The organism is Limnohabitans sp. 2KL-1, from assembly GCF_003063435.1.
In the GTDB taxonomy this organism is placed as follows: Bacteria; Pseudomonadota; Gammaproteobacteria; order Burkholderiales; family Burkholderiaceae_C; genus Limnohabitans_A.
The window spans coordinates 395,598-506,110 of sequence record NZ_NESL01000001.1 but is presented as its reverse complement, the minus strand read 5'-3'; the positions used below and the strand labels follow the sequence as shown (position 1 = coordinate 506,110).

The window sequence follows — 110,513 nt, the reverse complement described above, 5'->3', positions numbered from 1 at the left end:
CTTGCTCGGTGCACACATGCGCACCCTGGTGGGCCAGCGCTTGCTGCATCTGCGGCGCGATGCTGGCGTGCAGCATCAGCACCGAAGGGGCCGAGCAAGGGCTGCCGTGGTCAAAGTTTTTGGCGCTGACGATTAGCTGCGCAGCGGCTTCGATGTCGGCGCTGGCGTCCACATAAATCGGCACATTGCCCGAGCCCACGCCAATGGCGGGGTTGCCCGAGCCGTAGGCGGCGCGCACCATGGGCGTGCCGCCGGTGGCCAAAATCACGTCGGTGCGGGCGTCGCGCATCAGCGCCCCCGTGGCCTCGACCGTGGGGCGCGTCAGAATTTGCAGCGCATGGGCCGGGCCGCCGGCTTTTTCAATGGCGGCTTGCAGCTCTTGGGTGACGACCGTGCAGCAGCCCAGCGCCACCGGGTGTGGAGAGATGACGAGCGCGTTGCGTGTCATCAGGCACATGAGGGTCTTGAACAGGATGGTGGCCACGGGCGAGGTGGAGTTGGACAGACCCACCACGACACCGGCGGGGCGGCCGATTTCGACGATGCGCAGCGCATCGTTGCGGCGCACACCGCCCAGGGCCACGTTGTCCCAGGCGCTGGGCGTGAGCGTGCAGGCGATCTGGTTCTTGGCGATCTTATCGACCACTTTGCCGATGCGGCTTTCGCGCACGGCCCACTCGGCATAAAACTCGGCACGCGGCAACAAGGCTGCGGCCACTTCTTTGGCCACGCGTTTGGCCTCTTCGGGCGTCCACAGCGCCAGCGTAGCAGCGGCTTGCCGGGCTTGGCCTAGCAAGTCACGCGCCTCCTGCAAGGCGGCCAGGTCGTGGTCAGCCAGATCGACGGGACGGATAGAACTCATGGTCAGATGCAGCCGGTATTCAACGACGCTGAGCGGCGTTGGCCACAGCGTTCAGGTCCACGCTTTCCAGGGCGCTGAAGATGGCTTCCACCGCTTGCTGTTCGCGCGGGCTGGCCGCTTGCATGCGGGTGGTGTCCAGCAGCTGGCGCATCACAGATGGCTGGCCACCTGATGCAGTACCAGCGGCTGCCCCAGTGTTCAAGGTGGGTACAAAGCTGCCGCAGGTCATGCGCTGACCGGCGCGGTAATGTGGCGCATAGTCGAACACGGCGTAGTGCTGCGTGGCGCAGTTGTCCCACATGGCCACCGAGTCTTTTTCCCAGCGAAAGCGCACCATGAACTCGGGCTTCTTGACCCACTCGTACAGCATGTTCAGCACCGCTTCGGACAAGTCCATGTGCATGCCCAGCAGGCGCTTGGTCCAGATCGAGTTGACGAACAAAATCTTGCGCCCGGTGTAGGGGTGTGTGATCACGGCCGGGTGGGTCACCGTGGGCGTGCTCTCGATCATCTTGCACTCTTGGGCGCTGGCCGTGACCATCATGCCGCTCTTGGCCGAGGCGCGCTGCGCCAGGCGCTCGTGCACATTGATGCGGCGGAAATGCCAGGGCAAATCGTGGTCGGCCTGCAGGCCTTGCAGCATCTGCTGCATGCCGGGGTTGAGTGCGTCGTAAGCCGCGCCCGCGTGCATCCACATGGTATCGCCGCCCGATGGCGGCAGGTCGGTGATGCGCAAGATGGACACCATATTGGGCTTCTTGCGGAAGGTCACATCGGTGTGCCAGCGGTCGGTCTCGGGGGCTTCGTTGCCTTGGTTCGAGATCAGCTGGATCTGGGGGTGACCTTCGATGTGCGGGAAGAATTCGTGCTGCTCCATCTCGCCAAAGTTTTGGCCCAGACGGATGTAAGCCTCGGGCTTCAGGGCCTGCTTGCGGAAGAACACCACGCCGTATTGCCACAGCGCTTGTTTGATTTCTTCGTAGACATCTTGAGAGCGCGTGTTGTTCAGGTCCACGCCGCTGATCAAGCCGCCAATGGTGGGCGTCATCGGGTCCACCTGGATGTGCCGGAAGTTCATTGTTTTATCTCCTTGAGGTGTCAAAGCAGCCCGGCTCATTGCCAGTGCAGCAAACGTTTTTCGAGCCAGGTCATGGTGCGCACCACGGCCACGCCCAAGAGGGCCAGGACCAAGAGCAACGCCATCACGCCATTGACTTCAAAGGTGGAGCCCAGGTAGGCCAGGGACTGGCCCAGGCCTTTTTCAGAGGCGATGATCTCGGCCCCGATCACACCCAACATGGCGTAAATCAGACCCAGGCGCAGGCCCGAAAAAATCACCGGAACGGCACCGGGCAAGGTGACCTGGAAGAAGGTGGTCACGGCGCTGGCACCCAGCGTTTTGCACAGCGTGACGTGGTCTTGGCTGACGCCGCGAATGCCTGCCACCGTGCTCGACAGCACAATGAAAAAGGTCAGGCTGCAACCCACGGCAATCTTGGAGCCCAGGCCCAGACCAAACCACAAAATGAACAGCGGAGCCAGCGCGATGCGCGGCATGACGTTCATGGCGTTCAGGTAAGGGTCAAGGAATTTTTCGACCTGCGGGAAAGCCACAAACAACAGCCCCACGGCCATGGCCGCCGTGCTGCCCAGGGCAAACGAAATCAGCGTGCCCGCCATGGTCCAGCCCAGGTCGGTCCAAAGCTTGCCGGTGGCAATGTTGTTCCACAGAAATTGGATGACGCCACTGGGCTGGCCCACAAAAGTGGGGTCCAGCCAGCGGTTGACGGTGAGCCACTCGCCCAACGCCAGCAGCACGGCGATGAACACGATGTGGGCAGCGCCCCAGCGCAAGGTGTCAGCCTTCATGTTTGCTCCAGCCGGATTCGAGGTGTGACCACAGCTGCGCATACAGCTCGTGGAAATGCGGGTCTTTTTGTAACTCGCGGATCGAGCGCGGACGCGGCAGGTCGATGGTGATGTCGGCCACGATGCGACCGGGGCGCGAGGTCATGACCACCACCCGGTCGGACACGGCCACGGCTTCGGACAGGTCGTGCGTGACGAACAGCACCGATTGTTTGTGTTGCTGGCACAAGCGCAGCAGCAGGTCTTCGAGCTGCAGCTTGGTTTGCGCGTCCAGCGCCCCAAAGGGTTCGTCCATCAGCAGCACAGGCGAACCCATGGCAAAGGTCCGGGCCAGGGCCACGCGCTGGCGCATGCCGTGCGACAAGGCCTTGGGCAAGGTGTTTTCAAAACCGGCCAGACCCACTTCCTGCAACATGTTGCAGGCACGCTCTTCGGCCTGGGCACGCGGCACGCCGCGCACTTCCATGCCGAACATGGCGTTGCCCAAAGCGGTTTTCCAGGGCATGAGGCTGTCGCGGGCCAGCATGTAGCCGACCTGCGGGTTGCCTTGGCGTGGCGCTTGGCCACCCACCTGAAGCGCTCCTTTGCCCGTGTGGGGCACCAGGCCAGCGGCCAGGTTGAGCAGCGTGGTTTTGCCACAGCCGCTGGGGCCCACCAAAGAAACAAACTCACCTTGACGAACATGCAGCGAGACATCGGACAGCACTTGATTGGTGCCATCGAAGCTCAGGTGCACACCATCGGCAGCGATGGCCAGGGACGTTGCGCTCAATTCAGGTGCTCCGCTCATGCAAACAGTCGGTCCATGTGAAGGTGTCAAGTCGGCTCGTGCAGCGGTTCAGCGCAATTGCAAGATCTTGCTGGTGTCAAAGTTCTTGTCGATCTGCTTGGTGTTGTGCAGGTAGTCGGCCGCGTGCTGCAAGGATTTGGCGTCCAGCGCAAAACGCGAGCTGTTGATCGAGTTGCGCAAGGAAGCCTCGACCGCCGCCGCACCGGCAGGGCCGTCGATCTTGAAGGTGTCGTTGATCACCTTAAGCACGGCCGCAAAGTTGGCGGGGTTCTGGATGAAGGCTTCAGACTCGCGCATGGCCTTGGCAAAGGCGTCCAGCGTGGCACCCTTCTTTTGCGCAAAATCGCCGCGCACCGTCATCGGGCCAGACGCGCCGTTGAGCTGCGTGATTTCCTTGGGACCTTCGCCCTTGCGGGGGTCCACGATCACGCGGCACACCTTCATGGCGGCGCAAAAACCGTCCATGGGGGCAAACAGCATCACGGCGTCGATTTGCTTGTTGGCAATGGCGGGCAAGGCGGTGTTGGGCGCGCCCACGGGCACAATGGTCACGTCGCTGCCGGTCATGCCAGCACCTTTGAGCATGTCGAGCAACTGGAACTCGGCACCGGAGCCTCGCGAGGTGACGCCGATCTTCTTGCCCTTCAAATCGGCCATCACGGCGGGGTAGCCTTTGGTGGCATTGGGCGTCTCGGTGTGTGCACCGGCCATCAAAAAGAAGATGTTGTCGCGGGCCGCATTGCCGATGATCTTGATGTCTGCGCCTTTGTTGGCGGCCTGGATGACCACTTCAGCCGGGCCGAAGGCGACGTCAATGTCGCCCGCCATCAGGGTCTGGATGCCCAAGGGGCCTGCGGGGATGGTCTTGAGCTCGCACTTGAGGCCGTTTTTCTCGCAGTAACCGTTGGCAGCGGCCACACGGGTAAGGATGTTGCCCAGGCCCGGGTAGTCCTGAATGCGCAAGGTTTCTGTCTGCGCCATGGCGGTGGAACCCAGGGTCAGAGCGATGGCACCAAGGCTAGTGCGCAGAAATGCAGGGGTCAAAAATTTCATGTCGTCTCCGTTGTGTGGTCTTTGGCTTGATCACCTTCAAGCTCGGCGAGTGAGTATTTGATGGGGCAAGGCGGCGGTAAATTGTTTCTGATGTGACAATTTAGGGGAAAGCACTCAAAAACATCGCACAACTGCACGCAAGACACCATACCCATGCCACCCGCACGCTCCACCAAACCCTTGCATGCCACTGCGCGTGACCCGGCGTACAAATCGCTGGATGCCGATGTGTTCACCAAGGTGTGGGCGGAGAACTCGGCGTTGACGGCCCAATCGGCCAAAGCCTTGCACAGCGTGGGCGTGTTGCGCCACTGGACAGAAGGTCAAGTGGTGCTCAGTCGGGGGCAAGCCACATCGACGGCCTTGCTGCTGGTCAAAGGCCGTCTGCGCGTGAGCGTGACCACTCCCGAAGGCGAAGAGCAATTGCTGCGCTGGATGCTGCCCGGCGAAATCTCCGGCTTGAGTTCGGTGTTTGCCGAAACCACCTACCCCGCCGACCTGGTGGCGGTCGGCCCCACCCAGGTGCTGCACATCGAGCGCGCCCGGCTGATCGACCTGATCAGCCACGACCCGGCCGTGGCCGTGGATTTGCTGCGGATTTTGGGCCTGCGCATCAACCAGCTGTTTGACACCCTGGCCGACCAGGGCATGCACAGCCTGCAGCAACGCGTATGGGCCACGCTGGAGCGCATTGCCAAGTTCAACAGCGTGGCCGTGCCCGATGGCGTGATGCTGCGCGTGAGCCAGTCTGACCTGGCCCAGGCGGCATCGGCTTCACGCCAACGCGTCAACCAGCAACTGCGGCACTTTCAGGAACAGGGCCTGATCCGGCTGGGTTACCGCAACATCGTGCTGTTGCGCAAGACCCCGGCACGCTGAAGGCCCGTCTGCTGCAGCGGTCACGGTCGGCTCAGCTTTCACAGCCTGGTCTGATTTTCGGTGAAATGGCGCATGCCCTGCTGCGCTTGGCCGACCGGTTCACGCCCGGCTACGCCTTTTGACAACGTCTGGATCTGATACCCATGCCTTTTAAGACTGCGCTACCCCCTTTTCGTTTTCGTCAAGGCACACGCCCGTTGCTGATTTCCATGCCGCATGTGGGCACGCATGTGCCGCCTGCGTTGGCCGCAAGCCTCACCGACGAAGCGCAGCGCGTGCCCGACACCGACTGGCATCTGGAGCGCCTGTACGACTTTGCCGATGAACTGGGCGCCTCTGTGCTGGTGGCCACGCATTCGCGCTATGTGATTGATTTGAACCGCCCGCCAGACGGCGCGAGCCTGTACCCCGGACAAAGCGTGACGGGCCTGTGCCCGGTGGACTTGTTCGACGACCAGCCGCTGTACCGCGACCCGGCCGATGTACCGGGCGAGGTCGAGATAGCCGAGCGCCGCGAAGCCATCTGGCAGCCTTACCACGCGCAACTGGCGCAAGAGCTGGCCCGCATCAAGGCCCAGCACGGCGTGGCCGCCTTGTGGGACGCGCACTCGATCCGCTCGGTGTTGCCGCGATTTTTTGAAGGCCGCTTGACCGACCTGAACCTGGGCACCGCCAACGGTGCCAGCTGTAGCCCGGCATTGGCCGAGCAGCTGCTGGCCATTGGCCAGTCAGCACCGGGCTACACCGCCGTGCTCAACGGCCGCTTCAAAGGCGGGCACATCACGCGCCAATACGGCAACCCGGCGCAAGGCGTGCACGCGGTGCAGCTGGAAATGACGCAATGCAGCTACATGCAGGAAAGCTGGCCTTTTGAGTATTGGCCCGATGTGGCTGCCAGGGTGCAGCCGCATTTGCGGCGCATGCTGGAGGCGGTGTTGGCGTTTGTGGAGGCGCCAGGGCGTGAGACGCACATTGGCTGAAAAACTGCATGACGATTTGAAGTTCCCACATTCGAAGTTACGGCTATCGGCACGGGCCTGCGGTAGGAGGTACGCCTGCCACAGCACCCGGCATGTGGGTCCGCACCTGGCGGCTCGTTCGAGCGTTTGAGGTTGATGGTCCGGTCCTCAGTGAGCCACCAGTGCCCATCTCTGAACCTCTCCACCCCTGTATCTGAGGGCTCATGCAACACACGTACGGCTTCGTCGCGGATGAGATCACGTCCATCACCCGTTCAGGCACAAGGACGAGATCTCCAGGCAAGAACGCACACCTTCATCGTACAAACGCCCCATCTACGCCGCCTCGCCTTGGTCACAAGTGCTTTGTGGTTTCATACCCACTCGCCCTGCTTGGCAATGCCTTCTATACGGCTATTGTTAGCCGGCCCACTTGTTTACGCTCCACGCAGCCTTTCCTGCTCGGCCGTGTCAGCCGTTGTGCTTCCTTCAAGCTCACCGTGACCAGCTCGCAGCGGGACTTGCACCTGCAGGTGTGGGCCCATGCCGGGCACACCATGAAAAAAAGAAGCATTCTTTCACATGTTTCCGATACGGGTTCCACGCCCATTGGCTTTGACTGACAGGTTTCTGGAAGCGAAGCCTTTCGACCTTGATTACGGCAGCGGATCAAACTTCAGCTCGGACAAGGGCACCACTTTTTCGTCGCGCGTCATTTTGAACTCTGTATTCGGGCCAAGCCATTTGTCCCAGATGCGGTTGATCTCCCCCGATTTGTCCAACGCCAGCAAAGCGTCGTTCACCTTCGCGAGCAATTGGGGTTCGTCTTTTTTCATACCGACACCGATAGGTTGAAAAGCCATGGGTTCCTGGATCATCTTCATTTCCACAGCACCACCCGTTTTGGATTGGGCCACCAGTTTGGTGATGGTCATGGTGTTGGCCACCATGCCCAGTGCTTTGTTTTGCTGAACAGCCATGTAGACGGAACCCGTGTCCTGGAAGGTCACAGGTTCGGAGCCGTTGAGTTTGATGGACAACTCGGATGTGGAGCCTTTTGTCGAGGCGATGCGCTTGCCTTTGAAGTCGGCCTTTTTGGTGCCAGCGTCAGATGCTTTAACAGCCAGCATTTCCTTGGCCAGGTAGTAGGGATGGCTGAACTGAATTTGTTCGGCACGACCCAAGGTGTAGGCCAGATTGGCCACGGTGACGTCCACCCGACCTGTCTTGACTTCAGGCACACGCGCTTCAACGGAAACGGGTGTAACCGAGGCTTTCAGTCCCAGATGCTTGGCCAAAGCGTTGCACATGTCGACATCAAAGCCCACCATTTCGCGTGTTTTGGGGTCAGGTGCTGCAAATGGGGGAACGTCTGCAAAGGTGGCGCAGCGCAGCTCCTTGCGTTGCTGCATGTCTGACCATTGGTCGGCGAATGCAGACGCCGAAACAGACGCCAGTGTCATCAGAGCGGCGGTAAATCGAATCGAGTGACGAACTTGCATGGTGAGCTCCAGGGGTTGAGAAACGAAATCAATGTGCACGCAGATCCGACAGGAAGCGTTGTGCGCGTGGGTGTTGCGGATTTTTGAAAAAGGCTTCAGGTTCAGCTTTTTCCAGGATGGAACCATCGTCCATGAACCAGACGCGGTCAGCAACTTCTCTGGCAAAACCCATCTCGTGGGTCACACACATCATGGTCATGCCATCATGGGCCAGGCTGCGCATGACTGCCAGCACCTCGCCCACCATCTCGGGGTCAAGGGCGCTTGTGGGTTCATCGAACAGCATGGCCGGTGGTTCCATGGCCAGCGCCCTGGCAATGGCCACACGTTGCTGCTGGCCACCCGAAAGCTGTGCCGGATAGGCTTGGGCTTTTTGGGCCAGACCCACTCTTTCGAGCAAGGCCATGGCCTTGTCGTGGGCCGCGCTCTTGGACAGGCCCGCCACCCGCATGGGCGAAAACGTGATGTTTTCAACCACCGACATGTGTGGAAACAGGTTGAAGCTCTGGAAAACAAAACCCACCTGGCTGCGCAACTTGTTCAGTTGCTGGCTGCTCATGGGGCTGTGGACTTGTTGGCCGTTGAAGTTCAGCTCGCCCGATTGGATTTCTTCAAGCCGGTTGACGGTGCGTATCAAGGTGGATTTACCTGAACCGGAGGGGCCACACACGACAACCACTTCCCCTTGCTTGACTTCGGCCGTGATGTTCACCAATGCGTGGTAATCACCGTACCACTTGTTGACTTGAGAAAATGAAATCATGTGAGAGGCCTTGCGGGCTGTGAATCGACCGGCAATCCGCTCGAAGAAGTTTTGGCGCGCTGGGTGTTTGTGCCCAGGCGCTTGGTCGCGATCCGGCGTTCAAGCCATTCAGCCGCTTGGGTCAAGCTCCAGCACACCACAAAATAGATCACGGCCAGGATGAAGAAGACGTGAAAAGGTTTGATGAGTAACTGGTTGTTCACCTGGCTGGCTGCGAAGGTGAGTTCATGGACGTTGATCACGTAGCCCAGGGTTGTTTCCTTGATGGTGGACACAAACTGGCTCAGCATGCTGGGCAGCATGTTGTAAAGCGCTTGGGGCAGGATGACGTAGAACATGGCACCCAGGTAGCTGTGCCCCAATGCGCGGGCGGCTTCCATCTGGCCCTTTGGCAATGCTTCAATTCCGGCGCGAACGATTTCTGCCAGGAACGCCGCCTCGTAGATCACCAGTGTCACCACCATGGTGGTGAAGCCGGAGATGTTTCGACCGATCAGCATGGGCACCAGAAAATAGACCCACAAAATGATCAACAACAAAGGGATGCCACGTGCGCCATAGACCAATGCCGATGCAGGCCAGCGCAGGAATGCGTAGCGGGAAATCCGGGCCAGTGCGATCAGCACACTCAAAGGGAAAGCGAGCGTGATGCCCAGCACGGACAGCATCAGGGTGCATGCCAGTCCACCCAAAGGACCGCTGGGGTACTGCCCGACCAGCAGCAGTAGCCAGTTGTCTCTGAGGATGGAGATCAGATCGTTCATGATCATCTCGCCGTCGTCAAGGCCGTGCGCCGCTCGATCCAACTGCCGACCGCCATGATCAGCAAGGAAATGATCAGAAAAATCACGGTCGCGATCAAATAAGCCTCAAAAGCCCGGAAGGTGCGGCTTTCCATTTCCTTGACGGCATGCGTGAGTTCGGCGGCACCAATCGCCATAGCCAGACTGCTGTTCTTGAACAAGGAAACGCTGTGGTTGACCAGGGCAGGGACGGCATTGCGCACAGCCTGCGGCATCAGAACATGCCGCATGGCACCGGTGTAGCTGTGTCCCAGGGCGCGTGCGGCTTCGGTTTGCCCCATCGGAATGGCACGAAAGCCCGAACGAAGGTCTTCGCAAAAATAAGCGGCCTGACACAGCCCCAAAGCAATGACCGCAAAAACCGCTTCGGCCTGGTTTTCGGCCAACCAGGCTTGTACGGCGTCCGGCAGGAAATTGGCGATCCCGAAATACCAAAGCATCATCTGAACGAGGGTCGGAATATTCCGGTGGTACGAAATATAGGCTTCGACGATCCTTTGTGCCATGCGGCTGGGGCTTAAACGCACTGCCAGCAAAACGATGGCCAGGCTCATGGCCAGCAACCAGGAGCCCAACGCCACGAACAGGGTGACTTTCAAACCGGACAAGAGCATGCTGCTGAACTCGGGGTTCAGCAGCAAGGCCATCACGTTGAAGTCTTTCATGGGGCGGTCTTCAGTGTCAGGCCGGCGTAGTCATGGGCCGGGCCGTTGACAAGCCACCCGGCACTTGCAGGGTGGGGGTGATCTCCATGTGGCCGATGTTCACGGCCACTGGGGCAGCGATGGCAAAAGCAATCGCTTCGGCAATGTCTTCGGCCTGTGGCAGTTCAAAGCCATCGATGAAGCGTTCGCGGATCTCGGGTGAATCGCCATGCACATGCGAAAAAATATCGGTGGCGACGCGGCCAGGGCAAATCTCGGTCACCCGGACCCGTTTGCCAAAAGCATCGATGCGCAGCTGGCGTGACAGCATGCTCACGGCGGCTTTGGTGGCGTGGTAAGTGCTGTTGCCATTGAAGTTGTAGGCACCGGCAATGGAGCTGATGTTGACCACATGGCCCCGGTCACGCGCGTGCATGCCCGGCACCACCAGCCGGCACAGGTGCAAAACCGCGCGGAGATTCACGTCGACCAGCAAATCAATGTCATCGGCTTGTGACTTGAGAAAAGAGCGTGGACGGTCTACGCCGGCGTTGTTCACCAGAATGTCGAAGGGCACTTGCTGCGTGAGGCGTGTCACAGCTTCGAGGTCGGTGACATCGAGCGCGTGTGCGATGCACCCGGTTTCTGCGGCCAAGGCCTGCAAGCTGTCTTTGGAGCGGGCCAGTGCATGCACTTCCAAGCCTTCGCGGCGCAAGCGGCGCACCACGGCAGCCCCGATGCCGGAGGATGCACCTGTGACCAGCGCTGTTTTGTAATCGGAAAAAGGCATCTCTTGTCCTTGTTTGACTGTGAATTTATAGGGGAGTGGAGCGCAACGCCAAGATGGAATGGCTGTGTTGATATAAGCCCGTCTTATGACCGGTTAAACCCTGTGTTCCGCTGCACCGAAATGGGCACGATGCGGCCCCCACGGGCCTCGATCTCGTTGCGAATGGTTCGCGCCAGCGACACGGCCCCAGGCGTGTCGCCATGCACCAGAATGGAACGCGCTTTGGCCGGCACCACGGTGCCGCTGTATGTGGTCACCGTACCTGTGGTCAACAATTGTCGGACCCGCTCTAGAACGGCTTGCTGGTCCTTGATGACCGAATTGGGCAACTTGCGTGGGACCAGCAGGCCTTGATCGTCATAAGCGCGGTCTGCCAGAAACGAGGTGGCCACCACCAGTCCGTGCTGTGCAGCGGCGTCTTCGATGGCCCGGCTGGAAGATGAGCTGATGGTCAGCTGGGGGTCGAAACGGGCAACGGCCTCAAGCAAGGGATCGGCCAACGCCGGGTCTGCGGCCGCCATGTTGCCCAGTGCACCATGAAAGCTCATGTGCGTCATCCGGCAGCCTGCGGCTTGCGCCAGACCGCTCAAGGCCCCCAGCTGATAGACCACCATGGCCGCCAATTCAACGGTGTCGATCTGCATCACGCGCCGACCAAACCCCTGACGGTCCGGAAAGCCCACATGGGCACCGACATCAATGCCTTTTGCTTTCGCCATGCGCAAGGTCTGCGCCATGATCAGCGGGTCACCCGCATGAAATCCGCAAGCGATGTTGGCTGAGGAAATGACCTCGAACAGCGCCTCGTCTTCGCCCATCTTCCAGGGCCCCAGGCCCTCGCCCACATCGGCATTCAGGTCAATTTGCATGGGTGCCCTCTTTTTCGATCACCACAAGACTGTCGCCGTACCCGACGATAGCCCCATCGCCCACCAGCACCTGAAGCACCACGCCATCGTGTGGGGCGGGCACGGGCAGCAGCACAGCGCCGACTTTCAACAAGGCCACCGTTTGTCCTGCAAGTACCCGCTGTCCGATTTGAACCAGTGGATCGTCCCTGAGCGGATGGGCATGCATGACCACACCCACCGAGCCTGCGCGCACGATGGTGGAGGTCGCGTCTTCCGGTCGAGCGACAGTGCCTGCCCCCGTCATGGGCTCCTGGTTGGGGTGGTGGCCCGTGGCTTGCGTCAAGTGGATGAAGGTTCCGGGGCCACGCAATTCCAGCGTGTGGATTGGGGTCGCACGCAACCACGCCTCCAGCTGGCGGGCGATGTCGGTCATGGGCGCATTCATGCGGCACTCCGGGTGTCATGGTGCAGTCGAATCTGGCGCTCGATGTCGGCCAGCCATGCCTGTGTCTGCTGCAGCGCTGCCAAAGCCTCTTCCCAGTTGGTTTGCATGAAGCGGATGCGGCTGCCAATGGGCATCTGACCGAGCCGCCAGAGGTCGGCTTCGATCACCGTGCCCATTTTGGGATAACCGCCTGTGGGTTGTGCGTCGCGCATTTGAACAATGGGTTGTCCGTCGGGTGGAACCTGTATCACGCCGGGCACGATGCCATGCGAGCGCATTTCCAATGGCGCAATGGCTTGCAATGGCTCACCCGCCAGACGGAAACCATAACGGTCACTTTGGGGGGTGATTTTCCATTCGCCAGCCCAAAAGGCAGCTTGTGACGCAGCGGTGTATTGCGCGTATTCGGCAGCGGGCAAGACCCGCACGGCAGGGCAACCATCCAGGTGCAGCGGCATGGCCACCTCGGGAGGGACCAGTCCCAAGGTGCGGCCCTCAACGCATGTGGGCGTTGTCGCTTGCAAGGTATCCCCGGTGCGCAGCGCCCGTCCATCGACACCGCCAAATGCACCACGCAGTTGGGTGCTGCGCGAATTCAGGACGATGGGCACATCCACGCCGCCCGGCAAGCACAGATAAGCACGGCTTCGGCGCAAAGCCCCCAGGCGCGGCAAATTCAGTGTCAGGATCTGGCCTGCACAAGCGCCATGAGTGGCCCAGGGCATCAAGGGCGTGTCATCCAGTCGCGCATCGCAGTCTGCGCCTGTCAGCGCGAAATCGCAGTTGGCCAGAAAGCGGACCTTGAACGGAAAAACCTGGACTTCAACCGCAGCACAGTTCGTGTCATTGCCCAGCAAGAGATTGCCCGCCGCCAAAGCCAGGCCATCCATGGGGCCCGCAGTGCCTACACCCCAGCGCAGGCAACCGTCGCGGCCCAGATCCTGCACGGTGTTGAGTGCACCGGTGCTCAGTACCTCGATCATCGGATCACCTTCTCAACGCGAAAACGGATGCTGTCACCCGGCTGCAGCAACGCAGGCATGGCCAGTTCGGGATCGAAAAAGGACATGCTGGTCGAACCGATGGTGTTCCAGCCACTGGGGCCTGCCGAAGCCGATACGCCTGTCTGGAAACCGCCGATCGAGACCGACCCACCGGGAATGCGCAACACAGGCACCTGGCGGCGCGGGGTGGCAATGCGCTCATCCATGCCGCCCAGGTAGCAGTAGCCGGGGTGACTGCCCAGGGCATAAACGGGGTAGACAGGTGCGCTGTGCAGGGCCACGATGTCATCCACACTCAGGCCCGTGTGCGCCACCACGTCGCTCATGTGGGGTCCACCTTCGCCCCCGTAGACGACGGGCAGCTCGATGACGCGCCCGTCCAGCACCATGGGCGACGCTGTGGCCCACGCCGAGGCCAGACGCTCACGCAGTGCGGCAATGTCGCGTGGTGGTGTGGAGAACGCCAGCATCAGGTTGTTCATGCCCGGCACGGCCTCCCTGACCTCTGGCCAGGTTTGTGTCTCTTTGGCCAGTGCCCAAATGCGCTGTTGCCGTGTCAGATCCATCGCAGGACCTGGTGCCTCGAACAGTGCGGCTGTCGTGCCGAGCAAACTGAAGATGGGTTTTGCGTCCGTCATGCAAGCGCACTTTCCTTGAGCCAGCGTTCCAGGTAATGGATGTCCACCCCGCCTTCGGCAAAGCCCGCGTCCACCATCAGCTCGCGGTGCAAAGGCAGATTGGTCGAGATGCCGCCGACCTGCATTTCATCGAGTGCCGCACGCATCCGCCGCAGCGCGTCTTCACGGTCAACGCCATGCACGATGAGTTTGCCCACCATGGCATCGTAGTAAGGGGGCACACGGTAGCCTTTTTGTGCATGTGTATCCACGCGCACGCCCCAACCGCCGGGCAGACGCCACGCCGTGATCTCGCCAGGCGAAGGCAGGAAGCTTTTGGGGTCTTCTGCATTGATGCGGCATTCCAATGCATGCCCATGGCATTGGACATCGGTTTGCCGGATCGTCAGCGGCTCGCCTCTGGCCATCCGGATTTGCTGCTCGACGATGTCGATGCCGGTGGTCAATTCGGTGACCGGGTGTTCCACCTGCAGACGGGTGTTCATCTCAATGAAATAGAAAGCACCTTCTTCGTACAGGAACTCGAAGGTGCCGACGCCGCTGTACCCGATGCTCAGGCAAGCCTGCACGCAGCGCTCGCTCAACTGCGCCAACAGTGCAGGCGAAATGTGCGGGGCCGGGGCTTCTTCGATGACTTTCTGGTGCCGCCGCTGCAAGGAGCAGTCCCGCGATCCCAGCCAGACGGCATGGCCGTGCTGATCTGCCAGGATCTGGATTTCGACATGGCGAGGATGCAGTAAAAACTTCTCGATGTAGACCTCCGGATTGCCGAAGGCTCGGGCTGCCTCTTCACGCGTCACCGACAAGGCGGACAACAATTGCGCCCGTTCGTGCACCACGCGCATGCCGCGTCCACCACCGCCGCCGGCCGCTTTCACAATGACCGGGTAACCGATGTCGTTGGCGATGGCCAGCACCTGCTGGGGATCGTCGGGCAGTGAAGTGTCCGGGCCGGGCACGCAGGGTACCCCTGCGGCGCGCATGGCATGCTTGGCAGATACTTTGTCGCCCATCAGGCGAATGCACGCTGCGCTGGGGCCAATGAAGCGCAGTCCGGCTTGCTCCACTTGGGTCACAAACTCGGCGTTTTCCGACAAGAAGCCATAGCCAGGGTGAATGGCCTGTGCGCCGCTGACTGTGGCCGCCGCCAAAATGGCAGACTGTTTCAGGTAACTCTGACGGGGCGCTGCTGGTCCGATGCACAGGGCCTGATCGGCCAGCGGGAGGTAGGGCGCATGCCTGTCAGCCTCTGAATACACCAGCACCGTGCGCAGACCGAGTGTGCGGCATGCGCGCAAGATGCGCAACGCAATTTCCCCGCGATTGGCGATCAGAACCGTGTCAAACATGGGGGCCTTGTTCCACCACCACCAGCACCTGGCCGGCCTCCACCTCGGTGCCTGTGACCACGTGAACCGCCACAACCCGGCCCGCATGCTCACAGGCCACCTCGTTGAAAACCTTCATGGCTTCGATGGTGCAAACCGTTTGCCCCACCTGAACGTGCTCACCCACCTGAACAAAAGGCGGTTGACCGGGGGAAGCTTGCAGGTGCACGATGCCAAACACGGGGGCCTGGATTTCGCAGACCGATGCAGTGGGCGCTGCCTGTTGTCGAGGCGACGTCAGTGTTTTAACGCTCGCGGGTACAGACGCCGTGGCGGCGTGCCTGACAAGCCGCAGGGTCCAGCCTTCGTGGCTGAGTTCCATCTCGCTTAGGTCCGATGCGGCCATCGTGTCGATGGCCATTTTCATGTGGTGTAAATCCATGGCGATCCTAGTTCCGGCACAGGGGCATCGGGGTGCTCTGCATGGGCAAGGTCATCTGTTCGATCTGGCTCATGCGGTCTTCAGTTGACGGCACGCGCCTCAAGCGCCGCAATGAATGAACGGTCCCAGCGGCCCTGGTTGATCTCATCCATTTGCTGCTGTTCCTTGCCTTGTTGGACCAAGGCTTGCTGAATCAGCGTGGCCGCTTCGGACGCAGGAAAAGCCAGCAGACCATCCTGGTCGCCCACGATGATGTCGCCAGGCTGCACCACCATGCCGCCGATGCACACGGGCACGTTGATTTCGCCGGGGCCATTTTTGTAGGGTCCACGGTGGCTGACACCTCGGGCATAGACCGGAAACTCGCGCTCACGGATTTCGGCCACATCACGGATGGCACCGTCAAGCACCATGCCCGCCAAACCCAGCATGGCCGCGCCGGCCGTGATGATGCCGCCGACAATGGCGTTGCTCACATCGCCGCCAGCATCAATCACCAGCACGTCGCCCGGACGGCAATAATCGAGGGCTCGCAGCGTCAGCAGGTTGTCACCCCCACGGGTGCGCACCGTCACGGCGGTGCCGGCCATGGTCCATTTGGAGGGCTTGTGATAAGGCGAGATGCCCAGGCTGCCCGTGCCACGGTGCATGTTGTCCGACAAAAGGGCAACCGCCAATTCGCGCAATTGGTCGATCTGTGTTTTCTCGGCCTGTGGCCAAGAGGGCATGCGCCGGGCTCCAAGTTCAGTCATGGCAATCCTTGTGAAAAATAGTTCGGGTGAGCCGACAGTTCACAGAGCGTAAGCAAGGACGGGGTGCCCGGCAAAGACCAAATGTGTATTTCCAGATAAGGTTCGCTTATGGAAGCGCTGGACATTCAGTCGAAATTTCCGGCTCGGCGCTCAGATCGGCGGCTGCCCTCCGATGGGCTGGGCGCGTGATGCGGGGCTGAGAAAGCTGCCCGGAATGTCGGCAATGACCTCCAGCAAGATGTCCTTGACGACTTTGGCCGGTTCGGACAAAGGCAGGTGATCCGATTGGCACAAGGCCAGACGTGCTTCAATTTCAGGCTCGATGATGCGTGCTTGCCAGGCATTGCAGTCCACCACCAGTTCCCGCGCCAGCGAGGTGGGCACCACCGCGGCCCCCAAGCCATCGCTGATCAGGGCCGACAAAGTCTTGGCCGACTCAATTTCCGCGACCACACGGGGTTTCAGCCCCAGGCTGGCAAATGCCTCATCCACCAGTCGGCGCAGGTAGTTGTAGCTGCGTGGCAAATACAGGTCAAATTCGGCAAGCTCCCGCACCGTGATGATTTCGGCAGGTGCCTGCATCGATGGTGGCCCGACCAAATACAGCGATTCGCGCAACAAAGGCAGGAATTGCAGTCCATGAATGGCATCTCGTCCGCCGTACAGCACGGCCAGGTCCATGCGGCCACTCATGACCAGTTCGGACAAAGTGGTGCCGTAGTTTTCATTCAAATAGGGCACGATGCCCGGGTGCCTGGCCCGCAGAATGCGAAGCAATGGCAAAGCCAGGGTGGCGGCCATGGTGCCGGGTGCCAGGCCAATGCACACAGAACCCGATATCCCGCTGCTGGCCGTTTGCATGTCGACCACGGCCTGGTCACATTGCCGCAAGATCAGTTGTGCATGCCGATACAGTACCTTGCCCGCTTCCGTCGGTGTGACCCCTCTTTTGGTTCGCAGCAACAGTTGTTGGTGCACCTCGGCTTCCAGGGTGGCCAGCTGTTGGCTGATCGCTGGCTGGGCAATGTGCAGCAGGTCGGCGGCCTGGGTCAGGCTGCCGACATCCACGATTTTTACAAAGTATTTGAGCCGCCTGAGATTGATCGTCATGGCGGCCATTATCTATCCATAAGCGTTACCTATTAAGGCAGAGGAAAGCCGTCTTGGCATTTCGGGCCGTGTCGCCATACCTTTACGGCCATCAAAGGAGTTCACCACATGAGTACGCCTCAACTTGCAGCCAGGCTTCGGCGCATCAAACCGTCTCCCAGCACATTTGCCGCTGACCGTGCCAGCGAATTGCGTCGGCAGGGAAAATCCATTGTCAATCTGGTGGTGGGTGAGCCCGACTTCGACACGCCGGCCCATATCCGTGAGGCCGCTGTTGAGGCCATGAACAAGGGGCAAACGCGCTACACGCTGATGGCGGGTACGGTCGAAGTGCGCCAGGCGATCGTGGCCAAGCTCCAGCGTGAGAACGGCCTGCATTACGAGATGGACGAAATCATCGTGACCAGCGGTGCCAAAAGCGCCATCTTCAGTGCCTTTGCCATCACCATCGAGGCGGGTGATGAAGTGATCATTCCTGCGCCCTATTGGGTCTCTTACCCAGACATGGTGCTGGCCTGCGATGGAACGCCTGTGACGGTGGTGTGTCCCGAGGCCAACGGTTTCAAACTGACCCCGGAACAACTTGAAGCCAGCATCACCCCCCGCACGCGCTGGCTTTTGATCAACTCACCCAGCAACCCCACTGGGGCTAGTTACACGATGGATGAATACCAGGCTTTGGCACAAGTGCTGGACCGCCATCCTGACGTGATGGTCATGACCGATGACATTTATGAACACATCCGCTTCGATGGCCAGCGCACCCCGCACTTGCTGCAAGCGGCCCCACAGCTGCGTGACCGCACGCTGGTGATCAATGGGGTGTCCAAAACGTACGCGATGACCGGTTGGCGCATTGGCTACATCGCAGGTCGACGTGAATACATCAAAGCACTGGACACCTTGTTGTCTCAATCCACGGGCAGTTGCTGCGCCATCAGCCAAGCGGCTTGCGCTGCGGCATTCAATGGTGATCAGAGTTTTGTCACAGAAAGCGTGGCCGTCTACAAGCAGCGGCGTGACCACACTGTCCAAGCGCTCAACGCCATTGATGGCATCAGCTGCCGCTTGCCCGAAGGGGCGTTCTATCTGTATGTCAATTGTTCCGGTCTGTTGGGTAGCAAGACCCCTGACGGAAAAGTGCTGAAAGAGGACACCGACGTTGTCATGTACTTGCTGGAAAGCGAAGGCGTTGCGGTGGTGGCTGGCACAGCGTATGGACTTGCGCCTTATTTCCGGATGTCGATTGCCACGTCGATCGACATACTGGATGAAGGGTGCAAGCGAATTGCGCGTGCAGTGGCCCAACTGGTCTGAGCGCCTTTTTGCAGGGTGTAGCGCTGGTGGCGCTGCGTTCGCTGGCATCCTGACGGTGTTGCTTGTGTGTCTTTGACCGCTTGCCGGATTCGTCCGGAATAGGCCTGGCGATAAGATGCCGCCAGACCTCAAGCCAGGACGGCCTGTGGATCGCCCAGACCGAAGGGGCCAAGTTCTGGCTGCAGGTGGTCACGGAGCTCAAAAATCGGGGCGTGGCCGACACTTCATCGCCTGCGTGGATGGCTTGAAGGGCTTTCCTGAGGCGATAGAGGCGGTGTACCCGCAAACGGCGGTACAGCTGTGCGTGGTGCACATGGTTCGCCACAGCTTGAACTACGTGAGCTGGAAGATGCGCAAGGTGGTGGCGGCGGACCTGAAAACCATCTACAGCGCCGCGACTGCCGATGAAGCCCTACTGCGGCTGCAGGCGTTCGAGGACCAGTGGGGCCAAGACTACCCGACCATTGTGAAATCGTGGCGCAGCAACTGGGAGCGGATCGTGCCGTTCTTTGAATATCCGCCGGAGATTCGGCGGATCATCTACACGACCAACGCCATCGAGTCGGTGAACATGAGCCTGCGCAAGGTGACCAAGAGCCGGGGTTCGTTCCCCAGCGATGAGGCCTTGCTGAAATTGTTCTACCTGGCGCTGAACAACATCAGCAAGAAGTGGACGATGCCCCTGAGAGATTGGAAGGCCGCATTAACCCGGTTTACCATTCAGTTCGAAGGCAGGATGCCCAAGGACTGATCACCGCCCCGTTTACACAAAACTCTGTACACCCTCTCACGACAGTTTCACCCCGCCTGCCGATACCCCTACGCAACCCACATCTCTGTCGTTACCGCACATAGCGGCAAACATCGCCAAGGTTTCCTTAGGCCTGATCGCGGCGGGGTACCGATCCAACAGAGAACCATTGCCATGAAAAAAGCGCCCGAAGGCGCTTTTTTCATTTGGGCGATCAAGCTCACTTCTTCTTAGCCACCACGCGCACCATCTCCAGACACTGCTTGGCGTAGCCCCATTCGTTGTCGTACCAAGCGACGATCTTGACGAAGCTCTTGTCCAAGGCTATGCCTGCTGTTGCGTCGAACACGCTGGCGCAGGGCTCGCCACGGAAGTCGGTGGAGACGACTTTTTCGTCGGTGTAGCCCAGCACGCCTTTGAGCGCGCCTTCGCTTTGCGCCTTCATTTCTGCGCAAATTTCGGCGTAGCTGGCGTCGCTGTTCAACTCCACCGTGAGGTCAATGACCGACACGTCGGAGGTGGGCACGCGGAAGGCCATGCCGGTGATCTTGCCCTTGATCTCGGGGATGACCACGCCCACGGCCTTGGCCGCGCCCGTGCTGCTGGGGATGATGTTCTCCAGAATGCCCCGGCCACCGCGCCAGTCTTTGCGCGAGGAGCTGTCCACGGTCATTTGGCTGGCGGTGGCTGCGTGCACCGTGGTCATCAGGCCGCGCTTGATGCCCCATTTGTCGTTGAGCACCTTGACCACGGGGGCCAGGCAGTTGGTGGTGCATGACGCATTCGACACGATGGCTTCGCCTGCGTATTTTTTGTGGTTCACGCCATAGACGAACATGGGGATGCTGTCTTTGGAGGGTGCCGAAATCACGACTTTTTTGGCACCAGCGGCCAAGTGCATTTGGCTGGTGGGTTCTGTCAGGTAGTGGCCCGTGCATTCGAGCACGGTGTGCACGCCCATCTCGCCCCAGCGCAGGTTGTGCGCGTCGCGCTCGTGCGAGAGTTTGATCTTCTTGCCGTTGACGATCAGGGCATCGTCGGTGAAGTCCACCGTGCCATCAAAGCGGCCGTGCACGCTGTCGTACTTGAGCATGTAGGCCAGGTAGTCGGCGGGCTTGGGGTCGTTGATGCCGACGATCTGGATGTCGTCGTAGCCGTGCTTGAGCGCGGCGCGCAAAGCCAGACGGCCGATGCGGCCGAATCCGTTGATACCCAGCTTGATGGTCATGGTGAGAGCCTCAGGAGAAAGTTACGAAACCGTTACGTAACCGGATTTGAAAACAAAACCCTTGCTTGGGCCTGATTCCCGGACAAGGCTTCAGCACCCTGCAGTGCTGAAGCGGGTCCAGCCGGTCAGTGGCTGACAAGCCCCGCAGAACCCCGAAGGGTGCTGTGGTCGGGGCGCAGGTCAGGCCTTGAGCAGCGCAGCGTGGACCGTGTCGGCCACGTTTTCGGCGGTGAAGCCGAAGTGTTTGAACAGCACAGGCGCGGGAGCCGATTCGCCATACGTGTCGATACCGACCACGGCAGCGCAGCCGTATTTCCACCAGCCGTCGGTGGAGCCCATTTCGACCGCCACGCGGGGCAGGCCTTCGGGCAACACGCTTTGTTTGTATTCGACGTCTTGGCGGTCAAACACATTGGTACTGGGCATGGAGACCACGCGCACACCGATCTTGCGTTCGGCCAGCAGCTTTTGCGCGGCCAGGGCCAGTTGCACTTCAGAGCCGGTGGCGATGATCACGCCGTGGGTCTTCTTGATGCCGACGTTTTCAGGCTCGGACAATACATAAGCGCCGCGGCTGATGTCGCCCAGATCGCTCTTGGGTGAGTAGGCCAGGTTTTGGCGGCTGAGCAGCAGTGCCGAAGGACGGTTCGCGTTTTGCAGCGCCACGGCCCAGGCCACGGTGGTTTCGGCCGTGTCGGCGGGACGCCACACGTCCAAGCCAGGGATCAGGCGCAGGCTGGCGGCGTGCTCGATCGACTGGTGGGTCGGGCCGTCTTCGCCCAGACCGATGGAGTCGTGGGTGAACACGTGCACCACGCGCTGCTTCATCAGCGCGGCCATACGGATGGCGTTGCGTGAGTAGTCAGAGAAAGTGAGGAAGGTGCCGCCGTAAGGGATGTAGCCACCGTGCAGAGCGACGCCGTTCATGATGGCGGCCATGCCGAATTCGCGCACGCCGTAGTTGATGTGGCGGCCGATCTTGGAGGCCCCTTCGGTAGCCGAGCCGTCTGCCGTCTTGACCACGTCACCGGCCAAGTCCACGCGGAAGGCGGGGGTGCTCTTGGTGTTGGTCAGGTTGGAGCCGGTCAGGTCGGCTGAGCCGCCCAGCATTTCGGGCAGGGCGGCGGTGAAGGCTTCGAGCGCCAGCTGGCTGGCCTTGCGGCTGGCCACGGTCTCGCCTTTGGTGTGGGCAGCCACCACGGCGTCAAACGCCACTTGGTTGAAGTTCTTGGGCAAGTCGCCCTTCATGCGGCGCACAAACTCTTTGGCGTGTGCGGGGAAGGCGGCTTTGTAAGCGGCAAAGGCGGTGTTCCACTCGGCTTCGCGGGCTTTGCCAGCGGCCTTGGCGTCCCAGTCTGCGTAGACCTCTTTGGGGATCTTGAAGGGCTCGGCCGTCCAGCCGAGGGCTTCGCGGGTGAGTTTGATTTCTTCAGCGCCCAAAGGTTCGCCGTGGGCTTTGGAAGTGCCTGCACGGTTGGGCGAGCCCTTGCCGATGGCGGTTTTGCAGACGATCAAAGTAGGCTTGTCGGCACTGTGTTTGGCGCTGGCAATGGCGGCCGACACGGCAGCGGCGTCGTGGCCGTCCACGGCATCGATCACGTTCCAGCCGCAAGCGGCAAAGCGCTGGGGCGTGTTATCGATGAACCAAGGGGCGACTTGGCCGTCAATCGAGATGCCGTTGTCGTCGTACAGGGCGATCAGCTTGTTGAGCTTCCAGGCACCGGCCAGGGCCACGGCTTCGTGGCTGATGCCTTCCATCAGGCAGCCGTCACCCAAGAACACATACGTGTGGTGGTTGACGATCTTGTGGCCTTCTTGGTTGAACTCGGCGGCCAGCATTTTCTCGGCCAGCGCCATGCCCACGGCGTTGGTGATGCCCTGACCCAGGGGGCCGGTGGTGGTTTCCACACCGGGGGTCACGCCCACTTCGGGGTGGCCAGCGGTTTTGCTGTGCAGGGTGCGGAAGTTTTTGATCTCTTCGATCGGGAGTTTGTAGCCGGTCAGGTGCAGCACCGAATAAATCAGCATCGAGCCGTGGCCGTTGGACAGCACAAAGCGGTCGCGGTTGGCCCAGTGCGGATTGGTGGGGTTGTGTTGCAGGTGATCGCCCCACAGCGCGACGGCCATGTCAGCCATGCCCATGGGCGCGCCGGGGTGACCGGAGTTGGCTTGTTGAACAGCGTCCATTGCGAGGGCGCGGATGGCGTTGGCCATTTGTTGCTGGTTTGCCATGTGGGCAGCTCCGGGAAGTATTCTGGAAAACCCGGTATTTTAGCGGCTGTCGGTCCGGCCGCCTGTCCGGGCCGCTCGCGTTGCGGCCTGATCACCGACGCTTCATGGCATGCATGGCCTCAGGCAAAAGGCCCTGCACCCAGTTGCGGGCGGGCAGTCAACGCTGGCGTAGCTCCCCCGCTGTTGGGAGAAAGCCGGGGTTCAGGCTTTCGCTTCCTTTTGCTGCCGGTCCAACACGTAGCGGCGCATGGCCACCGCAGGCGCATCGGCGGCTACCGAAAACTCGTAAAGGTCCTCGGCCGGGGTGTTGGCCAGCACCTGCTCCTGCAGCGCCAGGCCATCGACATCTTCCTGAAAAGCCACGAACAGCTGGTCGTGCATGAAGCGGGTGGTGGCCGGATCGTCCTGCGCAAAATCGCGCCCGTGCACCAAAAAATAATGCGTGGTGGTGGCCGTCTCGGGGGTTGGCATGTGCGCGGTGCGGATGCGAAACTGCGGACGCCCGCCTTCGGGCAAATGACAATCGTAAAACGTCACCGACACCTCGTGCAGCCCCAGGCTGCGGAATTCGGAGCGAACAATGCGCGCCGCCTGGCCCTGACCGGTCAGGCCTGTCGGGATGCCCCAGACCGGTGGCAGCGTGGTGGGCACCACGTTGCGCAAAAGGGCAAACTGGCCATCACTGATCTCGGTCTCGAAGGCGGCTTTGGCGTAATCGGGCGTGCCAAAGCTTTTGGCATGCAAATAACTCAAATGGGTCAGGTCCAGCAAGTTTTCATGCAGCCGCACGTAATTGGCCTTCAGGCTCAGGTAACCCTGAGAGCACGCCCAATCGGCCTCTTCCATCCAGTCCTGCGCCGGCAGCTTGGACAGGTCGGCCTGCTCGGCATCTCCCATCCAGATCCAGACCACGGGACCGCGCTCATGGGTGCGGTAGGTCTTGATGCCCACGTTTTTCGGACAGTTGGCCTGCGAAGGGACCTCGATGCAATCGCCTTCGGTGTTGAAACGAAAGCCATGGTAGCCGCAGACGATGGTGTCATGCTCCAGCATACCCGCCGACAGGGGCATGGAGCGGTGTGGGCAGCGGTCTTCCAGGGCCACGACACGGCCCTCGGTCGTGCGGTAAAAAACCAGGCGCCGACCCAGCAGGGTGCGTGCCAAAAGCTGGTTCTGGATTTCCTCGCCAAAAGCAGCCACATACCAGTCGTTCATCACAAAAGGTGTTTGGCGGTCTGCCAGACGCAGCGACGCGTTCTGGGCGGCGGTGATGACCGTCTGTGAGGGTCTTGTCATGTTTGTCGTCTCCTGTTGGGCGCGTGCCTGTCACACCCCAGTGCCTGGGTGTTGATGGTGCGTTCTACCCTTTGACTTTAGCCGAGATTGTTCGCAGCACCGCCCTATCCAAGGCATGGCAACATTCGGGCATGGACCTACCTTTTGCCCCCCCTACTTTCACCGAGGCGCAGCGCACGATGCCTGTGCTGGCACAAGCCATGGTGCTGGCCGCTGGTCGCGGTGAGCGCATGCGCCCTCTGACCGACCACACCCCCAAGCCTTTGCTCAACGTGCGAGGTCAAGCGCTCATGCAGTGGCCCATGCAGGCCTTGGCACGTGCCGGTTTCACGCGCCAATTGATCAACACGGCCTGGCTCGGGGAACAGATTGCCGCACATTTCGGGACACACCCGGTGTGGCCCGACACGCCGGGTGTGCGCCTGATGTATTCACACGAGGGCCAGGACTTTGGCCATGCACTGGAAACAGCCGGCGGCATTGTGCGGGCCATGCCGCGTTTGGAAGATGTGTTCTGGGTGGTGGCGGGGGATGTGTTTGCGCCCGACTTTGTCTTCACACCAGAAGCCGTGCAACGCTTTGCGGCCAGCGAAAACACTGCGCATCTGTGGCTGGTGCCCAATCCGGCACACAACCCGGGTGGGGATTTTGGCTTGTCTGACACGGGCATGGCGCTGAATTTGCCCCGAGACGATGCGGGCCGCCGCTTCACCTTCAGCACCATTGCCCTTTACAAACAGGCCTTTTTCAGTGCAACGAACACTGGCATTGAGACTGGCAACCCCCAAGGCATCGCAGCCCCGCTGGCACCGTTGTTGCGAGCCGCAATGGACAAAGGGCAGGTCTCGGGCGAGGTCTACCGAGGTGCATGGGCGGATGTGGGCACACCCGAAAGGTTGGCGCAACTCAATGCCAGCGTGACCTGAAGAAGTGAAAGGTCGAATCACCCATGCCAGCCGCTGGTCGCGGCACCACCGGGACAAGGCAGACCGGGGTGAGCGGACATAATGGGAGACCTTCGTCCGACTGCCATCCAGATGACCGAAACACACACACTTTATGCCGAACGTCGCGCGCGCGTCGCCGCCCAACTGGGCACTGGCGGCATCGCCATCGTCCCCACCGCACCCGAGCGGCAGCGCAACCGCGACAGCGATTACCTGTACCGGCACGACAGCTACTTTTATTACCTGACCGGCTTCACCGAGCCCCATGCGAGTCTGGTGATCACGGCCGATGGTGAGGCCACCTTGTTTTGCCAGCCCAAAGACCTGGAGCGCGAGATCTGGGACGGCATCCGCTTAGGGCCAGACGCAGCACCCGCCGCGCTGGGCGTGAACCGGGCTTTGCCCATCGGCGAGATGGCCGCGCACATGCCCAAGTTGCTGGAAAACCGCAGCACCGTCTGGTACCCGTTTGCCATCCATACCGGGCTGGAAACTCAGGTGAACGGTTGGTTGCAGTCGGTGCGCTCGCGGGTGCGTTATGGTGCCTTGTGTCCCGAGCAGCAGCGCGACCTGTGCAGCGTGCTCGACGAGATGCGCTTGGTGAAAGACGCTCACGAACAGGACATCATGCGCCGAGCCTCTGTGATCAGCGCCCGCGCCCACATCCGCGCCATGCAGCGCAGCGCCGCCATGCTGCGCGCCGGGCAAGAGGTGCGCGAATACCATCTGGACGCCGAGTTGCTGCACGAGTTCCGCCAGCACGGCTCTCAATTCCCGGCTTATGGCTCCATCGTGGCGGGCGGGGCCAATGCCTGCATCCTGCATTACCGTGCCGACACCGCCTTGATCCGTGACGGCGACCTCGTGTTGATCGACGCCGGTTGCGAGCTCGATGGTTATGCCAGCGACATCACCCGCACCTTCCCGGCCAATGGCAAATTCACCGGCCCGCAACGCGCTTTGTACGACTTGGTGCTGGCTTCGCAAGACGCCGCCGTCGCGGCCACCAAAGCCGGTGCCCGTTTTGTCGACCCGCACGAGGCCACGGTGGCCGTGCTGGCGCAAGGCTTGCTCGATGTGGGCCTGCTTGACAAGAACACGGTGGGCAACGCGCAGGACGTGATCGCCAACCGCAGCTATTTCCAGTTCTACATGCACCGCACCGGCCACTGGTTGGGCATGGATGTGCACGATTGCGGCAGTTATGTCGAGCCCTCTCAGGTGGGCCAGGTCAGCGAGCGCAAGGACCCGCTGAGCGGCGAGACCATCAAGGACCGTCCCAGCCGCATCCTGCAGCCGGGCATGGTGCTGACCATCGAGCCGGGCCTGTATGTGCGCCCCGCGCCTGGCGTGCCCGAGCAGTTTCACAACATCGGCATCCGCATCGAAGACGACGCCATCGTGACCGAAACCGGCTGCGAGCTGCTGACGCGCGGTGTGCCAGTCAAGGCCGACGAGATCGAAGCCTTGATGCGGGGCTGAGCGGTCCATGACGCCGAGTTCGCCGCCTCCCCCACTTTCGTCTGGGCGGCTACTCTCTATCCAGACCGGGCAGGTTCGCCCCCTGATGGTGGGCGGACGCAAGTTGGCGTCGGCCATTGGCAAAACGGCCATCGCCGGTCCGGTCGATGCTGGCGTTCTGGGCCTGGCGGGCGACGAGCAAGCTGACCTGTCCGTGCACGGCGGCTTGAGCAAAGCCGTTTACGCCTTGCCTTCAGAGCATCTGGTCTGGTGGCAGGCGCAGCGCCAGAAACAGGGTGCTACGATGTTCGAAGAAGAACTACTCCCCGGCTTTCTGGGCGAAAACCTCAGCCTGCAAGGTGTATTTGAACAAGACCTTTTCATCGGCGACAGCCTGGACTTTGGCGAGGTGCTGTTGCGCGTGACCCAGCCGCGCGAGCCTTGTGGCAAGTTCAACGCCGTCATGGGTTATGCCCTGGCCGCCAAAGACATGGTGCAAAGCGGGCGCTGCGGCTTTTACCTGGCGGTCGACAAGCCGGGCATCTTGCAAGCGGGGGCCTGTTTTGAAGTCATTCCGGGTCCACGTTCAACCCGTGTGGCGCAGGCTTTGCAGCACAAGGCCCGCAAGCATTTGCGCTGAACGACCACCATTTGTGTGCAAAAGTCAAAAGCCAACTCACTTGCTGCACGGATTGCCCCAGTCAAAACCTCTTAATACGGGGTCTACAATGAAACTTACGCCGATCTGTCATCTGGCAAGCTGATAAATTCCACAGAAATTCAGACCGGCGGCTGAACCCCAGCGGCCACATGGCACATGCCTACAACGGAGCAAGAACAATGACCAACAAGGTCCAAGCCGAAGAAAAACGCGCCCAGCTGCGCAAAGCCGCGCTCGAATACCACGAGTTCCCCACTCCCGGCAAAATTGCCATCGCACCCACCAAGCAGCTGGTCAACCAGCACGATCTGGCGCTGGCCTATTCACCCGGCGTGGCGGCCCCTTGCGAAGAAATCGTCAAAGACCCGACCAACGCGTTCAAGTACACCAGCCGTGGCAATCTGGTGGGTGTGGTGACCAACGGCACGGCCGTGCTGGGTTTGGGCGACATCGGCCCGCTGGCCAGCAAGCCAGTCATGGAAGGCAAGGGCGTGCTGTTCAAGAAGTTCTCGGGCATCGACGTGTTCGACATCGAGATCAATGAAAAAGACCCGGACAAGCTGGTCGAAATCATCGCCTCCTTGGAGCCGACCTTTGGCGGCATCAACCTCGAAGACATCAAGGCACCGGACTGCTTCTACATCGAGCGCAAGTTGCGTGAGCGCATGAAGATCCCGGTCTTCCACGACGACCAGCACGGCACCGCCATCGTGGTGGGCGCGGCCATTCTGAACGGCCTGAAGATCGTGGGCAAAGACCCCAAACAGATCAAACTGGTCACCTCGGGCGCTGGCGCTGCCGCGCTGGCTTGCCTGGGCCTGCTGGTCAAGTTGGGCATCCCGCGCGAAAACATCTGGGTCACTGACCTGGCGGGCGTGGTCTACGAAGGCCGCACCGAGCTGATGGACGAAGACAAGATTCAGTTCGTGCAAAAAACCGAGCACCGCACCCTGCGCGAAGTGATTGCCGGGGCGGACGTGTTCCTGGGCCTGTCGGCTGGTGGCGTGCTCAAACAGGACATGGTCAAGTCCATGGCCGCCAAGCCCCTGATCTTTGCGCTGGCCAACCCCAACCCAGAAATCGACCCCGATGACGTCAAGGCCGTGCGCGACGATGCCATCATGGCCACCGGCCGCACCGATTACCCCAACCAGGTCAACAACGTCCTGTGCTTCCCCTACATTTTCCGGGGCGCGCTGGATTCGGGCGCGACCACCATCACGTTGGAGATGGAAATCGCCGCCGTGCACGCGATTGCCGAGCTGGCCCAGGCCGAGCAAAGCGAAGTGGTGGCCGCGGCCTATGTGGGCGAGCCACTGGCTTTTGGCCCCGAATACCTGATCCCCAAGCCGTTTGACCCGCGCCTGATGATGAAAATTGCGCCAGCGGTCGCGCAAGCGGCAGCCGACAGTGGTGTCGCTTTGCGTCCGATCAAGGATCTCGACGCCTACCGCGAAAGACTGCAAGGCTTTGTTTACGCGTCGGGCACCATGATGAAGCCCATCTTCACCGCGGCCAAGCGCGCCCTGAAAAAACGCATCGCCTACAGCGAGGGTGAAGAAGAGCGCGTGCTGCGTGCGGCCCAGATCGTGGTGGACGAAGGCATTGCCCGCCCCACGTTGATCGGTCGCCCTGCCGTGATCGCCGAGCGGATCGAAAAATTCGGCCTGCGCCTGAAGGAAGAGTTGGACTACGACGTGGTCAACGTCGAACTGGACCACCGCTACCGCGATTTCTGGCAGACCTATCACCGCATGACCGAGCGCAAGGGCATCACCCAGCAGATCGCCAAGATCGAAATGCGCCGCCGTTTGTCGCTCATTGGTGCCATGTTGCTGCACAAAGGCGACGTGGACGGCATGATTTGCGGCACCTGGGGCACCAACCCCATGCACCTGAACTACATCGACCAGGTGGTGGGCAAGCGCAAGGGCGTGAACACCTTCGCCTGCATGAATGGCTTGATGCTGCCGGGTCGTCAGGTGTTCATGGTGGACACACACGTCAACTACGATCCGACGGCAGAACAATTGGCCGAATTCACCATCATGGCCGCCGAGGAAATGCGCCGCTTCGGCATTCAGCCCAAAGCGGCCTTGCTGTCGCATTCCAATTTCGGCTCATCCAACCAGCCCAGCGCCGTCAAGATGCGCAACGTGCTGGATTTGTTGCGCATCAATGCACCTTGGCTGGAAGTGGAAGGTGAGATGCATGGCGATGTGGCACTGGACGCCGCCGCACGCCAAGCGATCATGCCCAACAACACCCTGGCAGGTGACGCCAACTTGCTGGTGCTGCCCAATATTGACGCGGCCAACATTGCCTACAACCTGCTCAAAACGGCTGCGGGTGGCAACATCGCCGTTGGGCCGGTTTTATTGGGTGCAGCCAAACCTGTTCACATCCTGACCCCCAGCACCACTGTCCGCCGAATTGTGAACATGACCGCGCTGACTGTGGCCGATGCCAACGCCACGCGTTAAGCTGAAAATCAAAGTGTTCGCTCACACCCTGTTAAAAACCGGGGTGTTTTTGCCTATTTATTGGGCATCCGCTTGCATTTTCATGGCATTTGTCGCACACTAGCGCCTTCGAGTTTTCGGGTAAACCCGGATGCTCCTGAAAGGTGTATTCATGAGGGTGGCACAACAAGCCGTGACCCGTCATCGTTGGGCAACCACGTTGATGGGTTTGATTTTGATGGCATGCACATTTTTGGTGCATGCACGTTCTCCCCAAGAGGTGCCAGCCTTGTCAACGATGTTGACAACCGAGCTGCCCCGCGAAGGCCAAGAAACTTACCAACGCATCCGCAAGGGCGGTCCTTTTCCATATGAAAAGGACGGGACAGTTTTTGGCAATCGTGAGCGGATTCTGCCTCGCGAAGCGAGGGGTTACTACCGTGAATATACCGTCAGGACGCCCGGCGAACGCAACCGAGGGGCCCGTCGCATTGTCTGCGGTGGCCCGGTTCCGTCAGAACCGAAAGCCTGTTACTACACCCAGGACCATTACGCGAGTTTTCGCATGATTGTCGATAAGCCTTGATTTTTAGACCTGAAAGAAAGACCACGGAGATGGACACGCCGATTCGTCATGACCAAGAGCCGCCCCTGAAGGGCGTGCGGTCCAACATCGTGCAGTCGATTCGCGCCTACCGCGTGAGCGATCTGCAAGAGGCCGCCCAAGGTTTGGGCCACCACTTTTTGTATGCCAACCTGGCCGAAGCCCAGAGCAAACAAGACGTGCTGGACCTGATTGGTGCGCAATTCACGCTGCCTTCGCACTTCGGCAAGAACTTTGATGCCCTGTACGACTGCATGACAGACCCACTGCACAAGTCGGGCCCTCAGCCTGGTTTCATCGTGGTGTTGGAGCAGATCCCTGCACATGCCAAGTTCGACAAGGAAGCCCGCGAGCAATTGCTGGACATCTTCCGCGACACGGCCGATTATTGGGGAGACCGGAAGATTCCCTTCCGATGCTTCTATTCTTTTCGGTAGCCCGTTCTGCGCAAAACAGCCAAGCAGGACGGGCGAATGAGGCACAAACCGAGGACGCCGTGATGGCCGAATCGATCGAAGATGGCGAAAAAATGCCCACCGACAAACTGGTGGACGTTTCGCCCTTGGCGCTGCGCATGAGCAGCCCATTCAACGCAGGTTACTGGCTCGCAGCCGCCTGAAGACGAGAGCCATCCAGGCTGTTCGCGACAGGGTGTCCCCTTTACAGGAGACACCCTGTTTCGTTTGTGCCAAACAATGGCATGCCGAAACTTTGGTCAGCATTGGCATATCCACTGCAAAAAACCCACCTCCGCCCCGGTGACATACCGCCCTCGTCAACGGCCATTGACTTGGTTTCTTATTTCTTGCGCAAGCCCAGCCACATCACCGTCACCACCACAATCATGGCGCCCACCAGTTGCATCAGCGCAATCGACTGGCCGAGCACCGCCCAGGCCAGCACCAGCGCGAAGACCGGTTCGACGTTCATGATGGCTGAATTGCCCACCACGCCCAGTTTGGGTAGCACGGTGAACATGATGGTGAAGGCCGTGCCGTACAAAAAAGTCAGCAGGCCCAGACCCCACCAGCCGGCAGGCGCATCGGGCAGGTGCAGGCCGCCTTGACCGAAAGCCACCACCGCGGCCAGCACACCCACGGTGCTCATGGTGGTGAAGGTGCGCAGGCGACCATCGACCTCGGCCGTTTCGTGCTGCGTGAACACCAGCGCCAGCCCGAAGGTGGCCGACGCCGCCAGAGCAAAAGCCACACCCACGCCAATCTGCTGCCACTGCTGCTGCGCGCCAAGACCCGAAGCTGCGCCGAAGACATCGAGCGCCAGCGCCAGACCCGCCATCAGCACCGGCATGGCCAGCAACACGGCCCGCTCGGGCCGATGGCCATACAAAAGCCGCGCCCATAAGGCGGTGGCCAACGGGTAGGTGTTGAAGGCCAGCAAGGCCAGCGCCACCGGCAGGCGGGCCACCGACGAATACAGGCACACGCTTTGCACTGCGATCAGCACGCCGATCAGCGGCAAAAAGCGGCGACTGCGGGGTGCAAAGCGCAGCGCCACTTTTTGCTGCCACAGGATCAGCGCCACCACCGAAGCGGTGACCAGGCTGCGGAAGGTGACCGCCGTGACCACGTCCACCCCATGGTTGAAAGCGGTGCGCGCCGCCACATGGTTGGCCCCCATCATGAAAGCGATCAACAAGAGCGTGGCAAAGGCCGCGCCCGACAAACCTGGTTTGGTGGCAGAAGTCATGCGTTCATTGTGCGGGGTAGAGCCCCAAACCTCTGGCATGCAAGCGACTGAGACCCAACAGCGCGTCAATGAAGGGCGTGGCCACCCCGGTCAGCTGGCCCAACTCGCGCACAGCGCTGACCAGCGCATCGAGTTCCACCGGCTTGCCCGATTGCACGTCTTGCAGCATGGAGGTGCGAAACGCCCCCAGCTTGCGCGTGACGGCATGGCGGTCTTCGGGTTGCTGGTCGATCGGGATGCCGATGGCAGCCCCGATGGCCTTGGCTTCGAGCATCATGTCCGAGACAAAGCCGCGTACCAGATCGTCGTCCAGAATCCGATCGGTGGTGGCCCCGGTGAAGGCGCTGATCGGGTTGATCGTCATGTTGCCCCAGAGCTTGTACCAAATGTCTTTCTGAATTTGCGGCGACAGTGTGGCCTTGAAACCGGCTTGTTGCAGCAGCGCGTGCAAAGCCTGCACCCGGGGCGTGACTTGGCCCGAAGGCTCGCCCACGATCAGGCCATCGCCAAAGTGGTGACGGATCACGCCTGGCGCATCGACCGAGCAGCTGGCATGCACCACGCAGCCGATGATGTGCGCGGCGGGCAAGGCTCGGGCAATGGCACCTGCCGGGTCCACCGAGCGGAGCGAATGCCCCGCCATCGGGCCACCAAAGCCTTGCAAAAACCACCAAGGCACGCCGTTCATGGCCGTCAGCACCACGGTGTGGGGGCCGATCAGCGGGCCCACCTGCTGCGCCACCGCCACCAGCGCCGGGGCCTTGACCGAGATCACCACCAGGTCTTGCACACCCAGGGCTGCCGCGTCATTCGAGGCCGTGACCGGCACGGTGTGCACCTCGCCGCCATGGTGCAGTTGCAAACCCTGCTGCCGCAAGGTCTGCAAGGTGTCGCCCCGCGCCAGCACGCTGACCTGCGACCCAGCCCGCGCCAGATGCACCCCCATCCAGCCGCCAATCGCGCCTGCGCCAACGATGGCGATTTTGTTGAATGTCACATCGTTCATTGTTTCGCTCATGCGCGCCACCCTGTGTCTTGTTTGTCCATCCGGCGCACCAGCGCCTCGAACACGTCTTGCCCTGCCCCGAGGTTCGGGTTGAACTGCAAGGCATCGCGGGTGCATTGGGCCGCAATCGCCTCAGGCACCGGAATCGGCGCGCCCATGCTTTGCGTGGCCAGCTGGATTTCGCAGGCGCGTTGCAGCGTCCACAAAATCGCAAAGGTCTGCGGCAGTGTTTGCCCCCAGGCCAGTAAGCCGTGGTTGCGCAGGATCACCGCAGGCTTGTTGCCGATGCTTTGCAGCACACGCGGCCCCTCTTCGGCGTGGATGGTGATGCCCTCGAAGTCGTGGTAGGCCACCATGCCATGCAGCTGGGCCGAATAGAAATTGCTTTGCGAGAGGCCGTCTTTCAGGCACGCCACCGCCACGCCCGCCGTGGTGTGGGTGTGCATCACGCAATGCGCGCCGTCCATGCCACCGTGCAGCGTGGCATGCACCACAAACCCGGCAGGGTTGACCTGGTAGGGCGAGCCGTCGAGGACCTCGCCTTGCAGGTTGATCTTGACCAGGTTGCTGGCCGTGACCTCGCTGTAATGCAGGCCAAAGGGGTTGATCAAAAACTGCTTGTCACCGCCGGTCACGCTGTCAGGCAAACGCACGGTGATGTGGTTGTAAATCATCTCGGTCCAGCCGAGCATGGCAAACACACGGTAGCAGGCGGCCAGCTCCAGACGCGCCTGCCATTCGTCAGGGTGCACGCGTGCTTGCAGGGATGGGACTACGGGCTGAGGGGATGGAAACATCGTGATCTCCTTTTAATTGGGCTCAGTTTTAATGGGGGTCAGAACCCAACTGTTGATTGAGTCGACTGAAGAAAATTAATCGGGATCTGACCCCAATTAAATTTTGTCGTTCAGTAGGTGCTGCCTTTGGCAGGCACGGCGGCGGTGACTTCGGCTTTGAAATGGGCGGCCAGCTCGGTGGTCTGGCGCATCAGGATTTGCGTGTCCAGGCCCACGGCCACAAACACCGCGCCGAGCTTCAGGTATTGCGCTGCCAGTTGCCGATCGGGCGTGAGGATGCCGGGGGCCTTGCCCGCTTTGAGGATGCGGGCGATGGCGTCGGCAATGGCAGCCTGCACCTCGGGGTGCGCAGCGTTGCCCACATGGCCCATCGAGGCCGACAAATCGGCCGGGCCGATGAACACACCATCGACCCCGGGCGTGGCAGCGATCGCATCGAGGTTACTCAGCGCCTCACGCGATTCGACTTGCACCAGCAAGCAGACCTCTTCGTTGGCACGCTTGAAGTAATCCGGGAAATGCCCCCAGCGCGAGGCCCGCGCTCCGGCCATGCCGCGCACGCCCCCTTGCCCATCGTCTTGCGGGTAGCGCATGGCCTGCACCAGTTGTGCGGCCTGTTCGGCCGTATCGACCATGGGCACCAAGATGTTTTGCGCGCCCAGGTCGAGGTATTGCTTGATGAGCGCGGTGTCCCCCACCGGCACACGGCACACCGGGTGGCTGGTGGGGTAAGCGGCCAGGGTTTGCAGCTGGGCCTGGATGCTGCGCAAATCATTGGGCGCGTGTTCGCCGTCGATGACCAGCCAGTCGAATCCGGCCAGCGCACAGATTTCAGCGGTGTAGGCATTGGCCAAGCCCATCCACAGGCCGATCTGGGGGCGTTGGTTTTTCAGGGCTTGTTTGAATAGGTTGACAGGGGTGTTCATGAGGCGACTCCTTTGAGGTGATCAAGGTTTGCAGGATGTTGGGTCCGGGGTGGCGGCCTGGTCGATGTGGCAAAGCGAAGCGCCTCTGAGCCCGGGCCGCCACCCCGGACACAACAGCCCTCCGCTATCGCAAGACGAAGCCACTGGAGACGAATCCAATAGCTCAAACAAACCGAAACTCCAGCTTGCCCAACGGCCCGTAATCCGCATCAAACACATCGCCCACTTTGGCAGGCGCAGGTTTGGTGAACGAACCGGCCAACACGATCTCGCCCGCCTGCAAGTGCTCGCCCCAGGGCGCCAGCTTGTTGGCCAGCCAGGCGATGCCTACAGCCGGGTGTCCCTGCACGCCAGCGGCGAGGCCCGTTTCCTCGACCACACCGTTCTGGCGCAGCACCGCGCCGCACCAAGGCAGGTCGGTGGTCAGTGGATCAACCCGCTTGGCCCCCAGCACGATGCCCGCGTTGGCGGCGTTGTCGCTGATGGTGTCAAACACCTTGCGCATCACCTTGGTGTGGCGGTCGAACTGCTCGATGCGCGAATCGATGATCTCGATGGCGGGCGTCACGTAATCGGTGGCATCGAGCACCTGCTGCACCGTCACGTTGGGGCCGCGCAGTTCTTTCTTAAGAATGAAAGCCAGCTCCACCTCCACACGCGGGGCTATGAAGCTCGTGAAAGGAATGTCCAGCACCTGACCGGGCGTGCAGGTGTAGCGCATGTTGTCCAGCAGCGTGCCGTAATCGGGTTCGTCGATCTGGCTGGAGACCTGCATGGCACGGCTGGTGAGGCCAATTTTGTGGCCGATCATGGTGCGCCCCTCGGCGAACTTGATCTGCATCCAGGCGCGGTTGATGCGGTAGCCGTCTTCAATCGTCATGCCCGGGTAGCGTTTGGAAAAATGCTCGATCTGCACACGGAATTTTTCGGACTGGTGCAGCTCTTGCGCGAGCTGCTGGATCAATGCGTCGTCAAACATGGTGTTTTGGTGAGTTGGAAAATGGATGGCCACGTCGCTGCGCTCCTCGCCATGACAGCGCAAAAAAAGGTGCCATCGCGAGCGCAGCGTAGCGATCCATGGTTGAAAACTTAGGCCTCAAACGGCCCCCTTTTGAAACAGCGGATGCAGGTTGCTGTGTTTGGCATCAAACACCTCGGCCCCCACGTCGATCTGCAGCGTGAGGCCGATGTGGCGCTGGGCCATGACCGGCACAAAAAAGGCCTTGGCCACTTCGAGCAGGGTCTGCCCTGCGCGTTGCTGGGTGGCCTCGCTGCGGCCCCGACCCATGCGCACATTCAGGTACACAAAGGCATAGTCGCCCGTGCCCCCGGCCTCGCGCCCGGCCGCACCGCCATCGGCCACCGCGTAATGCGGCGCAGGATAAGCCAGCACGCGGGTACCACCCGTGGGAAAGACTTGTTTACCGTCTTCATCGTGGACGGTGAGCATGGCGTCGGCCAGCTGGCGGCACAAGGCGGTCATGCTGACCTCGTGGTCGAGCTGGCCGGTATAGAGAATCACGAGGTGGGGCATGGTTCTGTCTTTGTCGAGTTGTCTGTAGGTCGGACCTTCAGGTCCGACATGGGTGTGTCAAAGGTCTTCGTCGGGGCTGTAGCCGCCGACCTACGGGGGAAAAGCATGTTCACAGCCGGGTGCTCACAGCCGTGTAGCCCTGAGCACTGCTGGCCTGCGCCGCTGGAATGTGTTCACCGGTTTGCGGCGTGACTTCAAAAATCGCATTGAGCTGGCCCGTGCCGCTGGCTCCGAAGTACGGCGTCACGATCTCGACACCGCCGCCGTAACCGGTCCAGCCCAAAGCCCCCATCAGCATGGCGGTGTCGTGCATGAAGCCTTCGCCGTGACCCTTGCTGGCGTACTCGGGCAGCATCTCGCAAAAGGCTTTCCACTCGCGCTGGCCCCACATCTGCAACACCTGCTTATCGAGCTGCTCCAGAAACGGGCTCCAGATCTTGTGCGCGAACTCCGGGGCCAAGCCGTTTTGCGCAAAGCGGTGGCTCAAGCTGCCGCTGGCCAGAAAAGCGACCTTGCCGTCGTAATGCTTTTCGACCGCCTCGCGCATGGCCCAGCCCAGGCGGGCGCTGTCGTTGAGGTAGTGCGAAGTACACAGGGCCGAGACCGAGACCACCTTGAAATGCTGGTCTTCGTTCATGTAACGCAGCGGCACCAGCGTTCCGTATTCGGGCTGTAAGGTCGTGGCGTCGTGCGCCAGGGTTTCCACACCGTGGTCGTTGGCCACTTGGGCCAGCAAATGCCCCAGCGCCGGGTTGCCAGGCGACTCAAAAGGCAGGTTGCTGATGAAGTGCGGCAGCTCGTTGCTGGTGTAAACGCCCTTGTAATGCGGCGCGCAGTTGATGTGGTAGCTGGCATTGACCAGCCAGTGCGTGTCAAACACCACCAGCGTATCCACACCCATGGCACGGCAACGGCGGCTGATTTCCTTGTGACCATCGATGGCGCTTTGGCGCGTGCCAAAGCGCGGACCAGGTATCTCACTCAGGTACATGCTCGGCACGTGGGTGATTTTGGCGGCGAGGGCAAGTTGTCCCATGGGGTGTCCTGTGGATGCGGGTGGAAATCAGGGGCAGATCAAATCGATGCCCGGAAAGTAGTTGCGGTAGCGGCCTGCATCGCGAGTGAGCAGCGGGTAACCCTCGGCTTTGGCGTGAGCGCCAATAAAGAAGTCGGGCAAGACCCCGGTTTTGGTGCCGCCGCGTTGGCGGTACTGTCGAAACGCTTGCCCAGCCAACCGTGCTGCGGGCTTGGACAGTTCCGTCATTTCAATACCCAGGGCGTCCAGAAAACTGTCCAGATGCGCAAGCTCAGCCGGGTGCCCCGCCAATTCGGCGTACACGACCATGTTGATGCCCAGTTCACCGGTTTTGGGACTGCGCAACTGTTGAAGCGACCATGGCATCCAGATGGGATCGGCTTTGTAAATGTCGAGCAGGACATTGGTATCGACCAAGATCATGGTTTGTTCCAATCCTCGCCACGCGTGATGGCCAACCACTCGTCGGTGCTCGGGCCGTCTTTGGCAATGCCAATGAACTGCCGAATCGGATCGTCCGGCGCGAGAAAAGACAAGTCGGGATCGGGCGCCGCACCCTGGCTGGATGGCGCTTTGGCCGCCACCAAATACTCAGCAAGGGCTTCTTGTACAACGTGCGATTTGCTCAGTTTGCGTGCGGCGCAGTACTGAGTCAATTCGCGTTCAACGGCTTCGGGCAGGCGGACAGACAACATGGCTCACTCCTTGTCATACGCATTCAAAATGAATGTATGACATCAAGTATGACAGACGGCAAGGTTTTGTCATACACCCCAATGCGGAATGTGGTGACCGCCCAGACTGACCGCCACATTTTTGGGCTCACAAAACACTTCGTAGCTCCAGGTGCCGCCCTCGCGGCCGGTGCCGCTGGCCTTGGTGCCGCCAAAGGGCTGACGCAGGTCGCGCACGTTCTGGCTGTTCACAAAGCACATGCCCGCCTCGACCGCGGCGGCCACGCGGTGGGCCTTGCCAATGTTCTCGGTCCACACGTAGCTGCTCAAACCGTATTCGATGTCATTGGCTTTTTCAATCGCATCCTGCTCGTCCTTGAACGGGATCAGGCAGGCCACGGGGCCAAAAATTTCTTCCTGCGCGATGCGCATGCGGTTGTCCACGTCCGCAAACACGGTGGGCCAGACGAAGTTGCCTTTTTGCAATGCACCCGACAGCTCGGGCGCATACGCAGGGCGGTCTACCCCACCGCACAACAGCGTCGCACCTTCCTTGGGGCCCAGCTCAATGTAGCTGAGCACCTTGGCCAGATGCGCTTTGCTGATCATCGGGCCAACGATGGTTTTCTCGTCGAGCGGATCGCCAACGGTGATGCGTTTGGCGCGCTCGGCAAACCTGGCGGCAAAGTCGGCGTAGATGCTTTGCTGCACCAAGATACGGCTGCCCGCGGTGCAGCGCTCGCCGTTGTTGCTGAAGATCATGAAGATGGCGGCATCCAGCGCACGATCCAAATCAGCGTCTTCAAAAATCACGAAAGGGCTCTTGCCGCCGAGCTCCATGCTGAACTTCTTGAGGCCCGCGCTTTGCACGATGCGGTTGCCCGTCACGGTGGAGCCGGTGAAGCTGATGGCGCGCACATCGCGGTGCGAGACCAGCGGCTCGCCCGCTTCTTTGCCGTAGCCGTGCACCAGGTTGAGCACGCCCGGGGGCACCCCGGCTTCCAGCGCCAGCTCGCCCAAACGGGCAGCGGTCAGGGGTGACAGCTCGCTCATCTTGAGCACAGCGGTGTTGCCAAAAGCCAAGCACGGCGCGACCTTCCAGGTGGCGGTCATGAAGGGCACGTTCCACGGGCTGATGAGCGCGCACACGCCCACCGGATGGAACAGCGTGTAGTTCAGGTGCGTGGGCGTGGGATAGGTATGGCCGTCCACGCGGGTGCACATCTCGGCAAAGTAGTGGAAGTTGTCGGCCGCACGCGGCACCAGCTGCTTGCCGGTCTGGTTGATGGTCTGGCCGCAATCGCGGGTCTCGGTCTCCGAGATTTCAGGCACATGTTTCGTGATCAGGTCGCCCAGCTTGCGCATGATCTTGGCGCGCTCGGTGGCGGGCGTGCCGGCCCATTTGGGGAAGGCGGCTTTGGCAGCGGCGACAGCGGCATTGACTTCCGCTTCGCCGCCCGAGGCGACTTCGGCCAGCACTTCTTGCGTGGCGGGGTTGATGGTTTCAAAGTAGTCGCTGCTGGCGACGCTTTTGCCGTTGATAAGGTGGTCGATTTTCATGGGTTGGCTTTCACGATGGTGTTGGTCAATGCGCCGATGCCTTCGATCTCGGTGACGATCACGTCGCCGGGTTGGCAGTCGACGATGCCGTCCGGCGTGCCGGTCAGGATCAGGTCGCCGGGGTTCAGGGTCATGAAGCTGCTGAAGTATTCGATCAGCGTGGGCACATCAAAAATCATATCGGCGGTGCTGCCGCTTTGCGTGACCTTGCCGTTGACGGTGGTCTGCAATTTCAGCGCCATGGGGTTCGGCACATCGGCCGCATCGACCAGCCAGGGGCCAATCGGCGTACAGGTGTCGCGGTTTTTCACGCGCAGGTTGGGGCGGTACCAGTTTTCGAGGTAGTCCCGAATGGCGTAATCGTTGGCCACGGTGTAGCCAGCGATGTAGTCATACGCATCGGCTTTTTTCACGTGCCGTGCGGTGCGGCCCACCACCACGGCCAGCTCGCACTCGTAGTGCATGTACTTCACGTCAGCGGGGCGCTTCGTGAAGGCCTTGTGCCCGATCAGCGAAGCTTCGCCCTTCATGAAAGCCAGCGGCTCTTCGGGCGCTTTGAAGGCCAATTCCTTGGCGTGGTCGGCGTAGTTCAGGCCGAGCGCGATCACGGTGCGCGCTTGCGGCACGGGTGCCAGCGGTGGCAGCCAGACCACCTCGTCAAAGGCCACGCGGCGACCCTTGTGCGGGCCCTGTGTGATGAGCAACTTGCCATCTGATTCAACGGCTTGCTGGATGGCGCCTGACCAGGCGATGCGTGCGTGCTTCATGCGGCACCTCCAACAGTGGTGACAACAGAATCAAAGCCCGTCGCAGAAATCTCCACCCGGTCACCTGCTTGGGCACGGGGACGCGTGCCATCGGCCAGGCAGTCGGTGCCGACCATCAGCACATCCCCGGGCTGCAGTGTCATGAATTCGCCCACATCGGCCAGCAGCTCAGGCATGGCGCGCATCAGCTCGCGCAGGTCAACGGTCTGCACCAGTTCACCATTGCGGCGCACCGCGATCTGCAGCGCGGCCCAGTCAGACACTTGGCCAGGCGTGACCTGTTCAGGCAAAGCCAGAAAACCATCGCGGCAGCGGAACTTGACCGGCGGGCGGTAATAACTCGCATGCGGCACCGCCCAGTCGCAGAGCAGCGCAGCGCCTGCCACATGTCCGTCTTCACCGATCACCAAGCCCAGTGTCGCGCCAATGTCGACTTCGCTCACGCCGTCTTGCAACACCAGGTCTTGCCGAGCCGGGCTGAAGGTGTTGGCCGTCTTGACGTAGAGCACGGGCGCTTGGGGCGCAGCTTTGTGCGGGTCTTGCGTCATGCGCGGGGACCAGAGATCCCACTCGCGGCGGAAATTGAGCAAGGTGCCGTACACCGCGCCCGTCGGTTGCCATATGGATGTCCACGGGTTCATCGTTCTTCTTCCTCGGCCAGCTCTTCTGGCGTTTCTGTGTCAGGGGTTTCGAGCGCGATCACCTCGTCGAGCAGCGCGTACAGCTGCCCCAGCTTGGCCTTGCCGAGCTGCTGCTCCATCCAGCTGTAGTGCGCCTCGATCGTTTGCGACAAGGACTGCACTTTGCTCAGACCCAGCGCCGTGGCGCGCACCACGGTGCGGCGGGCGTCTTGCGGGCAGCGCGAGCGTTCAATCAGGCCATCGCGCTCCATGCGGGTGAGCACGCCGGTCAGACTGGGCCCTAGCAGGTAGGCCTCGCGGGCGACTCGGCCAGTTTCTGTGCCTGCGGGGTCACCGGCATGTTCGCCCAGCACCCGCAGCACGCGCCACTGCTGGTCAGACAGGCCATGCTGACGCAAGCTCGGGCGCGTGTGGGCCATGACGGCTTCGCGCGCCTGCAGCAGCAATCGCGGCAAGTTGCGGTGGACGAAAGGGGTGGATGTGCTCATTTATTTAACATGTTAAATGAATGAGCCGCCTTCAGCACTCAGGGCAAACCATTACAGTGAAGCCGTTGTCGAATTTCATTGTTGGCGCTCTGACGCCCCAAATTCCCCCAGGCAGCGCAGCCGGATTGATGACAAAGCGTGTCGCGGCCTCCATGAGGCTGTAGCTCTTGCCCTCTAATTCCAGCATCGCGCAGCGGTGCTATTGACGGTTGCCCCGACTGTCACAAGCCAAGGCGCGAGGGCTGAACGAGTAGATTCACAATGGTCGAAACATTCTCAACGACCTCCAGTTCGTCCAGCATCTGCAGGGCGCTCTGCGCTGCGGTATCAGGTATGACACCGGCGAATGCCACGTTGCGCCAGAACTTCTCACGCACATCTGCCGGAGTCACGGGGTTTACGAGCCAGCCGCGCGGTGCATCGCGGTAACGTGAAAGAACGCAGCCATCCCTCAGGGTGACCGTGAGGCGGCTGGCCTGGTTGTTGCCCACAGGCAGGCGAGGCACGAGTCTCACCTTCTGACTGAGTGCCATGACACGCTCGTCATAGATTTGTGGCGCGGTGTAGTCTTCAATCCTGACCTGCTTTCGAACAAGTACGTTAGCGATCGAATAGGGAATGCTGAACAGCGATCGGGGCTGCGCATCTTGCGCAGTCATCGGTTGGTTGAGGAAGTGCTTAACCCGGTTGGGAGGCACGTCCAGTTCAACCGTGTCGATTTCGTCTGGCTCGAAGGTTGTGGACTGCACGATCTCGAGGGCACACTCGATCGGATTGTGGTTGCCATAGCAGGAGGGGTGCAGTTTGTGCATCCCCTTGGCGTAAAACACTTCGCCCAGGCCATTGAGTGCACGATCGGCATCGGACTGGTTCCCGTACATGGCGAAGTAGCCCAGCGGGCTGTTCAGTGGGTCCTTGACACCACGAAAGCCAGCCATCGCCATTTGCACGGCGAGCACCGCGTTCGACGCGGCCATCGCGCCGGGCAGCTTGAAGGTGTCCACGCCGTCCCACAGCGACTGGTATGAGCCGCCCATAAGGTTCAGCAGGATACCGTAGGCATCGACCAGTTGCGTATGGCTTGCGCCAAGCAGTCGACCGACTAGGGCGGCTGCCCCCATGGCGTTGGCAGTTCCGCAAACTTCGAAATTCTTGTCGAAGTCAAAAACGTCAGCGACTGCAATTCGCGCCCCGATGTCGCCCCCCACTATGACTGCGGACAGCAGGTCCTTGCCAGAGGCCCCAGTGAACTCGGCCACCGCAACAGCTGTCGGTTCGGTGGTGCTGCACACGTGACCGACCATCCTCCCCACATTGACGCCCTCTGGATCTGGACCACAGACCTCGAAGTCGAAGGAGCGCCCCATCAGGGCGTTCATCATCGCTGCGTGCTGAAGTGGAACCCGATCGCCATGGGTAAGGATGGTGGCCTGGGGCGCACCGCCCCAGCTTCGGACCAAACCCAGCATCGCTTGGTTGCCACCACCTTCTGCCCCTCCGAGCACGCAGCTGAGCGTGTCGATCAGTCGAAGACGCGCTGCCTCAACTACCTCCTGTGGGAAATCCTCGAATCGGGTGTGCAGAGCGTGATGAACGATACGGTCAATGTGCCGAAGCGGTTTTGTCATGGACGCAAATTCTTTCATTGATCGGGTGTGAAGCCCGATGCCTTGATGATCGGACGCCACAGCGCGATTTCGGCGCGTTGCAGGTTATCCATGTCTGCCGAACCCGTGAACATGGGGTACATCGTGAAGCGGTTAACCAACTGATCCTTGAAGGCAGGATCCTGCAACACCTTGCGCAGCGCCTGCTCCACCCGCGTGATCTCGGCCTTTGGCGTTTTCGATGGTGCCCACATCCCCATCCAAGCTCGTCCTACATCGAATTTGACGCCTTGTTCCAAAAACGTCGGCATATCCGGCACCAGCGGAGACCGTTCGTTTTCGAATACACCGAGAATCTGCAGCTTCGGGTTGTTTCGGTGCTGCATCAGATCGGCAGCCGGTAACACCGCCGCAGGCAGCTGCCCCCCCATTAGGTCTGTGCTGACAGGGCCATTACCTTTGTAAGGAATCGCAAGAAAATCGATACCCGCAGCAATCGCGAACTGCGTTCCTGCGAAATGCGCCTGTCCACCAGCGCCGCCCATTCCGTAGGACGCCTGCTTCGGGTTGGTCTTGGCCCAGGCAACGAACTCCTTAGCGTTCTTCAAGCCCAAACTGCGCTGGATGACCATGCCAAAGGGGTAGGTTGTCAGCGTCGCGACCGGCGTCCAGTCGGTGAGCATGTCGTAGTCGAGCACCTTGCGCGGATACAGAATCTCCTGGAACACCGGCATGGAGTTGGGGGCGATCATGTAGGTGTTGCCGTCCGGCGCTGCAGCCTTCAGCGCTTGTGCGGCCAGGCGCCCGCCCGCACCCGCCTTGTTTTCCACGATGACGGGCCGACTCAACTCTACCCTCAGTTTGTCCGCGAACAATCGGGCGACGATGTCGGTCAAGCCCCCGGGCGGGAAGCCGCAAAGAATCTTGATGGGGGTGCCGTCCTGGGCGTGCGCGACCAGGGAACCGCTGGCGATAGCCCCAGCAAGGAGGGCGCGAATGATGTGTCGTCTTTGCATGTGTATTTTCTCAACAGTTGATGGTCATACTTTCAACGCGTCATTCGCGCCGAGGCTTGCTCTATCCATTGATCTCGCAGCATGAAGCTTGGGTCACTGCGCACTTCATGTTCGACTTGCGCCAAGATATCTGCCTCGGAAAGATCCAAGTTCATCGGTTTGCCCGCAGGTTGCTTGATGTACCAGGGCGTGTGACAGTAAATCTCGATTTGATTACCTTCCGGATCCAGCACATAGACGCTCAGAGCGTTACCATGACTTTTGGTCATGGTGATCTTCACGCCTTCGTCCACCGCTTTTCGGTAGTAGGCCTGCACTGTGGCGAGATCTGCGACGAGAAATGAAAGTTGGTTGATTGTTGGTTTACTGCCCGGTTCGCGCCCCACCACGAACACCAACTGGTGATGCTCCGTGGGGTCAGCGCTCAGGAAGATCCCTTTGCCCGCACCTCCCATTCCTCCGTCGGTCACGATGAGGCCAAACCAGCGTTGATAGAAGTCAGCCATGACATCGAGATCCCATACGTACAGACCGACGTGCTTGAACGTTGCTTTCAGAGGTGTGCTCATGGTGGTTTCTCCTGCGGATCAGACAAGATTGACGGTAAGGAATCCGATGACGTTCACATTGAACTCATCGGCTTTTTCAAAGGGTACCCACAGTCCGCACTTGCCATGAATGTGCACGCGCGCGTTCGGGATGCGGTTGAGCATGAACAGCGCATTGTCGTAGTTCAGAGTCTGGTTGTTGCGGCCCCAGATGATCAGCGTCTGGGCTTGCACACGGTGCAGGTCTTGCCACAGCGGCTCCAGCGTCTGACCCGGTGTTCCGCCGCGGCCTTCAGGTGCCTTGCTTATGAAGTCGGGATGGATGCTGGCCTCGTAGCGCTCCTGCACCACGTCTTCCGTGATGATTGAGGGGTCATAGACCAAACGCTCCACATTCGCCCGCATGCGCGCGAGGCTGGGTCCCTCGCCGCCGTAGTAATCATGCGAGCCCGGCTTCGGCGGGGCTGGCTGAAAAAGTGAGAGGCCGCCGGGTGAGTTGATGACCACTAGACGCTCAATCAGGTCTGGCGACTCGATCGCCATCTTCAGCGCGACCGATCCGCCGGTTGCCATGCCCATCACATGCGCGCGACGGATGTCGAGTGCCTGCAGCATGTCTCGGAATGTCTGTGCATAAAAAGACGTGCGTGGCCCTTGAATGTCAGGTTTGTCGGACAGTCCGTACCCGGGCAAGTCCACGATCAAGGTGCGGAAATGCTTGGACAGCGCTTCCAGGTTTCGGCCAAAGTTGCCCCAGCCGAATGCGCCCGGTGCACCACCATGGATGCACAGGAGTACGGGCCCGCTGCCGGCCTCGTGGTAATGAATCCGCACACCGCCAGCCTGCACGAAGCGGCTGGTGTTATCACGCGTTAAAGTCATGAGTGGGTCCTGCGCCTCAATGCGATTGGCGCGCAGCGTCGATGCGGGCCTGGATCTGCACCATCCATTCTTTGCGCGTCATAAACCCAGGCGTGCCTTTGGCCATCTCTGCCGTGCGCTGCTCGATCTGTTCAACCGATTCAGTCAGAAGGTCCAGTGGCCACCAAGTTGGCTGCGGTACATACCAAGGCGTCGGCGTATAGCACTCGATACGGTTGCCCTCAGGGTCCCCCGCATACACGCTCCACGTATTGCCGTGATCCTTCTGCTGCAGGATCGGAACGCCTGCCGTGGCGAAATCGAGGGCCAACTTTTTCAGTTCTACCAGACTCTCGTAGACGAAGGAGATCTGTTGCATGCCTGGCGAGCCTGGTTTACGCAGGTTGGCGAATGCAATCTGGTGGTGTTCGAGCGGGTCTCCAGTCATGAAGACGACACGTGCGTTATCGGCCTTTCCGGAGCCGGTATCGGAAACCACCATGGCAAACCATCTGGTGTAAAAAGCACTCAGTGCGTCGGGGTCGAAAGCAGGAACTCCGACATGGCGAAAATTAGCTTTTGGCAGGGGCATCGAATCTCCGGGAATTGGTTATTGCGGCTGAATGCCTGCGGATTGGACCAGTGCCGTCCATTCCGTGATCTCGGTTGAGATGCGTTGGCGCATCTGCTCGGCACTGGAGCCTATTGGTTCAAAGTAGATTTCTTTGACGCGTTTGCTGACTTCTGGTGACTTGACGACAGCCACGAGGTCCTCGTTGAGCTTGCTGACCAGCGTGGCGGGGGTATTGCGCGGCGCGAAGAGTGCGAACCAGTTGTTTCGGATCTGAGGCAGGCCCAGCTCCTTGAAAGTTGGTGCGTCGGGGTAGGCCTTGGACCGTGTGTCGCCAGATACCGCAAGGACGCGCAACTTGCCGTCTCTGACGAGCGGCAGCATGCTGTACTGTGGCGTGATGGCCACTTGCACGTCGTTAGATACCAGCGCAGCCACATAATCGGCAGAACCCTTGTACTGGATGGCGTCCATCTTGAATGCCTTTTCCCTCTGCATCAACAGCAGGTACAGGTAGTTGTCACCCAGACCGGTCGTTGCGAAGTTGACCTTGCCAGGGTTCGCCTTGGCGTAAGCCACGAACTGGTCAAACGTCTTCGCAGGCATGGCCCCAGCCGCCGTCAGCGCAAACGCGCCCTCTGCAACCATCATGACCGGTTCAAGACCTTCGGGTACGGGAATCAGGGGCTTGGCCTGAAAGACCTTGGCCGCTGACCAGGCGGGCGTGAACATGAGCAGCGTGGTGCCATCCGGGGATGCTTCTGACACAGCCTTGGCGCCAATCATTCCCCCAGCGCCAGGCTTGTTCTCCACGATCACGGGCTGGCTGATCCGCTTGGCCAGGCTCTCGCCAACGATGCGCGCGAGAGCGTCAGGCGTCGAGCCGGCAGGATAAGGCACCACGATCTTGATGGGACGGTTTTGGTAGCCCTGAGCCATGGCACTCAGGGAAGAAGACAGCAACATCGCTGAAGAAAGAAGTGCGGCGCGGCGCGAAATTTGAATGAACATGGCGGAGTCCTGCAAGTGAATGGTTTGATCTATCTTCAGGGATTGAGCAGAAAGGCAATGCTTGCTTTGTTGAACGTCTCTGGTTGCTCATACTGCGCCCAATGGTCGCAACCTTTGATTTCGAAGAGTTCGGCGTGCGGCGCTGTTTCCGCAATGGCTCGCGCATTGCCAAGGAACATGTTGGGTGCGTCCACCGCGGCAAACACTTGAATAGGCAGCCGCAGTGAACGCCATTGCTCGAGCGAGAGGGCTTGTCCACCCAAAGTGAACGCCAGAAGCCGCGGCATGGCTTCTTTCATTCGTGGATCGCTGTAGATGTCCAATCGCAATGCAACTAACTCGTCCATCAGAGACTCTGGATCGAGGACCAACCCCTTCATGGCCGCAGCCACGCTTTCCCAGGAAGGCGCCGCCGCAGCTTGGCTGCGGCGCTGCCGAACGCCCTCCGCGAACTTCTGCTCAGCAACCGGGTCGGTCACGATGCCGGCAGGAGCCACCATGACGAGCTTGGTCACACGACCCGGTGACTCGAGCGCGAGCCACGCCCCTACCCAAGAGCCAAGGGACACACCCACGACCGCCGCCTGCCGAAGTGCCAGCGCGTCCATCACGGCGCCAACGTGAGCCGCATAGTCCTTAATTTGGTAGTCGAATGCGGGCTTGTCGGTCCAACCACACCCCAGCATGTCGATGCCTATGACACGGAAATGCTTTGCGTACTCCGCGTAGTTGGCGCAGAAATTTTCCAGGCTGCCTGCTGTTCCGTGCAGCAAAACCAGCGCTGGCGCGTCAGGGGGGCCCGCTTCGAGATAGCGGGTACTGACACCCCCCGCATCTACCCAGCCTAACTTGAAGGGCATGCGAAAGAGGTGACGCCAGATGCTTGTGTGCTGGTATTGCATGACAAATGTTGTCCTGATGCGGGGCTTAGAAGACTTGGCGAATGCCCAGTGCCAGAACGTTCTGCTTGCCGTCACTTGAGGTCACGAGCGCCATGCCGGCCTTGCCGCCGTTGATCACTTTCTGCTGTGAATACGCGCCGTAAAGTGTCGTGGCCTTGCTCAAGCTGTAGAGCGCCGAGAAGTTGTATTGCGTTCCGTCCTGGTTGGCTGCGGCCTTGTCGTTCAGCTTTTGGACGCCCGCCGACAGAAACCAGGCGCCAACGGGAACCTGAACCATGGCGTGGTAAAGGTCGGCATTGTTACCTTTTACGTTCTTGCCATTCTTTTCGCTGGTGTAGATCGAAGCCAGCTTAAAAGCGCCAAAGTTGTAGCCGCCGCCGATCGCAACCACTTCGTCGCGCGCTTGCACTGCAGTGCACCCCGTTGCTGCGACACAATCACGTGCCTGGTACCCCATACCGAACTCGATGGAGCCACCCTTGTAGCCCGTGGCAACAGACTTGTAGCTGTTGGCGGACGATGAGTTATTCACTCCGCCGTAGCCATACATGACATCAAAGCGCCAGCCTCCCATGCGAGGCGAGTTGTACTTGATGCTGTTGTCGATCCGCGTACCGCCGAGGGTGTTGTCGTAGCGCGAGGCGGACGAGCCTGCGCTCGGAATGCCATCAAGGGCGCCACCGCTGACGCCGAATGCCGGCGCGCCTGCCTGGAAGATCAATTGGTCGTAGATGGGGGTGTACTGACGCCCCGCGGTGATGCTTCCCAGTGTTGTCGATGAAAGCCCCATGAATGACTGACGATTGAAGAACACGGAGCTGGAGTTCGCCCCCGTGGCGATGTTGAAGCCGCTCTCCAAAGTGAAGAGTGCACTCAGGCCGCCGCCCATGTCTTCCTTGCCACGGAAGCCCAAGCGCGAGCTTTGCAGATAGCCGCTCTCCATGCTTGTACTCGAGCCCCCCCCGATATTGCTGACACTCGCAATGGCAGCATCGGCGATGCCGTAAATCGTCACGTTGGATTGCGCCCAAGCGGGTGCGCTGAGCGCCGCAATCGCGGCAGTGATGTAAATGCTGGTTTTCAAGTTGGTCTCCTCGTGTGTTGAAGTGTTGCAGTACGAGGATGCTAATTAGTTGTTTGTGCATGCAAAACCCTGTGCATTGTGTGCACATGCGATTGGGGTTTTCACTTATTTGACATGATGAAATAACACGTGCTCAAGAAGGGAAGAGGGTAGACCGTCGAACCGATGCAAACGCCCGCGCCGGTCAGTGTTCGATGCAGGAGGCACTCTGGGCGCCGATGCTCAGGGCGAGGCTTTTCAGTCTCGGCACATACCGGCTTTCCATCTCCTCCAGGCTCACAGCGTCCTTGGGAAAGACCAGATTGATAGCCCCCAAGAGTTGTCCGGCGCTCGTCACGGGAACGCCAGCAGCGCAAAACCGCGCCTCGCTGGACCATTCACCAGCGTTCAGTGCAAAGCCTCGTCGGCGCGTCGTGTCGATCACTTGATGCACATTCAGTCGATCCTCTTCGTCTACTCCCAACGCTTGAGCGTGTTTATCGAGGTAGCGCAAGATCGCATCGAGCTGGGTCTCGCCGCAGGCAGCGAGATACGCGCGCCCCAATGAGGTTTGCAGCAGCGGCATGCGCTCGCCAGGCATGGCGTGGTGCATGGACAGCATGCTCCAGCGGTGGGTCGACTCTCGCACGATCATCCAGCCTGCCTCCAAAGTGGCCAAGTCTGAGGGCCACAGCAGATCGCGCACAGCGGATTTCATCAAGGGCGATGCCACCTCATGGACCCAGCGTTCGTCACGGAAGCCGTCGCTGAGTTGCCGCACACCTTCGTGCAGAAAGTATTGCCCTTCTTTGCCAACACGCACAAGACCCTCGACGCGCAGTGTTTCCAGTATTCGTTTGGCCGTGGTGCGATGAATGCGGCAAACGCGCGCAAGTTCGCTGGTGGACCCGAATCCGCCGGGCATGCGATTGAGGGCTCGGATGAGCTCCAGTCCCCGACTCAGCCCGCGAACTTCCTTGTACTGGGAGTCCTTGTCGCCGTTCGCGCGACCGGACGGACCGTCCTGCTGGTGCGAGCTCATCGTGGGTAACCTTTTCAACGCTCGTCAAAGAAATGGGCTGGCAGCTTGGCCAAGAACTCCGAAAAGCCGGAAGTGCCAGACGGCAGGTGATCGAGCATCGCTTGCGCAGCAGCGGTCTCGTTGCCCTCGATGATGGCCTTGGCAATCAACTTGTGATCGGCGATGGAGCGTCGGATGCGTTCCGGCGATCGGTATTCGTGCGAACGGTAGCGGCGCAACAGACGCCGGGTTTTGCGGATCTGCTGAGCGAGGTAGATGTTGTGACAGCCCACATAAATGGCTTCGTGGAATGCATGGTTCGATTGCTCGTAGCCCTCGCCCGTCTCCAAGTCTGTTTGCTCGCACAGAACCAGCGCTTCCTGCAAGGCTTGCCGAGTAACCGGATCGATCCGCCGGGCCGCAAGCTTGGCGCACAAGCCTTCTATCTCTGAAAGGTATTCCAGCATGGCGCGAATCTCCGTGACTGACATGCGCGCAACATGCGCGCCGACATGCGGCTGAATAGTCACCAGCTCCCGTGCCGACAACTGCTGCAAAGCTTCCCGAACGGGGGTTCGGGAGACCCCAAACCTTTCGCTCAGTGCCTTCTCGTCCAAGATAGTTCCCGGAAAGAGCTTGCCCGACTCGATTTCCTCCTCCAGCGTCAAACGAATGTCCACTGCCCGGCCCACTTGTGACAAGCCTGGCGCTGACGCTGCCCTGCGGGGGCGGGAGGCATGGGGTATTTTGATCGGCGCTTTAAGCATTTTCATGTTTTTGAATACAAATATTGTTTTATTGTATGCAAAATATCCTGGCCTGAGTCTGCTAAAGCGTTGACAACTGCAGATATCTGCGCACTTGCGGGCCTGCTGGGCCTGCATGGAACCCCAGACGCTTGGCTCGCAATGCCTGATCGCTGGCAGTCACCCGGTCGAAGTGCCGCACATGCTCTTGCCAGGACGCATCGACAACCACTTCCACGAAACGATCAGGCAGTGTCAGGTCCTTCTGCAATTCCCACGCTATGCAGCCGCTGCGCAGGCGGCTCTCTCGGCATTCGTTCAGCATGAATGCCTCGAAGCTATCGACTCGCTCGGCGCAGACACGATATTCGATTTCCATCACCACGCGTCCGCGACCCGGTGGCTGCATCGCCTCTGGCAGGCGGTCGGCACGCGCAGGTGTGAGGTCCTCAATGCTGCCGGTATCGGGGCGCCATCGAACCAGGACCGCGATACCAAGCATCAATAGGCTGGCGGCCATACTACACGCCAATGCTGCACCGACCCATACCGCTACTTGGCCCCAAATCGTTGCTCCGGCCGCACCCGCCCCCATCAGGGCGACCTGATTGACCGACATGCCTCGCGCCCTGATCCAGTCAGGAAGCCCCAGCGAGGAAGCTACGGACAAGGTGTTGCCTACCGCGATCCAGGCCGCGCCGGCCACTAACATGCAGGGTATGGCGACTACCAGCGAGCCGGTCCATGCGATCGCCAGGGTGCTTAGCCCGAGCGCCAGCGTGCCGCGCAGCACCAAGGCATCTTGACCATAGCGCCGCCGAAGGTGTGGCAATACGGCCGTGAGGATCAAGGCACCACAGCCCATGGCTGCCATCAGCGCGGCAAATGTCTGCGCGCTTCCGGCACCGAGCTGACGCGCGAAAAGCGGCAGTAGCGCCAACAATGCTGAGCCGCACAGAAAAAACCAGACTGTCCGCAGCAACACGCCCTTGAGAGACCGAGAATGGAGAACGTACTGCAAGCCAAGGCGCATGGACCGTTGCAGGCGCTCGGGAGCTTCATCTCGCCGCTGCGGCGGGTGACGCCACGAAGCCAGTGCCCACAATCCGACCAGCCCGAGTAGCGTATTAAGCGCGAACACCCATTCGGCACCTGCTGCGCTGATGATGACGCCCGCCAGAATCGGGCCAACCATGCGAGATGCATTCGTGCTGGCCGCATTGAGGGCCATGGCTGAGGGCAATTGGGGCCTCGGGATCAGCTGCGGCATGAGGGCAGCCAGGACGGGAAGGCGAAGCGCAAGGCCGACGCCGTTGCAGAACACGAGTATCAATAGTATCTCTGGCGTGAGCACTCTGAGAAATGTTGCCAGGCCAAATGCGATCGCATTGACTGTGACCCACACCTGCATACCCAGGAGCAAGGTTACCCGATCCCAGCGATCAGCCAGTGCACCACTGGGCAGCCCCAATATAAATACAGGGAGCAAAGCTGCCGTTTGCACCATGCTGATCCAAAGCGGCGACGGCGTGAGCTGGCTCATCAGCCATGCCGCGGCAACGTCATTCATCCAGGTGCAGACGTTTGCGCTCAGCGAGGTCGCCCACAGAAGCCGGAAGGCACCGACCTTCAGTGGCGCCCAAGCCGAGGGCGGCGCTGCGGCCTGACTCATCGCAGCCGAAGTGCCTCGAGAACACGTCGGGCCGCTTCAACATCCTGCGGTATCAGGCCCTGAAGCTTTTCATGGGTGAACTGAACGGAGCGCAAGAAAACAGCGTCGCGCCGTGCACGCCCCTCGGCTGTAAGCTCAAAATCGCCATCGGGACAGCGAATCGCTAAACCGGCGTTCAGCAAATCCGCCAAAGAGTCTTCGAGTGCATGTCGGCCTAGGTAGGTTGCCTGCTCCAACCCCTCGATGCCGCACGCGCCTTGATGCAGGCGCGTCAAGATCCGGGTGGAGGCATGTGTGACGCCCAGTGCCTGCCTGTGCGACTCGAACAGCGCTGACATCCGCTGATGCGTTTCGCTCAGTAGCTTCAGAAACGTCGATTCGGGCGCACCCTCGGAACGCTCCGTCGACAGCGGGATCTCCTTCGTATCGATGCGGGGATGGGTTTGTGATACCGCGTACTGTCCCTGTGAAAAAACCAGAGGCGCCCCGGCAAAAAGAGCATAACGCTCCACATGACCGATCAGAATTAAGTGGTCGCCAGCTTCGTGCACTGTCGCGCGGCGGCACTCCAGGTGTGCAACGGCCGCGTCCAGCAGGGGAGCCCCGCACACGCCGGCGTGCCAAGGTGTGAGTGCGAAGCGTTCAGGGTGGCCTGCACCGAAGTGTTGTGAAGTTTCGACCTGGTCTTCCGCAAGGATGTTCACTGCAAAGTGAGTGACCGCCAGAAAGTCCTGCAGGCTGCGGGACTCGCGCCTAATGGACCACAGCACCAGGGGTGGATCCAGGGATACGGCAGCAAACGAGTTCACTGCCATGCCGACTGGACGCTCGCCCACACATGCGGTGACTACGGTCACGCCGGTCGGATAGCTGCCTAGGCAGCGACGGAAAGCACGGCTGTCCAGCGACGGGTCGCCATGATCCAAAAGCGTACGTGGAGCCAGAGAGTCAACGACGGAGTTCATAAGCAGCCCCGCAGTTACTTGTAGATCGCGATGCTGCCCATGTCGAAGCCCTTGATAGGGGGCACCGGCAGGTCGAACAAGGCCCCGACGTACATGCTCGCCGCGGCATCGCGGCCAGCAGAGCCGTGGTTGCGCATGGCCATGAGGTCACGGAACGCGTTCTGCAAAGGGTTGCTGGTGGCAACCGCTCCTGCGCCAGCATGTGGCCACATCTCGCAGAACGCTTCAAAACAGGTGCCAGCGGCATCGGATGCTTCGTAGCGCACACGCATGCGCTCAACCCGCGATGGCTGCTCGTTACGGCAGGCCATCTCGAAGAGCTGGCGCCAGTTATCGATCTGACGCAGTTGCACGCCGCGCACTGCCGTCATGGATTTAGCCAGACGAGCCTGCAGGAATGGGTTGTTAACGACCGGGGAGCCTGTGCCCTGTTGGCCACAACGCACCCGGGTTTGCGCAATCATTTCCTCTAGGGCACCCTGCGTCATCCCAATGGCCGAGTTGGGCATGATGGCATTGAACAACCCGCGCCACGACATACGAAAGAGCGGCCGATTATTGATGGCCATTCCGGGCTCACGGTCGTGATAGTGGTCCTCCAAACTGTGAACCCGATAGCTGGGTACGAAGACGTCTTTCAGCGTGACCGACTTGCTGCCAGTCCCTTTAAGGCCCTGAACGTCCCAGCTGTCATTGTCGATGCTCACGTCACTGGTAGGCACTACGTAATTGTTGTGGCGACCACCCAATACCACCCATGTGGCGTGGTCAATGCCACTGGAGAAGGTCCAAGTGCCGTTGAGCAAATAGCCGCCGTCCACTGGCTCGGCTTTTCCCAGCGGTGCGTAAGAGCTGGAGGCCCGTGTGTCCGGGCTCTGGCCCCAAAACTCCTGCTGCAGGCGAGGGTCCATCAGGGCGACTTCAAAGGAGTGGATCGTCAACTGCCCACCGATCCAGGCGGCAGAGGGATCGGCCGCTGCGATCTTGATGATTCCTTCGAAGAAATATGAAGGGTCCATTTCAAGGCCGCCAAATTGCACCGGCGTCAGCGCGCGGAAGACACCTATATCGACCATGGCCTGCACAGATGCATCGGACACTTTGCCCAGTCGTTCGGATTCGTCGCGACCGGCGCGAACGATTGGAAGGATACTGTCCACGGCGGCAACGAACTCGCGGCCAGATTTTTGAGCCCTCTCGCGATAGGCCGTCCAATTCTCCAAGTCACTTTGAATGAATGTCGCATCCAGCGCTTGATGATCTTTCCACATGCTTGTCTCCTGATTAATGAACACTTTGAACTTTAGGCGCGCGGGGTTGCCTAGACAAACGACATTCATGCTGCATGTATGCGTTTTTCTCATGTAAAATTGATCTGATGGAACGCCTACCCTCTCTCAAGGCCGTGCATTACTTCGATGCCGCTGTGCGTTACAAAAGCCTCACCGCCGCTGCTGAGGCGCTGCATGTCACCCAAAGCGCTGTCAGTCGCATGGTGCAAACGCTTGAAGACGATCTCCAACTGCTTCTCTTCCATCGCCAAGGGCGGGTGATCACGCTCACTCCCGAAGGTCAGGCTTATCACCGCGAAATCAGCCCGGCGCTGGAGCGTATCGCCCGGGCGGGTCAAAAAATCCGGGGAAAGGCCGAGGAACAAGGTCTCAACGTCGGTATGAATCCCGCCTTTGCTGCCCGCTGGCTGGTGCCGCGACTGCCAGATTTCCAGAAGCAGCACCCCAACATTCGGTTGAACTTCATTAGCAACCACCTGGATGGGGGCGAGCGTGCTGATCCAGCCACTGTCTGGGTGCGCTACGGTACGGGTCCCTGGCCTGGCCTGGTCGCAACCCCGCTGCCGCTGCAAGCGTCACTGGCCGTCGTGTGCGCCCCATCATTGCTTAAGCAGCATGGCCCGCTGGAAAAGCTGGAGGACTTGCTTGACAAGCCCCTTTTGGCCTACACGGGCGGCGCACATGACCTGTGGCAAGACTTCTTTGAGCATTTCCAGTTACCTACTGAGCCCTTAGACCGATCGAGGAGATTCCAGCAGCTCTTGACATTGGCAGAGGCAGCGGTCTCCGGTTTAGGGTATGCACTTGTGCCAGAGTTCCTGGTTGCTCCCGAGCTCGAATCATGTCGCCTGATCAAGGCCTTACCGCAGTCGTATGAATTCGATCGTCGCCACTACATGCTGCATCCCCAAGGCGCTGAGCGAGACAAGAAGGTGATGCTCTTCAAGCGATGGTTGCTTGCCCAGGCGCGCAAGGCGCGAGCACCGGTAAGCGACTGAATTCCCACCCGACTGAAACAACGCCCACTTCTTTGTACACATAGCAGGCTTGGCGAGTAGCACGTTCTATCACCAGTGTCACGTTGCTAAGCTAGAAAACCCACAAAGCACCATGGAGCCCAGGATCCTCGCCATCTATGAGAAAGCCGCTACGGATACAAAAAAAATTCCCGTGCTGATTGGTCAACAGGAGCAAGGGCAACACCGGAAACGGCAAGAGCAAGAAGACGCACAAGGGCGAGTTTGGAGAACTGCCCATCCACCTACCCTATGACCGAAATGGCAGAGCAAATTCAAGTGCGAAGCGCAACATGGTTTAACGAGGCGTGAAACAACTCGTGGGGATATCTTGAGTACCGACCGCTTTATTGGCTGGTGGTTCAATTTGTTCTGTGGAAATGTTTGCCATGGTCAGTTGGTCACTTGAAAACGGTGTCAGCATACGAAACAGGCACGAGTGAGTTCGAGTGACTGCTGTTGGCCGGTAGCTGCCAGCCAACAGACTTATTAAGTCGATGGCTCCCGCTGCATAGCCGACTCTTCAGTCAACTCAAACCGCACATCCAATCATTCAGAAGTTAATGAGAATTTTTACTAAAAATTCAACTTTTGATGGAATCGCAGTTCAGATTTGATTTTTTTGATGCGGCTAAGTGGTTGTCGGACCTATACGTGCGGTTCAAAACTTAGGGAGACTCGACACCCACCCCTCAAAACGACTGTTGGCATGTTGAAAAATGCCAAATATGAACTATTAAGTATTTGCATAAACACTTGCAAGACTAGAATCACGCGCAATCCTAGGCGCGTTGCGCCATGCGGCGCACTTCAGCCCTCTGGATGGCCCAAACGCCGGCTTGCGGGACCATTCAGAGGCAACAAAGACCCATGAAAAACCTCAGCATCAAAATCCAACTGTCCCTGAGTGCCATGGCCATGGCCTTTTTGTTGCTGTTCGCTCAACTGGGTTTGCAGTTTTATGTGATGCGCGCAGACATCGTGCAGCGGATTGAAACGCACGAGTTCCGCCAATTGACAGATTTCGCCAAGCACCTGGACGAAATGCTCCAGGACCGCGTCAGCATGCTCGCCAATGTGGCGGCAAGTGCGCCCATGGTCACCATGACCGAATTGGGACCGTTGGAAAAATTTCTCCAGCGAGAACAAGCTCTGCTCACGGTTTATGACGACCTTTACATCTTTGACGCAAAAGGCGTTTTGTTGGTGGACTGGCCCATCAAGCCTGGTCGCAGGACACTGGACATGTCAAGCCGGGACTACATTCAGGGCGTGATCAAGACCGGTCAGCCGGTGATCTCCAAACCGATTCTGGGCAAAGCCACGTTGCAGCCCATTGTGGTCGTGGCGGTGCCCATTCGGGACAGCAACGACCAACTCATCGGCATCATGGGCGGGGTGCTCAACCTCTACAAGCCCAACTTGCTGGGCTCGATTGCGACGCGCAAAAACGGTGAAACCGGTTACTACTATCTGGTCACGCAAGACCGCTTGCGCATCGCCCACCCGGACACCGAACTGATTTTCAAGAAAGTGCCCCCCAACAGCGGGAACATTCCTTTTGAAAATGCCATGAATGGCTTTGAGGGCACGCAAGAGGGCTACACCACACGGGGACTCAAAGGCTTGTTCACCTTCAAGAAACTCGAGGCCACCGACTGGATCGTCGCCTCGGTGGTGCCCTCAGCCGAAGCATTTGCCCCCATCGAGCAATTGCTGCAGAAAATGGTGGGCGTCAGCGTCATGTTGCTGCTGGTCATGACGCCGCTGCTGTGGACATTTGTGGGAAGACTCGTCAGACCTTTGGGCCTGTTGGCGCGGGCCATGCACCACACGGCAGAAAAAATGCGCGATGGCCAAACGGTCGCCCCCATTGCGCAACGAGGCGGGCATGAGATCCAGACCGTCACGCAGGCCTTCAACGAGTTTGTCAAAGCCCGCATTCATGCCGAAAAAGACCTGTCCCTGGCGCGCGATGCAGCGCAGGCGGCCAATGCATCGAAAAGCCATTTTCTGGCCAATATGAGCCATGAGATCCGCACCCCCATGAACGGGATTTTGGGCATGACCGAGCTGTGCCTGCAAACACGCATGACAGCCGAGCAAAAAAGCTACCTGGACATGGTGGCCACCTCGGCCAATTCCCTGCTGGCGGTGATCAATGACATTCTGGACTTTTCCAAAATTGAAGCGCGCAAACTCAGCCTCGACCCTCACCCGTTTTCTTTGCACAGCCTGATCCGGCAAGCCACACGCACGCTGTCCTTGCGCGCCAGCGAGAAAGAGCTGGAACTGCTTTGCGACATGGCCTGCAAGGTACCGGACCAGGTCATCGGTGATCCTTTGCGACTGCAGCAGGTGATCACCAACTTGCTGGGCAATGCCATCAAGTTCACGGCCAAGGGCGAGATTTTGCTCAGTGTCAAACCCATGTCCGCCCCGCCCAGCCCTGACGGTGTCTGGTTGGAGTTTTCAATCAAGGACACGGGCATTGGCATTGCGCCAGACAAGCAAGCGCTCATCTTTGACGTGTTCACCCAGGCAGACTCCAGCACCGTGCGGCGTTTTGGTGGTTCGGGTCTGGGCTTGGCGATCAGCCGCAGCCTGGTACAAATGATGGGTGGAGACATCCAGGTGAGCAGCCAGCTGGGACATGGGAGCACCTTCAGCTTTGGCGTGCATCTGCAAACGGCCAGCACCTCCACCGTGGGCCTGCAAGACATGCCACACCAGCTGGCTGGACAAACCATCCTGGTGGTGGACGACAACGCCAGTTGCCGCCGTGTGCTGAGCCAACAGTTGTCTTCTCTGGGACTGAATCCGGCCGCCGTCGATGGGGCGGCGCAGGCGCTGCACTCGCCTCAACTGGCCCAGGCTCGCTGTGCACTGATCGATGTCAACATGCCGGACATTGACGGTTACGCACTGGCCGTCCAACTGCGTCAAACCTGCCCGCCCGAGCGCATGGCCATCATCATGATGGGCGCCTTGAGCGAGCAAACCAGCCAGGAACAGCTGGAACCCTTGGCCATTCAAGGTTTTCTGGTCAAGCCCATCGACGCCCATGAATTGATCGCCCTGCTCAACCAGCTGACCGACCCCACCCAAGATGACCGCGAGGAAACGACCCCACCGCCCAGCACGCTGGCCAGTCCGCAACGCGTCTTGCTGGTGGAAGATACGCCCATCAACCAGACACTGGAGACCATTTTGCTCAGCCGCATGGGCTATGAAGTGGTCATTGCCAACAACGGGATCGAAGCCATTGAAGCTTGCACGCACAGCCATTTTGACCTGATTCTGATGGACATCCAGATGCCCGAGATGGGTGGTGTTGAAGCCACAGAAGTCATCCGGGGCATGGAAAAAAGCGAGCAAAAAAATCGCACCCCCATCATTGCGGTCACCGCCAACGCACTCAAAGGTGACCGGGAGCGCTACATGGCATCGGGCATGGATGGCTATGTGTCCAAACCCATAGCCTTGGAGGCCCTGCGGCTTGAAATCAAACGCCTCTTGTCACAAGAAGCGGCGACAGCGCCCGAGCGCTGAAAACGCCGGGCAACACGACTGGCCGTGATGGCGGCATGAGCCCGGGGCAATGGCGGTACATTCCAGCCATGCACTCATTTTTTTCCACTCTGGGGCTGGATGCCCCCATCGTTCAGGCCCCCATGGCGGGTGTGCAAAACCACCACCTGGCCCTTGCGGTTTGCAAGGCCGGGGGGCTGGGCTCGCTGCCTGCGGCCATGCTGAGTCCGGATGCACTGCAAACCGAGCTGCAAGCCCTCACAGCCGCGACGGCTCGCTCTTACAACGTCAACTTTTTTTGCCACGTCCCGCCGCAAGCTGACCCCGCACGCGAAGCGCGCTGGCACCAGGCCCTGGCCCCGTATTACCGCGAGTGGGGCCTCGACGCCACGAAGATGCCTTCCGGACCTGGCCGCGTGCCGTTCAATCACGAAAGTGCTGACGTGCTGGAAACCTTTCGCCCTGCGGTGGTGAGTTTCCACTTCGGCTTGCCAGCGCCCGATCTGCTGGCACGGGTCAAGCGCTGGGGCAGTCGGGTACTGTCCTCGGCCACCACGGTGCAAGAGGCGCTGTGGCTGCAGGCGAACGGGGCCGATGCCGTGATCGCCCAAGGCCTGGAGGCCGGTGGGCACCGGGGCATGTTCCTGACCGACGACCTGAGCACACAGTGCGGCACGTTCGCACTGCTGCCGCAAATTGTGCAAGCGGTCAGCGTGCCGGTGATCGCAGCAGGCGGCATCGCCACCCCGCAGGGCATCACGGCGGCCAAGATGCTGGGGGCTGCGGGCGTGCAGATCGGTACGGCCTATCTGTGCAGCCATGAAGCCACCACCAGCGCCCTGCACCGCGCCGCGCTGCAATCGCCCGCTGCGCAGCACACCGCATTGACCAACCTGTTCAGCGGCCGACCAGCGCGCGGCATTGTCAACCGCGTCATGCGCGAACTGGGGCCCATCGGCGCACAGGTGCCTGCATTTCCTCTGGCCACAGCCGCCATCGCATCGCTTCGGGCCGCTGCAGAAAGTGCGGGTTCGAGCGACTTCACCCCTTTATGGTCCGGGCAAAACACCTGCGGCACACGCCACCTCGGCGCTGCGGACATCACACAGGACTTTGTGCGCGCTTGGCAAGCCACCGCTTAAGCCCGCGAAGGCCCGGTAAGGCCCGGTAAGGCCCAGCTGTGTCGGCGCACCCGCGTTTGTGGCGCCAACAGCCCACCAATAACCCGTTGAGCGCCGCATTCCCATGCCCCGCAAAGGCACAATCGCCGCATGGCCAAAGACAAATCGATATTCACTTGCACCGAATGCGGCGGCACCAGCGCCCGCTGGATGGGCAAATGCCCCAGCTGCAACGCCTGGAACACCCTGATCGAAGCCTCGGCTGAACCGTCAGGCGGCAAAAACCGCTTTGGCTCGGTCCATGCCTCGCTGGCCCCCACCTCCGAAGTGCTGCCGCTGGCTCAGATCGAGGCAGCCGACTTCGAGCGCCACCCCACTGGCATTGATGAGCTGGACCGGGTGCTGGGCGGGGGCATGGTCGAAGGCGGCGTGGTGCTGATCGGCGGCGACCCGGGCATCGGCAAATCGACCTTGCTGTTGCAAGCGGTCGATGCCCTGCAGCGCAGCGGCATGAACACCCTCTATGTGACGGGTGAAGAAAGCGGCGCACAAGTGGCGATGCGCTCAAGACGCCTCGGCCTGCCCGACTCGCAGGTGCCGGTGCTGCCCGAAATTCAGCTTGAAAAGATCTTGCACACTTTGCAGGCGCGCCAGCCGGGCATCGCCATCATCGACTCGATTCAGACGGTGTATTCGGACCAACTGACCAGCGCCCCCGGCTCGGTGGCGCAAGTGCGCGAATGCGCGGCGCACCTGACGCGCACCGCCAAATCGACCGGCACCACCATCGTGCTGGTCGGCCATGTGACCAAGGAAGGCGCGCTGGCCGGCCCCCGCGTGCTGGAGCACATGGTGGACACGGTGCTCTACTTTGAGGGCGACACGCACTCCAACTTCCGCCTGATCCGCGCCATCAAAAACCGCTTTGGTGCCGTCAACGAGATCGGCGTGTTCGCCATGACCGAAAAGGGCCTGAAGGGCGTGAGCAACCCGAGCGCCATCTTTTTGAGCCAGCATGCCGAGCCCGTGCCCGGCAGCTGCGTGATGGTCACGCTGGAGGGCACGCGCCCGCTGTTGGTCGAAATTCAGGCCCTGGTGGACAGCGGTGGCCCATCGCCCCGCCGTTTGAGCGTGGGTCTGGACCGCGACCGCCTGGCCATGCTGCTGGCGGTGCTGCACCGCCATGCGGGTGTGGCCTGTATGGACCAGGACGTGTTTGTGAACGCGGTGGGCGGCGTGCGCATCAGCGAACCGGCGGCTGACCTGGCGGTGATGCTGGCGATCACCAGCAGCCTGCGCGGCAAGCCACTGCCCAAAGGCTTCATCGCCTTTGGCGAAGTGGGTCTGGCCGGTGAAGTGCGCCCCGCGCCTCGTGGGCAAGACCGCCTGAAAGAAGCCGCCAAGCTGGGCTTCAAAGTGGCCGTGGTGCCCAAGGCCAACGCGCCCAAGAAAAACGACAAGGCCTTTGAGGGTTTGACCATTTACCCGGTCGAGCGGATTGAAGAGGCCATGCAGGTGGTGCGTGGGCTGGACTGATCGAACACGCCGTGAAGACGGCCCAACGTGCTTCTGGCTTGCCGAAATGGGCCAGACATCCCCGAGTGTCTGTAGCAGGACACCGAATCGCGTCCGTGGTCACCCGAACGCCAACGGCGAAGCTTGCGTCATTTACAAGGCAAAATCCAGCCCATGAATTTCAACAAAATACTCGCACCGCTGGCCATCATCGTGTTCACCGTCGGGGCTTGGCAAGCCTTTCAGTGGGCAGGCATTGCATTGGCCGCGGGCGGCGTGATCATGTGGGTTTTGCTGCACTTCACACGCATGGTCACCATCTTGAAAAAAGCGGCCAACCGCCCCATCGGCCATGTGGCCAGCGCGGTGATGCTCAACGCCAAGCTCAAAAAGGGCGCGACCTTGATGCACGTCATCGCCATGACGCGGTCGCTGGGTAAGTTACTGACCGAAAAGGACGCCCAGCCCGAGATTTTTCGCTGGACCGACACCGGTCAATCGCATGTGACCTGCACCTTTGTGGGCGGCAAACTGACCGACTGGTCGCTGACTCGCCCCGCGCCCGAACACAGCGACATCGCTGAACAGGCCGCCTCCGCGGCTACCGTCCGCTGATTCTGGGTCACCCGGGCGTCTTGCAGGCGAACGTGAGACCTTAAAATCATTTTTTTGTACTGTTGATTGCACCTTCTTTAAAGGACACTTTCATGAGCGTTGTCATTCCTTCGATGTCAGACCGCGACGGCAAAATCTGGATGGACGGCCAGATGGTCGATTGGCGCGATGCCAAGATCCATGTGCTGAGCCACACCTTGCACTACGGCTGCGGCGCTTTTGAAGGCGTGCGCGCTTACAAAACCGAGCAAGGCACCGCCATCTTCCGCCTGCAAGAGCACACCGACCGCCTGTTCAACAGCGCCAAGATCCTGCGCATGGCCATCCCGTTCACCAAAGATCAAGTGAACCAAGCCCAACGCGACGTAGTCCGTGAGAACCAACTCGAAAGCGGCTACATCCGCCCACTGACTTGGATTGGCGACAAGAAATTGGGCGTCAGCCCCAAAGGCAACACCATCCACTTGATGGTGGCAGCTTGGACCTGGGGTGCCTATTTGGGCGAAGAAGGTATGAAGCGCGGCATCCGCGTCAAAACTTCGAGCTACACCCGCCACCACGTCAACATCACCATGACACAGGCCAAGGCGGTGAGCAACTACACCAACTCCATCCTGGCCAACATGGAAGTGACCGACGAAGGCTACGACGAAGCTCTGTTGCTGGACACCTCGGGCTTTGTATCCGAAGGCGCTGGCGAAAACATCTTTGTGGTCAAAGACGGCGTGATCTACACCCCCGATTTGTCGGCTGGCGCCCTGAACGGCATCACCCGCAACACCGTGTTCCACATCGCCAAAGATTTGGGCCTGGAGATCGTGCAAAAGCGCATCACCCGCGACGAGGTCTACATCGCCGACGAAGCCTTCTTCACCGGCACCGCTGCCGAAGTGACCCCCATCCGCGAACTAGACCGCATCGAGCTGGGCAAAGATGGCTATGTGGGCAGCCGTGGCCCGGTCACCGAGAAAATCCAGACCGCGTTCTTTGACATCGTCAATGGTCGCAACCCCAAGTACGCCCACTGGCTGACTTTGGTTTAAGGAGCAAGATCCATGAGCACCCAAGCCGTTGAATTGCTGGCCGCCGATCTGAACCCGCAGGGCGGCGTTTTCTGCCCCAGCCCCAAAGCCGACATGAAACTCTGGAACAGCCACCCCAAGGTCTACCTGGATGTGGCCAAAACCGGCGAAGCCAAGTGCCCTTATTGCGGCACGGTTTACAAGCTCAAAGCGGGAGAGCAGGTGGCTCACAGCCATTGAGCCACGCGAGATGCTGACGGCCCAAGATGGCCCGGCACCCACCACCGCCTGAGGGCGGTGGTGCCCGGTAACAGACACCAAGGCGCCCCGAGCTCAGTCAGCCAAACGCCTCAACAAGGCGCGCATATCCGCCTCCTCTTGGTGCACCGAGTAAGTGGCCGAGAGTTTGTTCAAAGTGGCGGGGGCTGGTGCAGTCTCGCCGGGGTTGGCGTCCCAATCGGCGACGCGGCGCAAGACCTGCTGAGCCAAGCTCACCAAATTCCCAGACTCGATTTCATCAAAAACATCGGGGTGCCAATACTCCCGGGCACCTTGCCCGGTGTAGCCCACCACGCGATTTCCACTCAGAGCCGCCTCCAAAGGGGGTAAAGGGCAGCCTTCAAAATGGCTGAACGACATGAATATCCGAGAGCGAGACAGCAACTCGGCCACCCCGGATTCGTTGAGCCCATCGATTGGCTGAATTTTCCAGTGGGCCGGCAAATGACTGCGCAGGAAAAAAAGTGCCTTGGCAGAATGATCGGCCAACTTTCGCGGCATGTAAGTGATCAAGTTTTCTTTGGCCCGATGCGGATTGAAGTTGCCGACATCGATGGAGTAATGCACCCTCAAGATGCGCTCTTGAACACCTGGAAACGCCATCGCCACACACCGGGTCGCATCCTCCGAAATCGTCAAAATGCACTTGGCCCCGCGATAAGCACGGTCCAAATCATCTGGCTGCCCTTTGTTGATGTAATAACCATTTTGCACATAAATGACATAAGGCACCTTGGCTTCCAGCAACTGAACACCGTATTTGCGCACCCACAGCTCGGGCACCACCACCACATCGCGCGCAGGGTCAAAAACACCACGGATATCGGACTTGCTGGGCTTGCCGACCCAGCGCCACTTGAACCGCTCCCGCCGCAGAGGAACATGGCTCTCAAACCACTGCACTTTGAAACGCCATGTGTTGGGGTGCAAAACGCAGGCGCGCCCACCCGAGGGGCCGAGCAATTCGTTCATCAACGCCGCTTGGCGGTAAATCACTTTGACCCCACCCACCGCTTTTTTAACGGCCGGGCACAAAAACACCAGTTCCATACATTGACCCATTCAAGCATTTGGCTGCGCAAGTATGTCGCAATTTGTGCTGATAAAGCATGCTTGACGGGCCATTTTGCAAACGACTGGATCTGGACCTTCTCTGCCGGTTTCACCAGCGAATCACAAAACACGCACCGCCCCCCACACGGTCCTCGCAGGAGACCTCGGCAGCATGGCGTTCGGCAATTGATTTGACGAGCGACAGGCCAAGGCCCACACCGCCCACCCGCTCACTGGCCCCGGGCAATCGGAAAAACGGTTCAAAAATACGTGCACGGTAGGGCGTGGGCACACCTGGTCCACGGTCACAAACGCTGAGCCACACCCCCCCGGCGCGCCTGCCCAATGTCAGGACCACATCGTCAGCCAAGTCTGCCGGCACGCCATGACGCCGCGCATTTTCCAACAGGTTGCGCACCATGCGACGCAACAATTTGGCCACGCCAGGCACCTCCAGGTTCGCCAAGCCTTCGGGCACCTCCAACCGGGCACCGGTGCGGGCGCACTCTTCGGCGCACAAACCCACCAGATCCACCGGCTCCACCGTCCCGATGTCGGCCTCTTGGGCATCCAGTCGGCTGGCCAGCAAAATTTCGTCGATGAGTTGGTCCAGTTCGGCCATGTTGCGCAGGATTTCGGCGCGGTTGCGGCCCATCTGCACCGAGTCGGCTGCTGGCGCGTTCATCAACTCCAGCCCCATGCGAATGCGCGCCAGGGGCGAGCGCAGCTCGTGCGAGGCATTGGCCAACAGGGACTTTTGCGCGGCCATCAGGCCTTCGATGCGTTCTGCTGCTGCATTGAACCGTTCAGACAAATCGGCCACCTCATCATCGCCTTGCACCGGCACGCGCACCGACAAGTCGCCTTCGCCCCAGCGCTGCACACCGCGCTGCAGACCTTCGAGCCGTTGCGTGAGCCTGCGCACCACAGGGTACAGCCCCAGCGCCACGGCCAGGCCAATCAGGCCCAGCATCCAGAAAAACCCCGAGGGCTGAGCCCACCAAGGCATTTCTTTGTGCAAGTGGGCAGGCATGCGTCCGTTCGGTGCAGGCCCCATGCCCGGCAGGGCCAGAGGCCGACGGCGCTCTTCCATCTGCACCCCGTTGCGCAACACGTGCAACTGCAAAGGCTGGCCATCAGGCAACGTCAGGTCAAACGTCAGCGGTCCCCCGGGGCCACGCCGTCGGGTAGAGGCCAGCACCTCGCCTTGCGCATTCAACACCACCCATTCATGTGGCATGGGCGGTTCGGCGTGGTGCTCCACACTCGCCCGCCAGACCCAGCCCACGACCAACATGAGCAGCGTCACACCCGCCACCACCGCCAACCAGATGCGCAGGTACAAATGACGCGACCAATGACGGGACAGGGCCTGAAAGGGCATGGTGACGTTTCAGTCCTGCTGCCGTGCAAACACGTAACCGACGCCACGCACCGTCAAAATGCGCTGGGGCGACCGGGGGTCCACCTCGATGGCGGCACGGATGCGGCCCATGTGCACATCGATGGAGCGGTCAAAGGCCTCCAGCTCACGGCCGCGCACCGCTTCCATGATCTGGTCACGCGTGAGCACGCGGCCTGCGCGCTCGGCCAACGCCACCAGCAAGTCGTACTGGTAAGAGGTCAAATCGCACGCCTGCCCCTTGACGCTGACGCGGCGGGCATCGCGGTCGATCTCGAGCGAGCCAAATTGCATGAGTTGTTGAGGCGCGTCATGGGCGGTGCTCTTGCGTCGCAAAATGGCCTTGATGCGCGCCAGCAGCTCGCGCGGCTCAAAGGGCTTGGGCAAATAGTCGTCCGCCCCCATTTCAAGCCCGATGACGCGGTCCATCGGGTCGCCTTTGGCCGTGAGCATGAGCACCGGCACCTGTCCCGCGCTGCCAGGCAAGGCCCGGATGCGTTGGCACACCTGCAAGCCATCCATGTCGGGCAGCATCAGGTCCAGGATCACCAGATCCACGCCCGGGCTGTGCAAACGGGCCAGGCCACTTTGGGCATCGGGCGCATGGGTCACGCCAAACCCGTTTTGCCCCAGATAGTCCGCCACCATGCCCGCCAAACGGGCATCGTCTTCGATCATCAAGAGTTGTTGCATCGGGTGATCATCTCCTGCACGCGCAAGCTTGTCGTGTGCTTTGGGTAAAGATGCGTAAATTTAGCGCTTCACCCGGGCATGCACCCGGGACGCCAGCGCCACCAGCAGCAGCACCGGCAAACCCAACCAAGCCGTGGCCGTGAAGAAGCTGGCGTAACCATGCGCATCGACAAAGTCACCCGAAAACCCCGCAATGAACTTGGGCAGCAGCAGCATCATGGAGCTGAGCAGCGCATATTGCGTGGCCGAATAACTGACATTGGTGAGCGAAGACAAATAAGCGATGAAGGCCGCTGAGGCAATGCCGCTGGCCAGATTGTCAGCCGAGATGACCCAGACCAGCGCCTGCACATCATGCCCCACACCGCTGAGCCAGACAAACAGCAAATTGCTGGCCGCACTCAGCACGGCACCCAGCATCAGGATGCGCATCACACCCCAACGCGCCGACAGCACCCCACCCACAAACGCGCCCACCAGGGTCATGATCACGCCGTACACCTTCGTCACGCCCGCCACTTCTGTTTTGGTGAACCCCATGTCCACATAAAACGGATTGGCCATGATGCCCATGACCACATCGCTGATGCGGTAAACCGCGATCAGCGCCAGCAGCAAAACGGCCTGCCAGCGGTAGCGCAACCAAAAGTCGGCAAACGGATCGATCACCGCGCCCTTTAACCACTCGGCCACATTCCGGGCAGGCCGCAAAGGTGCCGCCACGGGTTCGGATGAACCCAGTACCACCAGCATGCCCGGCAACATGCTGAGCGCCATCACCAGATAAGCCGCTTGCCAGGCCGATTGCGCATAACCCACGGCTTGCTCGCCTTGGGCCCAGGCTGCGATCCACAATACGCCCGCACCGGCCCAGATCATGGCCAGCCGATAACCCGTCTGGTAGCTGGCCGCCAGCGCGGCCTGTGCGTTCACCCCGGCCGACTCGATGCGGTAAGCGTCGAGCGCAATGTCTTGCGTGGCAGAAGCCACCGCCACCGCCACCGCACAAGCCACCAAGGGACCCAGCAGCTGGGAAGGGTCATGCCACGCCATGCCCACCAGCCCACCTGCAACGACAAGTTGCGACAGCAACAACCAGCTGCGCCTGCGCCCCAGCTGCCGGGTCAGCCCGGGAATGGGCATGCGATCCACCAGCGGCGCCCACATCCACTTCACGCCATAGGCCAAACCCACCCAACTCAAATAGCCGATGGTGCTGCGGTCAATGCCCGCTTCGCGCAATCGGAAACTGAGCGTTCCCAGCACCAGCAACAGCGGCAGTCCAGCAGCGAACCCCAACACCAGCATGCGCAAGCTGGCCGGTTGCAAATACAGCCGCCAGGCTTCGCGCCAAGAGCGAACGGTGCCGGACGGGGTGTTATCAGGAGAAGTTGCAGTGTCGGACATCTGCGAATTATCGGTTGCCTCACTTGAATCCGGTCTGTTCGTTATCATTTGCGAACTATGTGCTTTATTTGCAACCTTCAAACCCCTGCTCCCGACGTCGTTTCTGACGCCGCGCCCCACACCTCTCCACGTTGGCAAGCCCGACGGGCTTTCATGTTGGCGGCGGGCACCGCAGCGGCCGGGTCGGCGCTGGCCCAGGTCGATGTGGGTTCGGCCTCAGGCCTGCGCAAATTGGTGCCGGCCGAAACGCTGGAAGGCTCTGCACGCCAACAATACACCCAGGTCCTGGCCGATGCCCGATCAAAAGGCGCACTGGCCCCTGATGGGCACCCGCAATTGCAGCGTCTGCACACCATTGCCAGAAAACTCATTCCACACACCGAACAATGGAACCCTCGTTCGCGCGAGTGGAAGTGGCAAGTCAACTTGATTGGCAGCAAGCAAATCAACGCGTGGTGCATGCCCGGCGGCAAGATCGCGTTTTACACCGGCATCCTGGACCAGCTGAAGCTGACCGATGATGAGGTGGCCATGATCATGGGCCACGAGATGGCACACGCCCTGCGCGAACACGCACGCGAACGGCTGGCCAAAAGCCAGGCCACCAGCTTTGGCCTGTCGATTGCATCGCAATTGCTGGGTCTGGGCGCATTGGGCGATGCGGCAGCCAACCTGGGCACGCAACTGCTGACCCTCAAATACGGGCGCGACGACGAAACCGAATCCGACTTGGTCGGGCTGGAAATTGCAGCGCGTGGCGGTTATCGCCCGGAAGCCAGCGTCAGTTTGTGGAAAAAAATGCTATCGGCCAACGGCAACGGCGGCCCCGCGTTCCTGTCCACGCACCCCAGCGGGGCCAATCGGATTGAGGAACTCGAAGCCAACTTGCCCAAAGTGCAACATCTTTATCAGCAAGCGCTTCGAGGCTAGTGGGTCATGCGGGCCTTGCGGGTCTGCGCGATCCAGATGCCCAAGCGCCAGGGCATCACAGACCGCACCTTCCGTGGCGCGGAATTTTTGAGCAACTTCAGGTTCCGCCCACATAAGGGTTGCTTTTGCGCTCACGTCCAAAGGTGCTTTCTGGGCCGTGGCCCGGGATGAACACCGTGCCATTGCCCATGGGCCACAGACGCTCGGTGATGCTGGCGATCAAGTGCTCGTGGTTGCCCTGCGGAAAATCGGTACGGCCAATGCTGCCCGCAAACAGCACATCGCCCACAAAGGCACGCTGGATTTCGGGCGAATAAAACACCACATGGCCCGGCGTGTGCCCGGGACAATGCCTCACCTGCAAAGTGTGGCTGCCCAACGTGACCGTGTCGCCATCGTGCAGCCAGCGCGTGGGCTTGAAAGCCCGTGCAGGAGGAAAACCGTACCCGGCCGCAGCCTGCGGCAAACCGTCGATCCAGAACTGGTCACCGGGGTGCGGGCCGATGATGGGCAACTGCAAACGCTCGGACAGTTCGGCCGTGCCTGCGGCGTGGTCCACATGGCCGTGGGTGATCCAGATCTGCTCCAGTTGGATCTGCAACTGCGCCACGGCCCCCAACAGCACATCCAGATCACCGCCGGGATCGATCACGGCAGCCTGCCGGGTCTGATCGTCCCAGACCAGGGAACAGTTTTGCTGAAAAGGCGTGACGGGGATCGTTTGGTATTGCAACATGCGCAAATTATAGGAACGCCGTTTGCCGCTACAGTCACCCCCAGCCAGCGCCACTTGATTCCCCCCGCCAGCGCGCTGCATCGATTGCTCATTTGCCACACCCGTCACCGGGCTACCTGACCAAACAGGACAGCATCGCGGTTGGGGGCGTGGATGACTTGCTCATCCGCTCCTTGCTCGACAACAACCAGTTTCACGACCCGCTCGATGAAGCACTCAACCTGGGCATTTCTTCGGCCACCTGGCCGCTGTTTGGCTTGCTGTGGCCTTCTGGTTCTCGCATGGCCGAGCGCATGGCACTGCGACCGGTGACCACCGAACGGATTTTGGAAATTGGCTGCGGCCTGGCGCTGTCCAGCCTAGTGGCACACCGGCGCGGGGCCGATGTGACGGCCAGCGACTGCCACCCGCTGACCCATGCTTTTCTGGACCACAACACCCGACTCAACGGCTTGGAGCCCATCACGTACCGCCATGGTTTGTGGGGCACAGCCGCCGTACGCGAAGATGGTCAACCCGTGTTGACGCAGGCGCATGACACCGGGGTGAGCGGCCTGTTTGACCTGATCGTGGGCAGCGACATCCTGTATGAACGCGATGACGAAGGGACGCTGGCCCACTTCATCAACACCCATGCCGCAGCGAGCTGCGAAATTTGGGTGGTGGACCCGAACCGGGGCAATCGTCCGGCATTTCACAAGCACATGGCCCGCGTGGGCTTTGCGATGCACGAGCAGGTGCTGGACCAACCGGCGCAATCGGGATCTGTGGCTTACAAGGGGCGCATGCTGACCTACACGCGCGCGCCCACATGACACCCGCCTGCTGGTTTAAGCTGACGGTCTGTTTTTGACTGAGATGAAAGCCTCTGGATGACCGCCTTCCTGAACGTGGGCCTGCTGGGCTACGGTTATGCCTCGGCCACTTTTCATGCGCCTTTGATCGCCGCCGTACCGGGCCTGCAACTCGCCGCTGTGGCCAGCCGCCGCCCGGGCGATGTGCTCGCCCACTGGCCGGACACCCCCGTGTGCGAAACACCCGAGGCCCTGATCGCCCGACCTGACATCGATTTGGTGGTGATCGCCACCCCCAACGACACCCATGCCCCGCTGGCCGCCCAAGCGCTGGCGGCGGGCAAGCATGTGGTGGTGGACAAGCCTTTCACCCTGAATGCGGCCGAGGCCCGGCACCTGATCGCGCTGGCCGAGCAGCACCAACGTGTGTTGTCGGTGTTTCACAACCGGCGCTGGGATGGTGATTTTTTGACTCTGCAGGCGCTGCTGCAAAGCGGCGAGTTGGGGCGGGTCACGCATGTCGAGTCGCACTTTGACCGCTACCGGCCCGTGGTGCGCCAGCGCTGGCGCGAATCGGGCAACCCTGGCAGCGGCCTGTGGTACGACCTGGGGCCACACCTGCTGGACCAGGCTCTGCAGCTGTTTGGCCAGCCACAAAGCCTGTGGCTGGACCTGGCCTGCCAACGTGACGGGGCTCAGGCCGACGACTGGTTTCACGCGGTGTTGCGGTACGACAGCCTGCGCGTGGTGCTGCACGCCAGCGCCCTGACGGCCCGCGTGGCACCGCGCTTTGTGGTGCATGGCACAAACGGCTCATGCGTCAAATGGGGACTGGACACGCAGGAAGACGCCCTCAAGGCAGGTTTGCGGCCTGACCTGACAGACACCGCCACCGATTGGGGCCTTGACCCACAGCCGCTGCACCTGACTTTGTCGGATTCGGCGCAACAGCTGACCGAACGCCAGCAGCCCTGCCTGCGCGGCGACTACCCGCAGTATTACGCCCGGGTGCGCGATGCGGTGCTGCACGGCAGCGCCAACCCAGTGCCCGCACAAGAGGCCTTGCAGGTGATGGCGCTGATAGAGCTGGGCTTGCAAAGTGCGGCGCATGGCCGGGTCATGGCCCTGGCGGGCTGAGCCGCGCCCCGTACTTCACAGCCTCACCGCACAAGGTCACCGCACAAGGTCACAGCGCGAAGTCGTAGCCGATGGTGATCGGCGCGTGGTCGGAGAATTTCTCGCTCTTGTAAATAGATTCGGTGCGGGCTTTCTCGGCCAGTGCCGGGGTGGCCAGGTGGTAATCCAGACGCCAGCCCACGTTGTTGGCATAGGCCTGGCCCCGGTTGCTCCACCATGTGTAGCAGGTGTCGGTGGTGTCCGGTTGCAAGTGGCGGTACACATCCACCACACCGCCTTCCGAGGTCAGCCGGGTCATCCAGGCGCGCTCTTCGGGCAAAAAGCCGCTGTTTTTCTGGTTGCTGCGCCAGTTCTTCAGGTCGGCCTGCTGGTGGGCGATGTTGACGTCGCTGCACACCACAAACTCGCGCTCGCCCTTGAGCGCCATCAGGTGCGGGTACATCTTGTCCAGAAAACGGAACTTGGCCTCTTGCCGCTCCGGGCCGGACGAGCCGCTGGGGAAATAGCTGCTGATGATGGACATCTTGCGTGCAGGGGTGTCAAAGCGCAGCTCCACATAGCGGCCCTCCGCATCAAACTCGCCGCCATCAAACCCGACCACCACATCGCTGGGCTCATGGCGGGTGTAGACGGCTACGCCGGAATAGCCCTTTTTTTCAGCAAAGTGGAAGTGGCCCTTCAGGCCCGCGAGTTCTTCAAACTTGCCCTCCACGTCGGGGGCCTGGGCTTTGACTTCTTGCACGCAAATACAATCGGGCTTTTCTTGCGCCAGCCAGGCTTCGACCCCTTTGGTCGTGGCCGAACGGATGCCGTTGAGGTTGAGGCTGGTGAGTTTGAACAAGGATTTCCCCATGGTGACAGGACAGGCAAGCAGCGCCGAGATGCAGGCGCTCGCTCAGGAATTTGTGCAATTTGCGGTCGATTCGGGCGTCTTGCGCTTTGGCGAATTCAAGACCAAAGCCGGGCGCATGAGCCCTTACTTCTTCAACGCCGGTCTGTTTGACGACGGTGCCAAGCTCAGCCGACTGGCGCAATTCTATGCAAAAGCCCTGCTGGCCAGCGGCATCGAGTTCGACATGATTTTTGGCCCGGCCTACAAGGGCATCCCGCTGGGCGCAGCGGTGGCCATCGAGCTGGCCCGCTTGGGCAAAAACGTGCCCTTTGCCTACAACCGCAAAGAAGCCAAAGACCACGGCGAAGGTGGCTCGCTGGTCGGCGCACCGCTCAAGGGCCGCGTACTGATCGTGGACGATGTGATGAGCGCAGGCACCGCCGCCCGCGAGTCGATTGCGCTGATCCAGGCCGCCGGGGCCACGCCCCACGCCATCGCGATTGCGCTGGACCGCCAGGAAATGGCCACCGAAAAACAGGCCGATGGCTCGGTGCAGGACGTGCCGCACAGCGCGGTTCAGTATGTGCGCAACACGCTGGGCATGCAGGTATGCACCATTGCCCAGCTGTCAGACCTGCTGGCTTATTTGTCGGCCCAAAGCGGCAACGAACTGGGTGAACACTTGCCCAGGGTGCAGGCATACCGGGACCGCTACGGCGTCTGAGAGACCCCAACCGCCTTGAGCTGACACCGGTCAACGCCGCTCACAGCCTTCTTTTTTCCATCGCCATGGGCCCCCCTGTAGATCACAGGGGGGCTTTTTTTTGCGCGTCTGAGCTTGCACAGCGTCATGCCAGACCAAATCGCCAAATACATCAGCCGAACGCTGGTAATTCGTTTTTCATACGAATTCAACATTTTTTAGCGAAATTGGGTCCCGAATACTCCTTTTGGCGGATTCATAACTTATCTTTTTTAACGAGAATTTCAGTTTTAACGTAACTGGTAATTCGTACCGCATGATTCATCTTGAATGCCAAAAGTATCTTCTTCGGTTGCTCTCGCAACTGAGGCCTGCTCATGGTCCTTTGGCTGGATTCAAATGGGCCCCATGGGGCGTGCTGGCCGCCGGTTTATCGATCAACCTGCAGGCTCAAACCTTGCCCGAAGTCGTCAATCAAGCCCTCCAGGCCTACCCCAGCATCCAGGCAGCAGCAGCGCAAACGTCTGCGGCGCGAGCAGACATCGCACGCGCCCGAAGCGCTCACTATCCTCAATTGGGCATGAGCGCCACAGCAAATGCCTATTCATCTGGCGTTTTTCCCTCGGGCACATCGCGCACCGCCCTGTCACCCACCGCCAAGCTCAACCTCTGGTCTGGCGGCAAGATCGAAGCCGAAGTTGAACGGGCACAGGCCTTGACCCAGGCGGCGGAGTTTTCAGAGGCGAGCACGCTCGATGATGTGGCCCAACTCGCGGCCGAAGCCTACTTGAATTGGGCCAAGACGGCCGACCTGTACAGCCTGGCGGTTCACAACGTCAACGCCCACCAGGACACGCTCAGTGATATCCGCAAAATTGTCGAAGTTGACAAAGGTCGTCGGGCTGACTACGAGCAAGCCCTGGTGCGCATGGAAAGCGCGCAACTGGCCATGCAACAACGCAAATCCGACTTCACCCAAGCCATCCAGCGGGTTCAAAGGTTCTGGCGCACCGACATGGACGCACGCCCCGTAGGCGTTGACAAGGCGGTTGCTCAAACGGGCCCGCTTGGCAATATCCCGGACACCTTGGCGCAAGCCATGGCCATGGTTTCGCCTCAATTGCCAGCCATTGCGCAGGCCCGTGCCAAGGTGCTGGCCGCTCAAGCTGCGGTTCGAGTCGCCAAGGGCCAGCAGTGGCCCACCGTCGATTTCACCGTCTCCAGACAACAGAACTCGGCCACGGGTCGACTCGAAGCCCTGTCCCAACTGCAGGTCAATGCCCCCCTCTACAACGGTGGTGGTTCTACAGCAGCCGTCGAGGCGGCTGTGGGCCAACTCAAGGCGGCCGAATTTGCCCAGGAAGAAGCCAAAATCTTGGCCCGTGAAAAAGTGGCCTTGGCTTGGCAAGAGTGGGCATCGGCCAAGGGCCGTGCCGCCACCGGCTCCAAACAGTCCTTGGTCGGCGACAAACTGGTCGATGCCTACCGTCAGCAGTTCCGCATCGCGAAAAGATCTTTATTGGACTTGCTCAACGTGCAGGCCGATGCCTTTGGCTACCGCACAGCCGCACAAGCGGCATTTCACGACGAGCGATTGGCGCGTGTGCGCTTGCTGGCTGCCGCTGGCGATCTGGCCAACCGCTTCGCAGCGGAACCAGGTCGCCTGCTGACCCCCGCTCCGTGAAGCCCAGCACAACAAATACATAAATTCGATGGCAAAAATGATTCCGATGATGGCAGCCAATGGCGGTGCCGCACAACCCACAGCCCAGGCCATACCTCAGCCAGGCGCCTCAACGTCGCCTCGACATGACATCCAGGCAGACCCGCTCTTGCTGTGCATGACCATGGCGGCCAAGTTGATGGGCCGCCCCGTTCATTACCAAGTGATGCGCGCAGGTTTCGCGCTGGACAACAAGGGCCGCGTTCCGCTGGCCGCGTACCCGGACATGGCCCACAAAAACGGCCTGTTGGCGGCTTGGTCACGCGTGAACGTGGCCGATATTCCGCACTATGTGCTGCCTGTCTTGATGCCTTTGCTCGATGGCAGGGCTTGCGTCTTGCGCAGCATTGAAGACAAAGAAGCCATCATCTGGTGGGCGGACAGGGGCATGGAGGACCAGCGCATTCCTTTGGCTGAACTGCAGGCTTTGGCGCGCCCCGAAGTACTGGCACTCAAGTTGCCCCCGACCCGGCATGACCAAACCTTGACGCCCCTGGAAGGCTCCGCCTTCAATTGGTTCTGGGACACGCTCTGGCGTTTTCGCGCCTTTTATGTCGAATCCATGGTGGCCACTGTCGTGGCGAACATCCTGACACTGGCCAGCGTGTTTTTCACGATGAACGTCTACGACCGTGTGGTGCCCACTGCCGCCTACACCTCGCTGTGGACGCTGGCCATCGGCACCACAGTGGCGATCTTTTTGGAATTCATCATGCGCTGGCTCAAGGCGCGGTTGGTGGATTTGGGTGGCAAAAAGGCTGACTTGGCCATCAACGCCACGCTGCTGCGTGAAATCATGTCGATCCGGCTTGAGCACCGCCCCCAGTCTGTCGGCATCTTCGCCAGTTCCATGCGTGACTTCGAGTCGCTCCGCGATTTCTTCTCTTCGGCATCGCTGGTGCTGCTGGCTGACATGCCTTTTGTGCTGATGTTTCTGGCCTTGATTGCCATGGTCGGCGGCCATCTGGTCTGGATTCCAGCTCTGGCGGTGCCTTTGTTGATCCTCATTGGCTTGGTGTCTCAAAAACCACTCATGACGGCCATGCGCGCCAACATGAAAGAGTCGGGTGACAAACAAAGCGTGCTGGTCGAGTCGGTCCTGAACCTGGAGTTGCTGAAGGCACACAACGCAGAGAGCTATTTGCAGCGCCGTTGGGAGATGTCCAACCTGGCCGGCTCTGACGCCTACAAAAAAATCCGCAGCCTGACCAACTGGATCATGGGGTTCACCACGTCGATTCAACAATTCGTCACCGTCGCCATGGTGGTGGCGGGCGTTTACATGATCCACGCCAACCAACTGACCTTGGGTGGACTGATTGCATCGGTCATTTTGGCAGGTCGCGCCATCTCGCCGTTGGCCAGTGTGATGTCTTTGGCTTCCCGTTACCAGCAAGCGTCTTCTTCGTTGGAAACGCTGGACGGTTTGATGAAACGACCACGTGACCGCAAACATGGCCGCAATTACCTGGTACCCGACACCATTTATGGTGGCTTGCAAGCTGAAGCCTTGGAATTCGCTTACCCCGGCGAGCACAAAATCCCGGTGATCAAAAAGCTCTCCATGATCATTGAGCCGGGCCAAAAAGTTGCCATGCTCGGACGCGTGGGCAGCGGCAAAAGTACGTTGCTGCGCTTGATGTCCGGTCTCTACGCACCCGTGGCTGGCAGTATCCGTCTCGATGGCGTTGACATGCAGCAGATCGAACCCACTGAAATGCGCAGTCGCATGGGCTACGTCGGCCAAGATGCACAGCTTTTCATGGGCACTTTGCGCGACAACCTGATCCTTGCCGACAGCTGGATCAGCGACGTCAGGATTGTCGAGACCCTGAAGCTGCTGAACATTTACGACATCGCTGCATCCCACCCCTTGGGACTTGACATGCCCGTGACAGAGGCGGGTGGCGGTTTGTCTGGTGGACAACGTCAATTGCTCTCCATCGCTCGCATGATGCTGCGCAACCCTCAAATGGTTTTCATGGATGAGCCGACGGCCAGCATGGATCAAAACACCGAGGCCCGCGTGATCACCGTGCTCAAGGATTGGCTGCAAGGCCGGACCTTGCTGATGGCAACGCACCGACCCCAGTTGCTGGAATGGGTCGACTCGATTGCCGTGATCGACGGTGGCCAATGCCTGGCTTTTGGCCCCAAACAAGAAATGATTGAAAAGTTATCCCGAGGGATTGACCTCAATGGTACGAAATCTCAAGGAGCGACTGCATGAAACTCTTCAGGTCTAAGAAAGCCAGTTTTGGCATCACAACGGTCGAAGATGATGAACGCCAAGCCAGCAAGAGTCTCGTTTGGGCCACCGGGTTGACCTTGTTGCTGGCATTGGGGTGGGCGTCCTGGTTTGAACTTGATGAGATCACACGCGGCCAAGGCAAGGTGATTCCAACCAGCCGTGAGCAAGTCATCCAGAGCCTGGACTCTGGTGTCTTGAGTGAACTGATGGTGCGCGAAGGCAGCGTGGTTGAGAAAGACCAGGTTCTTTTGCGCATTGACGATGCACGATCAGGCGCGGTTTACCGCGAAGCCAACGAAAAATACCTGGCCTTGTCTGCCTTGGCTGCACGCCTGAAGGCAGAGGCTTACAGCACCGCCCTCGTATTCCCGCCCGAACTCAATTCTCAGCCCGCTCTGATGAAGCAGGAGCTTCAGGCCTTCAACGCTCGCAAGCGCGCGTTGTCGGAATCATTGCGGGCCATTGATGGTTCTTTGCATGCGGTCAGCCGCGAGTTGACCATCACCGAGCCCTTGGTGCGCCAGGGTGTCATGTCCGAAGTGGAACTTTTGCGACTGAATCGCCAGAAGTCGGAATTGCTGGGTCAGCGCGCCGAACGGCAAAACCGCTACCTCACAGATGCCAACAATGAACTGGTACGCGTTTCATCCGAGTTGTCACAAACCAAAGAAAGCGCGTCTGCGCGTGAAGACGCTTATTTACGAACCACCATCAAGTCGCCGATGAAAGGGGTGGTCAAGAACGTTCAGATCACCACGGTTGGTGGTGTGGTGCAAGCCGGTCAACCCATTTTGGAGATCGTTCCAACTGAGGATGAAATGCTGGTGGAGGCCTATGTCAAACCTTCTGAGGTTGCCTTTCTCAAGATCGGTCAGGCCGCAGTTGTCAAACTGACCGCGTACGACTTCAACAAATACGGTGGCCTCGATGGCGTGCTGGAACACGTCAGCCCAGACACCTTGCGTGACGAGAAGCAACGCCGACCAGGCTACCCGGTCGAACTCGAGGAGGGCCTTTACCGGATCATCGTTCGAGTCAAGCAAACCACAGGTTTGCGCAATGGTCTTCGATTGACGCCGTCTCCCGGCATGACCGCCTCCGTTGAAATCCGGACCGGCTACAAAACCGTTCTCGAATACATCTTCAGACCACTTCAAAACGTCACACAAGCCTTGCGTGAACGCTGAACCCACCACTTTTTCAGGAGCCACTCATGAGTGATGAACAAATTTTCATGATCGACGAGGGTCGTACCGTTTTACCAGGCATCTTGCCTGAATCGGAATCGCGGATGCTTAACAAGCGCAAGACCGAAGTTGTGCAACCGCAATTTCTCAGTACGGCAGAAGCCGCAAGAATGCTGGGCTTATCCACAACGCTGGTGCAAACACTGGTTGACCAAGGCGAACTCAAAGGCTGGAAAACGCGTGGCGGCCACCGCCGGATTTCGCTGGACTCGATCGTCGATTATCAAAACGTCTCACGCCACTCGGTGAGTCGCCAAAACAAAACTACGAGCAAACCCAGAGTCACCGTGGTGATCGAACGACCAGGCTGGATTGATGGTTTTCGCAAAGACTTCAGCCAATGGAACCTGGCCATTGATGTCACTTTTTTCGACTCTGTCACAGAAGCTTTGCTCGATCTCTCCAGCAACCGACCTGACATGATCGTGGTGGAGATGTCGATGCCTCGCACGCATCAGGAAAAAACATTTCAAGCCTTGGAGAACTTCAATAAACGTGGGCACTCTCCACTTTCCGTTGTTTTGGTGACCGAAGAAAAGGGCCTGGCGTCATGCATGCCCATTGGGAGTGCATCTTCCATCCAACTGGTTCCCGGACCTTTGTCTTCGGTCTGGTTTCATGCGTATCTGACCGGTGTCATCGCATCATGCAGAATTTGAGCACATCCGTTTTGGTGAAGTCCTTTTCGCTGCAACGATCACAACTGCAGCCTGGACATCGCAAATCATTGATGTCTTCTAACCGCAGTGCCATGGCGCACTTGGGCCACGGCAGTACGCCGTCTTCAGACCCCCAAGGTGGTGCCTTGCGTCAACTGCGCCTGGACAAAGGCATTGATCCTTCGTTGCTCGCCACACAAGCATGTATTTCCTTGGCACAGTTGTACGAAATTGAAACCGGCCAAGGTGAACTTTTTTATTCGGACATCTTGCGCGAACAAACCGCGCGCCGCATCGCCCGTTTGCTCAATACCGAATGGAACGGCCTGACTGCGCGTCATCACGCGCCGCCATCAGGTACCAATGTGGTTCACTTGCCGCGCCCCGGCGCCTCCAGTTTTGTGCAGCGCCACGAGATGTCGCTTGACGCCTTGACAGGTGTTCATCTGTCACAGGCCCTGCCCATACAACCGGTTGCTTTGGGATTGGCCACCCCCAGTGCCGAACTGCAAACAGAGTTGCCTGAGACGGTCACCACTGCAACGAACAGCAGGACATCTTCCAAAAAATTCGGCTGGCAAGTTTTTTTGCCCCTGTCCACGGTCGCCATTTGCGCTGCCATGGGATGGGCTTTGACCCATCCTGACGCATGGGCAATGGCCAAGACAATGCTCAACACAACTCACGCCTGGATGGCGTCCATCATCTGGGGAGTTTGAATTTGGTGCGGCTGGCGGGGATCGAACCCACGACCCTTGGCTTCGGAGGCCAATACTCTATCCACTGAGCTACAGCCGCATGGCAATTAGCGGTCTTGATTATCTCACGGCTTCGCGCCCACAAGCTCTGCTTGAAAGCTATCCGAAGGGTGGGCCGCTATAATCAAAGGCTGATTTCGATCAACACACCAGCCCTTGCGGCCACGCCCCTACAGAGGATTTCATGAGCGACAACAGCCACGATCAACACGAAGCCCACACAGGCCCCGTCAAAACCCCCAAGCAAATGCTTTTGCTGAGTTTGGCCTCTTTCATCATTCCTGTGTTCATCATCATTGGCTTGGTGTTTTATGTCACTTCAGCCAACAAACCTGCTGCGGGCGCTGTCGATACCGAAAAATCCACAGCTCAGCGCATTCAGAAAGTAGGCATGGTCGAAATCCGCGATGCCAATCGTCCTTTGAAAGCGGGTGAAGAGGTTTACAAGGCGCAATGCGCAGCTTGTCACGCAGCGGGTGCAGCTGGCGCTCCCAAGTTTTCCGATACCGCCGCATGGAGTGCTCGGATCAAGCAGGGCCTGGAGGTGTTGTCCACTTCGGCACTCAAAGGCAAAGGCGCTATGGGTGCTCAGGGCGGCGGCGATTTCAATGATATTGAAATTGCGCGCGCTGTGGTTTACATGGCCAACAATGCGGGTGCCAAGTTTGATGAACCCAAAGCACCAGCCGCCGCTGAAGCCGAGAAAAAATAAACCGTCGGCATCAAAAAACCGACCTCCTATCAGGTCGGTTTTTTTACGCCTGGATCTTCTTGCATGCCCTGTTGTGGACTGATCACGTAGCCGAAACGACGAGGTAAATCTTTTGCAAAACAGTCTTCTATGGGCCACAGAGATTGTTCCAGTGCCTCAGCCACACAGCCCACATCCAAGGTGTGTACAAGTCCGAAGCCCATCTTCGTATTGAGATAAACGCACCCATTTTCATCCATCAAACACGTCAGCACTTGCGACGCATGACCTGTTTGCGCAACAGGCACAAAGGCAGCGTCGAGCCGCCAAATGTAAGGGGTTGACTCCAGCTCCACATACACCCGCTGTGGTCCATTCTGGAAGTACCACTGCCCTTGATGATCTGCCGCGTAATTGCGGTGAATGAACTCGATGAGTTTTTCATGCCTCAGGACAGAACCTTTCACACCTGAATTCTGACTCTGAAAAAGCCCCAAGCTCTGAACGCCGTCATCGCGCATGTACCACTGGCCGCGATTGCCCAAGCCCAGCCAGCCATAACAATCGGGTACATGCGGCCATTTCGCCATCGCTTGACGAACAAGGTCATCCATCAGATTTCTCCGTTTTTTTCAAACTCAGGCCAGCTGCAGTAAGCAACCAGCGGCCGACCCTTTCGGGTAGACCACACACATGACCGGGCCAGCTTCCCTCCGGAAACCCAACATGACCTCCGTGGGCTGGTTGCCACAATGTCACCATGGCGGAGATATCCGCTTTTTGTGGAAGGCTGCTGGCCGGTATAAAAGGATCATTGAGTGCATTCACAGCCAAAGCGGGTATGCGTATCTCGCTCATCAAGGGTTTGGCCGACGCCCTCGTCCAGTAATCCTCTGTACTTTCAAAGCCGTGCAGTGGCGCAGTGAACACATTGTCAAATTCATACAAATCACGCGCTGCCAACAAGGCTTGTCGGTCAAACAACCCAGGGTACTGCGCCAACTTGGCTAACGCCTTGCGTTTCATGGTGCGCAAAAACATGCGCGTGTAAACCTGCCGATTAAAGCCTTGGCCAATGGCCTGACCGCTTTGCATCAAGTCCAGTGGAGAGCAAATCGACGCGACGGCATCTGCGCTGTGAGCCGCGCTGTCACCGCGCTCTGCAGCCCAGCGCATCAGGGCATTGCCACCTAAAGAAATTCCCGTGGCCACCAAGCCTTTGCCGCCTGATGCTCGGTGCTGTTCTGCCAAGTTTTGCAGTAACCAGTCAATTTCCTGGTGATCCCCCGAGTGGTTTGCACGTGGCGCATGGTTCAATTCACCACTGCACCCTCGGAAATGCGGCACGGCAAAGTGCACATCGTGAATGACAGCCCAGTCAGCGAAGGCCTGTGCATAGTGGCTTTGCGAAGAGCCCTCCAGACCATGAAACAAAACCAACAAAGGGCGATCCACTTGGCTGGCCAATTGCCTGTCCACATCCACAAAATCTCCGTCTGGTGTGGTCCATCGCTCACGTTGAAAAGGCGTCGATACACCTAGCCGACGACGTGCATACAGTGCCGCCCAAATGGTTTGAGCGTGCCCCCCAGGCAGCCATGCAGGTGCGCAATATTGCATAACCCGGTCAATGAAGCACTGTAGGCTTGGACCCCATGTCATCCAGGTCGTTGGGCGTGCCTGGACTGGCGTGATGCGAGACCATGCGCCAGCCTTGTGGTGTCTTGTGATAAACGTTGGTCACAATGACGTAAGCCAAACGGGCCCCTTGGGGGGTGATGACCTCAACTCGCTCGATCAAGTGGTGCAGAGCACTGGCCAAGGATTGCACTTTGTGAATCCGCTCTGGATGGGCTTGCACACTGCCATTTTGGAACATGCCTTCAAAAACGGCACGTATCGCACCCGCGCCGATCATTCGAGGGCCGCCCGGATGCACGCAAACGATATCGTCCTCCTCGGCCCAACACGCCATCAACTGTTGGATGTCAGCATTTTGCAATGCCTCGTAAAAGGCTTGCTCAACATCGTCGGGGGTTCCTCCGACGACAGCTGCATGCAATTTGGCACGTTTCATGTTTCCTGATGGTGGCTATTGAATGTCACTGACCATTTTGCCGTTTTTACTTTGTCCTGGCCTGTGCGCTGTTATACGGACCAGAAAAAAAACCCGGCTCACCTTCGCGAACCGGGTTCACTTTGTTGATGCCAGAAGGCCTCAACAACGTCATTTGCAGCTTATTTCTTGCGAAATTTGCGCAATGCCGATAGCTGGGCAGCCAAAACAGCCAACTCAGACTGCGCACGGGCCAGATCGATTTCGCTTTTGGCGTTGCGCAAGGCTTCTTCAGCTGCTTGCTTGGCCGCATTGGCCTTCTCTTCGTCGAGGTCTTTGCCGCGGATCGCGGTGTCAGACAGCACGGTCACGCAGTCGGGCTGCACTTCCAGAATGCCACCGGCCACGAAAACGAATTCTTCGCCGCCGTCAGCCTTCTCAATGCGAACCGACCCGGCTTTGATGCGGGTGATCAGGGGGGTGTGGCGTGGGTAGATACCCAGTTCGCCAGACTCGCCGGGCAAGGCCACAAACCGGGCTTCGCCCGAGTAGATGGACTCTTCGGCACTGACCACATCAACGTGGATGGTGTTCATGATTACTCCTTAAAAAGGTGCGTTCAAGCGGGCTACGGGGAGACTGGATCAGCCACCCCGATGCGTTGCTTTAAGCTGCCTTTTTGGCCTTTTCGAAAGCTTCGTCGATGGTACCGACCATGTAGAAGGCTTGCTCTGGCAGATGATCGCACTCGCCAGCCACAATCATCTTGAAACCACGGATGGTTTCGGCCAATGTGACGTATTTGCCGGGGGAGCCGGTGAACACTTCAGCAACGTGGAATGGCTGCGACAGGAAACGCTGGATCTTGCGGGCACGGGCCACGGCCAGCTTGTCTTCAGGTGCCAAGTCGTCCATACCCATGATCGCGATGATGTCGCGCAGTTCACGGTAACGCTGCAAGGTGCCTTGCACAGCACGGGCTGTTTCGTAGTGATCTTGACCAACAACAAGCGGGTCCAGCTGACGGCTGGTGGAGTCCAGTGGATCGACCGCAGGGTAGATACCCAGCGATGCGATGTCACGGGACAACACGACGGTGGAGTCCAAGTGAGCGAAGGTGGTCGCTGGCGATGGGTCGGTCAAGTCATCGGCTGGCACGTAAACGGCCTGAATCGATGTGATCGAACCGACTTTGGTCGACGTGATACGTTCTTGCAAACGGCCCATTTCTTCGGCCAGCGTAGGCTGGTAACCCACAGCGGAAGGCATACGGCCCAACAAGGCGGACACTTCGGTACCGGCCAGTGTGTAGCGGTAGATGTTGTCCACGAAGAACAACACGTCTTTGCCTTCGTCACGGAAGGATTCGGCGATGGTCAGACCGGTCAAGGCGACGCGCAGACGGTTGCCTGGTGGCTCGTTCATCTGACCGTACACCATGGCCACTTTGGACTCAGGCAGGTTCTCAAGGTTCACGACGCCGGAGTCGGCCATCTCGTGGTAGAAGTCGTTACCTTCACGGGTACGTTCACCCACACCAGCGAACACGGACAGACCGCTGTGCGCTTTGGCGATGTTGTTGATGAGTTCCATCATGTTCACGGTTTTGCCCACACCGGCACCACCGAACAGGCCGACCTTACCGCCTTTGGCGAACGGGCAAACCAAGTCAATCACCTTGATGCCGGTTTCCAGCAGTTCTTGTGAAGGGCTCAGTTCGTCGTAAGCAGGGGCTTTGCGGTGAATGGAGGCGGTGAGTTCCTGGCTGACAGGACCACGTTCGTCGATGGGCGCACCCAACACGTCCATGATGCGGCCCAGTGTGGCCTTGCCCACGGGCACGGTGATCGCCTTGCCGGTGTTGGACACGATCAGACCACGGCGCAAGCCGTCGGAAGAACCGAGCGCAATGGTGCGCACGATGCCGTCGCCGAGTTGCTGCTGCACTTCCAGGGTCAGCGCGGAGCCTTCCATTTTGAGTGCGTCATAAACCTTGGGCATCTGGTTGCGCGGGAATTCCACGTCGACCACAGCGCCAATACACTGAACAATTTTTCCTTGGGCTTGCATTTTTCGCTCCAAATAATTTGAATTTGCAGAACTGGGAATCAACCGCTGATCGCAGCTGCGCCAGAGACGATTTCCGACAGTTCTTTGGTGATGGCTGCTTGACGGGTCTTGTTGTAGACCAGCTTGAGCTCGCCGATCACATTGCCAGCGTTGTCTGTTGCGGCCTTCATGGCCACCATCCGCGCAGCGTGTTCCGAAGCCATGTTTTCAGCCACAGCTTGGTAAGCCAGCGCTTCTGCGTAACGGATCAACAAGTCATCGATGACCGACTGTGCATCGGGCTCATAGATGTAATCCCATCCGTGCGCCACACCACCCGCAGCCTTGGTCTCTGCTTCCATTTTGGAAGAAGACAAGGGCAACAATTGGTCGATGGTCGGCACTTGTGCCATGGTGCTGACAAACTTGTTGTAGCACAGGTACACAGCGCTCACCTCACCTGCGGCATAAGCATCGAGCAGCACCTTGACGGGGCCGATCAGCTTGTCCAGATGAGGCTTGTCGCCCAGATGGGTCACATGCGCCACCACTTTGGCATTGACGCGGTTCAGGAAACCCAAACCTTTGCCGCCAATGGCCACTGCCAGAGGCGTCTTGCCTTCAGCTTGTGTTTCACGCAATTTACCTGTCACGGCGCGCAGCAGGTTGGTGTTCAAGCCACCGCACAAACCTTTGTCCGTGGTCACCACAATGAAGCCGACGGACTTGCCGTCGTTTTGCTTCATGAAGGCGTGCACGTACTCAGGATTGGCCTGCCCGAGATGAGTCGCAATGGTGCGAATCTTCTCGCTGTAAGGCCGGGCCGTGCGCATACGCTCCTGCGCCTTGCGCATTTTGGAGACGGAAATCATCTCCATGGCCTTGGTGATCTTCTTGGTGTTTTCCACCGATTTGATCTTGGTGCGTAGTTCCTTGCCCGATGCCATCAGCGGCTCCTTTTGATCAGGTAGAAATTAAGCAAAGCTTTTCTTGAAAGCGGCCACAGCAGCGTTCAATTCAGCCTCGGCTTCCTTGTCCAGCGCTTGTGAGCTTTCCATCTTGGCCAACAGGGCTGCGCTCTTGTCTTTGAGGTAAGCGTGCAGACCGTGTTCGAAAGCCAGGACTTTCTTGACGTCGATGTCGTCCATGAAGCCTTTGTTCACAGCGAACAGGCTGGCACCCATCAAGCTGATCGACAGGGGGCTGTACTGGGCTTGCTTGAGCAATTCGGTCACGCGGGCACCGCGGTCCAGCTGCTTGCGTGTCGACTCGTCCAGATCGGAGGCGAACTGGGCGAAAGCTGCCAATTCACGGTACTGGGCCAAGTCGGTACGGATACCACCGGACTGGCCTTTGATGATCTTGGTCTGAGCCGAGCTACCCACGCGCGACACCGAGATACCGGCGTTGATCGCAGGGCGGATACCTGCGTTGAACAACGAGGTTTCCAAGAAGATCTGACCGTCGGTGATCGAAATCACGTTGGTGGGCACGAAGGCAGACACGTCACCGGCTTGGGTTTCAATGATTGGCAAGGCAGTCAAGGAACCTGTTTTGCCTTTGACGGCGCCTTTGGTGAAGGCTTCGACGTAGTCGGCGTTCACGCGGGCAGCTCGTTCGAGCAAACGGCTGTGGAGATAGAACACGTCGCCAGGGTAAGCTTCGCGGCCTGGTGGGCGGCGCAACAGCAACGACACTTGACGGTAAGCCACAGCTTGCTTGGACAGATCGTCATAAACGATCAAAGCATCTTCGCCACGGTCACGGAAGTATTCGCCCATCGTGCAGCCGGAGTAGGCGGACACGTACTGCATGGCAGCAGATTCGGAGGCGGAAGCGGCCACCACAATGGTGTATTCCATCGCGCCAGCTTGTTCCAGAGCGCGCACCACGTTTTTGATCGACGAGGCTTTTTGGCCAATCGCGACGTAAACGCAGGTCATGTTCTGACCTTTTTGGTTGATGATGGCGTCGATCGCGACAGCGGTTTTACCGGTCTGACGGTCGCCAATGATCAGTTCGCGCTGACCGCGGCCCACGGGCACCATGGAGTCAATTGACTTCAGGCCAGTTTGCATCGGCTGGTCAACCGATTTACGTGCGATCACGCCAGGAGCGACTTTTTCGATCACGTCGGTCATCTTGGCATTGATCGGGCCTTTGCCGTCAATGGGCTGACCCAGAGCGTTCACCACACGGCCAATCAGCTCAGGGCCCACGGGCACTTCCAGAATGCGGCCTGTGCACTTGACAGTGTCGCCTTCGGAGATGTGCTCGTACTCACCCAAGATCACAGCACCGACCGAGTCACGCTCGAGGTTTAGTGCCAAACCGTAAGTGGCTGCACCATCGGCTGTGGATGGGAATTCGAGCATTTCGCCCTGCATCACATCAGACAAACCGTGCACACGAACGATACCGTCGGTCACGGAAACCACGGTGCCCTGGTTGCGGATATCGGCGCTGGCGGACAGCCCTTCGATCTTGCTCTTGATCAGTTCAGAAATTTCTGCGGGATTGAGTTGCATGACTCTTTCCTTCTTTCTTTAAATATGTCCGGTCTCAATCCGCATCAAGCGGTGAGGGCCGATTTCATTTGTTCCAGTCGGGCTTTGACGGAGGTATCGAGTACCTCGTCACCCACCACCACACGAATGCCACCGATCAGGGCGGCATCTTGCTCGACGCTCACATTGAGCTTGCGCGCAAAGCGTTTTTCGAGTGTGGACGACAAATCGGCCAAAGCCGAAGCGTCGATGGGAAATGCGCTGTAGACCACCGCGTCTGCGGTGCCAGCTTGCGCATTCATGAGGGCCCGGTACTGCTGTGCAACGACAGGCAGCGCACTGAGACGACGGTTTTCGATCACCAGGCGCAGGAAATTCTTGCCAGCCTCGGGCAGTGCTGTGTGCACAACACCGGAGACCAGCTCAAACGCCTGCTCATCGGACACTTTGGGACTGTCGATGAACTGCTGCAGTTGCGCGTTGTCGGCAACAGCAGCCAGTTCGTCCAGCCAGGTGGCCGTGCCAGCGAGATCGGATGCCTGCGCCTTGAACAGCGCTTCGGCATAAGGGCGGGCGATGGTAGCAAGTTCTGCCATGGTCTTCTCTGGCTGGAGCTTTTTACAGCTCGGTCTTGAGGCGGCTCAGCAGATCAGCGTGGACACCGGCGTTGACTTCCTTGCGGAGAATCTGCTCGGCGCCTTTGACGGCCAAAGCTGCGACCTGCTCACGCAGGGCTTCGCGGACCTTGACAGCTTGCTGCTCAGCTTCAGCTTTTGCAGCGGCGATGATCTTGTTGCCTTCTTCGGTGGCACGTGCTTTGGCTTCGTCAACGATGCCATTTGCACGGCGCTCGGCGTCAGCCAGGCGCGAAGCCGTCTCGTTGCGCGACTGTGCCAGCTCGGACTCGACACGCGCATTGGCGTTGGCAAGTTCGGACTTGGCTTTGTCTGCAGCAGCGAGGCCGTCAGCGATTTTCAGTGCCCGTTCGTCAAGCGCTTTTGTGATCGGGGGCCACACGAATTTCATCGTGAACCACACCAGGATCGCAAAAACGACCATCTGAATGAACAGAGTTGCGTTAATGTTCACGGTTCAGTCCTTCTTCGGGTTGAAGAGGTACGTGGATTACTTCAGAACGAAGGGGTTGGCGAAGGCGAACAGCAGAGCGATAGCCACGCCGATCAGGAACGCAGCGTCGATCAGACCAGCCAAGATGAACATCTTGGTCTGCAGTTCGTTCATCAGCTCAGGCTGACGAGCCGAAGACTCGAGGAATTTGCCGCCCATCAAAGCGATACCGATGGAAGCGCCGATAGCGCCCAGACCAACGATCAAACCACATGCCAATGCCACCAGGCCGAGAATGTTTTCCATGAGAAGCTCCTAAAAGTTAGTGGAAAAAAGAAACAAAAAACGAGAGAAAAGTGTCATCAATGTGCGTCGTGCGCTTGACCTGTGTAGATCAGCGTCAACATCATAAAGATGAAGGCTTGCAAGGTGATGACCAGGATGTGGAACAGTGTCCACACGGTACCTGCCACGATATGACCAATGGCCAGACCGACGCCAGTTGCCGACAATGCCCAGCCGCCACCCATGAGGGCAATCAACATGAACACCAACTCACCCGCAAACATGTTGCCAAACAGTCGCATGCCATGCGAAACCGTCTTGGCCAGATATTCAATCATCTGCATCAGGAAGTTAATCGGATACAGAGCCCAGTGGTCACCGAAAGGCGCCGCAATCAACTCGTGCGCCCAGCCGCCCAGACCTTTGATCTTGATGTTGTAGACCAGACAGATGAACAGCACAGAGCAAGACAATCCCAATGTGGTGGACAAGTCGGCCGTCGGCACCACACGCATGTAGTCCTTGAAGCCCATGGCTGGTCCCGCGGCATGCCATGCAGCAGGAATCAGGTCCACAGGCAACATGTCCATGGCGTTCATCAGGAAAATCCAGACGAACACGGTCAGGGCCAGAGGGGAAATCAATTTGCGGCTTTTAGCGTTGTGAATCACGCCTTTGGCCTGGTTTTCGACCATTTCGGACAGGATTTCGACAGCGGCCTGGAAACGACCGGGAACACCCGAAGTAGCCTTGCGAGCCGCAGCCCACAAGACAATGCAGCCGATCACACCCAAAACCAGCGAAAAGACCACCGAATCCAGATTAAACAAACTGAAATCAACGATGCTTTTTTGCTTGACGCCCTCAAATGAAAAATTCATTTGCAGGTGTTGCAAGTGGTGCTGGATGTACTCTCCAGCCGTTGGGGCGTGTGCGCCAGCGTTTTCAGCAGCCATAAATCACCAATCAGTTCAAAAAATAGTCGGTTTCGATTTCCGTTGCATCCAGCCCAGCGCCATGGCCAGCCAGTACACCTTCATCGTCGCCACGAAGCCGGCCACCAAAGCAAGCCAGCTCAGCTCAGAAATCACTTTGGGCGCCGCCAGAAGCAACGCCACAGTCAAGACAATCTTGACCAACTCCCACACAAACAGCCCGACCAAAGCAGAGCCCGGTTGGGTTCGCTGCATTTGTCGGCTCAAAGCCCTGACAAACACCACAGCGGGAACCACCACAGCCACCGAACCCCACGCTACCGAAGCAGCCAAATGAAACTGGCCAGTGACCAGCCCCGTGAGCAGTGCCAGCATGGCCCCCACCCCTACCTGCAAGAGCAACACGCGCCAAGGTGATACCTGTGGATTGTGTTGTCGCCAGACTTGCGCCTCATCGGCACTCAGGGGCTTGAAATCGGGTTCGAGACCTTCATCTGCAGCATCGGTCGTGTGACTGGGAGTACCCGTTTTCGGGCATGAGGCGATTTTGGTCATCTCAAATTACACCGGGGTTACGTACACGTCGAATACTGCAAAGCCTCTGATTATACGTAGAAACCCGTGCGTCCCCACTTTTTTTGATCCAGATACGATGGTTAGCCGCCGAATCCGGCGGATGCCAACAGCGACAATGCGTTTTGCAATGCCCGCATGGCATTTCCTTTTCCCGCTGAGAACGGTTGATACATGTACGAATGGTTTAAATTTTTCCACTTGGCTGCGGGCATCGTTTGGCTCGGCGGCATGGCCCTGGTCATTTTGGCATTGCGCCCAGTGGTCATCACCCGAATGACACCGCCCGAGCGGCTACCCCTGATGTGCGGCGTCTTGACCCGCTTTTTTGCCATGGTCTGGGGCTCCATTGCCCTGATTTTGGCCAGCGGTTTCTGGATGTTGTCAATGACCGATATGGGGCTCGCCCCCAAAGGCTGGCACGCCATGTCGGGCTTGGGTTTGCTCATGTGCTTCATTTTTGCGCACATCTGGTTCGCACCGTTTCGTCGGCTGAAAGCGGCCGTTGCGGTCTCGGACTGGCCTGCAGCGGGCCGAGCCCTGGCGCAGATTCACCCGTTGGTGGTGACCAATTTCGGACTGGGCTGGCTGGCGGTGTTGGCCGTCGTCGTCTGGCGTTAAGCTTGCAAGCCCAACGGAACATTTCATGAGCGCTTCCATCACCCCACCCAACGGCATCGACCCGCGCAAAGACACCTTGATCGCGTACCCTTCGGTTTTTCCGATCAAGGTCATGGGTGCCATGGTCGACGGCTTTGCCGAGGCCATGTGCCAGGTCGCCCTGCAATTCGACCCCGGCTTTGACGCCAGCACCATCGAGCTGCGGCCCAGCAAAGGCGGCAACTACCTGGGCGTGACGCTCAGCATCACCGCCACCAGCCGCGAGCAACTTGACGACCTGTACCGGGCCCTGACCTCGCACCCGATGGTCAAAATCGTGCTTTGAGCATGGACCTCCGGTTGCTCGGACGGGTGGACTACCTGCCCACCTACGAGGCCATGCAGGCCTTCACGGCCGCTCGCACGCACGAGACACCCGACGCGCTGTGGCTGTGCGAACACCCGCCCGTGTTCACCCAAGGGCTGGCGGGCCAGGCCTCGCACCTCTTGATGCCGGGCGACATTCCGGTGGTCCAGACCAACCGGGGCGGACAGGTCACCTACCACGGACCCGGTCAGGTCATGGCCTACCCCTTGGTCAACCTGCAGCGCGCCGGTTACTACGTCAAGGAATACGTTTTCAAGCTCGAAGAAGCCGTCATCCGAACCCTGGCCCACTTCGGCGTCACAGGCCACCGGGTGGCGGGTGCACCTGGCATTTATGTGCGCCTAGACGACCCCTTCAGCCATGCGGCGCTGGTGGGGCCGGCACCTGCCCATGACCCCTTCAAAGGCCTGGGCAAGATCAGCGCTTTGGGCATCAAGGTCAGCCGACACTGCACTTACCACGGTGCCGCACTCAATGTGGCGATGGACCTGGAGCCCTTTGAACGCATCAACCCCTGCGGCTATGCGGGTCTGAAAACCGTGGACCTTTCTACAATCGGGGTAGAAGCCACCTGGAACGAAGCCGCCCAGGTGCTGGCCCAGCAACTGGCCGCCCGTTTATGAACCCCTGCCTGCGCATGCAATGCGGAGGCAGTGACTGAAAGAACAGCATGAGCAACACTCCCACCGAACGCAACGTGGTCCGCGAAGCCCAAAGCGTTGAAAACTACGACCCCATGGCCAAGCAAAAAGCCGCGGCCAAACTCTCGCGCATCCCGGTCAAGGTTGAAGCGGGCGAAGTGCTCAAAAAACCCGACTGGATCCGCGTGAAAGCGGGCTCGCCCACCACCCGTTTTTACGAAATCAAGGACGTGTTGCGCGCCAACAAACTGGTGACCGTGTGCGAAGAAGCCAGCTGCCCCAACATCGGCGAATGTTTTGGCAAGGGCACGGCCACCTTCATGATCATGGGCGACAAGTGCACACGCCGCTGCCCATTTTGCGACGTCGGCCATGGCCGCCCAGACCCGCTCGATGTGAACGAACCCGACAACCTGGCCAAGACCATCGCGCAACTCAAACTGAAATATGTGGTCATCACCAGCGTGGACCGCGACGATTTGCGTGACGGCGGTGCTGGGCATTTTGTCGAATGCATCCGCAAGACCCGCGAACTCTCGCCCACCACCCAAATCGAAGTGCTGGTGCCCGACTTCCGGGGCCGCGACGACCGCGCCCTGGAAATTTTGAAAGCGGCACCGCCTGACGTGATGAACCACAACATGGAAACCGTGCCGCGTCTGTACAAAGAAGCACGGCCCGGCTCGGACTACCAGTTCTCGCTGAACCTGCTCAAAAAATTCAAGGCCCTTTTCCCAAATGTCCCGACCAAGAGCGGCCTGATGGTCGGCCTGGGCGAAACCGACGAAGAGATTCTGGACGTCATGCGCGACATGCGCGCCCACAACATCGAGATGCTCACCATTGGCCAATACCTCGCCCCCAGCAACAGCCACCTGCCCGTGCGCCGCTACGTGCACCCCGACACCTTCAAGATGTTCGAGGCCAAGGCCTACGAAATGGGTTTTTCGCACGCCGCCGTCGGTGCAATGGTGCGCAGCAGCTACCACGCTGACCAGCAAGCGCATTCGGCACATCTGAGCCTGGCAGAGAATTCCTGACCCAACCCATCGCCCCACCGTCTTCACTCAAGGCCGTCATGACCGATTCCAGCCCTTACAGCCCGCCCAAAATCTGGACCTGGAACAAGGCCAACGGTGGGCGTTTCGCCAACATCAACCGCCCCATTGCCGGCCCCACGCACGAGCAGGAACTGCCACGCGGCAAGCATCCCCTGCAGCTGTACTCGCTGGGCACGCCCAACGGCGTCAAGGTCACCATCATGCTCGAAGAGTTGCTGGCCCTGGAGCATGCGGGCGCTGAATACGATGCCTGGTTGATCCGCATTCAGGAAGGTCAACAGTTCAGCAGTGGCTTTGTAGCGGTCAACCCGAACTCCAAGATCCCGGCTCTGCTCGATTGCAGCAGTGAAAAACCGATCCGGGTGTTCGAGTCGGGGTCCATCCTGTTGTACCTGGCGGAGAAGTTTGGCGCCTTGGTGCCCACCGATCCGGCGCGTCGTGCAGAGTGCCTGTCATGGCTGTTCTGGCAAATGGGCAGCGCACCTTATCTGGGTGGCGGCTTTGGGCATTTCTATGCCTACGCGCCGGTGAAAATCGAATACGCCATCGACCGTTTTGCCATGGAAGTCAAACGAGAAATGGATGTGCTGAACCGGCGTTTGGCAGAAAGCCGCTTCATCGCAGGCGACGATTACACCATCGCCGACATCGCCATCTGGCCCTGGTACGGCGGCATGGCCAAGGGCACCCTGTACGAAGCCGGTGAATTCCTCCAGGTACACGAGTACGAGCATGTGAACCGCTGGGCCGATGAACTGGCCAAACGACCTGCAGTTCAACGCGGGCGCATGGTCAACCGGGTCATCGGTCCGCCAGAGACACAGTTGCATGAACGGCACGATGCCAGCGATTTCGACACCCGCACGCAAGACAAAATCGCTCAAGCCTGAACCCATACGGGCACACCGCCCGGCGGCGTATCAGGCCATTTTTTCGCGCCAAAGGCCCTGCAGGGCTGACCACCAGTCCCTGGCAAACCGGGACGCATCGAACAAGGGCGATTGCGCCGCCTGTGCACGCAATGAGCGTCGCAAGCCTTGCAACTTGTCGCACACGTCTGTGCCACTCTGCCCCCAAGCCACGGCCTGTTGCACATAGTCGGCTTCGCTGTGGCTGATCCAGTTGTGCAGCCCCATGTTCGCCAGCATGGACTGGCCTTGCCGCCCCAGCATGCCAGGCAACGCCAACGTGAGGGTAGGCACCCCCATCCACAGGGCTTCGGCCGTGGTGGTTCCGCCGGGATAGGGGAAGGTGTCGAGCAGAATGTCCACCTCGCTGTAACAGGCGAAATACTGCTCGCGGCTGACGGGCCCCAGAAGGTCCACTCGGACCTGGTCGATGCCCTCCGCCTGCAAGCGCCCGGCGAACCGTGCGCGTTGCCCTTCGTCGCTGAACTGCGGCGCTTGCAGACGCAACCGGGCTTGCGGGCAAGCATGCAGAATCTGCGCCCACGCCGCCAATACACCCTGGTTGATCTTGGGCAGCGTCTGAAAACAACCGAAGGTGATGAAGCCTTTTTTCAGCACGGGGGGCGGGGCAGGCTGTTCTGCCACCATGGGTGGGCTCATGCACAAACGCGTGTGCGGCAAGCGCACCACTTTTTCCACGTAAAGCGATTCTTCGCCTGCGGGCACGCAGACAGGATCGGCCAGGATCGCGTCCATCTGCGGCAGCCCTGTGGTGGCAAAGTAACCCAGCCAGCTGACCTGCAGCGGTGCAGGTTTGCCGGCAAACACCGGCAGGCGGTTGCCCGCCGTCCGGCCTGACAGATCCACCAAAATGTCGATCCCGTCGCTGCGGATCTGAGCATCCAGCCGAGCGTCGTTCCACAGATCCACCGTATGCCATGCGGCAAAGGCGGGCACAAGCTCCTGCGTGAGTTCATCGGCCAGCGCGTGGTTGGCATAGGCCAGCAGCGTCAGTTCACCCGACGCCACGGCTGTGGACGCCAGCGCCAGCAGCACATCGCGCAAAAAGAAACCCACGGGGTGCTTGCGCAAGTCGGCCGAGACAAAGCCGACACGCAAAGGTTTTTGATCAACCGCGCGGCGCGGCCATTCGGGGCGCAACGGGTTCAGTTCTCCCACACGCCGAATCAAGGCTTGCTGGGCCACTTCATTGGGTGGGTAACGGTAATGCTGCACAAAAATCAGATTGGCCAGCGAGTCGGCATGGAGGGGATCCATGTCAAGTGCCGATTGGTACGCTTGGCTGGCGGCTTCAAAATCGAACGTGTCTTGCAGCATCTTGGCCATGTTGAACTTGGCTTGCACATGGCCCGGTTCGATGGCCAGCGTGCGCTGATAGGCCGCAAGCGCTTCGTCGTGCCGCCCCAGCGACTGATAAGTCAGGCCCAGATTGAGCTGTGAATTGGCATGGCCGGGCCGGTGCGTCAGGGCCTGCGTCAGAAAACCCAGCGCTTCTTCGTGCCGGTTGAGTTTTTGAAGCGCCAGCCCCAAATTGGACAAAGCCTCTACATGCGCAGGCTGGCGCTTCAGGATGGCTTGGTAAAGCGACACCGCCAGCTCCAGCCGGTGTGTGCGTGCGGCCAGCGTGGCCTTGAGGTTGAGCGCAGCCACTTCATGCGCGGGATGCAGGCCCGGCAGGGCCAGCAAGGCATCGGCTTGCCGCTCAGCCTGATCCCACTCGGCCCGATGGTACAAAGCCACAACAGCTTCATACAGGGACTGCGCTTGCGCCAGCGTAGGGGCCACACGCGTCGGCGGGGTTGCAGCTTGCCTCAGCAATTTGGCCAGCATGCCCGAAGGCTGTGCAGTTCGGCCTCTGACCGGCGGTTTTTTCATAGGGTCTCAAGGCCAAATGCCCAAATGAGTGTCTTTGTAAGCGTATTTTAGTTATCAAAGACAGCCCTGACGGGCCGAGGCAACGGACACGACCAAGTATGGCGCTGGTGTGCCCTCAGCGCGGCATCAGGCTGACGGGGTCATCCGAGGCAAGCACCTGATCGGCCCAAAGCGCCAACTTGCCGGTGTCTGAGCGCAGCACCTGGTGCTTGACCGACAGGATTTGCGACGGGTGCATCGAAAAACTGCGCAAACCCAGACCCAGCAGCAAGCGGGTCATGGTCACGTCGCCCGCCATCTCGCCACACACCGACACGCCTTTGCCTTGCCGATCGCACTCGGCAATGGTGTCGGCAATCAGGTGCAGCACTGCGGGGTGCAGCGGGTCGTACAAATGCGCCACCGATTCGTCGGCCCGGTCGATCGCCAAGGTGTACTGGATCAGGTCGTTGGTGCCGATCGATAAAAAATCAAAATACTTGAGAAACAGACGCAAGGACAGGGCTGCAGCCGGGATCTCGATCATGGCCCCCAGACGGACCGGGCCATGCGCCACACCCCGTCGGTCCAACTCCTGGCGAGCCTGCTCGATCAAGGCCATGGTTTGGCGAATCTCGCTGCCATGCGCCAGCATGGGAATCAACAAATTGACTTTGCCATGCGCGGCCGCACGCAAAATGGCACGCAACTGCGTCAAAAACATGGCGGGGTCGGCCAGACTCCAGCGGATGGCACGCAAACCCAAAGCAGGGTTCAGGTGAGCGGCATCATGGCGCGCCTCATCCAAAGGTTTGTCCGCCCCCACGTCGACCGTGCGGATGGTCACTGGCAAACCATTCATGCCGTCCACCGCACGGCGATAGGCCTGGTATTGCTCGTCCTCGCCCGGCAAATCGCCCTGGCGGCCCATGAACAGAAATTCACTGCGGAACAAGCCCACGCCCACCGCCCCGGCCGTGATGGCGGCTTGGGTGTCTTCGGGCATCTCGATGTTGGCCAACAATTCGATTTTTTGACCATCCAGCGTGAGCGCCGGGGTGTGGCGCAGGCGGGCCAGCCGTTCACGCTCCAGGTCACCCTGGCGTTGTTTGAAGCCGTAGTCGGCCAAAATGATAGGAGAAGGATCGACGATGATCACGCCCGCGTCACCATCGATGATGACCCAGTCGTCCTGCTTGACCAACTGGCTGGCGGTGCGTGCACCCACCACCGCCGGAATGTCCAGACTGCGCGCCACGATGGCGGTGTGCGAGGTCTTGCCGCCCACATCGGTCACGAAACCGGTGAACACGCTTTGCTTGAACTGCAGCATGTCGGCTGGCGACAAATCGTGTGCGATCAACACCAAAGGCACATCGGTGTCACCCAGTTGCAGCTCTTGCTGGGGCCGAACGGGGCGAGTGACCTTGGCCACCAGCGAACCTGTGCCCTTGAGGCTTTGGAGCACACGCTCTGCGACCTGCTCTACATCGGCCTTTCGCTCGCGCAGATACGGGTCGTCCATCTCGTCAAATTGACGGGCAATGATCTCCAGCTGGCTGGTCAGCGCCCATTCGGCGTTGTACAGGCGATCCTTGATCCAATGTGCCACGCTGGCGTTGAGCTCCTCGTCCATCAAGAGCATCAGGTGCACATCCAGCAAGGCTGCCAACTCGTGTGGCGCATCCTTGGGCATGTCACGTTGCAAACGCTGAAGTTCGTCGATCACGGCATCCCGCGCGGCACGCATGCGCTCGATCTCGGCAAGCACCTGTTCTGGCTTGATGAAATAGTGCGCCACATCAACACGGCTGGAGGCCACCAGAACGGCGCGGCCAATGGCAATACCGCGGGCCACCGCCAAACCATGAATGCTGAAGGTCATCGCACGCGCTCCATCGGTCGTTTTTGCGCCAACAACACCTTCATTCGCCTTCGCCAAATTTGTCGGCAATCAGCGCCAGCAGCGCATCGAGTGCCTCTTGCTCGCGCTCGCCTGCGGTTTCGAGCACCACCTCGCTGCCAATGCCTGCCGCCAGCATCATCACGCCCATGATGCTTTTGGCATTGATGCGGCGCTCGCCCTTGCTCATCCAGACCTCACACGGAAAACTGCCGGCCAGCTTGGTCAGCTTGGCCGAGGCCCGGGCATGCAGGCCCAGTTTATTGCTGATGGTCGTGGTGGCTTGGGGCATGTCTCTTTCCTGTTTGATTTTGAGGGGCGGTGCTGCCCACAGGCATCACGCCCTGGGTGCCACCTGCCTGGGCACGCTGAGCCAGTGCCTCAAGGCTTTCGTGTCGGTAACACACACTGCGCAGCAGCATGGGCAAATTGGCACCGGCCACGAGCCGGGTCTGCACGCCATCATTGAGTTGTTGGGCCACATTGCATGGGGTGGCACCAAATACATCACTGAGCAACAACACTTCGGGTGTTGCCAACGACGTGATCGCTTCACGGGCTTTGGCCAGACTGGCTTCTGGGGCCTCATATGGCAACACATCCAACGCCAGCACCCCGCCCGCGCAATCAGGAAACACGTGCAAAGCGCATTCGCGCAAGGCGCTGGCCAGAGGGGCGTGGGCGATGATGAGGATGCCAATCATGAGGGTCTGATTATCAGGGCTGAACTGGCTTTTTCAGAAGAAAATACACCCACGACAAACATGAGCAAACGCCAAAACACGCCAAGGCTGCTTGGTAGGCTGCGGGCTTTTCCAGTCCCATGCCACGCCCGGCATCCACCAACAAGCCAATACCCCACTGCACCACGAAAATGCCTGCAAACACCACCAGGTTGTAGGCAGACAATGCGCGTCCTGCCAAATGAGGCGCAAAGGCCATGCCCACAGCAGGCTGGGCCAATGACACAAAGGTACTGGTGACGCAAAACAAAGCCACCCCCAGGGCAGCAAAGGAACCTATCGCGGGCCCCATCCAGACCAACACAGCGATCACGACGAAACTCAGGGGCAAACCCCAAGCCATCAAACTTTCGACCGGTATCCCTTTGCGCGCAAGTCCCGGAGTGATCAAACCCCACAGCCAAAAGCTCACCAACATGCACAAGTTGATCACGAACAGGCCCGTAGCCGCCTCTGTGGCGCTCCAACCCGCCACCTGCGTCATCCAGGGGCCTGCCCACAAAGTCTGTATAGCCACCATGCCGCCGTAACTGAAAAAACCAAGTGGCGTCATTCGCCAAAAATAGGCACTCCGCCAGATCTCACGGTAACTGCCATCGTCATCCAACGGCACGGGTGTGCGACTCACGTTCATGGCGGATTTTTGCCAAACCGGCACCACCCATGCGATCAGCAGCATGGTCACGGCGATCATCACGCCCAACATCACAAAAAGCGCACGCCAACCCCAAATGGGCATGAGCCATTGCACTGGCAAGGTGGACGCCACCATGCCCAGGGAACCGGTCATCAGCATCCACGAATTGCTGCGCAACTGGGTGCTGGCGTCAAACCAACGACGGTACCCGGTCAAGGGGGCCATCAGGCAGGCGCTGACACCCATTCCACAAAGCACGCGTGCGGCCAGCAGGCCATGAAAACTGTCAGCCCAGGAAAATGCCAAGCAGCCCAGCACCGCCACGGACAAAAAGGCCAAGATGACTTTTTTAGGGCCATGCTGATCCAGCCAACGCCCCAGAGGCAATTGGGTCAGGGAAAAGCCCAGAAAATAGCCCCCCGCCAGCAACCCAAGATCTTGCGCGCTCAGACTGAACTCGGTCATCAAGTTAGGCGACAAAGTGGCGGTGATGGCGCGCACCAGAGCAGAGAAAAAATAAGCCAGCGCAAAGGCCAGAAACACCACCACAGCCAATCGCCGCGGCAAGTGATCAGGGTGGGGCAAAGGGGATGCGGTCATGGTTTGATCCCGTCAAACAAGGTGTTGGCCATCTCCGGCGGAATTTTTCGGTCGTAAACCACCGCATGAACCAAGCGCACGCGGTCGCCATCGGGCATGGCCCCCCAGACAGCGTCCATCGTCACGGGCTCCCCGCTGGCCCGCAGGCCCTGGGCCTGAATCCGGATGGACGATGCCAGTGGCAATTGGCCAGGGCGATGCCAGACCTGCGGATTTGTGGCCAAGGGTTGCGCAATGCGCGCATTGTCGAGCGTCGCTTTTTGCCAACTGGCCATCACGGCATTGGCGTCGGCACCCGACTGCAATGGCGCTGTCATCACCGCCACAATGGCTGAGCCGCTCTCACAACCTGCGACTTGCAAATCCACAGACATGCCGCCCAAAGGCACTGTACGGGACGTGCGGTCGGGTTTGCAGGGCAGTTGGGCTTTCAGCGCAGTGCGTTCAAACGTGACTTCCCGCCAATTTTGGTCAGGGCTGCAAGCGGTGCTGACAAGGCCCAAGGTCAGACTGGCCACAACGGCCATGGATTGGATTCGCATGGGGTGATTATCACGGTCAGCGGGTGGGCTTGTTTTTCGCGACAATCGACGTCATGAATTCATTAGATGGCATCCGTATTCTCGACCTCTCCCGCGTTCTGGCGGGTCCTTGGTGCACCCAGACTTTGGCTGACTTGGGCGCCGACGTCATCAAGATTGAGCGCCCCGGCTCAGGCGACGACACCCGGACTTGGGGTCCCCCGTTTTTGAAGGATGAACAAGGTCAGGACACCGCCGAAGCCGCTTATTACCTGGGGGCCAACCGCAACAAACGATCGGTGACCTGTGACATTGCCCAACCAGAAGGTCAGGCCCTGATCCGTGATTTGGTCCAGCATTGCGATGTGTTTGTGGAAAACTTCAAGGTTGGCGACATGACACGCTACGGCCTCGATTACGCCAGCCTGAGCATCCTGAACCCGAAGTTGGTGTATTGCAGCGTGACGGGTTTTGGCCAAACTGGTCCTTACCGGGAACGTGCGGGCTACGACTATGCCGTGCAAGGCATTGGCGGTCTGATGAGCGTGACCGGCGAGCGAGACGATCTGGGCGGTGGCCCACAAAAGGTGGGCGTTGCCGTGGCCGACTTGTTCACCGGCATGTATGCCACAGTGGCCATATTGGCAGCGCTGCGCCACGCCGAGCGCACGGGTGAAGGCCAGCATGTGGACATGGCTCTTTTGGACACGCAGGTCGCCATGCTGGCCAATCTGGGCTCCAACTACCTGGTCAGCGGCAAGGTGCCGGGCCGGGCTGGCAATGCGCACCAGAACATCGTGCCTTACCAGGTGTTCGAGGTGCTGGCTGCGCCCGGCAGCCGCGACCACCTGATTTTGGCGGTGGGCAACGATGGTCAGTTTGCAAAATTCTGCGCGGTGGCAGGTTGCCCTGCACTGGCGCAGGACCCGCGTTACGCCCTCAATGCTGACCGGGTTCGTCACCGAGATACGCTGGTACCCCTGCTGGAAGGCATCTTGAAAACCCGCACCAAGGCCGACTGGCTGGCTGCGCTGGAGGCCGCCAAAGTGCCCTGCGGCGCGATCAACACCCTGGGTGAGGTCTTCGCGGACCCACAAATTCAGGCCCGTGGCATGGTGCAGTCATGGCAACACCCGGTCAACCACGACCTGAAACTGGTGGCCAACCCCATCAAGATGAGTCGCACGCCCGTTCGCCAAGATTTGCCCCCGCCGATGCTGGGCCAACACACGGCAGAAGTCTTGACTGAGGTGCTGGGCTGGAATGCCGCGCAGCTGGGGCCCCTGCGTGGAAAAGGGGTGATCTGATGGCCAATTTTCTGCTGGTGCATGGGGCCTGGCACGGTGCTTGGTGCTGGCAACGTGTATTGCCCGGCTTGGTTCGTGCAGGTCATCGTGCCCACGCGGTCACACTGACCGGTGTAGGTGAGCGCGCCCACCTGTTGCACCCCGGCATTGATCTGGAAACACACATTCTGGACGTGATGGCGGCCATGGACGCCGAAGAAATGAGCGATGTGGTGCTGGTGGTGCACTCTTATGCGGGCATGCTGGGCACGGCCGTGGCCGACCGCAGGCCCGAACGCCTGAGCCACCTGGTGTATCTGGATGCTGTGCTGCCCAAACCTGGCGAGAGCTGGAGCAGCACCCACGCCAGCACGACTCGAAATGCCCGTATCGCCGCAGCACAAGCCCACCCCCAGCGTGCGTTTCCTGCGCCCGATCCCACGGTCTTCGGCTTGAGTGACGCTGACCACGCTTGGGTTCAAAGGCGGCAAACTCCCCACCCGGGGGGGCCTTACACCCAAGTGCTGGACTTTGATCCGCAACGTGTCGCCAGCGTACCCCGCACATTCATCAACTGCATCGCACCGCCTTTGGGCACGATCGACGTCAGTCGCTTGCGCATGGTGGATCCTAAATTTTGGGACGGGGCTTGGTTGCCCGGCTCAAGAGTGTTGGAAATGCAAACCGGCCATGACCCCATGGTCAGTGACCCGCAAACCCTTTTGAAGCTTCTACTGACTCTGACTTGAAACCCACCGCCCTGGCTTATGGGCGCGTCAATGGATTTCAGCGCACCGCACCAAAGACCTTGCTCAACAAGGCGCTGCCTGCCTGGGCCGGGTTTTGGCGAATTTTCTTTTCTTCTTCGCCAATCATGAAATACAGGCCATCCAGTGCTTTGGCAGTGACATGTGTTTCCAGTCTGGCTTTGTCCTTGTCCAGCAAGCCCGCTCCCGACAGCTTGAGCGCGATCACATTGAACTGTTCGACCACGCCCAGTTTTTCGAGTGATTGCTTGACCGAAGGCGTGAAGTCCGATGTCAGAGGTGCTCGGGTCTTGCTTTCGAAAAATTGCGTGACCGAATTCTCCCCGCCCTGCAGGATGCTCTTGGCGTCCTGCACTGACATGCTTTGAATGGATTGTGCCAGCCATTGACTGGCCATCGGCACCGCGGTCTCTGCCGCACGGTTCATTTGCAAATTGAGCTCATCAAGCTGCCTGCCAAGCCCCAGGGTCTTGAGCAACTTTCCCGCCTTGTTCACAGCATCTGGAAGCGCAATCCGCACTTTTTCATTGCCCCAGAAACCATCGTGCGCGCTCAACAACCGCACAGCCATGGCGCTGCCCTTTTCCAAAGCCAGCTTGAGTCCGCTGGAGGCCTCACCTGCAGTCAAGTCGCCCAAACCGATGGCGTGGACAGGCACAATGACCGTCAAGCCTGCGGACATGGCAAACGTATTAAACTTTCTTCGATGAATATGCATCTCAAAACTCCCTGGAATTTGCGACCTGTTGGTCGTCGTTTATTGGCTTGGGGCGGCGTGCTGGGCTTGGTGATGGCCCTTTGGGGCTGTTCCGCCGAACATGCGCCTGAATCTACCTTCGTTTTGCTTGATGGCTCCAAAATCACATCCCAGCAATTGCAAGGAAAAGTATCTTTGGTTAATTTCTGGGCGACCAGTTGCACCACCTGTGTGGCCGAGATGCCCGAATTGGTCGCCACTTACAACAAGTACAAAGACCGTGGCTATGTCACTTTGGCAGTGGCCATGAGTTACGACCCACCCAGTTATGTGGTCAATTTCGTCCAATCTCGCCAACTGCCCTTTCAAGTCGCCATTGACAACACAGGTGCTGTCGCGCGCGAATGGGGCGATGTCAAGCTCACCCCCACCACTTTTCTAGTCAACAAACAGGGGGAAGTTGTCAAACGATTTGTGGGCACGCCTGACTTTGCGCAATTGGACAAACTGATCGAAAAACTGCTTGCCGAAACCTGAACAGTGGGCCTTGCAAGCCCGCTGCTCAGCAGCCCGCCGTCACTCTTTGCGGAAGTTGTCGTGGCAAGCTTGCACGACGCCGCGGCGGGGCCAAAAGCAGCCTTCAGGGCGTCGATGTTGCCCGCCTTGGCAGCGACATTCAATTTGCCCATTTCAGCTTGCATTTTGTCTGCCGCCTCCTTGTACTTGGCAGACTCTTTCCAGATTTCAGGCTTGGCACGGGTCTCGCCCTTGTCTGTGCCTTCACCAAATGCTGCCCATGGCAACTTGGACAGTGTCAGCACCACATCGGCGTTTTCGGCTGCCACTTTGGCGTCATAAGGCATACGGCCATTGGCCATCGCGCCCAGTCGACCAAAATGCGCGGCCATGACCGTAAAGCTCCCTTTGCGATACTTGACCGCATCCTCTGGCTTGGCAAATTGTGCTTGCGCAGGTAAGGTCACGGCCATTGCCATGACCACACTGAATAGACTCAACATTGTTTTCATGTTCAACTCCAATTGAAAGATAAGTGGGTCAGTGCATGTTGACCTGACCCCTCATCAGTCTCTCATAACTTTGTGTCCCCCGCATCAATGAAAGTCCTTATGGTTCAGTTACGCATTTGGGATTTGCCCACACGTCTTTTCCACTGGGGACTGGTTTTATGTGTCTCTGGCCTGGTCATCACTGGCAATGTGGGCGGTAACGCCATGATCTGGCACTTCCGGCTAGGCTATGCCGTGCTGACTCTTTTGTTGTTTCGCATCGTTTGGGGCTTCATGGGTGGGCACTGGTCTCGCTGGGCACAATTGCCCCTCAGCCCTGCACGCGTTTGGGCGTATCTGAACGGTCGCCACAACACGACGGATTTTGCAGGCCACAACCCTTTGGGGTCTTGGTCTGTTGTAGTGTTTCTCGTAATTTTGCTGCTCCAAGTGAGCACTGGACTTATCAGCGACGATGAGATCGCGAACATGGGACCACTTTCTTCATTGGTTTCTGGCCAATGGGTCACCTGGGCCACCAGTTGGCACAAGGGTTGGGGCAAGATCATCTTGCTCCTCTTGGTCTTCCTTCATTTGCTGGCCTTGGGTTGGTACCGCTGGCGAAAAAACCTATCGTTGGTTCCCGCCATGTGGCATGGAAACAAGTCCTTGCCTAACCAGGTCCCGCCCTCAGTCGATCATCTCCACTCCCGTGCATGGGCATTGGCCCTGCTGCTCATTTCGTTCATGGCCGTCTTCGGACTGGTCTCTTTGGGTAACTGAGCCCTAAGCGCCATCTTCATGCCGCTACACTCTTGCATGTTTTCTTAGTCAACCCTTTCATGCCGACTGTTCAATTGATGCAACCGGCCAGCGCTGCTGACTGGGATGAGATCCGCGTCATCTTTCAGGAATATGCCAAGAGTCTGAAAGTTGATCTGTGTTTTCAAGCCTTTGAGGATGAGTTGCAAAACTTGCCCGGTGAATATGCGGAGCCTCGCGGTGCGCTGTTGTTGGCATGGGTTGAAGGTGCTTTGGCCGGGTGTTGCGCTTTGCGGCCTCTGGACAGTTCCGATTATTCCAATGCCGCTGAAATGAAACGCCTTTACGTGCGCCAATCATTCAGGGGTTTAGGTTTGGGCCGTCAATTGACTGAAGGTATTCTCGACGCTGCGCGCAAATCGGGTTACAGCTGCGTATTGCTTGACACCCTCGATGACATGGAATCGGCGCGGGCCTTGTATGAAGATCTCGGCTTTGAAGAGATTCCACCTTATTACCACAACCCTCATGCTGGCGCGCATTACCTCAAGGTCGACATCGACTGAGCCCATCGACACGTCACAAAAAAGGGACCTGAGGTCCCTTTTTTTCTGGATGCCAGGGTTCACGCTTTGGCTTGGGCCAGCAAAGTGGCAGCATCGCTGACTTCGAATTTGCCCGGACCTTCCACGTTCAAGGTGACCACTTTTCCATCCTTCACCAACATGGAATAGCGGTTACTGCGAACGCCCATGCCGCGCGTTGTCAGGTCTAGGGTGAGACCAGTGGCCTTGCTGAAGTCACCGCTGCCGTCGCCCAACATGCGCACCTTCGTGCCCGTTTTCTGATCGCGCGCCCATGCACCCATCACGAAGGCATCATTGACGCTCACGCACCAGATTTCATCTACGCCAGCAGCTTTTAACGCATCGTGGTTTTCTACATAACCTGGGACATGCTTGGCCGAGCAGGTGGGCGTGAAGGCACCTGGCAAAGCAAACAATGCGATGGTTTTGCCTTCAGTGGCTTTGGTCACGTCCACTGGATTGGGCCCAATGCTGCAACCGTTGCCTTCCACTTCGACGTATTCCATCAGCGTGCCTGCGGGCAGGGTGTCTCCGACTTTGATCATGTTGTGCTCCATTTGTTTGTGTGGCGAAAATGCCGAGGTAAAAAAAAACGACCCACCATTGTGGGTCGTTTTTTGAAAGTGTGCAGAAGTCAGGCTTTTGAGCTTAGACGGCTGCAGCTTTCTGAACCAGGCGAGTAGCCACCCAGTTTTTGGTCTTCGAAATCGGACGGCTTTCCGTGATTTCGATGGTGTCGCCCAGGTGGTATTGACCTGTCTCGTCGTGCGCGTGGTACTTGCTCGACTTGGCCACGATCTTGCCGTAGAGCGCGTGTTTCACACGACGCTCCACCAACACGGTCACGGTCTTGGCGCGCTTGTCGCTGACCACCTTGCCAATCAAGGTGCGCTTGAGGGATGTTTTAGCTTCCGTCATGGTCACTCCTTACTTGGCGGCTTGCTTTTGGGCAAGGATGGTTTTGGCACGAGCGATGGCACGGCGAGTCTGACTCAACGTACCGGTGTTGCCGAGTTGTTGCGTGGCTTTTTGCATACGAAGGCCAAAGTGGGCTTTTTGCAGCGCTTTGATTTCATCTTTCACACCGGCAACGTCTTTTTGGCGCAATTCAGCAGCGTTCATTTCTTGTTTCTCCTGAATTATTGGCCAATCATGCGAGCCACAAAAGTGGTACGCAGGGGCAACTTGGCAGCGGCCAATTTGAAGGCTTCGCGGGCCAACTCTTCGGGCACGCCTACGATTTCGTAGAGCACCTTACCGGGTTGGATCTCGGCCACGTAGTACTCGGGGTTGCCTTTACCGTTACCCATACGCACTTCAGCAGGCTTCGTGGAGATCGGCTTGTCAGGGAACACACGAATCCAGATGCGACCACCACGTTTGACGTGACGGGAAATCGCACGGCGTGCGGCTTCGATCTGGCGGGCCGTCAAACGACCGCGATCTGTGGACTTCAGGCCGAAGTCACCGAACGCCACCGTGTTGCCACGGGTAGCGACGCCGGTGTTACGGCCTTTCTGTTCCTTGCGGAACTTTCTGCGAGCAGGTTGCAGCATGTTGTTACTCCTTATTGACCGTCAGCTGCTGCAGCTGGCGCGGCGACTGTGCGTACGCGCTTAACGGCGGGTTTGGCATCACCACCTGCACCGGCGGGCTTGTCGCTACCGTCAGTGGGGGCTGTGTTGGTGCCAGCGGGGCGACGTGGGCCACCACGACGATCACCTGTTGGGCGATCACCAGGACGGGCATCACGGCGTGGACCACGTGGGCGGCGCTCTTCTTCGGCACGTGGCTCGGCCAGTGCAGGAGCATCGTTGCGACCCAAGGTGTCGCCTTTGTAGACCCAGACCTTGACACCAATGATGCCGTAGGTGGTCTTGGCTTCGGAAGTGGCGTAGTCGATGTCAGCGCGCAGGGTGTGCAATGGCACACGGCCTTCGCGATACCACTCGGTACGCGCAATTTCGATACCGTTCAGACGGCCAGCCGACATGATCTTGATGCCCTGGGCACCCAGACGCATGGCGTTTTGCATGGCGCGCTTCATGGCGCGGCGGAACATGATCCGCTTTTCGAGCTGTTGCGTGATGCTGTCTGCGATCAGTTGGGCATCGATTTCAGGCTTGCGCACTTCTTCGATGTTGACTGCGACAGGCACGCCCAGACGAGCAGCGAGTTCTTTCTTGAGCAACTCGATGTCTTCGCCTTTCTTGCCGATCACCACGCCCGGACGAGCCGAGAAGATGGTGATGCGGGCGCTCTTGGCAGGACGCTCGATCAGCACGCGGGAAACCGCAGCGTTCTTGAGCTTGGCCTTGAGGTACTCACGCACCTTGATGTCTTCGGCCAGCATGCCGGCGAAGTCTTTGTTGCTCGCGTACCAGCGGCTTGCCCAGTTACGGCTAACAGCCAGGCGGAAACCGGTAGGATGGATTTTCTGTCCCATAGTTCTTCCTGATTAATTGCCGACCGTCACATACACATGGCATGTGGGCTTGCTGATGCGGTTGCCACGGCCTTTGGCGCGGGCGGTGAAACGCTTGAGCGTAGTGCCTTGTTCGACGTAGATGGTTTTCACCTTCAACTCGTCGATGTCGGCGCCGTCGTTGTGTTCAGCGTTGGCGATGGCGGACTCCAGAACCTTCTTGACGATGCCCGCAGCTTTTTTCTGCGTGAAGGTCAGGATGTTCAGAGCTTGATCCACTTTTTTACCGCGAATCAAATCGGCGACCAGGCGGCCTTTATCGACCGACAAACGGACGCCCCGGAGGACTGCACGTGTTTCCATGGTCTTTCCTTATTTCTTCTGGACTTTTTTGTCCGCAGGGTGACCCTTGAAGGTGCGGGTCAGTGCGAATTCGCCCAATTTGTGGCCAACCATCTGGTCGGTCACATACACAGGAACGTGTTGCTTGCCGTTGTGAACGGCGATGGTCAGACCGATGAAATCGGGCAGGACCATGGAGCGACGCGACCATGTCTTGACGGGCTTTTTATCTTTGGTGGCGACGGCTTTTTCAACCTTGGCCAACAAATGGTGGTCAACGAATGGACCCTTTTTGAGAGAGCGTGTCATTGTCTAACCCTTACTTCTTGCGACGCGACACGATCATGACCTGTGTGCGCTTGTTGTTACGGGTACGGTAGCCCTTGGTGAGGTTGCCCCACGGGTCTACTGCATGACGGCCTTCGCCGGTACGGCCTTCGCCACCACCGTGCGGGTGATCCACAGGGTTCATGGCCACGCCACGAACGGTCGGGCGGATACCCATCCAGCGCTTGACACCGGCCTTGCCCAATTGGCGCAGGCTGTGTTCTTCGTTGGCGACTTCACCGATGGTTGCACGGCACTCGATGTGGATCTTGCGAACTTCACCGGAGCGCATACGCACTTGAGCGTAGATGCCTTCACGAGCCAGCAGCGTTGCCGAAGCACCAGCCGAACGGGCGATCTGAGCACCGGCACCGGGCTTGAGCTCGATGCAATGGATGGTCGAACCCACTGGGATGTTGCGGATAGGCAATGTGTTGCCAGCGCGGATTGGCGCCTCTGGGCCCGACAACAGGGTTGCACCGGTTTCAATGCCACGAGGGGCAATGATGTAACGGCGCTCGCCATCGGCGTAGCACAGCAAAGCAATGTGCGCTGTACGGTTTGGATCGTACTCAATGCGCTCGACTTTCGCCGGGATTGCATCTTTGTTGCGCTTGAAATCGACCACGCGGTAGTGGTGCTTGTGACCACCGCCTTTGTGGCGAGTTGTGATGTGACCGTTGTTGTTACGGCCCGACTTCTGGTGCTGGGGTTCCAGCAACGGAGCGTAGCCTTCACCTTTGTGCAGGTGGTCACGGGTGACCTTCACCACGCCACGACGGCCTGGGGATGTCGGTTTGATCTTGATGACAGCCATGATTACGCAGCCTCCCCAGACAGGTTCAGCTCTTGACCTGGTTGCAGCGTGACATAAGCCTTGCGAATGTTGTCGCGACGGCCGATGGTCTTGCCAAAACGCTTGGTCTTGCCCTTGGTATTCACCACAGACACGCCTTTGACCTCGACCTTGAACATCAATTCCACAGCGGCTTTGATTTCAGGCTTGGTAGCGTCCTGCAGCACTTTGAATGTCACAGCGTTGGATTTTTCTGCAACCATGGTGGCCTTTTCGGACACGATGGGCGCAACCAGCACGGACATCAGACGACCTTCGTCAAACTTCACGGCGCTCATGCAAACATCTCCTTGAGTTTGTCCATGGCACCTTTGGTCACGAGGACTTTCTTGAAGTTCACCAAAGACACGGGATCGGCGTAACGTGGCTCAACAATCAGGATGTTGATCAGGTTGCGCGATGCCAGGTACAGGTTCTCGTCGACTTCGTCAGCGATCACCAGCACGTTGTCGAGACTCATGGCCTTGAACTTGGCAGCGAGCTGCTTTGTTTTAGGCGTTTCGACTTTGAAGGAATCCACCACAGCCAGACGGCCTTCGCGAGCCAACTGAGAGAAGATCGAAGCCATACCGGCGCGGTACATCTTTTTGTTGATCTTCTGGGTGAAGTTTTCGTCGGGCATGTTCGGGAAAATCCGACCACCGCCACGCCACAAAGGCGAGGAAGTCATACCAGCACGAGCGCGACCAGTGCCTTTTTGTTTAAAAGGCTTCTTGGTGGAGTGGTGAACTTGTTCACGGTCCTTTTGGGCTCGGGTGCCTTGACGGGCGTTTGCCTGATAAGCCACCACGATTTGGTGGATCAGGGCTTCGTTGTATTCACGACCGAACACGGTTTCGGGCGCATCCACTTTGGAAGCGGCTTGACCTTGGTCGTTCAGGAGTTCGAGCTGCATCAGATCGCTCCTTTAGCTTTGATGGCGGGACGCACGGTCACAAAACCACCTTTGGAACCAGGAATGGCACCCTTGACCATCAACAGGCCACGGGCTTCGTCAACGCGGATGACGGCCAGGTTCTGGGTGGTGCAAGTCACATCACCGAGGTGACCCGACATTTTTTTGCCAGGGAACACGCGGCCAGGATCCTGCGCCATCGAAATCGAACCAGGCACATTGTGCGAACGGCTGTTACCGTGC

General features: G+C 59.5%; 119 protein-coding genes, 1 tRNA gene and 2 pseudogenes (2 of these 122 cut by a window edge). 37 read left to right on the top strand and 85 right to left on the bottom strand.

Going from position 1 to position 110,513, the window contains the following annotated elements:
- From B9Z47_RS02345 to B9Z47_RS02325, 5 genes are all read right to left on the bottom strand, one after another.
- Positions 1-862, bottom strand: the 5' portion of a protein-coding gene (locus tag B9Z47_RS02345; protein ID WP_108329622.1) for an aldehyde dehydrogenase family protein. The gene continues 632 nt to the left of window position 1, outside the view; 862 of the gene's 1,494 nt are visible here — the first part of the coding sequence; the start codon lies at positions 860-862; its stop codon lies off the left edge, out of view.
- 19 nt (positions 863-881) lie between these two features.
- Positions 882-1,940 carry a TauD/TfdA family dioxygenase gene (locus tag B9Z47_RS02340; protein ID WP_158271603.1) on the bottom strand — a complete coding sequence of 353 codons (1,059 nt, stop codon included), beginning with the start codon at positions 1,938-1,940 and terminating at the stop codon, positions 882-884.
- 35 nt (positions 1,941-1,975) lie between these two features.
- Positions 1,976-2,731: an ABC transporter permease gene (locus B9Z47_RS02335; protein WP_108329620.1), complete on the bottom strand. Its 756-nt coding sequence runs from the start codon at positions 2,729-2,731 to the stop codon at positions 1,976-1,978.
- Entirely contained in the window at positions 2,721-3,503 is a 783-nt protein-coding gene (locus B9Z47_RS02330; RefSeq protein ID WP_369911616.1) for an ABC transporter ATP-binding protein, read from the bottom strand. Before B9Z47_RS02330 ends, B9Z47_RS02335 begins: the two co-directional genes overlap by 11 nt.
- Positions 3,504-3,569: 66 nt before the next feature.
- Positions 3,570-4,574, bottom strand: coding sequence for an ABC transporter substrate-binding protein (locus B9Z47_RS02325; protein WP_108329618.1), 1,005 nt, complete (start codon positions 4,572-4,574; stop codon positions 3,570-3,572).
- Positions 4,575-4,727: 153 nt separating this feature from the next.
- On the opposite strand from B9Z47_RS02325, the gene B9Z47_RS02320 reads away from it, so the two are divergent.
- Complete coding sequence (locus B9Z47_RS02320; protein ID WP_108329617.1) at positions 4,728-5,453, top strand: Crp/Fnr family transcriptional regulator; 726 nt, start codon at positions 4,728-4,730, stop codon at positions 5,451-5,453.
- A gap of 143 nt (positions 5,454-5,596) precedes the next feature.
- Positions 5,597-6,433, top strand: a complete 837-nt coding sequence (hutG, locus tag B9Z47_RS02315) for an N-formylglutamate deformylase (RefSeq protein WP_108329616.1) — start codon at positions 5,597-5,599, stop codon at positions 6,431-6,433.
- Positions 6,434-7,068: 635 nt separating this feature from the next.
- On the opposite strand, the gene B9Z47_RS02310 is transcribed toward hutG, so the two are convergent.
- The 13 genes from B9Z47_RS02310 to nac all read right to left on the bottom strand — a co-directional run bounded on the left by B9Z47_RS02310 (position 7,069) and on the right by nac (position 17,478).
- The gene (locus tag B9Z47_RS02310) at positions 7,069-7,914 is read right to left on the bottom strand and encodes an ABC transporter substrate-binding protein (protein WP_108329615.1); all 846 of its coding nucleotides are present in this window, start codon (positions 7,912-7,914) and stop codon (positions 7,069-7,071) included.
- A gap of 28 nt (positions 7,915-7,942) precedes the next feature.
- Positions 7,943-8,677 carry an amino acid ABC transporter ATP-binding protein gene (locus tag B9Z47_RS02305; protein ID WP_108329614.1) on the bottom strand — a complete coding sequence of 245 codons (735 nt, stop codon included), beginning with the start codon at positions 8,675-8,677 and terminating at the stop codon, positions 7,943-7,945.
- Positions 8,674-9,441 carry an amino acid ABC transporter permease gene (locus B9Z47_RS02300; RefSeq protein ID WP_199226236.1) on the bottom strand — a complete coding sequence of 256 codons (768 nt, stop codon included), beginning with the start codon at positions 9,439-9,441 and terminating at the stop codon, positions 8,674-8,676. Before B9Z47_RS02300 ends, B9Z47_RS02305 begins: the two co-directional genes overlap by 4 nt.
- Positions 9,442-9,443: 2 nt before the next feature.
- Positions 9,444-10,145 carry an amino acid ABC transporter permease gene (locus B9Z47_RS02295; protein WP_108329613.1) on the bottom strand — a complete coding sequence of 234 codons (702 nt, stop codon included), beginning with the start codon at positions 10,143-10,145 and terminating at the stop codon, positions 9,444-9,446.
- Between the two features lie 16 nt (positions 10,146-10,161).
- A complete protein-coding gene (locus B9Z47_RS02290) occupies positions 10,162-10,914 on the bottom strand; it encodes an SDR family oxidoreductase (protein WP_108329612.1) in 753 nt (250 codons plus the stop codon).
- Between the two features lie 83 nt (positions 10,915-10,997).
- The gene (locus B9Z47_RS02285) at positions 10,998-11,783 is read right to left on the bottom strand and encodes a LamB/YcsF family protein (RefSeq protein ID WP_108329611.1); all 786 of its coding nucleotides are present in this window, start codon (positions 11,781-11,783) and stop codon (positions 10,998-11,000) included.
- Positions 11,773-12,210 carry a biotin/lipoyl-containing protein gene (locus tag B9Z47_RS02280; RefSeq protein ID WP_108329610.1) on the bottom strand — a complete coding sequence of 146 codons (438 nt, stop codon included), beginning with the start codon at positions 12,208-12,210 and terminating at the stop codon, positions 11,773-11,775. The genes B9Z47_RS02285 and B9Z47_RS02280 overlap by 11 nt, the downstream gene beginning before the upstream one ends.
- Positions 12,207-13,193: a biotin-dependent carboxyltransferase family protein gene (locus B9Z47_RS02275; RefSeq protein ID WP_108329609.1), complete on the bottom strand. Its 987-nt coding sequence runs from the start codon at positions 13,191-13,193 to the stop codon at positions 12,207-12,209. The genes B9Z47_RS02280 and B9Z47_RS02275 overlap by 4 nt, the downstream gene beginning before the upstream one ends.
- Positions 13,190-13,852, bottom strand: coding sequence for a 5-oxoprolinase subunit PxpB (gene pxpB, locus B9Z47_RS02270; protein ID WP_108329608.1), 663 nt, complete (start codon positions 13,850-13,852; stop codon positions 13,190-13,192). Before pxpB ends, B9Z47_RS02275 begins: the two co-directional genes overlap by 4 nt.
- Positions 13,849-15,201 (bottom strand): acetyl-CoA carboxylase biotin carboxylase subunit, encoded by a 1,353-nt coding sequence (gene accC, locus B9Z47_RS02265; RefSeq protein ID WP_108329607.1) that lies wholly within the window; start codon positions 15,199-15,201, stop codon positions 13,849-13,851. The genes pxpB and accC overlap by 4 nt, the downstream gene beginning before the upstream one ends.
- Positions 15,194-15,622, bottom strand: coding sequence for a biotin/lipoyl-containing protein (locus tag B9Z47_RS02260; RefSeq protein WP_108329606.1), 429 nt, complete (start codon positions 15,620-15,622; stop codon positions 15,194-15,196). Before B9Z47_RS02260 ends, accC begins: the two co-directional genes overlap by 8 nt.
- An 80-nt stretch (positions 15,623-15,702) precedes the next feature.
- Positions 15,703-16,374, bottom strand: coding sequence for an RraA family protein (locus B9Z47_RS02255; RefSeq protein ID WP_108329605.1), 672 nt, complete (start codon positions 16,372-16,374; stop codon positions 15,703-15,705).
- Positions 16,375-16,524: 150 nt separating this feature from the next.
- Positions 16,525-17,478, bottom strand: a complete 954-nt coding sequence (gene nac / locus B9Z47_RS02250; RefSeq protein WP_199226253.1) for a nitrogen assimilation transcriptional regulator NAC — start codon at positions 17,476-17,478, stop codon at positions 16,525-16,527.
- A gap of 114 nt (positions 17,479-17,592) precedes the next feature.
- On the opposite strand from nac, the gene B9Z47_RS02245 reads away from it, so the two are divergent.
- Complete coding sequence (locus B9Z47_RS02245; RefSeq protein WP_108329604.1) at positions 17,593-18,801, top strand: aspartate transaminase; 1,209 nt, start codon at positions 17,593-17,595, stop codon at positions 18,799-18,801.
- A 140-nt stretch (positions 18,802-18,941) separates the two neighbouring features.
- Positions 18,942-19,552: pseudogene (locus B9Z47_RS02240) on the top strand (IS256 family transposase); the annotation flags it as partial.
- 220 nt (positions 19,553-19,772) lie between these two features.
- On the opposite strand, the gene gap reads toward B9Z47_RS02240, so the two are convergent.
- The 3 genes from gap to B9Z47_RS02225 form a co-directional block, all read right to left on the bottom strand.
- Entirely contained in the window at positions 19,773-20,780 is a 1,008-nt protein-coding gene (gene gap / locus B9Z47_RS02235) for a type I glyceraldehyde-3-phosphate dehydrogenase (protein WP_108329603.1), read from the bottom strand.
- Positions 20,781-20,960: 180 nt separating this feature from the next.
- Entirely contained in the window at positions 20,961-23,012 is a 2,052-nt protein-coding gene (gene tkt / locus B9Z47_RS02230; protein ID WP_108329602.1) for a transketolase, read from the bottom strand.
- Between the two features lie 201 nt (positions 23,013-23,213).
- Positions 23,214-24,308 carry an aromatic ring-hydroxylating dioxygenase subunit alpha gene (locus B9Z47_RS02225; protein ID WP_108329601.1) on the bottom strand — a complete coding sequence of 365 codons (1,095 nt, stop codon included), beginning with the start codon at positions 24,306-24,308 and terminating at the stop codon, positions 23,214-23,216.
- Between the two features lie 200 nt (positions 24,309-24,508).
- On the opposite strand from B9Z47_RS02225, the gene B9Z47_RS02220 reads away from it, so the two are divergent.
- From B9Z47_RS02220 to B9Z47_RS02195, 6 genes are all read left to right on the top strand, one after another.
- Positions 24,509-25,234 (top strand): nucleotidyltransferase family protein, encoded by a 726-nt coding sequence (locus B9Z47_RS02220; RefSeq protein WP_108330038.1) that lies wholly within the window; start codon positions 24,509-24,511, stop codon positions 25,232-25,234.
- 111 nt (positions 25,235-25,345) lie between these two features.
- The gene (locus B9Z47_RS02215) at positions 25,346-26,737 is read left to right on the top strand and encodes an aminopeptidase P N-terminal domain-containing protein (RefSeq protein WP_108329600.1); all 1,392 of its coding nucleotides are present in this window, start codon (positions 25,346-25,348) and stop codon (positions 26,735-26,737) included.
- A 7-nt stretch (positions 26,738-26,744) separates the two neighbouring features.
- The gene (locus tag B9Z47_RS02210) at positions 26,745-27,356 is read left to right on the top strand and encodes an MOSC domain-containing protein (protein ID WP_108329599.1); all 612 of its coding nucleotides are present in this window, start codon (positions 26,745-26,747) and stop codon (positions 27,354-27,356) included.
- A 200-nt stretch (positions 27,357-27,556) separates the two neighbouring features.
- Positions 27,557-29,860 (top strand): NADP-dependent malic enzyme, encoded by a 2,304-nt coding sequence (locus B9Z47_RS02205; RefSeq protein WP_108329598.1) that lies wholly within the window; start codon positions 27,557-27,559, stop codon positions 29,858-29,860.
- Positions 29,861-29,990: 130 nt separating this feature from the next.
- Entirely contained in the window at positions 29,991-30,425 is a 435-nt protein-coding gene (locus tag B9Z47_RS02200) for a ribonuclease domain-containing protein (protein WP_369911610.1), read from the top strand.
- 29 nt (positions 30,426-30,454) lie between these two features.
- On the top strand, positions 30,455-30,880 hold the full coding sequence (locus B9Z47_RS02195) for a barstar family protein (protein WP_108329597.1): 426 nt from the start codon (positions 30,455-30,457) through the stop codon (positions 30,878-30,880).
- Between the two features lie 361 nt (positions 30,881-31,241).
- Here B9Z47_RS02195 and B9Z47_RS02185 read toward each other — a convergent pair whose 3' ends face one another.
- From B9Z47_RS02185 to B9Z47_RS02060, 26 genes are all read right to left on the bottom strand, one after another.
- Positions 31,242-32,150, bottom strand: coding sequence for a DMT family transporter (locus B9Z47_RS02185; protein WP_108329595.1), 909 nt, complete (start codon positions 32,148-32,150; stop codon positions 31,242-31,244).
- Between the two features lie 4 nt (positions 32,151-32,154).
- Positions 32,155-33,168: a 2-dehydropantoate 2-reductase gene (locus tag B9Z47_RS02180; RefSeq protein ID WP_108329594.1), complete on the bottom strand. Its 1,014-nt coding sequence runs from the start codon at positions 33,166-33,168 to the stop codon at positions 32,155-32,157.
- The gene (locus B9Z47_RS02175) at positions 33,165-33,953 is read right to left on the bottom strand and encodes a class II aldolase/adducin family protein (protein ID WP_108329593.1); all 789 of its coding nucleotides are present in this window, start codon (positions 33,951-33,953) and stop codon (positions 33,165-33,167) included. Before B9Z47_RS02175 ends, B9Z47_RS02180 begins: the two co-directional genes overlap by 4 nt.
- A gap of 110 nt (positions 33,954-34,063) precedes the next feature.
- Complete coding sequence (gene hpaI, locus B9Z47_RS02170) at positions 34,064-34,879, bottom strand: 4-hydroxy-2-oxoheptanedioate aldolase (RefSeq protein ID WP_108329592.1); 816 nt, start codon at positions 34,877-34,879, stop codon at positions 34,064-34,066.
- A gap of 163 nt (positions 34,880-35,042) precedes the next feature.
- Positions 35,043-35,858, bottom strand: coding sequence for a 2-oxo-hept-4-ene-1,7-dioate hydratase (hpaH, locus tag B9Z47_RS02165; RefSeq protein ID WP_108330036.1), 816 nt, complete (start codon positions 35,856-35,858; stop codon positions 35,043-35,045).
- A gap of 117 nt (positions 35,859-35,975) precedes the next feature.
- Positions 35,976-36,413, bottom strand: coding sequence for a 5-carboxymethyl-2-hydroxymuconate Delta-isomerase (locus tag B9Z47_RS02160; protein WP_108329591.1), 438 nt, complete (start codon positions 36,411-36,413; stop codon positions 35,976-35,978).
- 109 nt (positions 36,414-36,522) lie between these two features.
- On the bottom strand, positions 36,523-37,449 hold the full coding sequence (gene hpaD / locus B9Z47_RS02155; RefSeq protein WP_108329590.1) for a 3,4-dihydroxyphenylacetate 2,3-dioxygenase: 927 nt from the start codon (positions 37,447-37,449) through the stop codon (positions 36,523-36,525).
- A gap of 27 nt (positions 37,450-37,476) precedes the next feature.
- Complete coding sequence (locus tag B9Z47_RS02150) at positions 37,477-37,872, bottom strand: type II toxin-antitoxin system VapC family toxin (RefSeq protein WP_108329589.1); 396 nt, start codon at positions 37,870-37,872, stop codon at positions 37,477-37,479.
- On the bottom strand, positions 37,869-38,144 hold the full coding sequence (locus tag B9Z47_RS02145; protein WP_108329588.1) for a ribbon-helix-helix protein, CopG family: 276 nt from the start codon (positions 38,142-38,144) through the stop codon (positions 37,869-37,871). The genes B9Z47_RS02150 and B9Z47_RS02145 overlap by 4 nt, the downstream gene beginning before the upstream one ends.
- Positions 38,145-38,213: 69 nt before the next feature.
- A complete protein-coding gene (hpaE, locus tag B9Z47_RS02140; protein ID WP_108329587.1) occupies positions 38,214-39,683 on the bottom strand; it encodes a 5-carboxymethyl-2-hydroxymuconate semialdehyde dehydrogenase in 1,470 nt (489 codons plus the stop codon).
- On the bottom strand, positions 39,680-40,450 hold the full coding sequence (locus B9Z47_RS02135; protein ID WP_108329586.1) for a fumarylacetoacetate hydrolase family protein: 771 nt from the start codon (positions 40,448-40,450) through the stop codon (positions 39,680-39,682). Before B9Z47_RS02135 ends, hpaE begins: the two co-directional genes overlap by 4 nt.
- Positions 40,447-41,091 carry a fumarylacetoacetate hydrolase family protein gene (locus tag B9Z47_RS02130; RefSeq protein ID WP_108329585.1) on the bottom strand — a complete coding sequence of 215 codons (645 nt, stop codon included), beginning with the start codon at positions 41,089-41,091 and terminating at the stop codon, positions 40,447-40,449. Before B9Z47_RS02130 ends, B9Z47_RS02135 begins: the two co-directional genes overlap by 4 nt.
- Entirely contained in the window at positions 41,088-41,579 is a 492-nt protein-coding gene (gene hpaR / locus B9Z47_RS02125; RefSeq protein WP_108329584.1) for a homoprotocatechuate degradation operon regulator HpaR, read from the bottom strand. Before hpaR ends, B9Z47_RS02130 begins: the two co-directional genes overlap by 4 nt.
- 221 nt (positions 41,580-41,800) lie before the next feature.
- Positions 41,801-43,207 carry an MmgE/PrpD family protein gene (locus tag B9Z47_RS02120; RefSeq protein ID WP_233253651.1) on the bottom strand — a complete coding sequence of 469 codons (1,407 nt, stop codon included), beginning with the start codon at positions 43,205-43,207 and terminating at the stop codon, positions 41,801-41,803.
- Between the two features lie 14 nt (positions 43,208-43,221).
- Positions 43,222-44,202 (bottom strand): tripartite tricarboxylate transporter substrate binding protein, encoded by a 981-nt coding sequence (locus B9Z47_RS02115; protein WP_108329582.1) that lies wholly within the window; start codon positions 44,200-44,202, stop codon positions 43,222-43,224.
- A gap of 32 nt (positions 44,203-44,234) precedes the next feature.
- Positions 44,235-44,771: a VOC family protein gene (locus B9Z47_RS02110; RefSeq protein WP_108329581.1), complete on the bottom strand. Its 537-nt coding sequence runs from the start codon at positions 44,769-44,771 to the stop codon at positions 44,235-44,237.
- 18 nt (positions 44,772-44,789) lie between these two features.
- Complete coding sequence (locus tag B9Z47_RS02105; protein ID WP_108329580.1) at positions 44,790-45,632, bottom strand: alpha/beta fold hydrolase; 843 nt, start codon at positions 45,630-45,632, stop codon at positions 44,790-44,792.
- A 16-nt stretch (positions 45,633-45,648) separates the two neighbouring features.
- A complete protein-coding gene (locus B9Z47_RS02100) occupies positions 45,649-46,203 on the bottom strand; it encodes a VOC family protein (protein ID WP_108329579.1) in 555 nt (184 codons plus the stop codon).
- Between the two features lie 18 nt (positions 46,204-46,221).
- Positions 46,222-47,193 (bottom strand): tripartite tricarboxylate transporter substrate binding protein, encoded by a 972-nt coding sequence (locus B9Z47_RS02095; protein WP_108329578.1) that lies wholly within the window; start codon positions 47,191-47,193, stop codon positions 46,222-46,224.
- Positions 47,194-47,228: 35 nt separating this feature from the next.
- On the bottom strand, positions 47,229-48,095 hold the full coding sequence (locus B9Z47_RS02090; RefSeq protein WP_108329577.1) for an alpha/beta fold hydrolase: 867 nt from the start codon (positions 48,093-48,095) through the stop codon (positions 47,229-47,231).
- Positions 48,096-48,120: 25 nt separating this feature from the next.
- Positions 48,121-49,179 (bottom strand): porin, encoded by a 1,059-nt coding sequence (locus B9Z47_RS02085; RefSeq protein ID WP_108329576.1) that lies wholly within the window; start codon positions 49,177-49,179, stop codon positions 48,121-48,123.
- Positions 49,180-49,363: 184 nt separating this feature from the next.
- On the bottom strand, positions 49,364-50,200 hold the full coding sequence (locus B9Z47_RS02080; protein WP_108329575.1) for an IclR family transcriptional regulator C-terminal domain-containing protein: 837 nt from the start codon (positions 50,198-50,200) through the stop codon (positions 49,364-49,366).
- A gap of 14 nt (positions 50,201-50,214) precedes the next feature.
- Positions 50,215-50,859 (bottom strand): GntR family transcriptional regulator, encoded by a 645-nt coding sequence (locus B9Z47_RS02075; protein ID WP_233253610.1) that lies wholly within the window; start codon positions 50,857-50,859, stop codon positions 50,215-50,217.
- A 148-nt stretch (positions 50,860-51,007) separates the two neighbouring features.
- Complete coding sequence (locus B9Z47_RS02070; protein ID WP_108329574.1) at positions 51,008-52,597, bottom strand: MFS transporter; 1,590 nt, start codon at positions 52,595-52,597, stop codon at positions 51,008-51,010.
- Entirely contained in the window at positions 52,594-53,562 is a 969-nt protein-coding gene (locus B9Z47_RS02065) for a flavin reductase family protein (protein ID WP_108329573.1), read from the bottom strand. The genes B9Z47_RS02070 and B9Z47_RS02065 overlap by 4 nt, the downstream gene beginning before the upstream one ends.
- 14 nt (positions 53,563-53,576) lie before the next feature.
- Positions 53,577-54,833, bottom strand: coding sequence for an acyl-CoA dehydrogenase (locus tag B9Z47_RS02060; protein WP_108330034.1), 1,257 nt, complete (start codon positions 54,831-54,833; stop codon positions 53,577-53,579).
- Positions 54,834-54,940: 107 nt separating this feature from the next.
- Here B9Z47_RS02060 and B9Z47_RS02055 point away from each other — a divergent pair, with 107 nt between their 5' ends.
- From B9Z47_RS02055 to B9Z47_RS02025, 7 genes are all read left to right on the top strand, one after another.
- Complete coding sequence (locus tag B9Z47_RS02055; RefSeq protein WP_158271602.1) at positions 54,941-55,852, top strand: LysR substrate-binding domain-containing protein; 912 nt, start codon at positions 54,941-54,943, stop codon at positions 55,850-55,852.
- A gap of 888 nt (positions 55,853-56,740) precedes the next feature.
- Positions 56,741-59,422 carry a hybrid sensor histidine kinase/response regulator gene (locus B9Z47_RS02050; protein WP_158271600.1) on the top strand — a complete coding sequence of 894 codons (2,682 nt, stop codon included), beginning with the start codon at positions 56,741-56,743 and terminating at the stop codon, positions 59,420-59,422.
- Between the two features lie 68 nt (positions 59,423-59,490).
- On the top strand, positions 59,491-60,543 hold the full coding sequence (locus B9Z47_RS02045; protein WP_108329570.1) for a nitronate monooxygenase family protein: 1,053 nt from the start codon (positions 59,491-59,493) through the stop codon (positions 60,541-60,543).
- 129 nt (positions 60,544-60,672) lie between these two features.
- On the top strand, positions 60,673-62,058 hold the full coding sequence (gene radA, locus B9Z47_RS02040) for a DNA repair protein RadA (RefSeq protein WP_108329569.1): 1,386 nt from the start codon (positions 60,673-60,675) through the stop codon (positions 62,056-62,058).
- Between the two features lie 153 nt (positions 62,059-62,211).
- Entirely contained in the window at positions 62,212-62,652 is a 441-nt protein-coding gene (locus B9Z47_RS02035; RefSeq protein ID WP_108329568.1) for a glycerate kinase, read from the top strand.
- A gap of 92 nt (positions 62,653-62,744) precedes the next feature.
- On the top strand, positions 62,745-63,695 hold the full coding sequence (locus B9Z47_RS02030; protein WP_108329567.1) for a branched-chain amino acid transaminase: 951 nt from the start codon (positions 62,745-62,747) through the stop codon (positions 63,693-63,695).
- Positions 63,696-63,707: 12 nt separating this feature from the next.
- Positions 63,708-63,914, top strand: a complete 207-nt coding sequence (locus B9Z47_RS02025; RefSeq protein WP_108329566.1) for a zinc-finger domain-containing protein — start codon at positions 63,708-63,710, stop codon at positions 63,912-63,914.
- 93 nt (positions 63,915-64,007) lie between these two features.
- Here B9Z47_RS02025 and B9Z47_RS02020 read toward each other — a convergent pair whose 3' ends face one another.
- The 4 genes from B9Z47_RS02020 to B9Z47_RS02005 form a co-directional block, all read right to left on the bottom strand.
- Complete coding sequence (locus B9Z47_RS02020) at positions 64,008-65,003, bottom strand: hypothetical protein (RefSeq protein ID WP_108329565.1); 996 nt, start codon at positions 65,001-65,003, stop codon at positions 64,008-64,010.
- Between the two features lie 112 nt (positions 65,004-65,115).
- Positions 65,116-66,390 (bottom strand): HAMP domain-containing sensor histidine kinase, encoded by a 1,275-nt coding sequence (locus tag B9Z47_RS02015; RefSeq protein WP_108329564.1) that lies wholly within the window; start codon positions 66,388-66,390, stop codon positions 65,116-65,118.
- A gap of 9 nt (positions 66,391-66,399) precedes the next feature.
- Positions 66,400-67,101, bottom strand: a complete 702-nt coding sequence (locus tag B9Z47_RS02010; RefSeq protein WP_108329563.1) for a response regulator — start codon at positions 67,099-67,101, stop codon at positions 66,400-66,402.
- A 60-nt stretch (positions 67,102-67,161) separates the two neighbouring features.
- The gene (locus B9Z47_RS02005; protein ID WP_199226235.1) at positions 67,162-68,508 is read right to left on the bottom strand and encodes an MFS transporter; all 1,347 of its coding nucleotides are present in this window, start codon (positions 68,506-68,508) and stop codon (positions 67,162-67,164) included.
- Between the two features lie 57 nt (positions 68,509-68,565).
- Here B9Z47_RS02005 and B9Z47_RS02000 point away from each other — a divergent pair, with 57 nt between their 5' ends.
- Positions 68,566-69,438 carry a M48 family metallopeptidase gene (locus tag B9Z47_RS02000; protein ID WP_108329561.1) on the top strand — a complete coding sequence of 291 codons (873 nt, stop codon included), beginning with the start codon at positions 68,566-68,568 and terminating at the stop codon, positions 69,436-69,438.
- Between the two features lie 97 nt (positions 69,439-69,535).
- Here the strand turns inward: B9Z47_RS02000 and B9Z47_RS01995 are convergent, their stop codons facing one another.
- Positions 69,536-70,174, bottom strand: coding sequence for an MBL fold metallo-hydrolase (locus tag B9Z47_RS01995; RefSeq protein ID WP_108329560.1), 639 nt, complete (start codon positions 70,172-70,174; stop codon positions 69,536-69,538).
- A gap of 92 nt (positions 70,175-70,266) precedes the next feature.
- Between B9Z47_RS01995 and B9Z47_RS01990 the strand changes: the two genes are divergently transcribed.
- Positions 70,267-70,989 (top strand): methyltransferase, encoded by a 723-nt coding sequence (locus tag B9Z47_RS01990; protein WP_108329559.1) that lies wholly within the window; start codon positions 70,267-70,269, stop codon positions 70,987-70,989.
- A gap of 57 nt (positions 70,990-71,046) precedes the next feature.
- A complete protein-coding gene (locus B9Z47_RS01985) occupies positions 71,047-72,105 on the top strand; it encodes an oxidoreductase (protein ID WP_108329558.1) in 1,059 nt (352 codons plus the stop codon).
- A 49-nt stretch (positions 72,106-72,154) separates the two neighbouring features.
- Here the strand turns inward: B9Z47_RS01985 and B9Z47_RS01980 are convergent, their stop codons facing one another.
- A complete protein-coding gene (locus B9Z47_RS01980) occupies positions 72,155-72,958 on the bottom strand; it encodes an exodeoxyribonuclease III (protein ID WP_199226234.1) in 804 nt (267 codons plus the stop codon).
- Here B9Z47_RS01980 and pyrE point away from each other — a divergent pair.
- The 6 genes from pyrE (at position 72,957) to B9Z47_RS01950 (ending at position 80,239) form a co-directional block, all read left to right on the top strand.
- A complete protein-coding gene (gene pyrE, locus B9Z47_RS01975; protein WP_108329557.1) occupies positions 72,957-73,661 on the top strand; it encodes an orotate phosphoribosyltransferase in 705 nt (234 codons plus the stop codon). The genes B9Z47_RS01980 and pyrE overlap by 2 nt on opposite strands.
- Before the next feature lie 364 nt (positions 73,662-74,025).
- Positions 74,026-75,324 carry a TolC family protein gene (locus B9Z47_RS01970; protein WP_158271599.1) on the top strand — a complete coding sequence of 433 codons (1,299 nt, stop codon included), beginning with the start codon at positions 74,026-74,028 and terminating at the stop codon, positions 75,322-75,324.
- A 28-nt stretch (positions 75,325-75,352) separates the two neighbouring features.
- Complete coding sequence (locus tag B9Z47_RS01965) at positions 75,353-77,593, top strand: type I secretion system permease/ATPase (RefSeq protein WP_108329555.1); 2,241 nt, start codon at positions 75,353-75,355, stop codon at positions 77,591-77,593.
- On the top strand, positions 77,590-78,801 hold the full coding sequence (locus tag B9Z47_RS01960; RefSeq protein ID WP_108329554.1) for an HlyD family efflux transporter periplasmic adaptor subunit: 1,212 nt from the start codon (positions 77,590-77,592) through the stop codon (positions 78,799-78,801). Before B9Z47_RS01965 ends, B9Z47_RS01960 begins: the two co-directional genes overlap by 4 nt.
- Positions 78,802-78,827: 26 nt before the next feature.
- Positions 78,828-79,520: a helix-turn-helix domain-containing protein gene (locus tag B9Z47_RS01955; protein ID WP_108329553.1), complete on the top strand. Its 693-nt coding sequence runs from the start codon at positions 78,828-78,830 to the stop codon at positions 79,518-79,520.
- 71 nt (positions 79,521-79,591) lie between these two features.
- Complete coding sequence (locus B9Z47_RS01950) at positions 79,592-80,239, top strand: helix-turn-helix transcriptional regulator (RefSeq protein WP_146185741.1); 648 nt, start codon at positions 79,592-79,594, stop codon at positions 80,237-80,239.
- A 3-nt stretch (positions 80,240-80,242) separates the two neighbouring features.
- Here the strand turns inward: B9Z47_RS01950 and B9Z47_RS01945 are convergent.
- Positions 80,243-80,318: transfer RNA gene (locus tag B9Z47_RS01945), tRNA-Arg, on the bottom strand.
- A gap of 144 nt (positions 80,319-80,462) precedes the next feature.
- On the opposite strand from B9Z47_RS01945, the gene B9Z47_RS01940 reads away from it, so the two are divergent.
- Positions 80,463-80,990: a cytochrome c5 family protein gene (locus B9Z47_RS01940; protein WP_108329551.1), complete on the top strand. Its 528-nt coding sequence runs from the start codon at positions 80,463-80,465 to the stop codon at positions 80,988-80,990.
- 29 nt (positions 80,991-81,019) lie between these two features.
- Here the strand turns inward: B9Z47_RS01940 and B9Z47_RS01935 are convergent, their stop codons facing one another.
- From B9Z47_RS01935 to B9Z47_RS01880, 12 genes are all read right to left on the bottom strand, one after another.
- Positions 81,020-81,583: a DUF2946 family protein gene (locus B9Z47_RS01935; protein ID WP_108329550.1), complete on the bottom strand. Its 564-nt coding sequence runs from the start codon at positions 81,581-81,583 to the stop codon at positions 81,020-81,022.
- Positions 81,576-82,589 (bottom strand): YheT family hydrolase, encoded by a 1,014-nt coding sequence (locus tag B9Z47_RS01930; RefSeq protein ID WP_108329549.1) that lies wholly within the window; start codon positions 82,587-82,589, stop codon positions 81,576-81,578. Before B9Z47_RS01930 ends, B9Z47_RS01935 begins: the two co-directional genes overlap by 8 nt.
- 7 nt (positions 82,590-82,596) lie before the next feature.
- On the bottom strand, positions 82,597-83,046 hold the full coding sequence (locus B9Z47_RS01925; RefSeq protein ID WP_108329548.1) for a nuclear transport factor 2 family protein: 450 nt from the start codon (positions 83,044-83,046) through the stop codon (positions 82,597-82,599).
- A 161-nt stretch (positions 83,047-83,207) separates the two neighbouring features.
- Positions 83,208-83,621 carry a F0F1 ATP synthase subunit epsilon gene (locus tag B9Z47_RS01920; RefSeq protein WP_108329547.1) on the bottom strand — a complete coding sequence of 138 codons (414 nt, stop codon included), beginning with the start codon at positions 83,619-83,621 and terminating at the stop codon, positions 83,208-83,210.
- A gap of 70 nt (positions 83,622-83,691) precedes the next feature.
- Positions 83,692-85,095: a F0F1 ATP synthase subunit beta gene (gene atpD, locus B9Z47_RS01915; RefSeq protein ID WP_108285753.1), complete on the bottom strand. Its 1,404-nt coding sequence runs from the start codon at positions 85,093-85,095 to the stop codon at positions 83,692-83,694.
- A 38-nt stretch (positions 85,096-85,133) separates the two neighbouring features.
- A complete protein-coding gene (atpG, locus tag B9Z47_RS01910) occupies positions 85,134-86,021 on the bottom strand; it encodes a F0F1 ATP synthase subunit gamma (protein WP_108329546.1) in 888 nt (295 codons plus the stop codon).
- A 27-nt stretch (positions 86,022-86,048) separates the two neighbouring features.
- Entirely contained in the window at positions 86,049-87,602 is a 1,554-nt protein-coding gene (atpA, locus tag B9Z47_RS01905) for a F0F1 ATP synthase subunit alpha (RefSeq protein WP_108329545.1), read from the bottom strand.
- A gap of 44 nt (positions 87,603-87,646) precedes the next feature.
- On the bottom strand, positions 87,647-88,177 hold the full coding sequence (locus B9Z47_RS01900; protein ID WP_108329544.1) for a F0F1 ATP synthase subunit delta: 531 nt from the start codon (positions 88,175-88,177) through the stop codon (positions 87,647-87,649).
- A gap of 22 nt (positions 88,178-88,199) precedes the next feature.
- The gene (locus tag B9Z47_RS01895) at positions 88,200-88,670 is read right to left on the bottom strand and encodes a F0F1 ATP synthase subunit B (RefSeq protein ID WP_108329543.1); all 471 of its coding nucleotides are present in this window, start codon (positions 88,668-88,670) and stop codon (positions 88,200-88,202) included.
- Positions 88,671-88,706: 36 nt separating this feature from the next.
- Complete coding sequence (atpE, locus tag B9Z47_RS01890) at positions 88,707-88,955, bottom strand: F0F1 ATP synthase subunit C (RefSeq protein ID WP_019429175.1); 249 nt, start codon at positions 88,953-88,955, stop codon at positions 88,707-88,709.
- 56 nt (positions 88,956-89,011) lie between these two features.
- The gene (atpB, locus tag B9Z47_RS01885; RefSeq protein ID WP_108329542.1) at positions 89,012-89,890 is read right to left on the bottom strand and encodes a F0F1 ATP synthase subunit A; all 879 of its coding nucleotides are present in this window, start codon (positions 89,888-89,890) and stop codon (positions 89,012-89,014) included.
- Between the two features lie 15 nt (positions 89,891-89,905).
- Complete coding sequence (locus tag B9Z47_RS01880; RefSeq protein ID WP_108329541.1) at positions 89,906-90,424, bottom strand: ATP synthase subunit I; 519 nt, start codon at positions 90,422-90,424, stop codon at positions 89,906-89,908.
- A 192-nt stretch (positions 90,425-90,616) separates the two neighbouring features.
- On the opposite strand from B9Z47_RS01880, the gene B9Z47_RS01875 reads away from it, so the two are divergent.
- From B9Z47_RS01875 to yghU, 5 genes are read left to right on the top strand one after another with little or no spacing between them, the layout of a single operon-like run.
- Positions 90,617-91,063, top strand: coding sequence for a CopD family protein (locus B9Z47_RS01875; RefSeq protein WP_108329540.1), 447 nt, complete (start codon positions 90,617-90,619; stop codon positions 91,061-91,063).
- 25 nt (positions 91,064-91,088) lie between these two features.
- Positions 91,089-91,388 carry a DUF493 family protein gene (locus B9Z47_RS01870; RefSeq protein WP_108329539.1) on the top strand — a complete coding sequence of 100 codons (300 nt, stop codon included), beginning with the start codon at positions 91,089-91,091 and terminating at the stop codon, positions 91,386-91,388.
- Positions 91,389-91,390: 2 nt separating this feature from the next.
- Positions 91,391-92,053, top strand: a complete 663-nt coding sequence (lipB, locus tag B9Z47_RS01865; protein ID WP_108329538.1) for a lipoyl(octanoyl) transferase LipB — start codon at positions 91,391-91,393, stop codon at positions 92,051-92,053.
- Between the two features lie 47 nt (positions 92,054-92,100).
- On the top strand, positions 92,101-93,111 hold the full coding sequence (gene lipA / locus B9Z47_RS01860) for a lipoyl synthase (RefSeq protein WP_108329537.1): 1,011 nt from the start codon (positions 92,101-92,103) through the stop codon (positions 93,109-93,111).
- 38 nt (positions 93,112-93,149) lie between these two features.
- Positions 93,150-94,022 (top strand): glutathione-dependent disulfide-bond oxidoreductase, encoded by an 873-nt coding sequence (gene yghU / locus B9Z47_RS01855; protein WP_108329536.1) that lies wholly within the window; start codon positions 93,150-93,152, stop codon positions 94,020-94,022.
- A 30-nt stretch (positions 94,023-94,052) separates the two neighbouring features.
- Here yghU and B9Z47_RS01850 read toward each other — a convergent pair whose 3' ends face one another.
- The 6 genes from B9Z47_RS01850 to B9Z47_RS01825 all read right to left on the bottom strand — a co-directional run bounded on the left by B9Z47_RS01850 (position 94,053) and on the right by B9Z47_RS01825 (position 100,340).
- Entirely contained in the window at positions 94,053-95,936 is a 1,884-nt protein-coding gene (locus tag B9Z47_RS01850; RefSeq protein WP_108329535.1) for a tetratricopeptide repeat protein, read from the bottom strand.
- A gap of 115 nt (positions 95,937-96,051) precedes the next feature.
- Complete coding sequence (ptsP, locus tag B9Z47_RS01845) at positions 96,052-97,800, bottom strand: phosphoenolpyruvate--protein phosphotransferase (protein ID WP_108329534.1); 1,749 nt, start codon at positions 97,798-97,800, stop codon at positions 96,052-96,054.
- Between the two features lie 40 nt (positions 97,801-97,840).
- Positions 97,841-98,110: an HPr family phosphocarrier protein gene (locus B9Z47_RS01840; RefSeq protein WP_108329533.1), complete on the bottom strand. Its 270-nt coding sequence runs from the start codon at positions 98,108-98,110 to the stop codon at positions 97,841-97,843.
- Positions 98,079-98,522, bottom strand: coding sequence for a PTS sugar transporter subunit IIA (locus B9Z47_RS01835; RefSeq protein ID WP_108329532.1), 444 nt, complete (start codon positions 98,520-98,522; stop codon positions 98,079-98,081). The genes B9Z47_RS01840 and B9Z47_RS01835 overlap by 32 nt, the downstream gene beginning before the upstream one ends.
- 13 nt (positions 98,523-98,535) lie before the next feature.
- The gene (locus tag B9Z47_RS01830) at positions 98,536-99,798 is read right to left on the bottom strand and encodes an MFS transporter (RefSeq protein ID WP_108329531.1); all 1,263 of its coding nucleotides are present in this window, start codon (positions 99,796-99,798) and stop codon (positions 98,536-98,538) included.
- A complete protein-coding gene (locus B9Z47_RS01825) occupies positions 99,795-100,340 on the bottom strand; it encodes a hypothetical protein (RefSeq protein ID WP_108329530.1) in 546 nt (181 codons plus the stop codon). The genes B9Z47_RS01830 and B9Z47_RS01825 overlap by 4 nt, the downstream gene beginning before the upstream one ends.
- Before the next feature lie 53 nt (positions 100,341-100,393).
- Between B9Z47_RS01825 and B9Z47_RS01820 the strand changes: the two genes are divergently transcribed.
- Positions 100,394-101,626, top strand: coding sequence for a CaiB/BaiF CoA-transferase family protein (locus tag B9Z47_RS01820; RefSeq protein WP_108329529.1), 1,233 nt, complete (start codon positions 100,394-100,396; stop codon positions 101,624-101,626).
- Positions 101,626-102,354: an alpha/beta fold hydrolase gene (locus B9Z47_RS01815; RefSeq protein WP_108329528.1), complete on the top strand. Its 729-nt coding sequence runs from the start codon at positions 101,626-101,628 to the stop codon at positions 102,352-102,354. Before B9Z47_RS01820 ends, B9Z47_RS01815 begins: the two co-directional genes overlap by 1 nt.
- A gap of 37 nt (positions 102,355-102,391) precedes the next feature.
- Here B9Z47_RS01815 and B9Z47_RS01810 read toward each other — a convergent pair whose 3' ends face one another.
- Positions 102,392-103,054 (bottom strand): DUF4197 domain-containing protein, encoded by a 663-nt coding sequence (locus tag B9Z47_RS01810; protein WP_108329527.1) that lies wholly within the window; start codon positions 103,052-103,054, stop codon positions 102,392-102,394.
- Between the two features lie 108 nt (positions 103,055-103,162).
- Here B9Z47_RS01810 and B9Z47_RS01805 point away from each other — a divergent pair, with 108 nt between their 5' ends.
- The gene (locus B9Z47_RS01805; protein WP_108330032.1) at positions 103,163-103,606 is read left to right on the top strand and encodes a peroxiredoxin; all 444 of its coding nucleotides are present in this window, start codon (positions 103,163-103,165) and stop codon (positions 103,604-103,606) included.
- Between the two features lie 39 nt (positions 103,607-103,645).
- Here B9Z47_RS01805 and B9Z47_RS01800 read toward each other — a convergent pair.
- Positions 103,646-104,097 (bottom strand): annotated as a pseudogene (locus B9Z47_RS01800) (cytochrome c).
- A gap of 99 nt (positions 104,098-104,196) precedes the next feature.
- Between B9Z47_RS01800 and B9Z47_RS01795 the strand changes: the two are divergent.
- Both B9Z47_RS01795 and B9Z47_RS01790 read left to right on the top strand, forming a co-directional pair.
- Positions 104,197-104,859 carry a cytochrome b/b6 domain-containing protein gene (locus B9Z47_RS01795; RefSeq protein ID WP_108330031.1) on the top strand — a complete coding sequence of 221 codons (663 nt, stop codon included), beginning with the start codon at positions 104,197-104,199 and terminating at the stop codon, positions 104,857-104,859.
- 77 nt (positions 104,860-104,936) lie between these two features.
- A complete protein-coding gene (locus B9Z47_RS01790) occupies positions 104,937-105,404 on the top strand; it encodes a GNAT family N-acetyltransferase (RefSeq protein ID WP_233253609.1) in 468 nt (155 codons plus the stop codon).
- Positions 105,405-105,463: 59 nt separating this feature from the next.
- On the opposite strand, the gene B9Z47_RS01785 is transcribed toward B9Z47_RS01790, so the two are convergent.
- The 11 genes from B9Z47_RS01785 to rplC all read right to left on the bottom strand — a co-directional run.
- A complete protein-coding gene (locus B9Z47_RS01785; protein ID WP_108330030.1) occupies positions 105,464-105,970 on the bottom strand; it encodes a peroxiredoxin in 507 nt (168 codons plus the stop codon).
- Between the two features lie 103 nt (positions 105,971-106,073).
- Positions 106,074-106,343 carry a 30S ribosomal protein S17 gene (rpsQ, locus tag B9Z47_RS01780; protein WP_100120205.1) on the bottom strand — a complete coding sequence of 90 codons (270 nt, stop codon included), beginning with the start codon at positions 106,341-106,343 and terminating at the stop codon, positions 106,074-106,076.
- Between the two features lie 9 nt (positions 106,344-106,352).
- On the bottom strand, positions 106,353-106,547 hold the full coding sequence (gene rpmC / locus B9Z47_RS01775) for a 50S ribosomal protein L29 (protein WP_053172813.1): 195 nt from the start codon (positions 106,545-106,547) through the stop codon (positions 106,353-106,355).
- A gap of 17 nt (positions 106,548-106,564) precedes the next feature.
- Positions 106,565-106,981, bottom strand: a complete 417-nt coding sequence (rplP, locus tag B9Z47_RS01770; protein WP_019426900.1) for a 50S ribosomal protein L16 — start codon at positions 106,979-106,981, stop codon at positions 106,565-106,567.
- An 11-nt stretch (positions 106,982-106,992) separates the two neighbouring features.
- Positions 106,993-107,871, bottom strand: coding sequence for a 30S ribosomal protein S3 (rpsC, locus tag B9Z47_RS01765; RefSeq protein ID WP_100120206.1), 879 nt, complete (start codon positions 107,869-107,871; stop codon positions 106,993-106,995).
- 12 nt (positions 107,872-107,883) lie between these two features.
- Positions 107,884-108,213 carry a 50S ribosomal protein L22 gene (gene rplV / locus B9Z47_RS01760; protein WP_019426902.1) on the bottom strand — a complete coding sequence of 110 codons (330 nt, stop codon included), beginning with the start codon at positions 108,211-108,213 and terminating at the stop codon, positions 107,884-107,886.
- A gap of 9 nt (positions 108,214-108,222) precedes the next feature.
- Complete coding sequence (gene rpsS / locus B9Z47_RS01755) at positions 108,223-108,501, bottom strand: 30S ribosomal protein S19 (protein ID WP_007847809.1); 279 nt, start codon at positions 108,499-108,501, stop codon at positions 108,223-108,225.
- 10 nt (positions 108,502-108,511) lie between these two features.
- Complete coding sequence (gene rplB / locus B9Z47_RS01750; RefSeq protein ID WP_100120207.1) at positions 108,512-109,336, bottom strand: 50S ribosomal protein L2; 825 nt, start codon at positions 109,334-109,336, stop codon at positions 108,512-108,514.
- Positions 109,337-109,338: 2 nt separating this feature from the next.
- Positions 109,339-109,653 (bottom strand): 50S ribosomal protein L23, encoded by a 315-nt coding sequence (rplW, locus tag B9Z47_RS01745; protein ID WP_019429300.1) that lies wholly within the window; start codon positions 109,651-109,653, stop codon positions 109,339-109,341.
- Entirely contained in the window at positions 109,650-110,270 is a 621-nt protein-coding gene (rplD, locus tag B9Z47_RS01740; RefSeq protein ID WP_019426906.1) for a 50S ribosomal protein L4, read from the bottom strand. Before rplD ends, rplW begins: the two co-directional genes overlap by 4 nt.
- A protein-coding gene (gene rplC, locus B9Z47_RS01735) for a 50S ribosomal protein L3 (protein ID WP_100172793.1) crosses the window boundary here: on the bottom strand, positions 110,270-110,513 show its 3' portion. 422 nt of this gene lie beyond the right edge of the window; 244 of the gene's 666 nt are visible here — the last part of the coding sequence; its start codon lies off the right edge, out of view — the gene reads right to left on this strand; its stop codon occupies positions 110,270-110,272. Before rplC ends, rplD begins: the two co-directional genes overlap by 1 nt.

Bases quoted from the DNA above. Each gene is read 5' to 3' on its own strand.
- pyrE (WP_108329557.1), top strand. From the start codon at position 72,957: ATGGTGACAGGACAGGCAAGCAGCGCCGAGATGCAGGCGCTCGCTCAG.
- B9Z47_RS01875 (WP_108329540.1), top strand. From the start codon at position 90,617: ATGTACGAATGGTTTAAATTTTTCCACTTGGCTGCGGGCATCGTTTGG.
- B9Z47_RS02095 (WP_108329578.1), bottom strand. From the start codon at position 47,193: ATGTTCATTCAAATTTCGCGCCGCGCCGCACTTCTTTCTTCAGCGATG.
- atpD (WP_108285753.1), bottom strand. From the start codon at position 85,095: ATGCAAGCCCAAGGAAAAATTGTTCAGTGTATTGGCGCTGTGGTCGAC.
- B9Z47_RS02100 (WP_108329579.1), bottom strand. From the start codon at position 46,203: ATGCCCCTGCCAAAAGCTAATTTTCGCCATGTCGGAGTTCCTGCTTTC.
- B9Z47_RS02050 (WP_158271600.1), top strand. From the start codon at position 56,741: ATGAAAAACCTCAGCATCAAAATCCAACTGTCCCTGAGTGCCATGGCC.
- rplP (WP_019426900.1), bottom strand. From the start codon at position 106,981: ATGCTGCAACCTGCTCGCAGAAAGTTCCGCAAGGAACAGAAAGGCCGT.
- B9Z47_RS02000 (WP_108329561.1), top strand. From the start codon at position 68,566: ATGTGCTTTATTTGCAACCTTCAAACCCCTGCTCCCGACGTCGTTTCT.
- B9Z47_RS02175 (WP_108329593.1), bottom strand. From the start codon at position 33,953: ATGTTTCCATCCCCTCAGCCCGTAGTCCCATCCCTGCAAGCACGCGTG.
- B9Z47_RS02295 (WP_108329613.1), bottom strand. From the start codon at position 10,145: ATGAAAGACTTCAACGTGATGGCCTTGCTGCTGAACCCCGAGTTCAGC.
- B9Z47_RS02210 (WP_108329599.1), top strand. From the start codon at position 26,745: ATGACGCCGAGTTCGCCGCCTCCCCCACTTTCGTCTGGGCGGCTACTC.
- hpaD (WP_108329590.1), bottom strand. From the start codon at position 37,449: ATGGGACAACTTGCCCTCGCCGCCAAAATCACCCACGTGCCGAGCATG.
- B9Z47_RS02060 (WP_108330034.1), bottom strand. From the start codon at position 54,833: ATGTGGAAAGATCATCAAGCGCTGGATGCGACATTCATTCAAAGTGAC.
- B9Z47_RS01785 (WP_108330030.1), bottom strand. From the start codon at position 105,970: ATGATCAAAGTCGGAGACACCCTGCCCGCAGGCACGCTGATGGAATAC.
- atpA (WP_108329545.1), bottom strand. From the start codon at position 87,602: ATGCAACTCAATCCCGCAGAAATTTCTGAACTGATCAAGAGCAAGATC.
- B9Z47_RS01805 (WP_108330032.1), top strand. From the start codon at position 103,163: ATGGCCCTTTGGGGCTGTTCCGCCGAACATGCGCCTGAATCTACCTTC.
- gap (WP_108329603.1), bottom strand. From the start codon at position 20,780: ATGACCATCAAGCTGGGTATCAACGGATTCGGCCGCATCGGCCGTCTG.
- B9Z47_RS02025 (WP_108329566.1), top strand. From the start codon at position 63,708: ATGAGCACCCAAGCCGTTGAATTGCTGGCCGCCGATCTGAACCCGCAG.
- B9Z47_RS02335 (WP_108329620.1), bottom strand. From the start codon at position 2,731: ATGAAGGCTGACACCTTGCGCTGGGGCGCTGCCCACATCGTGTTCATC.
- B9Z47_RS01925 (WP_108329548.1), bottom strand. From the start codon at position 83,046: ATGAAACGTGCCAAATTGCATGCAGCTGTCGTCGGAGGAACCCCCGAC.
- B9Z47_RS01815 (WP_108329528.1), top strand. From the start codon at position 101,626: ATGGCCAATTTTCTGCTGGTGCATGGGGCCTGGCACGGTGCTTGGTGC.
- B9Z47_RS02255 (WP_108329605.1), bottom strand. From the start codon at position 16,374: ATGACTGAACTTGGAGCCCGGCGCATGCCCTCTTGGCCACAGGCCGAG.
- B9Z47_RS01985 (WP_108329558.1), top strand. From the start codon at position 71,047: ATGACCGCCTTCCTGAACGTGGGCCTGCTGGGCTACGGTTATGCCTCG.
- B9Z47_RS02260 (WP_108329606.1), bottom strand. From the start codon at position 15,622: ATGGATTTACACCACATGAAAATGGCCATCGACACGATGGCCGCATCG.
- B9Z47_RS02045 (WP_108329570.1), top strand. From the start codon at position 59,491: ATGCACTCATTTTTTTCCACTCTGGGGCTGGATGCCCCCATCGTTCAG.
- B9Z47_RS02290 (WP_108329612.1), bottom strand. From the start codon at position 10,914: ATGCCTTTTTCCGATTACAAAACAGCGCTGGTCACAGGTGCATCCTCC.
- B9Z47_RS02180 (WP_108329594.1), bottom strand. From the start codon at position 33,168: ATGAGCGAAACAATGAACGATGTGACATTCAACAAAATCGCCATCGTT.
- tkt (WP_108329602.1), bottom strand. From the start codon at position 23,012: ATGGCAAACCAGCAACAAATGGCCAACGCCATCCGCGCCCTCGCAATG.
- B9Z47_RS02105 (WP_108329580.1), bottom strand. From the start codon at position 45,632: ATGACTTTAACGCGTGATAACACCAGCCGCTTCGTGCAGGCTGGCGGT.
- B9Z47_RS02280 (WP_108329610.1), bottom strand. From the start codon at position 12,210: ATGAATGCGCCCATGACCGACATCGCCCGCCAGCTGGAGGCGTGGTTG.
- B9Z47_RS02010 (WP_108329563.1), bottom strand. From the start codon at position 67,101: ATGCAACAACTCTTGATGATCGAAGACGATGCCCGTTTGGCGGGCATG.
- rpsS (WP_007847809.1), bottom strand. From the start codon at position 108,501: ATGACACGCTCTCTCAAAAAGGGTCCATTCGTTGACCACCATTTGTTG.
- B9Z47_RS02070 (WP_108329574.1), bottom strand. From the start codon at position 52,597: ATGAGTCAGGCCGCAGCGCCGCCCTCGGCTTGGGCGCCACTGAAGGTC.
- B9Z47_RS02320 (WP_108329617.1), top strand. From the start codon at position 4,728: ATGCCACCCGCACGCTCCACCAAACCCTTGCATGCCACTGCGCGTGAC.
- hpaH (WP_108330036.1), bottom strand. From the start codon at position 35,858: ATGTTTGACGACGCATTGATCCAGCAGCTCGCGCAAGAGCTGCACCAG.
- B9Z47_RS01920 (WP_108329547.1), bottom strand. From the start codon at position 83,621: ATGAACACCATCCACGTTGATGTGGTCAGTGCCGAAGAGTCCATCTAC.
- B9Z47_RS02245 (WP_108329604.1), top strand. From the start codon at position 17,593: ATGAGTACGCCTCAACTTGCAGCCAGGCTTCGGCGCATCAAACCGTCT.
- B9Z47_RS01835 (WP_108329532.1), bottom strand. From the start codon at position 98,522: ATGATTGGCATCCTCATCATCGCCCACGCCCCTCTGGCCAGCGCCTTG.
- rplB (WP_100120207.1), bottom strand. From the start codon at position 109,336: ATGGCTGTCATCAAGATCAAACCGACATCCCCAGGCCGTCGTGGCGTG.
- ptsP (WP_108329534.1), bottom strand. From the start codon at position 97,800: ATGACCTTCAGCATTCATGGTTTGGCGGTGGCCCGCGGTATTGCCATT.
- B9Z47_RS02340 (WP_158271603.1), bottom strand. From the start codon at position 1,940: ATGAACTTCCGGCACATCCAGGTGGACCCGATGACGCCCACCATTGGC.
- B9Z47_RS02145 (WP_108329588.1), bottom strand. From the start codon at position 38,144: ATGTTGTCTGTCCGCCTGCCCGAAGCCGTTGAACGCGAATTGACTCAG.
- B9Z47_RS01935 (WP_108329550.1), bottom strand. From the start codon at position 81,583: ATGGATGACCTTGTTCGTCAAGCGATGGCGAAATGGCCGCATGTACCC.
- lipA (WP_108329537.1), top strand. From the start codon at position 92,101: ATGAGCAACACTCCCACCGAACGCAACGTGGTCCGCGAAGCCCAAAGC.
- atpB (WP_108329542.1), bottom strand. From the start codon at position 89,890: ATGGCTGCTGAAAACGCTGGCGCACACGCCCCAACGGCTGGAGAGTAC.
- B9Z47_RS01955 (WP_108329553.1), top strand. From the start codon at position 78,828: ATGAGTGATGAACAAATTTTCATGATCGACGAGGGTCGTACCGTTTTA.
- B9Z47_RS02150 (WP_108329589.1), bottom strand. From the start codon at position 37,872: ATGATCTTGGTCGATACCAATGTCCTGCTCGACATTTACAAAGCCGAT.
- B9Z47_RS01900 (WP_108329544.1), bottom strand. From the start codon at position 88,177: ATGGCAGAACTTGCTACCATCGCCCGCCCTTATGCCGAAGCGCTGTTC.
- B9Z47_RS02110 (WP_108329581.1), bottom strand. From the start codon at position 44,771: ATGAGCACACCTCTGAAAGCAACGTTCAAGCACGTCGGTCTGTACGTA.
- B9Z47_RS02090 (WP_108329577.1), bottom strand. From the start codon at position 48,095: ATGCAATACCAGCACACAAGCATCTGGCGTCACCTCTTTCGCATGCCC.
- hutG (WP_108329616.1), top strand. From the start codon at position 5,597: ATGCCTTTTAAGACTGCGCTACCCCCTTTTCGTTTTCGTCAAGGCACA.
- B9Z47_RS01820 (WP_108329529.1), top strand. From the start codon at position 100,394: ATGAATTCATTAGATGGCATCCGTATTCTCGACCTCTCCCGCGTTCTG.
- B9Z47_RS01870 (WP_108329539.1), top strand. From the start codon at position 91,089: ATGAGCGCTTCCATCACCCCACCCAACGGCATCGACCCGCGCAAAGAC.
- B9Z47_RS02205 (WP_108329598.1), top strand. From the start codon at position 27,557: ATGACCAACAAGGTCCAAGCCGAAGAAAAACGCGCCCAGCTGCGCAAA.
- B9Z47_RS02030 (WP_108329567.1), top strand. From the start codon at position 62,745: ATGAGCGTTGTCATTCCTTCGATGTCAGACCGCGACGGCAAAATCTGG.
- B9Z47_RS01965 (WP_108329555.1), top strand. From the start codon at position 75,353: ATGGCAAAAATGATTCCGATGATGGCAGCCAATGGCGGTGCCGCACAA.
- B9Z47_RS02020 (WP_108329565.1), bottom strand. From the start codon at position 65,003: ATGGAACTGGTGTTTTTGTGCCCGGCCGTTAAAAAAGCGGTGGGTGGG.
- B9Z47_RS02065 (WP_108329573.1), bottom strand. From the start codon at position 53,562: ATGAACTCCGTCGTTGACTCTCTGGCTCCACGTACGCTTTTGGATCAT.
- B9Z47_RS01840 (WP_108329533.1), bottom strand. From the start codon at position 98,110: ATGCCCCAAGCCACCACGACCATCAGCAATAAACTGGGCCTGCATGCC.
- B9Z47_RS02130 (WP_108329585.1), bottom strand. From the start codon at position 41,091: ATGAACCCGTGGACATCCATATGGCAACCGACGGGCGCGGTGTACGGC.
- B9Z47_RS02220 (WP_108330038.1), top strand. From the start codon at position 24,509: ATGGTGCTGGCCGCTGGTCGCGGTGAGCGCATGCGCCCTCTGACCGAC.
- B9Z47_RS02055 (WP_158271602.1), top strand. From the start codon at position 54,941: ATGGAACGCCTACCCTCTCTCAAGGCCGTGCATTACTTCGATGCCGCT.
- pxpB (WP_108329608.1), bottom strand. From the start codon at position 13,852: ATGACGGACGCAAAACCCATCTTCAGTTTGCTCGGCACGACAGCCGCA.
- B9Z47_RS01790 (WP_233253609.1), top strand. From the start codon at position 104,937: ATGCAACCGGCCAGCGCTGCTGACTGGGATGAGATCCGCGTCATCTTT.
- B9Z47_RS02215 (WP_108329600.1), top strand. From the start codon at position 25,346: ATGACCGAAACACACACACTTTATGCCGAACGTCGCGCGCGCGTCGCC.
- B9Z47_RS01950 (WP_146185741.1), top strand. From the start codon at position 79,592: ATGTCTTCTAACCGCAGTGCCATGGCGCACTTGGGCCACGGCAGTACG.
- B9Z47_RS02325 (WP_108329618.1), bottom strand. From the start codon at position 4,574: ATGAAATTTTTGACCCCTGCATTTCTGCGCACTAGCCTTGGTGCCATC.
- B9Z47_RS01825 (WP_108329530.1), bottom strand. From the start codon at position 100,340: ATGCGAATCCAATCCATGGCCGTTGTGGCCAGTCTGACCTTGGGCCTT.
- B9Z47_RS02275 (WP_108329609.1), bottom strand. From the start codon at position 13,193: ATGATCGAGGTACTGAGCACCGGTGCACTCAACACCGTGCAGGATCTG.
- B9Z47_RS01940 (WP_108329551.1), top strand. From the start codon at position 80,463: ATGAGCGACAACAGCCACGATCAACACGAAGCCCACACAGGCCCCGTC.
- lipB (WP_108329538.1), top strand. From the start codon at position 91,391: ATGGACCTCCGGTTGCTCGGACGGGTGGACTACCTGCCCACCTACGAG.
- rpmC (WP_053172813.1), bottom strand. From the start codon at position 106,547: ATGAACGCTGCTGAATTGCGCCAAAAAGACGTTGCCGGTGTGAAAGAT.
- B9Z47_RS01795 (WP_108330031.1), top strand. From the start codon at position 104,197: ATGGTTCAGTTACGCATTTGGGATTTGCCCACACGTCTTTTCCACTGG.
- B9Z47_RS01960 (WP_108329554.1), top strand. From the start codon at position 77,590: ATGAAACTCTTCAGGTCTAAGAAAGCCAGTTTTGGCATCACAACGGTC.
- B9Z47_RS01880 (WP_108329541.1), bottom strand. From the start codon at position 90,424: ATGACCAAAATCGCCTCATGCCCGAAAACGGGTACTCCCAGTCACACG.
- B9Z47_RS02015 (WP_108329564.1), bottom strand. From the start codon at position 66,390: ATGCCCTTTCAGGCCCTGTCCCGTCATTGGTCGCGTCATTTGTACCTG.
- rplD (WP_019426906.1), bottom strand. From the start codon at position 110,270: ATGCAGCTCGAACTCCTGAACGACCAAGGTCAAGCCGCTTCCAAAGTG.
- radA (WP_108329569.1), top strand. From the start codon at position 60,673: ATGGCCAAAGACAAATCGATATTCACTTGCACCGAATGCGGCGGCACC.
- B9Z47_RS02005 (WP_199226235.1), bottom strand. From the start codon at position 68,508: ATGTCCGACACTGCAACTTCTCCTGATAACACCCCGTCCGGCACCGTT.
- B9Z47_RS02185 (WP_108329595.1), bottom strand. From the start codon at position 32,150: ATGACTTCTGCCACCAAACCAGGTTTGTCGGGCGCGGCCTTTGCCACG.
- B9Z47_RS01830 (WP_108329531.1), bottom strand. From the start codon at position 99,798: ATGACCGCATCCCCTTTGCCCCACCCTGATCACTTGCCGCGGCGATTG.
- B9Z47_RS02115 (WP_108329582.1), bottom strand. From the start codon at position 44,202: ATGCAAAGACGACACATCATTCGCGCCCTCCTTGCTGGGGCTATCGCC.
- B9Z47_RS02300 (WP_199226236.1), bottom strand. From the start codon at position 9,441: ATGAACGATCTGATCTCCATCCTCAGAGACAACTGGCTACTGCTGCTG.
- B9Z47_RS02195 (WP_108329597.1), top strand. From the start codon at position 30,455: ATGGACACGCCGATTCGTCATGACCAAGAGCCGCCCCTGAAGGGCGTG.
- atpG (WP_108329546.1), bottom strand. From the start codon at position 86,021: ATGGCATCGGGCAAGGAACTACGCACCAAGATCAAATCGGTGGAAAAC.
- B9Z47_RS02160 (WP_108329591.1), bottom strand. From the start codon at position 36,413: ATGCCCCACCTCGTGATTCTCTATACCGGCCAGCTCGACCACGAGGTC.
- B9Z47_RS02135 (WP_108329586.1), bottom strand. From the start codon at position 40,450: ATGAAGCACGCACGCATCGCCTGGTCAGGCGCCATCCAGCAAGCCGTT.
- B9Z47_RS02080 (WP_108329575.1), bottom strand. From the start codon at position 50,200: ATGAGCTCGCACCAGCAGGACGGTCCGTCCGGTCGCGCGAACGGCGAC.
- rplW (WP_019429300.1), bottom strand. From the start codon at position 109,653: ATGAGCGCCGTGAAGTTTGACGAAGGTCGTCTGATGTCCGTGCTGGTT.
- B9Z47_RS01850 (WP_108329535.1), bottom strand. From the start codon at position 95,936: ATGAAAAAACCGCCGGTCAGAGGCCGAACTGCACAGCCTTCGGGCATG.
- B9Z47_RS02225 (WP_108329601.1), bottom strand. From the start codon at position 24,308: ATGACAAGACCCTCACAGACGGTCATCACCGCCGCCCAGAACGCGTCG.
- atpE (WP_019429175.1), bottom strand. From the start codon at position 88,955: ATGGAAAACATTCTCGGCCTGGTGGCATTGGCATGTGGTTTGATCGTT.
- rplV (WP_019426902.1), bottom strand. From the start codon at position 108,213: ATGGAAACACGTGCAGTCCTCCGGGGCGTCCGTTTGTCGGTCGATAAA.
- B9Z47_RS02200 (WP_369911610.1), top strand. From the start codon at position 29,991: ATGCTCCTGAAAGGTGTATTCATGAGGGTGGCACAACAAGCCGTGACC.
- B9Z47_RS01995 (WP_108329560.1), bottom strand. From the start codon at position 70,174: ATGTTGCAATACCAAACGATCCCCGTCACGCCTTTTCAGCAAAACTGT.
- B9Z47_RS01930 (WP_108329549.1), bottom strand. From the start codon at position 82,589: ATGCAATATTGCGCACCTGCATGGCTGCCTGGGGGGCACGCTCAAACC.
- B9Z47_RS02120 (WP_233253651.1), bottom strand. From the start codon at position 43,207: ATGACAAAACCGCTTCGGCACATTGACCGTATCGTTCATCACGCTCTG.
- accC (WP_108329607.1), bottom strand. From the start codon at position 15,201: ATGTTTGACACGGTTCTGATCGCCAATCGCGGGGAAATTGCGTTGCGC.
- B9Z47_RS02285 (WP_108329611.1), bottom strand. From the start codon at position 11,783: ATGCAAATTGACCTGAATGCCGATGTGGGCGAGGGCCTGGGGCCCTGG.
- rpsQ (WP_100120205.1), bottom strand. From the start codon at position 106,343: ATGACGGAAGCTAAAACATCCCTCAAGCGCACCTTGATTGGCAAGGTG.
- hpaE (WP_108329587.1), bottom strand. From the start codon at position 39,683: ATGAAAATCGACCACCTTATCAACGGCAAAAGCGTCGCCAGCAGCGAC.
- B9Z47_RS02310 (WP_108329615.1), bottom strand. From the start codon at position 7,914: ATGCAAGTTCGTCACTCGATTCGATTTACCGCCGCTCTGATGACACTG.
- rpsC (WP_100120206.1), bottom strand. From the start codon at position 107,871: ATGGGACAGAAAATCCATCCTACCGGTTTCCGCCTGGCTGTTAGCCGT.
- B9Z47_RS01810 (WP_108329527.1), bottom strand. From the start codon at position 103,054: ATGTCCGCAGGCTTGACGGTCATTGTGCCTGTCCACGCCATCGGTTTG.
- B9Z47_RS02035 (WP_108329568.1), top strand. From the start codon at position 62,212: ATGAATTTCAACAAAATACTCGCACCGCTGGCCATCATCGTGTTCACC.
- hpaI (WP_108329592.1), bottom strand. From the start codon at position 34,879: ATGAACACCCCTGTCAACCTATTCAAACAAGCCCTGAAAAACCAACGC.
- yghU (WP_108329536.1), top strand. From the start codon at position 93,150: ATGACCGATTCCAGCCCTTACAGCCCGCCCAAAATCTGGACCTGGAAC.
- B9Z47_RS01980 (WP_199226234.1), bottom strand. From the start codon at position 72,958: ATGGGGAAATCCTTGTTCAAACTCACCAGCCTCAACCTCAACGGCATC.
- hpaR (WP_108329584.1), bottom strand. From the start codon at position 41,579: ATGAGCACATCCACCCCTTTCGTCCACCGCAACTTGCCGCGATTGCTG.
- B9Z47_RS02305 (WP_108329614.1), bottom strand. From the start codon at position 8,677: ATGATTTCATTTTCTCAAGTCAACAAGTGGTACGGTGATTACCACGCA.